General features: G+C 45.4%; 112 protein-coding genes (2 of these 112 cut by a window edge). 45 read left to right on the forward strand and 67 right to left on the reverse strand.

From position 1 onward, the window contains the following. From FO446_RS16200 to FO446_RS16245, 10 genes are all read right to left on the reverse strand, one after another. A protein-coding gene (locus tag FO446_RS16200; RefSeq protein WP_237898522.1) for an efflux RND transporter permease subunit crosses the window boundary here: on the reverse strand, positions 1 to 367 show its start. Its footprint begins 2,675 nt before the window's first position; only the first 367 of its 3,042 coding nucleotides appear in the window; the start codon lies at positions 365 to 367; its stop codon lies beyond the left edge, outside the window. A 3-nt stretch (positions 368 to 370) separates the two neighbouring features. After that, positions 371 to 1,576: an efflux RND transporter periplasmic adaptor subunit gene (locus tag FO446_RS16205; protein WP_217366885.1), complete on the reverse strand. Its 1,206-nt coding sequence runs from the start codon at positions 1,574 to 1,576 to the stop codon at positions 371 to 373. A gap of 90 nt (positions 1,577 to 1,666) precedes the next feature. Then, on the reverse strand, positions 1,667 to 2,944 hold the full coding sequence (locus FO446_RS16210) for an MFS transporter (protein ID WP_173607866.1): 1,278 nt from the start codon (positions 2,942 to 2,944) through the stop codon (positions 1,667 to 1,669). A 136-nt stretch (positions 2,945 to 3,080) separates the two neighbouring features. Then, complete coding sequence (locus tag FO446_RS16215) at positions 3,081 to 7,805, reverse strand: non-ribosomal peptide synthetase (RefSeq protein WP_237898523.1); 4,725 nt, start codon at positions 7,803 to 7,805, stop codon at positions 3,081 to 3,083. Positions 7,806 to 7,821: 16 nt separating this feature from the next. After that, on the reverse strand, positions 7,822 to 23,388 hold the full coding sequence (locus tag FO446_RS16220; RefSeq protein ID WP_237898525.1) for a non-ribosomal peptide synthetase/type I polyketide synthase: 15,567 nt from the start codon (positions 23,386 to 23,388) through the stop codon (positions 7,822 to 7,824). Between the two features lie 716 nt (positions 23,389 to 24,104). Further along, positions 24,105 to 24,785 carry a metallophosphoesterase family protein gene (locus FO446_RS16225; RefSeq protein WP_173607869.1) on the reverse strand — a complete coding sequence of 227 codons (681 nt, stop codon included), beginning with the start codon at positions 24,783 to 24,785 and terminating at the stop codon, positions 24,105 to 24,107. A 171-nt stretch (positions 24,786 to 24,956) separates the two neighbouring features. Continuing rightward, positions 24,957 to 25,604: a nitroreductase family protein gene (locus FO446_RS16230; RefSeq protein WP_173607870.1), complete on the reverse strand. Its 648-nt coding sequence runs from the start codon at positions 25,602 to 25,604 to the stop codon at positions 24,957 to 24,959. Positions 25,605 to 25,790: 186 nt separating this feature from the next. Further along, positions 25,791 to 26,111 carry a hypothetical protein gene (locus FO446_RS16235; RefSeq protein WP_173607871.1) on the reverse strand — a complete coding sequence of 107 codons (321 nt, stop codon included), beginning with the start codon at positions 26,109 to 26,111 and terminating at the stop codon, positions 25,791 to 25,793. A 16-nt stretch (positions 26,112 to 26,127) separates the two neighbouring features. Beyond that, entirely contained in the window at positions 26,128 to 28,671 is a 2,544-nt protein-coding gene (parC, locus tag FO446_RS16240) for a DNA topoisomerase IV subunit A (protein ID WP_173607872.1), read from the reverse strand. Between the two features lie 2 nt (positions 28,672 to 28,673). After that, complete coding sequence (locus FO446_RS16245) at positions 28,674 to 30,644, reverse strand: DNA gyrase/topoisomerase IV subunit B (RefSeq protein ID WP_173607873.1); 1,971 nt, start codon at positions 30,642 to 30,644, stop codon at positions 28,674 to 28,676. 532 nt (positions 30,645 to 31,176) lie between these two features. Between FO446_RS16245 and FO446_RS16250 the strand changes: the two genes are divergently transcribed. After that, positions 31,177 to 31,554 (forward strand): YflT domain-containing protein, encoded by a 378-nt coding sequence (locus FO446_RS16250; protein ID WP_173607874.1) that lies wholly within the window; start codon positions 31,177 to 31,179, stop codon positions 31,552 to 31,554. Between the two features lie 67 nt (positions 31,555 to 31,621). Here the strand turns inward: FO446_RS16250 and FO446_RS16255 are convergent, their stop codons facing one another. The 8 genes from FO446_RS16255 to FO446_RS16290 form a co-directional block, all read right to left on the reverse strand. Beyond that, on the reverse strand, positions 31,622 to 31,921 hold the full coding sequence (locus FO446_RS16255) for a DUF1292 domain-containing protein (protein WP_007718819.1): 300 nt from the start codon (positions 31,919 to 31,921) through the stop codon (positions 31,622 to 31,624). A 139-nt stretch (positions 31,922 to 32,060) separates the two neighbouring features. Then, positions 32,061 to 32,231 (reverse strand): hypothetical protein, encoded by a 171-nt coding sequence (locus FO446_RS16260; RefSeq protein WP_370646634.1) that lies wholly within the window; start codon positions 32,229 to 32,231, stop codon positions 32,061 to 32,063. 31 nt (positions 32,232 to 32,262) lie between these two features. Then, positions 32,263 to 33,129, reverse strand: a complete 867-nt coding sequence (locus FO446_RS16265) for an ABC transporter permease (RefSeq protein ID WP_173607876.1) — start codon at positions 33,127 to 33,129, stop codon at positions 32,263 to 32,265. Continuing rightward, on the reverse strand, positions 33,126 to 34,058 hold the full coding sequence (locus FO446_RS16270) for an ABC transporter ATP-binding protein (RefSeq protein WP_173607877.1): 933 nt from the start codon (positions 34,056 to 34,058) through the stop codon (positions 33,126 to 33,128). Before FO446_RS16270 ends, FO446_RS16265 begins: the two co-directional genes overlap by 4 nt. Beyond that, positions 34,052 to 36,280, reverse strand: coding sequence for a hypothetical protein (locus FO446_RS16275; RefSeq protein WP_173607878.1), 2,229 nt, complete (start codon positions 36,278 to 36,280; stop codon positions 34,052 to 34,054). Before FO446_RS16275 ends, FO446_RS16270 begins: the two co-directional genes overlap by 7 nt. 14 nt (positions 36,281 to 36,294) lie before the next feature. After that, a complete protein-coding gene (locus FO446_RS16280) occupies positions 36,295 to 37,371 on the reverse strand; it encodes a TolB family protein (protein WP_221868623.1) in 1,077 nt (358 codons plus the stop codon). Next, positions 37,368 to 37,922 (reverse strand): RNA polymerase sigma factor, encoded by a 555-nt coding sequence (locus FO446_RS16285; protein ID WP_047067599.1) that lies wholly within the window; start codon positions 37,920 to 37,922, stop codon positions 37,368 to 37,370. The genes FO446_RS16280 and FO446_RS16285 overlap by 4 nt, the downstream gene beginning before the upstream one ends. Before the next feature lie 137 nt (positions 37,923 to 38,059). After that, positions 38,060 to 39,217: a trans-sulfuration enzyme family protein gene (locus FO446_RS16290; RefSeq protein ID WP_173607880.1), complete on the reverse strand. Its 1,158-nt coding sequence runs from the start codon at positions 39,215 to 39,217 to the stop codon at positions 38,060 to 38,062. A 126-nt stretch (positions 39,218 to 39,343) separates the two neighbouring features. Here FO446_RS16290 and FO446_RS16295 point away from each other — a divergent pair, with 126 nt between their 5' ends. Next, a complete protein-coding gene (locus tag FO446_RS16295; RefSeq protein ID WP_173607881.1) occupies positions 39,344 to 40,039 on the forward strand; it encodes a peptidylprolyl isomerase in 696 nt (231 codons plus the stop codon). 222 nt (positions 40,040 to 40,261) lie between these two features. Beyond that, positions 40,262 to 40,885 carry a cell wall hydrolase gene (locus tag FO446_RS16300; protein ID WP_221868624.1) on the forward strand — a complete coding sequence of 208 codons (624 nt, stop codon included), beginning with the start codon at positions 40,262 to 40,264 and terminating at the stop codon, positions 40,883 to 40,885. 311 nt (positions 40,886 to 41,196) lie between these two features. Here FO446_RS16300 and FO446_RS16305 read toward each other — a convergent pair whose 3' ends face one another. Then, positions 41,197 to 41,961: an SDR family NAD(P)-dependent oxidoreductase gene (locus tag FO446_RS16305; RefSeq protein WP_221868625.1), complete on the reverse strand. Its 765-nt coding sequence runs from the start codon at positions 41,959 to 41,961 to the stop codon at positions 41,197 to 41,199. A 102-nt stretch (positions 41,962 to 42,063) separates the two neighbouring features. Between FO446_RS16305 and FO446_RS16310 the strand changes: the two genes are divergently transcribed. Next, on the forward strand, positions 42,064 to 42,375 hold the full coding sequence (locus FO446_RS16310; protein WP_047067608.1) for a YfhH family protein: 312 nt from the start codon (positions 42,064 to 42,066) through the stop codon (positions 42,373 to 42,375). A gap of 114 nt (positions 42,376 to 42,489) precedes the next feature. Then, complete coding sequence (locus FO446_RS16315) at positions 42,490 to 42,939, forward strand: DUF441 domain-containing protein (RefSeq protein WP_173607883.1); 450 nt, start codon at positions 42,490 to 42,492, stop codon at positions 42,937 to 42,939. On the opposite strand, the gene FO446_RS16320 is transcribed toward FO446_RS16315, so the two are convergent. Continuing rightward, a complete protein-coding gene (locus tag FO446_RS16320; protein ID WP_237898527.1) occupies positions 42,940 to 43,248 on the reverse strand; it encodes an iron-sulfur cluster biosynthesis family protein in 309 nt (102 codons plus the stop codon). A gap of 101 nt (positions 43,249 to 43,349) precedes the next feature. Between FO446_RS16320 and FO446_RS16325 the strand changes: the two genes are divergently transcribed. The 3 genes from FO446_RS16325 to FO446_RS16335 all read left to right on the forward strand — a co-directional run bounded on the left by FO446_RS16325 (position 43,350) and on the right by FO446_RS16335 (position 45,613). Continuing rightward, positions 43,350 to 43,490 (forward strand): hypothetical protein, encoded by a 141-nt coding sequence (locus FO446_RS16325; protein WP_007718846.1) that lies wholly within the window; start codon positions 43,350 to 43,352, stop codon positions 43,488 to 43,490. A gap of 68 nt (positions 43,491 to 43,558) precedes the next feature. Then, the gene (locus FO446_RS16330) at positions 43,559 to 44,614 is read left to right on the forward strand and encodes a DUF2515 family protein (RefSeq protein ID WP_237898528.1); all 1,056 of its coding nucleotides are present in this window, start codon (positions 43,559 to 43,561) and stop codon (positions 44,612 to 44,614) included. A 21-nt stretch (positions 44,615 to 44,635) separates the two neighbouring features. Then, positions 44,636 to 45,613, forward strand: a complete 978-nt coding sequence (locus FO446_RS16335; RefSeq protein WP_221868628.1) for a hypothetical protein — start codon at positions 44,636 to 44,638, stop codon at positions 45,611 to 45,613. On the opposite strand, the gene FO446_RS16340 is transcribed toward FO446_RS16335, so the two are convergent. From FO446_RS16340 to FO446_RS16350, 3 genes are all read right to left on the reverse strand, one after another. Then, positions 45,547 to 45,924, reverse strand: coding sequence for a hypothetical protein (locus FO446_RS16340; protein ID WP_237898530.1), 378 nt, complete (start codon positions 45,922 to 45,924; stop codon positions 45,547 to 45,549). The two genes, FO446_RS16335 and FO446_RS16340, sit on opposite strands and share 67 nt — an antisense overlap. An 89-nt stretch (positions 45,925 to 46,013) precedes the next feature. Beyond that, the gene (locus FO446_RS16345) at positions 46,014 to 46,607 is read right to left on the reverse strand and encodes a DUF1444 family protein (protein ID WP_173607888.1); all 594 of its coding nucleotides are present in this window, start codon (positions 46,605 to 46,607) and stop codon (positions 46,014 to 46,016) included. 18 nt (positions 46,608 to 46,625) lie between these two features. Beyond that, positions 46,626 to 47,741 carry a DUF3900 domain-containing protein gene (locus tag FO446_RS16350; protein WP_172142372.1) on the reverse strand — a complete coding sequence of 372 codons (1,116 nt, stop codon included), beginning with the start codon at positions 47,739 to 47,741 and terminating at the stop codon, positions 46,626 to 46,628. A 122-nt stretch (positions 47,742 to 47,863) separates the two neighbouring features. Here FO446_RS16350 and FO446_RS16355 point away from each other — a divergent pair, with 122 nt between their 5' ends. Then, positions 47,864 to 48,694 (forward strand): serine/threonine protein kinase, encoded by an 831-nt coding sequence (locus FO446_RS16355; protein ID WP_237898532.1) that lies wholly within the window; start codon positions 47,864 to 47,866, stop codon positions 48,692 to 48,694. Between the two features lie 26 nt (positions 48,695 to 48,720). Here the strand turns inward: FO446_RS16355 and FO446_RS16360 are convergent, their stop codons facing one another. The 3 genes from FO446_RS16360 to FO446_RS16370 form a co-directional block, all read right to left on the reverse strand. Next, positions 48,721 to 48,876, reverse strand: a complete 156-nt coding sequence (locus tag FO446_RS16360; protein WP_173607890.1) for a hypothetical protein — start codon at positions 48,874 to 48,876, stop codon at positions 48,721 to 48,723. Between the two features lie 36 nt (positions 48,877 to 48,912). Continuing rightward, positions 48,913 to 50,157 carry a DEAD/DEAH box helicase gene (locus FO446_RS16365; RefSeq protein WP_173607891.1) on the reverse strand — a complete coding sequence of 415 codons (1,245 nt, stop codon included), beginning with the start codon at positions 50,155 to 50,157 and terminating at the stop codon, positions 48,913 to 48,915. A gap of 152 nt (positions 50,158 to 50,309) precedes the next feature. Beyond that, positions 50,310 to 50,453: a hypothetical protein gene (locus tag FO446_RS16370; protein WP_162837736.1), complete on the reverse strand. Its 144-nt coding sequence runs from the start codon at positions 50,451 to 50,453 to the stop codon at positions 50,310 to 50,312. Between the two features lie 134 nt (positions 50,454 to 50,587). Here FO446_RS16370 and FO446_RS16375 point away from each other — a divergent pair, with 134 nt between their 5' ends. Continuing rightward, positions 50,588 to 51,658, forward strand: coding sequence for a phosphodiester glycosidase family protein (locus tag FO446_RS16375; RefSeq protein WP_173607892.1), 1,071 nt, complete (start codon positions 50,588 to 50,590; stop codon positions 51,656 to 51,658). A gap of 37 nt (positions 51,659 to 51,695) precedes the next feature. Continuing rightward, the gene (locus tag FO446_RS16380; RefSeq protein WP_221868630.1) at positions 51,696 to 51,854 is read left to right on the forward strand and encodes a hypothetical protein; all 159 of its coding nucleotides are present in this window, start codon (positions 51,696 to 51,698) and stop codon (positions 51,852 to 51,854) included. Here the strand turns inward: FO446_RS16380 and FO446_RS16385 are convergent. Together FO446_RS16385 and FO446_RS16390 are read right to left on the reverse strand one after the other, a co-directional pair. Further along, positions 51,844 to 53,415, reverse strand: coding sequence for an ABC-F family ATP-binding cassette domain-containing protein (locus FO446_RS16385; RefSeq protein ID WP_173607893.1), 1,572 nt, complete (start codon positions 53,413 to 53,415; stop codon positions 51,844 to 51,846). The genes FO446_RS16380 and FO446_RS16385 overlap by 11 nt on opposite strands. Positions 53,416 to 53,453: 38 nt before the next feature. Next, positions 53,454 to 54,311: a HEPN domain-containing protein gene (locus FO446_RS16390; protein ID WP_173607894.1), complete on the reverse strand. Its 858-nt coding sequence runs from the start codon at positions 54,309 to 54,311 to the stop codon at positions 53,454 to 53,456. Between the two features lie 234 nt (positions 54,312 to 54,545). On the opposite strand from FO446_RS16390, the gene FO446_RS16395 reads away from it, so the two are divergent. After that, on the forward strand, positions 54,546 to 54,695 hold the full coding sequence (locus FO446_RS16395; RefSeq protein WP_173607895.1) for a small acid-soluble spore protein P: 150 nt from the start codon (positions 54,546 to 54,548) through the stop codon (positions 54,693 to 54,695). A gap of 129 nt (positions 54,696 to 54,824) precedes the next feature. Continuing rightward, entirely contained in the window at positions 54,825 to 55,580 is a 756-nt protein-coding gene (locus FO446_RS16400) for a hypothetical protein (protein WP_173607896.1), read from the forward strand. Here the strand turns inward: FO446_RS16400 and FO446_RS16405 are convergent. From FO446_RS16405 to pdhA, 5 genes are all read right to left on the reverse strand, one after another. Further along, on the reverse strand, positions 55,575 to 55,736 hold the full coding sequence (locus FO446_RS16405; RefSeq protein ID WP_173607897.1) for an aspartyl-phosphate phosphatase Spo0E family protein: 162 nt from the start codon (positions 55,734 to 55,736) through the stop codon (positions 55,575 to 55,577). The two genes, FO446_RS16400 and FO446_RS16405, sit on opposite strands and share 6 nt — an antisense overlap. 122 nt (positions 55,737 to 55,858) lie before the next feature. Next, on the reverse strand, positions 55,859 to 57,268 hold the full coding sequence (gene lpdA / locus FO446_RS16410; RefSeq protein WP_016743458.1) for a dihydrolipoyl dehydrogenase: 1,410 nt from the start codon (positions 57,266 to 57,268) through the stop codon (positions 55,859 to 55,861). A gap of 6 nt (positions 57,269 to 57,274) precedes the next feature. Beyond that, positions 57,275 to 58,663 (reverse strand): dihydrolipoamide acetyltransferase family protein, encoded by a 1,389-nt coding sequence (locus FO446_RS16415; RefSeq protein WP_173607898.1) that lies wholly within the window; start codon positions 58,661 to 58,663, stop codon positions 57,275 to 57,277. Positions 58,664 to 58,764: 101 nt separating this feature from the next. Continuing rightward, positions 58,765 to 59,745, reverse strand: a complete 981-nt coding sequence (locus tag FO446_RS16420) for an alpha-ketoacid dehydrogenase subunit beta (RefSeq protein ID WP_047067643.1) — start codon at positions 59,743 to 59,745, stop codon at positions 58,765 to 58,767. 3 nt (positions 59,746 to 59,748) lie between these two features. Then, positions 59,749 to 60,834 (reverse strand): pyruvate dehydrogenase (acetyl-transferring) E1 component subunit alpha, encoded by a 1,086-nt coding sequence (gene pdhA, locus FO446_RS16425; protein ID WP_015891588.1) that lies wholly within the window; start codon positions 60,832 to 60,834, stop codon positions 59,749 to 59,751. Positions 60,835 to 61,162: 328 nt separating this feature from the next. Between pdhA and FO446_RS16430 the strand changes: the two genes are divergently transcribed. After that, positions 61,163 to 61,897, forward strand: coding sequence for an alpha/beta hydrolase (locus FO446_RS16430; RefSeq protein WP_173607899.1), 735 nt, complete (start codon positions 61,163 to 61,165; stop codon positions 61,895 to 61,897). A gap of 3 nt (positions 61,898 to 61,900) precedes the next feature. On the opposite strand, the gene FO446_RS16435 is transcribed toward FO446_RS16430, so the two are convergent. The 3 genes from FO446_RS16435 to ltaE all read right to left on the reverse strand — a co-directional run bounded on the left by FO446_RS16435 (position 61,901) and on the right by ltaE (position 65,130). Next, the gene (locus FO446_RS16435; RefSeq protein WP_047067647.1) at positions 61,901 to 62,098 is read right to left on the reverse strand and encodes a hypothetical protein; all 198 of its coding nucleotides are present in this window, start codon (positions 62,096 to 62,098) and stop codon (positions 61,901 to 61,903) included. A gap of 133 nt (positions 62,099 to 62,231) precedes the next feature. After that, on the reverse strand, positions 62,232 to 63,875 hold the full coding sequence (locus FO446_RS16440) for a peptide ABC transporter substrate-binding protein (RefSeq protein ID WP_237898533.1): 1,644 nt from the start codon (positions 63,873 to 63,875) through the stop codon (positions 62,232 to 62,234). 229 nt (positions 63,876 to 64,104) lie between these two features. Further along, on the reverse strand, positions 64,105 to 65,130 hold the full coding sequence (gene ltaE, locus FO446_RS16445; protein WP_237898535.1) for a low-specificity L-threonine aldolase: 1,026 nt from the start codon (positions 65,128 to 65,130) through the stop codon (positions 64,105 to 64,107). A 124-nt stretch (positions 65,131 to 65,254) separates the two neighbouring features. Between ltaE and FO446_RS16450 the strand changes: the two genes are divergently transcribed. After that, positions 65,255 to 65,557, forward strand: coding sequence for a HesB/IscA family protein (locus FO446_RS16450; RefSeq protein WP_015891593.1), 303 nt, complete (start codon positions 65,255 to 65,257; stop codon positions 65,555 to 65,557). Between the two features lie 61 nt (positions 65,558 to 65,618). Here the strand turns inward: FO446_RS16450 and FO446_RS16455 are convergent, their stop codons facing one another. The 4 genes from FO446_RS16455 to yneA form a co-directional block, all read right to left on the reverse strand. Continuing rightward, positions 65,619 to 67,868 (reverse strand): HelD family protein, encoded by a 2,250-nt coding sequence (locus FO446_RS16455; RefSeq protein ID WP_173607902.1) that lies wholly within the window; start codon positions 67,866 to 67,868, stop codon positions 65,619 to 65,621. Positions 67,869 to 67,907: 39 nt separating this feature from the next. After that, positions 67,908 to 68,273 (reverse strand): fluoride efflux transporter CrcB, encoded by a 366-nt coding sequence (crcB, locus tag FO446_RS16460; RefSeq protein ID WP_173607903.1) that lies wholly within the window; start codon positions 68,271 to 68,273, stop codon positions 67,908 to 67,910. 96 nt (positions 68,274 to 68,369) lie between these two features. Next, a complete protein-coding gene (locus FO446_RS16465; RefSeq protein WP_007718933.1) occupies positions 68,370 to 68,567 on the reverse strand; it encodes a DUF896 domain-containing protein in 198 nt (65 codons plus the stop codon). 76 nt (positions 68,568 to 68,643) lie between these two features. Next, a complete protein-coding gene (gene yneA / locus FO446_RS16470) occupies positions 68,644 to 68,979 on the reverse strand; it encodes a cell division suppressor protein YneA (protein ID WP_221868634.1) in 336 nt (111 codons plus the stop codon). A gap of 162 nt (positions 68,980 to 69,141) precedes the next feature. Between yneA and lexA the strand changes: the two genes are divergently transcribed. After that, positions 69,142 to 69,765, forward strand: coding sequence for a transcriptional repressor LexA (gene lexA / locus FO446_RS16475; RefSeq protein WP_007718939.1), 624 nt, complete (start codon positions 69,142 to 69,144; stop codon positions 69,763 to 69,765). 118 nt (positions 69,766 to 69,883) lie between these two features. On the opposite strand, the gene FO446_RS16480 is transcribed toward lexA, so the two are convergent. Together FO446_RS16480 and FO446_RS16485 are read right to left on the reverse strand one after the other, a co-directional pair. Further along, positions 69,884 to 71,214 (reverse strand): IS1182 family transposase gene (locus tag FO446_RS16480; protein ID WP_237901043.1). Its coding sequence is split into 2 segments (ribosomal slippage): positions 69,884 to 70,674 and positions 70,674 to 71,214, totalling 1,332 coding nucleotides; the frame shifts between segments, so codons are not numbered across the junction. A 174-nt stretch (positions 71,215 to 71,388) separates the two neighbouring features. Beyond that, on the reverse strand, positions 71,389 to 71,874 hold the full coding sequence (locus FO446_RS16485; RefSeq protein WP_221868635.1) for a DUF456 domain-containing protein: 486 nt from the start codon (positions 71,872 to 71,874) through the stop codon (positions 71,389 to 71,391). A gap of 108 nt (positions 71,875 to 71,982) precedes the next feature. Here FO446_RS16485 and FO446_RS16490 point away from each other — a divergent pair, with 108 nt between their 5' ends. Beyond that, on the forward strand, positions 71,983 to 72,558 hold the full coding sequence (locus FO446_RS16490) for a DUF4269 domain-containing protein (RefSeq protein WP_221868636.1): 576 nt from the start codon (positions 71,983 to 71,985) through the stop codon (positions 72,556 to 72,558). Here the strand turns inward: FO446_RS16490 and FO446_RS16495 are convergent. Continuing rightward, positions 72,555 to 73,244 (reverse strand): SOS response-associated peptidase, encoded by a 690-nt coding sequence (locus tag FO446_RS16495; RefSeq protein WP_221868637.1) that lies wholly within the window; start codon positions 73,242 to 73,244, stop codon positions 72,555 to 72,557. The two genes, FO446_RS16490 and FO446_RS16495, sit on opposite strands and share 4 nt — an antisense overlap. 82 nt (positions 73,245 to 73,326) lie before the next feature. After that, positions 73,327 to 74,217: a GNAT family N-acetyltransferase gene (locus tag FO446_RS16500; RefSeq protein ID WP_237898536.1), complete on the reverse strand. Its 891-nt coding sequence runs from the start codon at positions 74,215 to 74,217 to the stop codon at positions 73,327 to 73,329. A gap of 525 nt (positions 74,218 to 74,742) precedes the next feature. Between FO446_RS16500 and FO446_RS16505 the strand changes: the two genes are divergently transcribed. From FO446_RS16505 to FO446_RS16520, 4 genes are all read left to right on the forward strand, one after another. Continuing rightward, a complete protein-coding gene (locus FO446_RS16505; RefSeq protein ID WP_237898537.1) occupies positions 74,743 to 75,981 on the forward strand; it encodes a YncE family protein in 1,239 nt (412 codons plus the stop codon). Positions 75,982 to 76,023: 42 nt separating this feature from the next. Beyond that, complete coding sequence (locus FO446_RS16510) at positions 76,024 to 76,251, forward strand: hypothetical protein (RefSeq protein ID WP_237898539.1); 228 nt, start codon at positions 76,024 to 76,026, stop codon at positions 76,249 to 76,251. 251 nt (positions 76,252 to 76,502) lie between these two features. Beyond that, a complete protein-coding gene (locus FO446_RS16515) occupies positions 76,503 to 76,766 on the forward strand; it encodes a CD3324 family protein (protein WP_007718970.1) in 264 nt (87 codons plus the stop codon). A 157-nt stretch (positions 76,767 to 76,923) separates the two neighbouring features. Beyond that, a complete protein-coding gene (locus FO446_RS16520) occupies positions 76,924 to 77,562 on the forward strand; it encodes a FusB/FusC family EF-G-binding protein (RefSeq protein WP_237898540.1) in 639 nt (212 codons plus the stop codon). A 61-nt stretch (positions 77,563 to 77,623) separates the two neighbouring features. On the opposite strand, the gene FO446_RS16525 is transcribed toward FO446_RS16520, so the two are convergent. The 4 genes from FO446_RS16525 to FO446_RS16540 form a co-directional block, all read right to left on the reverse strand. Beyond that, positions 77,624 to 78,139, reverse strand: coding sequence for an SRPBCC domain-containing protein (locus FO446_RS16525; RefSeq protein WP_173607910.1), 516 nt, complete (start codon positions 78,137 to 78,139; stop codon positions 77,624 to 77,626). A gap of 31 nt (positions 78,140 to 78,170) precedes the next feature. Beyond that, positions 78,171 to 78,515: an ArsR/SmtB family transcription factor gene (locus FO446_RS16530; protein WP_173607911.1), complete on the reverse strand. Its 345-nt coding sequence runs from the start codon at positions 78,513 to 78,515 to the stop codon at positions 78,171 to 78,173. Between the two features lie 173 nt (positions 78,516 to 78,688). Beyond that, positions 78,689 to 79,654 carry an SDR family NAD(P)-dependent oxidoreductase gene (locus tag FO446_RS16535; protein WP_221868639.1) on the reverse strand — a complete coding sequence of 322 codons (966 nt, stop codon included), beginning with the start codon at positions 79,652 to 79,654 and terminating at the stop codon, positions 78,689 to 78,691. Positions 79,655 to 79,765: 111 nt separating this feature from the next. Then, positions 79,766 to 80,272: a TetR/AcrR family transcriptional regulator gene (locus FO446_RS16540; RefSeq protein WP_173607913.1), complete on the reverse strand. Its 507-nt coding sequence runs from the start codon at positions 80,270 to 80,272 to the stop codon at positions 79,766 to 79,768. Positions 80,273 to 80,508: 236 nt separating this feature from the next. On the opposite strand from FO446_RS16540, the gene FO446_RS16545 reads away from it, so the two are divergent. The 3 genes from FO446_RS16545 to FO446_RS16555 all read left to right on the forward strand — a co-directional run bounded on the left by FO446_RS16545 (position 80,509) and on the right by FO446_RS16555 (position 82,509). Next, positions 80,509 to 80,646 (forward strand): hypothetical protein, encoded by a 138-nt coding sequence (locus tag FO446_RS16545; RefSeq protein WP_173607914.1) that lies wholly within the window; start codon positions 80,509 to 80,511, stop codon positions 80,644 to 80,646. Positions 80,647 to 81,214: 568 nt separating this feature from the next. Beyond that, positions 81,215 to 81,301, forward strand: coding sequence for a YjcZ family sporulation protein (locus tag FO446_RS16550; RefSeq protein ID WP_083261501.1), 87 nt, complete (start codon positions 81,215 to 81,217; stop codon positions 81,299 to 81,301). A gap of 803 nt (positions 81,302 to 82,104) precedes the next feature. Next, complete coding sequence (locus FO446_RS16555) at positions 82,105 to 82,509, forward strand: hypothetical protein (protein WP_173607915.1); 405 nt, start codon at positions 82,105 to 82,107, stop codon at positions 82,507 to 82,509. Positions 82,510 to 83,104: 595 nt separating this feature from the next. On the opposite strand, the gene FO446_RS16560 is transcribed toward FO446_RS16555, so the two are convergent. Then, positions 83,105 to 84,052: an ABC transporter substrate-binding protein gene (locus FO446_RS16560; RefSeq protein ID WP_173607916.1), complete on the reverse strand. Its 948-nt coding sequence runs from the start codon at positions 84,050 to 84,052 to the stop codon at positions 83,105 to 83,107. Between the two features lie 341 nt (positions 84,053 to 84,393). Here FO446_RS16560 and FO446_RS16565 point away from each other — a divergent pair, with 341 nt between their 5' ends. From FO446_RS16565 to FO446_RS16575, 3 genes are all read left to right on the forward strand, one after another. Beyond that, a complete protein-coding gene (locus FO446_RS16565) occupies positions 84,394 to 85,032 on the forward strand; it encodes a flavin reductase family protein (RefSeq protein ID WP_173607917.1) in 639 nt (212 codons plus the stop codon). A 205-nt stretch (positions 85,033 to 85,237) separates the two neighbouring features. Further along, on the forward strand, positions 85,238 to 85,624 hold the full coding sequence (locus tag FO446_RS16570; RefSeq protein ID WP_221868641.1) for a GNAT family N-acetyltransferase: 387 nt from the start codon (positions 85,238 to 85,240) through the stop codon (positions 85,622 to 85,624). A gap of 275 nt (positions 85,625 to 85,899) precedes the next feature. Further along, entirely contained in the window at positions 85,900 to 86,697 is a 798-nt protein-coding gene (locus FO446_RS16575; RefSeq protein WP_173607918.1) for a putative protein N(5)-glutamine methyltransferase, read from the forward strand. 715 nt (positions 86,698 to 87,412) lie between these two features. On the opposite strand, the gene FO446_RS16580 is transcribed toward FO446_RS16575, so the two are convergent. Beyond that, the gene (locus FO446_RS16580) at positions 87,413 to 87,790 is read right to left on the reverse strand and encodes a PH domain-containing protein (RefSeq protein ID WP_173607919.1); all 378 of its coding nucleotides are present in this window, start codon (positions 87,788 to 87,790) and stop codon (positions 87,413 to 87,415) included. A gap of 96 nt (positions 87,791 to 87,886) precedes the next feature. On the opposite strand from FO446_RS16580, the gene FO446_RS16585 reads away from it, so the two are divergent. Together FO446_RS16585 and FO446_RS16590 are read left to right on the forward strand one after the other, a co-directional pair. After that, the gene (locus FO446_RS16585) at positions 87,887 to 88,216 is read left to right on the forward strand and encodes a DUF1259 domain-containing protein (protein WP_173608369.1); all 330 of its coding nucleotides are present in this window, start codon (positions 87,887 to 87,889) and stop codon (positions 88,214 to 88,216) included. 866 nt (positions 88,217 to 89,082) lie between these two features. Next, positions 89,083 to 89,907, forward strand: coding sequence for a DUF6492 family protein (locus tag FO446_RS16590; RefSeq protein WP_221868642.1), 825 nt, complete (start codon positions 89,083 to 89,085; stop codon positions 89,905 to 89,907). 553 nt (positions 89,908 to 90,460) lie between these two features. Here FO446_RS16590 and FO446_RS16595 read toward each other — a convergent pair. From FO446_RS16595 to FO446_RS16605, 3 genes are all read right to left on the reverse strand, one after another. Then, complete coding sequence (locus FO446_RS16595; protein ID WP_237898543.1) at positions 90,461 to 90,712, reverse strand: hypothetical protein; 252 nt, start codon at positions 90,710 to 90,712, stop codon at positions 90,461 to 90,463. Continuing rightward, a complete protein-coding gene (locus FO446_RS16600; protein ID WP_237898544.1) occupies positions 90,709 to 91,164 on the reverse strand; it encodes a serine hydrolase in 456 nt (151 codons plus the stop codon). Before FO446_RS16600 ends, FO446_RS16595 begins: the two co-directional genes overlap by 4 nt. A 465-nt stretch (positions 91,165 to 91,629) precedes the next feature. Then, positions 91,630 to 92,196: a DUF4062 domain-containing protein gene (locus tag FO446_RS16605; protein WP_173607921.1), complete on the reverse strand. Its 567-nt coding sequence runs from the start codon at positions 92,194 to 92,196 to the stop codon at positions 91,630 to 91,632. 249 nt (positions 92,197 to 92,445) lie between these two features. Between FO446_RS16605 and FO446_RS16610 the strand changes: the two genes are divergently transcribed. The 3 genes from FO446_RS16610 to FO446_RS16620 all read left to right on the forward strand — a co-directional run bounded on the left by FO446_RS16610 (position 92,446) and on the right by FO446_RS16620 (position 94,275). After that, positions 92,446 to 92,664: a hypothetical protein gene (locus FO446_RS16610; protein ID WP_221868643.1), complete on the forward strand. Its 219-nt coding sequence runs from the start codon at positions 92,446 to 92,448 to the stop codon at positions 92,662 to 92,664. A gap of 79 nt (positions 92,665 to 92,743) precedes the next feature. After that, on the forward strand, positions 92,744 to 92,953 hold the full coding sequence (locus tag FO446_RS16615) for a hypothetical protein (RefSeq protein ID WP_173607923.1): 210 nt from the start codon (positions 92,744 to 92,746) through the stop codon (positions 92,951 to 92,953). A gap of 107 nt (positions 92,954 to 93,060) precedes the next feature. Beyond that, positions 93,061 to 94,275 carry an IS256 family transposase gene (locus tag FO446_RS16620; protein WP_221869331.1) on the forward strand — a complete coding sequence of 405 codons (1,215 nt, stop codon included), beginning with the start codon at positions 93,061 to 93,063 and terminating at the stop codon, positions 94,273 to 94,275. Positions 94,276 to 94,581: 306 nt separating this feature from the next. Here FO446_RS16620 and FO446_RS29100 read toward each other — a convergent pair whose 3' ends face one another. Beyond that, entirely contained in the window at positions 94,582 to 94,698 is a 117-nt protein-coding gene (locus FO446_RS29100) for a MerR family transcriptional regulator (protein WP_173608370.1), read from the reverse strand. Positions 94,699 to 95,057: 359 nt separating this feature from the next. Here FO446_RS29100 and arsR point away from each other — a divergent pair, with 359 nt between their 5' ends. The 5 genes from arsR to FO446_RS16645 all read left to right on the forward strand — a co-directional run bounded on the left by arsR (position 95,058) and on the right by FO446_RS16645 (position 98,201). Next, a complete protein-coding gene (gene arsR, locus FO446_RS16625) occupies positions 95,058 to 95,372 on the forward strand; it encodes an arsenical resistance operon transcriptional regulator ArsR (RefSeq protein WP_260507183.1) in 315 nt (104 codons plus the stop codon). Positions 95,373 to 95,436: 64 nt separating this feature from the next. After that, on the forward strand, positions 95,437 to 95,874 hold the full coding sequence (locus FO446_RS16630) for an ArsI/CadI family heavy metal resistance metalloenzyme (RefSeq protein WP_221869129.1): 438 nt from the start codon (positions 95,437 to 95,439) through the stop codon (positions 95,872 to 95,874). Positions 95,875 to 95,892: 18 nt separating this feature from the next. Further along, the gene (gene arsB / locus FO446_RS16635; protein ID WP_237898545.1) at positions 95,893 to 96,930 is read left to right on the forward strand and encodes an ACR3 family arsenite efflux transporter; all 1,038 of its coding nucleotides are present in this window, start codon (positions 95,893 to 95,895) and stop codon (positions 96,928 to 96,930) included. A 25-nt stretch (positions 96,931 to 96,955) separates the two neighbouring features. Then, positions 96,956 to 97,366, forward strand: coding sequence for an arsenate reductase (thioredoxin) (gene arsC / locus FO446_RS16640; RefSeq protein ID WP_237898548.1), 411 nt, complete (start codon positions 96,956 to 96,958; stop codon positions 97,364 to 97,366). A 307-nt stretch (positions 97,367 to 97,673) separates the two neighbouring features. Continuing rightward, a complete protein-coding gene (locus tag FO446_RS16645) occupies positions 97,674 to 98,201 on the forward strand; it encodes a hypothetical protein (protein WP_173607927.1) in 528 nt (175 codons plus the stop codon). A 724-nt stretch (positions 98,202 to 98,925) separates the two neighbouring features. On the opposite strand, the gene FO446_RS16650 is transcribed toward FO446_RS16645, so the two are convergent. Further along, positions 98,926 to 99,186, reverse strand: coding sequence for a helix-turn-helix domain-containing protein (locus FO446_RS16650; protein ID WP_173607929.1), 261 nt, complete (start codon positions 99,184 to 99,186; stop codon positions 98,926 to 98,928). Between the two features lie 743 nt (positions 99,187 to 99,929). Continuing rightward, positions 99,930 to 100,511, reverse strand: coding sequence for a YiiX/YebB-like N1pC/P60 family cysteine hydrolase (locus FO446_RS16655; protein ID WP_221869131.1), 582 nt, complete (start codon positions 100,509 to 100,511; stop codon positions 99,930 to 99,932). A 113-nt stretch (positions 100,512 to 100,624) separates the two neighbouring features. Between FO446_RS16655 and FO446_RS16660 the strand changes: the two genes are divergently transcribed. Further along, positions 100,625 to 100,918 (forward strand): hypothetical protein, encoded by a 294-nt coding sequence (locus FO446_RS16660; protein ID WP_173607931.1) that lies wholly within the window; start codon positions 100,625 to 100,627, stop codon positions 100,916 to 100,918. A 158-nt stretch (positions 100,919 to 101,076) separates the two neighbouring features. On the opposite strand, the gene FO446_RS16665 is transcribed toward FO446_RS16660, so the two are convergent. Further along, complete coding sequence (locus tag FO446_RS16665; RefSeq protein ID WP_237898551.1) at positions 101,077 to 101,394, reverse strand: YolD-like family protein; 318 nt, start codon at positions 101,392 to 101,394, stop codon at positions 101,077 to 101,079. A 625-nt stretch (positions 101,395 to 102,019) separates the two neighbouring features. Continuing rightward, positions 102,020 to 102,160, reverse strand: a complete 141-nt coding sequence (locus FO446_RS29105) for a methyltransferase (protein ID WP_370648024.1) — start codon at positions 102,158 to 102,160, stop codon at positions 102,020 to 102,022. A 70-nt stretch (positions 102,161 to 102,230) separates the two neighbouring features. On the opposite strand from FO446_RS29105, the gene FO446_RS16675 reads away from it, so the two are divergent. The 3 genes from FO446_RS16675 to FO446_RS16685 all read left to right on the forward strand — a co-directional run bounded on the left by FO446_RS16675 (position 102,231) and on the right by FO446_RS16685 (position 104,609). Then, positions 102,231 to 102,917: an aspartate/glutamate racemase family protein gene (locus FO446_RS16675; protein ID WP_173607933.1), complete on the forward strand. Its 687-nt coding sequence runs from the start codon at positions 102,231 to 102,233 to the stop codon at positions 102,915 to 102,917. A 302-nt stretch (positions 102,918 to 103,219) separates the two neighbouring features. Continuing rightward, positions 103,220 to 103,423 (forward strand): helix-turn-helix domain-containing protein, encoded by a 204-nt coding sequence (locus tag FO446_RS16680; RefSeq protein ID WP_173607934.1) that lies wholly within the window; start codon positions 103,220 to 103,222, stop codon positions 103,421 to 103,423. Positions 103,424 to 103,475: 52 nt separating this feature from the next. Beyond that, positions 103,476 to 104,609, forward strand: a complete 1,134-nt coding sequence (locus tag FO446_RS16685) for a site-specific integrase (protein ID WP_221869132.1) — start codon at positions 103,476 to 103,478, stop codon at positions 104,607 to 104,609. Positions 104,610 to 104,715: 106 nt separating this feature from the next. Here the strand turns inward: FO446_RS16685 and glnA are convergent, their stop codons facing one another. The 4 genes from glnA to hflX all read right to left on the reverse strand — a co-directional run bounded on the left by glnA (position 104,716) and on the right by hflX (position 109,242). Then, positions 104,716 to 106,050 carry a type I glutamate--ammonia ligase gene (glnA, locus tag FO446_RS16690; protein WP_047067708.1) on the reverse strand — a complete coding sequence of 445 codons (1,335 nt, stop codon included), beginning with the start codon at positions 106,048 to 106,050 and terminating at the stop codon, positions 104,716 to 104,718. Between the two features lie 35 nt (positions 106,051 to 106,085). Then, positions 106,086 to 106,496, reverse strand: coding sequence for a MerR family transcriptional regulator (locus tag FO446_RS16695; RefSeq protein WP_015891641.1), 411 nt, complete (start codon positions 106,494 to 106,496; stop codon positions 106,086 to 106,088). A 168-nt stretch (positions 106,497 to 106,664) separates the two neighbouring features. Then, positions 106,665 to 107,942 carry a methionine gamma-lyase family protein gene (locus FO446_RS16700; protein WP_232773052.1) on the reverse strand — a complete coding sequence of 426 codons (1,278 nt, stop codon included), beginning with the start codon at positions 107,940 to 107,942 and terminating at the stop codon, positions 106,665 to 106,667. A gap of 7 nt (positions 107,943 to 107,949) precedes the next feature. Continuing rightward, positions 107,950 to 109,242, reverse strand: a complete 1,293-nt coding sequence (gene hflX / locus FO446_RS16705; protein WP_173607936.1) for a GTPase HflX — start codon at positions 109,240 to 109,242, stop codon at positions 107,950 to 107,952. A 504-nt stretch (positions 109,243 to 109,746) separates the two neighbouring features. On the opposite strand from hflX, the gene FO446_RS16710 reads away from it, so the two are divergent. Continuing rightward, entirely contained in the window at positions 109,747 to 110,697 is a 951-nt protein-coding gene (locus tag FO446_RS16710) for an AAA family ATPase (protein WP_237898553.1), read from the forward strand. Positions 110,698 to 110,732: 35 nt separating this feature from the next. Here the strand turns inward: FO446_RS16710 and FO446_RS16715 are convergent, their stop codons facing one another. Together FO446_RS16715 and infC are read right to left on the reverse strand one after the other, a co-directional pair. Next, positions 110,733 to 111,485, reverse strand: a complete 753-nt coding sequence (locus FO446_RS16715; protein ID WP_237898555.1) for a DUF4184 family protein — start codon at positions 111,483 to 111,485, stop codon at positions 110,733 to 110,735. A gap of 21 nt (positions 111,486 to 111,506) precedes the next feature. Continuing rightward, positions 111,507 to 111,992, reverse strand: a complete 486-nt coding sequence (gene infC / locus FO446_RS16720) for a translation initiation factor IF-3 (protein WP_173607939.1) — start codon at positions 111,990 to 111,992, stop codon at positions 111,507 to 111,509. A gap of 200 nt (positions 111,993 to 112,192) precedes the next feature. Between infC and FO446_RS16725 the strand changes: the two genes are divergently transcribed. The 3 genes from FO446_RS16725 to FO446_RS16735 all read left to right on the forward strand — a co-directional run bounded on the left by FO446_RS16725 (position 112,193) and on the right by FO446_RS16735 (position 114,484). Beyond that, entirely contained in the window at positions 112,193 to 112,660 is a 468-nt protein-coding gene (locus FO446_RS16725) for a MarR family winged helix-turn-helix transcriptional regulator (protein WP_217366854.1), read from the forward strand. A 47-nt stretch (positions 112,661 to 112,707) separates the two neighbouring features. Beyond that, positions 112,708 to 113,931, forward strand: a complete 1,224-nt coding sequence (locus tag FO446_RS16730) for a multidrug effflux MFS transporter (protein WP_237898557.1) — start codon at positions 112,708 to 112,710, stop codon at positions 113,929 to 113,931. Between the two features lie 121 nt (positions 113,932 to 114,052). After that, positions 114,053 to 114,484, forward strand: coding sequence for a VOC family protein (locus tag FO446_RS16735; protein WP_237898564.1), 432 nt, complete (start codon positions 114,053 to 114,055; stop codon positions 114,482 to 114,484). Between the two features lie 40 nt (positions 114,485 to 114,524). On the opposite strand, the gene FO446_RS16740 is transcribed toward FO446_RS16735, so the two are convergent. The 3 genes from FO446_RS16740 to miaA all read right to left on the reverse strand — a co-directional run. Continuing rightward, positions 114,525 to 114,767, reverse strand: coding sequence for a hypothetical protein (locus FO446_RS16740; RefSeq protein WP_237898565.1), 243 nt, complete (start codon positions 114,765 to 114,767; stop codon positions 114,525 to 114,527). 74 nt (positions 114,768 to 114,841) lie between these two features. Continuing rightward, positions 114,842 to 115,081: an RNA chaperone Hfq gene (gene hfq, locus FO446_RS16745; protein ID WP_007719110.1), complete on the reverse strand. Its 240-nt coding sequence runs from the start codon at positions 115,079 to 115,081 to the stop codon at positions 114,842 to 114,844. A gap of 29 nt (positions 115,082 to 115,110) precedes the next feature. Further along, positions 115,111 to 115,343 carry the 3' end of a tRNA (adenosine(37)-N6)-dimethylallyltransferase MiaA gene (gene miaA / locus FO446_RS16750; protein ID WP_173607943.1) on the reverse strand. Its footprint extends 727 nt past the window's final position, so only the last 233 of its 960 coding nucleotides appear in the window; its start codon lies off the right edge, out of view — the gene reads right to left on this strand; the stop codon is at positions 115,111 to 115,113.

A 115,343-nucleotide genomic window follows, 5' to 3' on the forward strand; every position in this document is an offset into this window, starting at 1 on the left:
CTACTTTGGGAAATTCATTACGCAGCCGATTCACAATATTTTGGGTCTCTTGCTTGACCTTTTCACCTTCCCCATCCTCTGCAAGGATCGAGATGCCAGAAAACCCCGTTCCTGTTTTCGATGAGAAATTTTTTATTCCAGCCACAGATTTCAATTCCTGCTCTATTTTTTCCGTGACCTTTTCCACCATCTCTTCAGGCGGCAGCGCTCCTCCTGAAATATTCACTTCAATCCAAGGCAAATTCGTTTTCGGTACGAGCTCCACGTGGAAGGAAAAGAGAGCACCGATTCCGGTAAGCACGATGAGGAATGTGCACAAATAGAGGATCACTTTTCGTTTCAGCAAAAAGAGAATGACCTTGTCCATCGGTTACTCCCCTTTCACCGTAACGACTTCTCCTTCGGCGTAGTACGTTATGCCGGAGATTAGGATTTGATTGCCCGTCTGTAAGCCCGATAGAATCTCGACGTTATTTCCAAAAATTCGCCCAACTTCCACGTCGCGTCTCTTGATGACTCCATTTTCGACAACCATGACGAAGCGCTGTGTTTCTTTAATGCCCACGCTTTGGACAGGAACGAGCATCCCGTTTACCTTGCGTGACATCTCTACAGTCGCGATCATTCCCTCGATCAACACGTTGTCTTTATTGGAGACAGCTATCTCTACCAAATACTTTCCCGTTTCTGCGTTAAGAACGGGCGAGATAAATGTTATGGTCCCTGTGCTTTTGGCCTTTCCCTCCACTGTCACTGGCACCTTGTCCCCTTGCTTGTAGTTTTCTATCACATCCAATGGGACATCGACCTTCAGCTTTACTTCCGAGCTATCAACCAAGTGAATGATACTTTCACCTGGCTGGGCAAGACTGCCTGCCTTTTGGGTCACATCGATGACCGTACCGCTAAACGGCGCGACGAGTTGCGTTTCTTGAAGGGTTTTCTTTGCGAGCTCTACTTGACTGGCTGCTTGTTTTAATTCGGCATCTGCACTGGCAATCTCGTTGACTTCCGCTCCTTTTAGCAACTTATCCAATGTAATTCGCGCTTCTTGTAGCGAAATCTCGATTTGCTCTTTTTCCGACTGGGCACTGTCCAGCTCACTCTGCGAAATAGCGCCGCCCTTAAACAGCTCCTGGGCTGTCTCCCATTTCCGCTGGGCATCCTTCAAACGCTTTTCCTGGCTGTCCACTGCCAAGCGTTGTTTGCTGATGAGATCCGCGCTTGCTCCTTGCAACGTTTTTGAACGCAACGCAGATGCACTTTGGACCTGGCTTTGTGCCGCTTCCAGCCCTTTTTGATAATAGTTCGTATTTAAGGAACTTAATACCTGGCCTTGTGTTACCTTTGCCCCTTTTGTTACGTTCATTCGTTCAATCGTACCAGAAGCCCCAAAGGCTAGGTGGCTCTCCTGTTTGTATTCAACGAAAGCAGTAAGAGGAGTCGGCAAGGAATCTGTCTGTTTTACGGTGTGCACCTGCACGATCTTTTGTTTGGTTTGCTCCGTTTCCTGTTTCGTTTCCACTCCACACCCCGTGATGAACATCAGTACAACGGTCAAAACGACATAGTGCATACTCTTCACGTAGAGTCCTCCAGTAGTTTTGTCATTGTCTTTTTGAAAGAAGCTGACATCCTATTCTCTCTCTCGTTATCGTGACTTTGCTCAAGCAGACTTGTCCGTAGCAACAACCTGCTCTTCTTTTTTCTTAAAGTATTGACTCACTTGCTTGTTCAGATGAGCGATCAAGGCGATCACGAAAATGAGAGCACCTGAGGCCAACAGGAGATACGGCCAATAAACGGCCTCCAGTAAAATACCGTACAACCAGATCCCAAATGGTACGGCCACACCGGTAAATGTGCCGACCACACCAAACATGCTGGCACGCAAATGCTCAGGCGTGTTCAATTGAACAAAGGTAAAGATCGGGATGTTCCCCATGGAGTTGAAGATGGCGGAGACCAATAAAATCCCGACAAACACGCCCGTAATGATCCACGAGGCGTTACTCGTTTCCGGAACAAAAATCGGAAAGATCCACGACATCAATAGAATCCCTTGCACTTGAATCAAAAGAAAGATTTTATTCTCAACGTATTTGCTTACCTTTTTCATAGAGACAATAGCCGCTCCGATAATGATCCCGATAAACCAGGAGGACTGAATAAAGGAGAATTGCTCCATCGATACCTTTTCGACTCGATAGGCAATATGCAGCAGCCCCACATACATGAGCGGAGGGAAAATAAAGTTGAGCACAAGGAAAATCAGGAACAAGTACTTGATAACAACCTGTTCTCGGATATATTGGAAGACTTCCTTGATTGTTTCTGTATAGCTTTGTGTTGTCTCCTGTACTACCTCGGCCTTGCGGAAACGGAGGAACATTTGCAAGATACCTGCTCCGATAAAAGAAAGACCATCAATCAGCAAAATCATTTCCATCCCCATTAAACGATAGGCAACCGCCCCTACCAAAGGACCCGCTACATTGAGAATGGCGCTGATCGCTTGGTAAATAGAGTTCATACTTCCTACTCTGTCCTCATCTACCAGCTCTGGAATGGATGCTTGCAAAGCGAGATAAGTAACAGCCTGAATGGTGCTGATCACGAAGGCGTAACCTACAAACAGCCATAGATTCGTGGGAAACTGGAGGAAAAACAGTAAAAACAAGAGAACGAGCGCACCGCTTAGCAGCTCGGTGACAACCATGATCGTTTTCTTGTTGTGTCTATCAATATAGGCGCCTGCAAAAATATTAATCAGCACCCCCGGCAAGTACGAAAAGCCCAAAACAGTTGCAAATGCAGCGGAAGAACCCGTCATATCCGCAATGTACAGGGCAAGGGCAAATTTGTATACACCGCTACCTAATTCCGTAATGAAACGAGTAAAAGAAAAGAGAAAAATATTTAATCCGTATGATTGGTTGCCCATCTTAACCTCCCTGAATAGTAATCCCTCTAGGTGATGATTTATTTCGGCAAGATGATCCCGCTACACTTCACGGACAATACCCCCGGAATAGAGCGGAATCCATCTGCCGATTTCCAATACGATGCCTAGCGGACTCTTAGCGTATGACTAGAGGCATTCCTATCAATTTTTTCGCTTCTTCCTCTAAGAGCACTCGCAGCTTCCTTTCATCCTCTTGATATGGCAGAGCCATAAAAATAGTCATTTTGCCCATGGATGTATAGGAAGCCTCAAAGAGAATACGCTTCTTTCCCTTGATAAACAGGTGATCGTATTCACTTGGTTGACTCTTGTTCTGCTCACCCAAAAAGTTGCAAATAATAGGTGTCATCTGCAAGGATTGGATGAGTGATTGGTGGGAAAGAGGATGGTTTTCCGTTACGTCAGGATTTTGCACGAGATTGGTGAAATGGATGTTCCTCTCCTTTGCGAGATCCAACCGAACTTTCACATACGTTTCCAACTCATCGAGACTCCACGACGGATCAATATGAAGTGGAATATGATCGATGCACTCGCCAAGAACATCGAAGAAATGGTTCCCCATAAAGGATCTGCCAAAGTTCATAAGGAAGATGGGGGCCTTTTGGACTCCATAACTTCTTTCGCAAAATCTGGCTAAAAGAGCAATCGGAATTCGCGTATTTTCTGTCTCCTGCGGGTTATCCATATCCAGTTCGCAGGTAACAATCGTGTATCCGTCCAAAGCAGATGAAGATGGAAGCTGGCTTTCGATGGACAAAAGACTATTCTCAAATCCGAGGAGATCAAACTCCTCCATAAGCTGTTGATCTTCGATTCCGATTGGACCTTTCGTAATTTGCTGGACGAAATCCCAATACGTATTCCGATCATTTTCCGAGAGGTCTGTGCCATTCTCCAATGCTTCGTAATACAGGTTTATGTCGTTTTGCAGAACCTCGCTGCTAATCAAATCAAAAATGAGATGCGATGCCGGGAATATGAACGAGTACTCTTTCTCGCTCTCTTTCAGCAAGATCACTTTGTATGACAAGGAGCCGATCGAATCATGCTGCTGGTAAAAATATTCGCTCAGTAAAAGTTGGCGCACCGCTTCTTTTCTTTCTTCCGATTCGCCCGATACATCAACAACTGGAAGCTCAATTTCACTAGGGCAAGGATATTCTTTCCAATATGGCTCTGCTTCCTCAAAAGCTAGCGTGCATCGTAGTAAATGATGCCGCTTCAAAACGTCAAGGAAGGCTTTTTCCAGCGTCTTCGGATCGATCATCCGCTCAAAGCGAATTACTGTTCCAGAAATGTCCTTTTCCTGTACATGATAGCGCTGTGAAGGTGACAGTGGCTGCCTGATGAAAGCTTGCTGATTCACGATCGCCTCCGAATAATGAAGGAGCTTCTGATCGAGGTCGTTGAAGAGGCGCTCCTGCCATGGCATCGTTTCCTTCTCATCGAACGCAGCTTGTTGCAAATGATTCTTCTCTTTTTCCCATGCTTTTTGCGAGAGATCCAGATATTGAATGGCGTGCGGCTGTATCGCAGGATCGCAAGACCTGCGCAATAAGGACAGGATTTCTTGATGTTTGTCCCGCGCATTTTCTTCCACGTACAGAACAGCTCGGTGCTTGCTGCCGAACGGCACCTCTACATAGTTGCTTCGTACTTGAAAATGGGCGTAGATCAAGGTTTCCAGCTCTTTTTTATCTTGCGCTTTTGTGGTACGAATCCGATTTACGGTATCTACATATCCTGCCAGCGCTCTGACTGTGTCGTATTGGAAGATCGTTTGAATCTTCACTTCGATGCCTTCCTTATGCAGTCGTGCTACCAGTTGGATCGCTTTGATAGAATGCCCGCCCAGATCATAAAAATGGTCATCCACACTGATTTCCTGGAGGTCCAGCACTTCTTTCCAGATTTCTGCCAGCCTAATCTCTTGCTCTGTAACAGGTGGATTCAGTTGCTTACTTGCCTCCCTGATCATGACAGGCTCAGGTAATGCTTTCCGATCTATTTTTCCATTCGGTGTGACAGGCATTCTCTCAAGGACGTGGATATACGTTGGTACCATATAGGCTGGAAGGGTGGCCAAAAGCTCCTGACGCAAATCTCTGTTCCAATCAGGCTGCTCCCAGACCAGATAAGCGATCAGGCAGGCATCTCCTCCCTGCTCTTTTTTGGCCAACACGACCGCTTCCTTCACTCCCGCCTGGGATAGGATCACGTTTTCAACCTCATCAAGCTCGATACGGAAACCGCGTATCTTGACCTGGTTGTCCATTCGCCCCAAATATTCCAGACTTCCATCCGCAAGCCATTTCACCATATCTCCCGTCTTGTAGAGCCTCGAACCGGCAATAAACGGATCTGCCACGAATTTGTCGTTTGTCAATTCCTCGCGATTGATGTAGCCATCAGCGACGCTAATACCCGCGATCGCTAACTCACCAGGAATTCCCTGGGGCTGCAAATGACCATGCGCATCCAGCACGTATACTTTTGTGTTGGCAATGGGCTTTCCGATTGGCACTTGCTGCGGCAGCTCCTCTTGCCCTTCATACGTCCAAGTCGTTGCACAAATGGTTGTTTCGGTTGGACCGTATGCATTGATGTAGCGGCAATGGGCGCTCCATTTATGGACGAGCTCCCAGTTTGCTGCGGAACCTGCGGTGATTAACGTTTGCAATTTCGGGAAATTTTCCGGTTCCAAATACGTCACAAAGGTAGGCGGAAGCGTCGCGACTGTTACTTCATGCCTCAGCAGATACTCACTGAAAGCCTGCGAATCGAGTACGACATCCTTTGAGACTACGACAAGTCTCGCCCCCGTCAATACCCCCATCGTAAACTCCCAGACAGAGGCATCAAAGGAGATGCTGGCAAACTGCAACACCCTGTCATTTTGGGTGATACCGAGATCGTTGATGAAAAACTGCTGGAGGTTGGCGATTCCAACGTGGTGCAGCCTTACTCCCTTTGGCTTCCCCGTTGACCCGGAGGTATAAATCACGTAGGCCATGTCACTGGAACGATGAAAGGTCTCTACATCAGCTGTAACGCCGTTGTATACGCTCCTACCATCAAGATTGATCACCATTGCTGCAGGGAGAATACGCTCTGCATACGCTACTGTCGGATCATGGACCAAAACAATGCTGGCCCCGCTATCTTCCATCATATAACTGATCCGTTCACTCGGATGGTCAGTGCTAATAGGGAGAAAAGCACCGCCTGCTTTCAAAACGGCCAAGATGGCGAGGCTGTAAGCAGTAGAGCGCTCCACCATCACACCAACAATGCTGCCAGGTTTTACCCCTTTCTTACGCAGAACGTGGGCCAGCGCATCGGATTTGTCATCTAATTCCTGATACGTGTAGCTGCCTTCCTGATCGACCACGGCAATGTGATGCGGCCCCTTTTTGACCTGTTCCTTAAATAGCTGGTCAATGGTTCGCGTTTGGTCAACCAGCATCTCCGTGTCATTCCATTGTTCCAGAATGAGAGCCTGCTCCTCGTCCGTGACCATTTGCATGTTTGCAATTGGCTGGTCGGGATTGCGGATGACACTCTGAACCAACTGATTCAGATGCGCTTGCACTTTTTGCAGATAGGCATCACTGTAGGCAAGTGCATTATAGATAAAGTGAATTTCTAATTCCTTACCGGGAATAATGCACAAGTTGAAGTCATAGCTGGTTTGCTCATATCCTTGGACATCCGTGATTCCGAATAAACCGCCTTTTCCATCTTCGTCGAATGCCTCTTCCGTCAATGGATAGTTTTCAAAGACCATAAGATGCTGAATCAGGTTTTGCTTTAATGCGGTTTCGGACTGAATATCCGCCAGAGACAAGTATTGGTAGCTACTTGTGGCTGTGAAGAATTGTTGCACCTGTCCGAGCAACTCCGAAAATGTCTGTTTGCCTTCACTGCGAATCCGCATTGGGATCGTATTGACAAACAACCCAACCATTTCTTCCACACCAACGAGTTCAGAAGGACGTCCCGAAACAACTGATCCGAAGACAACATCATTGGCATAATTGTATCGATGCAGCAACAATCCCCAGAGGGAATGAAAGACGATGCTCAGTGTCACATCATTTGCTCTCGCTATTTGCTCCAAACGGGCAGTCGTTTCCCGATCAATGCGGAACACGATCGATTTTCGTTGGTACCCCTTACCGGTTGAAATATATTCAACCGGTAAAGGAGATTGTTGATCAAATCCATCCAGGCTATCGCGCCAGAACGAGAGTCCTTCTTGTTTATTTTGCTTGCCAAGCCAAGTGATATAGCTACTGAAGGAATAAGGTGGAGCCAGCTCAGCCTTCTTATTTTGAAGATAAGAGCGATAGATATGGAAAAAGTCTTTTGCGACAATCCCCAAGCACCAGCCATCCATAATAATATGGTGGAAGCTCCACACCATCTTGTATTTTGTTTCACTCAATTTCATAACGGTCATCCGAAACAACAGATCTTTCTCCAGATCAAATCTCTTGCGCCGATCCCTTACAAGAAATTGCTCTACGAATGCTTCTTGTTCATCCTGATTCAGGTCAGAGATGTCCTCGATCTGAATAGCTGCTTCTCTTTGCTTCAACACGATTTGCAGCGGCTTTTTACTTTCTTTATAGTGAAAGACTGTTCGCAGGATATCGAATCTTTCGACGAGGTCGCGAAAGCTCTGATCAAGGAGATCAAGCCGCAACGACTCCTCCATCGTAATCACCGTTTGTTCGAAGTGAACCTCTGATTCAGGATGAAGGATAAAGTGATACAGCATGCCTTCTTGCATAGGTGTCAAGCGGTATATATTTTTTATCTGAACACCATTCAAACCTCATCACCATCTATCATTGAATTTTTTCACCCAGCAGTTGAGAAAGATGATCTAACTCCTCAATGGACAGCTCATCGTATGTGAAATCTGTTGGGCTTTGCTCGACTGACTCTTTCGATAAGCAGTGCGTAATGATTTCTACGATTTTATCTCGGTAGGCATCCACGAGGCGCTGAATGGTTCCTTCTTCAAACTCTTCACGATGATAAGTAAAAGTAAGTGTCAGCTTGCGATTCACGACCATTCCATTCACATCAAGCGCAAAGGAACGAATGGCGGTCGGACTGATTTCTCGTCCCGGAGAGAGGGAGGAAGTCGTTATGCTCTCTGATTCCAAGTCTGTATCGAACTGACCCAAGTAGTTAAAACTGATCTCGGGCTTTACCTGGAACGTTAACGGAACATCGGTTTGTCTCGCAGACAGATACTGTAAAATACTGTATCCAATACCTTTGTTCGGCACACGTCGCAGGCTGTCTTTCACCATTTTGATCTGGTAGCCAAGCGATTCTGATCGGCTCATATCCAGTACGAATGGATACTGGGCTGTAAACCAACCGACCGTGCGTGAAATATCGATGCCCTTCACGATCTCTTCTCTGCCATGTCCCTCCAGATTGACGAGCACATGCTCTATCCCAGCCCACTCTTTTACCGCCGAACCCAACGCCGTAAGCAACAAATCATTCACTTCCGTGTTATAAGCCTGGTGACTATGCTTAAGCAGCTTTTCTGTGTAAGCTTCATCAAGCTCGATGGTGACATCTGTTGTATCTTGCATAAGCGGTGCCCCAACCGTTTCCGCCTTTGCCAGAGGAGAGAATGGCGTTTCCTCTACCTGCTTCCAATAACTGATTTCCTGTTGAATCTCGCTTCCCTGCGCATATTTTTGCAATTCTTCTGACCATGTTTGATAGGAATCGGTTTTCATAGGCAAGACAGGCTCTTCTTCCTGCAGCAAGGCGTCATACACGGTATGGAAATCTTCCAAGAGAATCCGCCATGAGACGCCATCGACAACGAGATGATGAATCACAATTAACAAGTGATCTCCAGCTTCTGTTCGGAAAAGACCGAGATTTACCAACGCAGTATCCGTCAAATCGATTCCTTCCTGAATAAGCTGTGCAGCTTGCTCCATCTCCTCTACGCTTTGAGACGAAAACTCCCTGATCATGATGGGAACGAGACACTCGTCCAGGTTCCGATGTTGTTGGACAATGTCTGACTCATTCATTTGGAATTTCATTCGCAACGCATCATGATGCTCAATCAGCTTCGTAAATGCTTGTTGAACTAACTCTGGTTCGAAGCCAGCTTCTCTGTACAACATGACAGATTGATTGTAATGATGAGGGTTCTGATGGTTTTGCTCAAAGAAGTTCATCTGGATCGGTGTCAATGCTACTGCTCCCATTACAGGCCCTTGATCAATTTGTCTGGTCAGCGGCTGGAGATATCTGGCTGCATTGCGAATACGCGGGTTTTGGAACAAGTCTTTCAATCGGAGCTCATACCCATGACTCCTCAATCTCGCTATCATCTGAAGAGCTTTAATGGAGTCTCCCCCAAGCTCAAAGAAGTTGTGGGTCACACTTACTTGTGCAAGCCCCAGCACATCCTTCCAGATAGTGACCATGATTTGTTCCTGTTCATCGGACGGCTCGACGATGTGTTCTTCCACCAAGAGAGAGCGATCAGGCAGAGGGAGTTTTTTCCGATCCACTTTTCCAACTGCGGTAATCGGCATAGCGTCTAGTCGGACGAAGAAAGACGGGATCATGTAATCGGGCAAATCTTTCGCGAGCAGGTCTCTCCACTCGTCAGCCGAAAGCTCATGCTCAGTCACAATATACGCGCATAAGTACTTGCTTCCATTTTCTTCTTCTCTGGCGATAACGATTGCTTCTTTTACCTGTTCCAGCGAAAGCAGCTTGCTTTCAATTTCCCCTGGCTCGATTCGATATCCCCTGATTTTGATTTGGAAATCCTTCCTGCCCAGGAAGTGGATGTTCCCATCCGGTAAATAGACAGCCAGGTCTCCTGTCTTATACATTTTTTCGTAACCCGGTTCCGCATATGGATTATCGACAAAGCTCTGTCTCGTTAGCTGCTCGTTATGCAAATAACCTAACCCAAGCGGCATGCCTGAAATGTGGATTTCTCCAGGTACTCCTATCGGCACTCGTTTTCCATACGCATCGAGTAGAAGGATTTTCGTGTTGAAAATCGGTTTTCCAATTGGGATGCGATCTTCTTCTCCCGTAATTTGATAGGCAATGCATCCGATACTTGCTTCTGTCGGACCATACAAATTTGTCGGAGATACATACTGGAATATTTTCAGGAATTTGGAAACAGTAGACGGAACAATTTCCTCGCCGCCGATAATGATCTTTTTGAGCGATTGTAATTTGCCCTGCAGTTCGAGATTTTCAGCTAACTGATTCACGATCACATTAAAAACAGATGGGACGAAATCAGTTAAGGTAATTTGTTCATCTTCAATGATTCCAGCCATGTAATCAGCCGAAACAGTCATTCCTGTAGTAGGCAGTACTGTTTTTCCGCCATTGGTCAGCGGCCAGAAGAATTGCCAAATGGCACTGTCATATACATGGTTGGTAGTCTGAAGGACAGATTGCGCTGCTTCTTGTCCAAAGTAATCATCCATCCAGTTAAAGCGGTTGACGATCCCTCTATGCGGTACGACGACTCCTTTTGGTTTGCCTGTTGAACCAGAAGTAAAAATGACATAGATGGGGTCTTCCGGCGATACGGACAAATTAGGATTTTCCACTTCCGTTGTCAATTGCCCCAGATCAATCTCGACCAATTTCGCTCCCAGATCCGTTTCCGTAAAGGCATGTCCAGATTCTACGAATACGAACTCGCTACCCAGCTCGGCAATAACAGACTGGAGTCGATCGACAGGCCACTGAATGTCCAATGGTGAAAACGCAGCTCCCGTCTTCATTACACCCAATAACGATACGACCAATTCCAGACTTCTTTCCATAAGCACAGGTACGTACTTGCCTTTTCCTATACCGCGTTTCAGCAGATCAGATGCGACTGCGTTGGCTTTTTCGTTCAGTTGTTGGTAAGTGATTGTCGAGCCTTGGTAAGAAACGGCAATTCGATTCGGATAAAGTCTGGCTGATTCCTCGATAGCTATATGGATCGGTTGTACCACCGGATACTCTCGCTTCGTATCATTGCTGAGCTTCTCCAAAATCTGCACTTCTTCCGGAGACATGAGGTCAATCTCGCCCACAAGAATATCCATGTTCGCCGCTACCTGACTCAGTACGTTGGTAAAATGGTTGATAAAACGCGCCATCGTTTCAGGCTTAAATAGGCTGGTGCTATATTCGCACTCCACAAAAAATCTATCATCTCTCGTCTCGACATTCATGACGATGTCTAACTTGGATATTTTCGTTTGGAATGGATAAAGCCTGACGTCTACCCCGTTCCAGTCAAAGGCCGTATCTGCCACATTGTCAAAGGAGAACATGGTGTCAAACAACGGATTCCTGCTTGGGTCGCGTCGAACCTGTAGCTTTTCTACCAGGTCTTCCAATGGATAATCCTGATGTTCAAACGCCAACAGTGACTTCTCACTTAGTTCTCGGACAAACTCGCGGAACGTCTTGCTGCCTGCTGGATAGTTTCGCAGGGCAAGCGTATTTACAAACATTCCCACTACATTTTGAACATCGGTGTGGTTTCGTCCTGCCACCGGAGTCCCTACGACAATGTCCTCTTGCCCGGTATATTTGGACAACAAAACGTTGTACGCCGCCAATAGAATCGAAAAGACTGTTACGTTTGCTTCCTTCGCCACAGCGTGCAATCTACGGGATACATCCGCCTCAATCTCGCTTTCGACCGTACCCCCTTCAAAACTCTGAAACTGGGGTCGCGGATAGTCCGTAGGCAAATTCATGACAGGTAGTTCCCCGCTGAATTCATCTATCCAGAACTGCTCCTGCCTATGCGACTGCCCCGTCGTCTTGATCTGTTTCAGCCAAGCTGAATAGTCCTTGTACTGGACGGTGAGTGGTTCTGGATTTTGCCCGTTGTACAGTTGATTTAACTCATCAATGACGATGCTCACCGATGTTCCATCTGCAATGATGTGGTGCATGTCGATCAGGAGTAAATGCTTGTCCTCCACCAGTTTGAACAGCTTGACGCGCAATAATGGTGCCTGGTTCAGTTCGAACGGCTGAATGAACGTCCGAATGAGATTTTCTATACTCTCCGGACTGTCCTCTGCGTGAGCATGATCGATGGCAAAACGGACAGAGTCATGGACAAATTGTTTCGGTTCACCATTTACGTAGTCGAAGAAAGTACGGAACGCCTCATGCCTTTGGATAAGGGACTGGAATGCGTTTTCCAATGCCACAGAATCGAGCTGTCCGGAAAGAACCAAAGCGCCTGCCATGTTATAGGCCACACTCGTTTCATCGAGTGATTGAACGGTGAAAATCCTTTTTTGTGAAGGAGAGAGCTCATAATGCTCTTGTTTTCCAACCGACTGAATCAACGGCATTTCTGCTTGAGTCGCTTCGGAAATGACGTGGGCAAAACTCCTGACGGTAGGATTTTGGAAAACGGCTCGCAGCGGAATTTCTACCTGCCACTCCTTGTTCACTTTGGCAAGGAGAATGGCAGCATGTAGCGAATGTCCACCGATTTCAAAGAATCGATCCAGAACGCCGACTCGCTCGATCCCCAAGACCTCTTGCCATATTTCTACAACTTTTCTCTCATTTTCTGTCGAAGGCGCTACGTATTCCTCGGATACCAGCTTAGACAGATCAGGTTCAGGCAAAGCATTCCGATCGATTTTGCCGTTTGGCGTCACAGGCAACTCTGCCAATGGGATGATAAAGGTCGGAACCATGAACTCAGGCAAGGAATCGGCTAAAAATCCCTTGATTTCGGATGGACTTACTCCCTCATCCGTCGTGTAATATGCGCACAATACAACGGATTCATCTCCCTTTGTCTTTGGGAGCACAATGGCATTGCGAACCTTTTCATGACGTAACAGCTGATTTTCGACTTCACCCAGCTCCACACGGTATCCACGAATCTTCAATTGGTAGTCCGAACGACCAACAAACTCTATATTTCCATCTGCCATCCAGCGCACAATATCGCCGGTTTTATACATGGACTCACCAGGACGGAAAGGATTTGGGATGAAGCGCTCACGGGTTAATTCCTCTCGGTTCAGATACCCCCGCGCAACACCTGCTCCGCCGATATATAGTTCACCGTACACACCTACCGGCTGTGGCCGCAATTGGGAATCCAGCACATAAAATTCTGTGTTTTGCAGCGGTTTTCCGATCGGAACATTTCCGGTCGTCATTTCGGTATCGCCAGCCATTTCGAAGTAGCTGGAATCAATAGCAGCCTCCGTGACCCCATAGCTATTGATGATTTTGATCTGCCCGAAACGCTCGACCAAGCGGACAAACGCTTCGCTTTGGCATGTATCTGAACCAAGAATTAGCAGTTTCAGATGATCGAGCGGCAATCCATTTTGATAAATGTACTCCATAAAAGGAAGAACAAGAGCAGGTGTCGATTCAAACAAGGAAATTTCGTACCGGGTCAACCACTGATAAAGAGCCGGAAGATCAATCCTTACATCACTCGGACAAATCACCAAATGTCCACCATGCAAAAGAGCTCTGCATAAATCCCCTGCAAACACGTCAAATGAGAAACTAGCCATCTGCAAAAGATTCACATTCATCTGTTCGAGTTCGTACTCGTACCGCCATGTATTGGCTACACTCACCAGGTTGCGATGCTCGATCATGACCCCTTTGGGCTTGCCAGTAGTGCCGGATGTATAAATGATATAAGCGAGATCGCTCGGTCCGGAGATGGCATCGAGATTGGACGAATCCTCCCTGTAACTGGCCTCGGCGTCCAGATCGATTACGGCGCCGCTGAATTCTACTCCGCTCTGTCCATTTTGATTGACCAGCATGACCGTTGCCTGACTGTCTTCCAGCATGAACGAAATGCGGTCCTTCGGATACTGAGGATCAATCGGAACATAGGCACCACCCGCCTTCATGACCGCCAGAACAGCGACGACCATGTTAATCGAGCGCTCTGCCAAAATCGCAACAGAGCTGTTTGGCCTTACACCCTGAACACGTAGCGTCCGGGCCAGACGGTTTGCTTTCGCATTGAGTTCCTGATAGCTGATCTGCTCTTCCCCGTAGGAGACGGCGACTTGCTCTGCATGGCGTATTGCTTCTGCCTCAAACCATTCATAGAAAGTTGGATAGAGAGGAGCGGGGATTTGCTTTCTCGCTTGATTAAAGTCGGCAACCACCTGCTTGATGTCTTCGCTGGACAAGTACTCCAGATCCGCTAGGCAACTCTCATTAGACTGCACAATGGAGTGAAGTATCTTGGCAAAATGATTAGCCATTCGCTCAACCGTATCGCGTTTAAACAGATGCGTGCTGTAATCAAATTGGCAAGTGAGCGTTGTCCCATCGTCATGGACATCAAGACTGAGATCAAAAAGGGACACGCCTTTTGGATATTCATACGTCGTGACTTTGAAATCATCTGAGGCCACGTCGTCAAAGGATTCATAATGGTAATCAAACATGGTATCAAATAAAGGATTCCGGCTCAAATCTTTGTTTAATTGAAGAGCATCAACCAGCTTTTCAAATGGGTACTCCTGATTTTCAAAGGCAAGGAGGGCTTGATTTTTCACTTCTTTCAGGAAGTCCTTAAAGGTCTTGCTTCCTGTAGGATAGTTACGGATCGCCAACGTATTTACAAACATGCCGATCATTCGTTCCAAATCAGGGTGTTGTCTTCCCGCCACAGCAGAACCGACAATCAGCTCCTCCTGCCCCGTGTATCGATAAAGCAGTACATTGTAAGCAGCAAGCAAGACCATATACAAGGTCGTGTCAGTTTCCCTTGCCAATTGGAGTAACTGCTTCCTGACTTCCTCGCTGATTCCCATCAACAAGCGGTCACCTTCATAGGATTGAACCGGCGGTCTTTGGTAATCAACGGGGAGCTTCAGTACTGGGAGCTCTCCTTGGCCAAATTGCTCAAGCCAGTACTCCCTTTGAGCCGAGAGCTGTTCTGACTGCTCCCTCTCTTGCTCCCATGCCACGAAATCTTTATACGTCACGCTGAGCTCAGGCAGTGATTCTCCTCTATACGTATGGAGCAGCTCACGGATAAACAGAGAAACCGAATAGCCGTCCGAAATAATGTGGTGCATGTCCACTGCCACAATGAAGCGCTTGGCTGACACTTGGAAGATTTTCGCCCGAATAAGTGGTGCTTTGCTGAGATCAAATGGCTGGATAAAGGTGCGAATCGCCTCATTTACATCCTCTTCGGACAAGTGTTGGACCTCAATATCAAATGACAGATCATCATGTAGAACTTGCACGACTTCATTATCCCTAATGACAAAGTTGGTCCGGAAAGAATCATGTCTCTGGACAACCTGTTGCAAAGAGTGAATCAGACGATCAAGTTCCACTTCCCCATCAAATTGTAAATAGCCGGACAGGTTATAGGCGGTTCCTCCATCCAGACCTTGGAGGATGTACATCCTTTTCTGTGCGGAAGAAGACTGATAGTATGGCTGCAACTCGCATGAACGAATGGGTGTAAAAGTTTGATGCTTTGATGAGTCTACATATTTGGCTAATTCACGTATCGTCTGCGATTGAAAAATTTGATGCAAAGGAATTTGCACGTGGCATTCCTTGTAAATTCTGCTGAGCATGACAGTCGCTTGTAAGGAGTTCCCGCCTTGTTCAAAAAAATTATCATCCAGATACATTGGGGAGCTTCCCAAGATTTCCTGCCAAATGACTCTGATAGTCTCTTCGGTCGCCGTTCCAGCTGGCTCTGCTTTTCTGCCGCTCATGCTTCTTTGCCCGGCAAGCCGATCGGTTGAATGGATAATCTGGATTTCTCCATTTCCTAGCGGAACAGCAGATTTCGTTGTTCGTTGCCAATGTGACGGATCTGCATGGTCGAGTCCCTCATTAGCCAGATACACCTGTCCGACCGCACCCACAGGAGCCAGTTGCTCATACTGATCCAGGACATAGAGGGAAGCTCGTCCTACCTGATCATCTGGCATTTCCTGCAAAAGCTCTGTCCATTCTGCTGTATATTTGCCCAGGTTGCCACTGGATTCGCGTTTCATTTTTTCCATCTCGTCGGGCTGTAAAAGTGATAGGGCACGAATTCTTTCCTGATCGTCTTCTCCAATACGGTGCAAGAGATTGGCAAAGTAGACGCCCCACTGGCGAAGAATCTCCGTGGTTACTACCCCGCTTCGTGCATCCACATCTACGACAAGCTCTCCGCCCACTTCTGTCACGTTTACAAAAAGATCGTACTTGCTGTAAATGATCCGATTGGGCAGCAGCGTAGCCTTCATTTGAGCGAAAGTCAGGTTATGAAGCGGTCGATCCATATTGAACAACACTGAAAGCTCCGGCAAGTTTTGAGGTGGCAAATTCTCAGCCAATGCAGCAAAGGAGTAAGCTTGATGCTTTTCCATCTCCGCAACCGCCTGTTTCACTCGGAACAAATAATCCGCAGCCGTATCATCTCCGTCAATTTCCGTGCAAATCGGCAAAAGATTGACGCAGTTTCCGATCAAGGACATTTTACCGATATGGGACTGACCCGCAGTAGGAATCGCAACCACCATTTTTCTATTTCCAAGAAGGCGATGAAGGAAGAGGTTAAAAGAAGCCAACAAGGTTATAAACAGGCTGTTCTTGTTTTGAATGCTTCTTTTTCTTGCCTTTCTTGTGATGCTACTGTCGATCTTGAAAGTGATTCTCTCGCCTGTAAAAGATGGTTTTCCCGTTTCTCGTTGCCCTAAAGGAAAAACGAGCTTGGGGATTGGATCTGCGAATTTTTCGTTCCAGTACGCGAGCGCTTCCTGAAACGCCGGTTTCTGCATCTGATCTTCTTGCCAGTTTCGGTAAGCAGAAAACGGTGTAGAAGGCTCGAGCGATATGGGGCGTTTCTGTGTAAGGGCCGAGTAGATATCATCCAGCTCTTTGATAAACACAGCCATGGACCATCCATCCGCAATCATGTGATGGAAGGTGTAGGAAGTCAGGAATTTGGCAGGAGCCAGCTTGATGACACTTACCCGAAACAGCGGGTCCTCAGAGGACAGCTCAAATGGCGTGCCTGTTTGTTCATCCAACAGCTGATTCTTTTTTTCTTCCTGTTCCTCAGACGAAAGGTGGCTCAAATCCACGATTCGAACACGTATGTCCCTCTTGGGAAGAACTACCTGATACTCTCCGTTGGGATCAATGATGGTTCGCAACGCTTCATGGCGATCCACCATGGCTTGGACAGCCTGCTCAAACACAGGGATATCAAGCTCACCCTCGACCTGAAGTGTGGCGGTCTCGTTAAAAGCAGCGGATGCTTCCACGCGATATTTGACTGCAAACCACATTTGTTTCTGTTCGGGGCTAAGGGGAAGCCTCAGTTCTTCCCCCACCCTTTCCACAAGCGTTGCCTCTGGCTTTTGCCCATCCCGTCTCGTAAAGTTTGTCAATTCGACGACTTGATTTTGTTTGCGTCCTCCATTTGGAGAAGTTGGGGGTGGCTCCGGCAAAAAACCTCCTCGGCGCAGATCATCAATACTTTCCTTCACCGCTTGGATCAGTCTCTCGATATCCTCATCAGAATGAGCAGTGGAAAGGAAGCAATTCCTGCCCTCCCATATATAAATGCCCTTGCTGATCAGATGATAGAAGAACAATTCTATATCGGTAAACGATACGAAGCGGAACAAGGAACCGCAATTGATCATCTGGATTGGAATCTGCTCGTTTTTAAAGTATGCGTTAAGTGTTTCTACCAAGTAGAGGGTCTTTTGAGTCAACGCTTCCTGAAGCTTGGGACCCTGTTCCTTCAAATATTCCAGTGTGGCGATGGCGGCATGCATCGTGAGTGGATGCGTGCAGAACGTTCCGCCCACAAACGTCTTTTTCTCCGCATTTACCGGGTAAGACTGATCTCCAAAATTCCAAATTCCCCCATCAACTGCATCCATGAACGCGGCTTTCCCGGCTACAACACCGATCGGCATGCCGCCACCCGGAACTTTCCCATACGTAACGAGGTCTGCTTCTATTCCATACCATGCCTGTGCGCCACCAAGATGTATGCGGAATCCCGTAATGATCTCGTCAAAAATAAGGGCAGTTCCTGATTGGCTAGTAATCTCTCTGACTTCCTTCAAAAATTCCACCGGCTGTAGATCTGGACGGCGGCTTTGAACAGGCTCGACCAATACTGCGGCCAGTTCATGGGCATGTTTTTTGATCAGCTCGATTGATTTTGGATGGTTGTAGTTCAAGACCAGGACGTCATCCACCGTATGCTGGGTAATACCTGGTGCCATCGGTATGGCCTTCCCGTCCTGGGACTCAGGATCAGCAACTGTCAGAATGCCGTCAAATGTACCGTGATAGGAGCCGGAGAACAAGGCGATTTTTGAACGGCCTGTAACAGCTCTGGCCAGGCGCAGTGCCACCATTACTGCCTCGGTCCCCGAATTGTAAAAGGCAACACGCTCCACTCCGGTTAGCTCGCTGATTAACTCCGCTACCCTTCCAGCTACATCCGACATAGGACCCAGCGGAGGTAGATCTGATTGAATCTGCTCCTCGAGCTTTTTCATGATAAATGCGGGATTATGACCGAGCAGGTTTACACCGAAACCCATCGTCAGATCGACGTATTCATTCCCATCCAGATCCCACATTTTGGAGCCAACTGATGCTTGCGTAATAATCGGGTATACCATTTCCTTCCAATAGGAACGGAATCCAGACACATTGCGATTGTTGGCATGAACAAATCGGTGCTCTTGCGTATACTTCTTGGATTGCTTTGTCTTTTCCGTATAGCTTTGAATGAATGCGTTCAGATACTCTCTTTGTGTTGGCGTAAAATTGCCTCGTTCACCGATCATCAGTGGCTGATACGGTATAAAAGGCTTCTGGCGTTCCTCTTCATTCCCTTTGACCTTGACCGATGGTTTTGCCTCAGGTTTTTTGATCTCGGGAGCAACAGTCACAGATTCGACGTGTTGTTTTGACACAAAGCTTTGTTCCTGATTCAACAGCTCCAATTGCTTTTGTAACAACGTAGCCATTTGGTTTTGATGGTCAGATAAGAGCGAAATCTGCTTTTCGATAATGGTTTCAACCGCTCCTGATCTTATCGGGACTGGCATTTTCGCGGATTGCTCACTCGGCTCTGCTTGTTGAATTCGTTGAACGTCATTCTGTTCAACCACTACGTTTGCTTGCGGTTGCTCGATTGCCATCCATTCCATTTGTTTGGCAGAAGCCACAGCCGGGCTACTTGATAACTCCTGAGCGATGTGCGCTGCTAACATATCAACGCTGGTGATGGTTTCAAACAGCTCTTGGGCCGGAATGACCACTCCAAACTTTTCCTGAATTTCACGATTGATTTGTACGAGCATAATAGAATCCAAGCCTAGCTCCAAGAAATGGAGGGATGGATCAATTTCTTCTACAGCAAAACCTGAAGCATGATGAACCAACTCTTTCAGAACTTTTGCGATTGGCGCAGTTCCTATCTCTGACACAGTAGCACCTCTATTTCCGCTAATAGTATTCGTCTGTTCTGGAACGATACTGATCACATCATCTGTAATCCAAGAGCGATGCTGATCGAAAGGATAGACTGGCAATGGCATTTTTCTTCTCTTTTTGCCATCTCTGTAGAACGCATCCCAGTCAACCGTAGCTCCCTGTACATACAAATCGCATAATGTCGTTGCATACGAATACTTCATCTCTGCACTAGCCGTGTGGTACTTTTCCTGCACATCCCGTACGGATTGACTCAATAGATGAACGGTTTCCTCTGGAACGCGCTTTTTACCAGGCGAGTAGACGAAAACGTCTCGATCATTTTCAAGCCGGACCGCCAATCGGTCGAGCTTTTGTTCGAAATCGCTGCGGCTATGCAAAATGAGCGCAATCCTATAGGGAAGCGTTTCTCTCCCGGTGTTTGCCGTATAGCACAAATCAGACAACGAAAGCGGTCCACGGGAAGAAAGAAACTCCTGATAATTTTGAATCAGACGTTGAAGGGCTGACTCGGATTTGGCCGACAAGGTAAACACTTGCACTTCATCTGAGACTGTCATTTCCGCTTCATTTACCGGCACATATTCTTCTAAAATAATGTGGCTATTGGTACCGCTAAACCCAAACGAGCTAACCCCGCATCTCCTTGGATGTCCATCTGTTTCCCATTTTTCCAGTCTGTTTTGCACATAGACTGGGGACTTTTCAAATGCGAAATTGCGATTGGGTTTCTGGAAATGGACGAGGGCTGGGAGCTCTTTGTGTTTTAACTGCAAAGCAGCCTTAATCAATCCAGCGATTCCCGCTGCTTCATATAAATGTCCAATATTCGCTTTGACCGTGCCGATTCCACAAAACTGTTTCTTCTGTGTATATTGTCGGAAAGCTCTCTGAATTCCATCCAGCTCAACGGGGTCCCCGAGCTTTGTACCCGTTCCATGCGTCTCTATATAGCTAATCGTTTCAGGGTCGACTTGGGCATCCTCCCAAGCGTCTACAATTAATTCTGCCTGGGCCTGTGAGTTCGGTGCGGTAATCCCGACTGTAACACCGTCTTGATTAACTGCGCTTCCCTTTATCACGGCATAGATGTGATCCCCGTCCTCGATGGCTTTTTCCAAAGGTTTTAACAAAACAGAAGCTACGCCTTCACCCCAACCCGTTCCATCAGATTGATCGTCAAACGCCCTTGAACGGTTGTCAGAGGATTCCATTCCAATTCCAGCCTTCTGCGCCAGCAGGATGGTTTTGACTCCCCCTGCCAATGCCATCTCACAATCACCGCTTTGGATAGCCTTGCACGCCATATGAACGGCAACCAGGGAAGACGAGCAGGCCGTATCCACGGTGACAGCAGGGCCACGCAAATCAAGCAAGTGTGAAATGCGGCTTGCAATTATGGAAGGAAGGTTGCCTACTACATAAGAAGGCAAATCCTTGGGACTTACCACTGACAAAAGGCGTTCGTAATCGTATCCCAGCTTGGAGAAGCCGACATACACCCCTACTTTTTCCCCTGAAAGCTTGTGCCCTCCATAGCCTGCATCCTCTAGCGTATTCCAAGCATTTTGAAGGAACAGCCTTTGGTTGGGGTCCATTAGCTTCGCTTCTTTTGGGGTAATAGAGAAGAATGAATAATCAAATTTGTCAATCTCCTCTAAATAACCACCTTCTACAAGGGTTGGATTGCCCTGCTCGCCTCTAACCAGCGATACATATTGTTCTGTGTCCTTTCGTCTCTGACCTTGAAGCTCATGAATGCAATCCTTTCCTTCCCGGATGTTTTGCCAAAATTGATCAACATCCTGAGCCTGCGGGAACTTACAAGAAATCCCGATAATTGCGATATCCTTTTGTTTCTGTTCAGTTGTATCTGTCTGTTTAATATGATCAGCCGTTTTTTCCTCAGGGACGAGACTGCGGGCAAGCCTGGCGATCGTCGGATAGGCGAACAAATCGGTTACCGCCAACGTGATCCCCATCTCCTCTTCTATCCGCCCTGCTAACTGGGTCAACTGCATAGAGGACGCGCCTACGTCAAAATAACTGTCGTTTAGTCCCAATCTGTCTGATTGAAGCACCTCGCGGCAAATGGCAAGCATTTGCTTCTCTAATTCTTCACGTGACTGAGGTGATTGATCAGCTCTCTCCTCTTTTACCTCTTCAGTGGTTCGGCGTCGCATTTCCTCGGAAACATCTCGAAATGCTCCAGACTGATACTCCCTTGCCACTCTATATCGTTCCACTTTTCCACTCGTTGTTTTGGGGATGCGCTGAATCGGCAAGACCTCGCTTATTCTCCATCCGGTTCGCTCGTTCAAATGCGTTTTCACTTTCTTGGAAAGCTCTATGAACTCTTCTACACTTTTCCGGTGAAGGATAAACACAAGAATGTCTTCTTCTTTGCTTTCCTCGTTGAATACCCCGCAAGCAACGACCTTCCCAAGCTCGACTCCTTCGACTTCTTCAGCAATCCGCTCAATATCATGCGGGTAAACGTTTTGACCATTCACGAAAATGATGTCTTTCGCACGCCCAGTAATGACAAGACGTTCATTTCGCATAAAACCCAAATCCCCGGTTCGGAGCCATCCATCATCCGTCATTACATTAGCGGTAGCAGCAGGGTTGTTGTAATATCCAGCAGTTACATTCTTCCCTCTAATCTGGATATGGCCAACCGTATCGCTTGGCAGCTCGCGATCCTCGTCATCACATATTCTTACCTCGCAAAAATCGATGGGGTAACCGACTTCTACCAAGGTGAGTGCTTCTGGATTTGTTTGATCCGTCATCTTGATTGGCTTTCCTACCTGAATAAACCTACGATCCAGAGAAAGCGTTGTAAAATGCAGGTTCTGATCGGGTATCGATACTCCCACAGAGGCTTCAGCCAATCCATAGCACGGGAGCATGCTTGTTTTCTTCAATCCATATGGACTCATTTGATCCAAAAACTGATGGATTAATTCGGAAGCAATAGGTTCGGCTCCATTTAAAATCGTGCGAAGCGTGGACAAATCCCACCCCTCTGCCACTTCCGGTTTAAATCTGGACAACACATATTTATATCCAAAGTTCGGAGAAGAAGAAATTGTCGCCTTGTGCTCGCTTACCTTCTTCAGCCATAGAGTAGGCCGCCTGATAAACAGTGAGGTATGAATAAAATAATGCTGAACTCCTGCATACAACGGGGATAAATGGAACCCGATCATCCCCATGTCATGAGTTAAGGGCATCCAGCTTAGAAATGAATCAGACTCAGTCGTTCCAAGTCTGTTATTAATCGCAAGCACATTATGGACAAGGTTTTCATGCGTCAGGGTAACCCCTTTTGGATCTCCTGTAGACCCGGATGAAAATTGAATAAAGGCCACATGATCAGCAGAAGGATAATAGATTGTGCCCTTCTCTTCTCTTTTCCCGGTCTCATCAAGCAGGAAGGACTTCGACTTCAACGATTCCATTTCCGTCAGGTAGTTGTGTTTACGAAAGAAATCCTCCAGTCGTTTCCACACGCTGTCCGTCGTAATGAGATATGGATTGATTAATGTCCGCCAAACCTTTAACAGCTTAAGACGATGCTCTTCGTTATCCCCAACGGAGATAGGAACAGCAATCATTCCACCGAGTAAGCATGCCCAAAAAAGGCAGACAAAAGTTCGAAGATTACTATCCTCAATTTGAAAAACGACCTCATCACCAGGCTTGATTCCACTTTTTTGGAGGACAAATAAATAGCCGAGGGCTTCTTCATACAGTTCTTTATAAGAAACAAACACCTCATTCTGGTCTCCCAAAATGAAGGTAACGCCTTTATGGTCCTCGTTCTTCCACAATTCTAGTGCTTCTACTAATGTCTGAACAAAATGCAAAGCGTTGTTCCTCCCTTGTCCCGTGTTTGATAGTTTCTAGCTTGCCTGGTGAGCATAACCACTCCAAATGCTCCCTCTTGCATTTGTAAAACCGATAGAGCCCTTCTTTGTTCTACCCACGTGATACAAGAGAAGTGAATTTCCCCAAGCTATAACTCGTTTTAGGAATCGCCTGTCTCCTGCTTTCTTTTCCGGGTAGACGCAGGCTGGTACGCGGAATGAGAAAACAGCTCCCCATTCTGAATATTAGGAACCTTTACCCGAAAACGCCACTTACCCGGAAGAAAAAGCGACCAGTTACATGTTTTTACTTATATTCCCTTTAATTGATTTTTATTGAAGTGATACACAGCAAGAAACCATCGCCAAAATGAGATGGTACTTCTTAAATGGCTAGTTCTTTTGTCTTTTCTAGTAGTGGAATAAACACGACGATTAGAGTAACGGTCACATTACAACGAGTATGGCAGGGGAAATTGGTCATTAATTTGCTAATATTCACGTGGACTAATATGATGGTAAACTATAAGAATATGAGTGAGTTGGGAATATTTTACTATCCCAAATATTAGAAGACAAGCCTTTAATTATTAATTTTTGCAATTTATTTAAATAAAAATTCATTACAATATTACTCTGAACTTATCTTGACGATATCAAAAAGGCTTTCACCCACTCTTTGTAAAGAGAGGTGAAAGCCTTTTATTTTTAGTCGATCACTCTACCGAGTAAACCTTTCGGCTTGGCAACTCCAAGCAATGCAGACGGCCGCCGTATACGGCACCTCCGTCAATGCCGATAATTTTATTTTCTCCGTAATACACATCATGTTTACCGTGCAAATAACTGGTCGGCGTGTGACCAAAAACAACGGTCTTCTCCCCCTGGTAGCCTTTATGGAACTCTTCACGTATCCACATCAACAGATACGGATCAGTCTCTGCGACAGGAGTCTCGGGATGTACACCCCCGTGAACAAAAATATAATCATCGGTTTCATAATAGCAGTCCAAGCCAGCCAAAAATTCCAGATGTTCTTTGACGGAAGAGGTGATTTCCAAGGCCTCTGGTGCGCCAGACTCCGTATCTGCTGCAGCATGCCCATAGCTCGCCAACGTCTTTTGTGCACCGTTTCGGAACCATCGTTCAATAAAGACTGGATCTTGCTCGAATGATTTAACCATCATATGATCATGGTTGCCCATCAACACAATTGCCCCTTCTGCATGGAGCTGTTTTACCTTGTCGACGACGCCCTTCGATTCTGGACCACGGTCTACATAATCACCTAGCAGGATCAATTGATCGTTTTGTGGATCGTACTGAATTTGCTCCATCAACGATTCCAGTTTCTCTAGTTCCCCATGAATATCGCTGATTGCCAACAATCTTTTCATCCTACACCCTTCTTTCGCTCGTCTGCAGCTTCTCTCAGATACTGTCATGTCTCCCTATTGTACGCCCCATTTCACCTGATTGCCAGCATGTCTACCTCTCAAAAGCTTGCAAACGTGAAAAAGCCCAGGCCCAAAATCCTATCAGGCCAAGGCTATTCCATTTCTCTATGCTTATTTACTCGGCATCTCATTCCAGAACGTAATCTCTTCTACATCCAGGCGAGTAGTCGGATGACCAGGTTCTGCCGCTTTGCCGACTGCAATCAACATGACTGTTTCATATTGATCCGGAATTTGGAAAGCTTCCTTGAATTTCTCGCTGTTATAGCCTCCCATTGGCACCGTGTCATACCCTCTCGCCTTGGCAATGAGCATCAATTGCATCGAGACGAGACCTCCGTCTACCAAAGCAATTTCCTTGATGCTTGCTCGATCCCGATTCTCATAACGCTTGTTGATGTTGTCGATGAGTGTAGCCTTTACTTCCTCGGTCATATAGCCTGCTTCAACCGCTTTGTTGTAAATGCTCCCTGCTTGTTTGTAGCCCTCATAATCAGCCAGGACTGCAATAACCGCCGCAGCCTCTACCACCTGCTTTTGGTTAAATGCGATGGGGAGCAGCTTCTCTTTCAATGGCTGTTCATCGATAATCAAAAACCGCCATGGCTGGAGGTTGGAGCTGGAAGGTGCCAAGGTCGCTTCCTTCAGCATTTCCTTTAGTTCATCCTGCGAGATTTTTGCTGCTGGATCGTAATGACGTACGGAACGACGCTCCCGAATGACGTCCATAAAAGCCTTTTGATCGATAACTTTTTCCATGATTCCATCCTCCAGTAATAAGTATGCGAATTTAGTAAGTTACTAACTTTATTACACAACAACTCGTGTTCAAACTGTATCACATATTCCATTTTGCTGGCAATCTTTTTGTATGCAAAAAAACGCTTTGGCAAAACGATTCACATCCTGTCATGGATGCAAGCGCGTCACCAAAGCGTTTATTTGTTAAACCGGAGAAAAAGCGGACAGAACGGCTGGCTGTCTCACTGTGTCTCCATTCGGAAGTTCGACAACGAGATAGCCACTTCCTTCGTCCTCAGCTGCTTCCCATCTCAATGCAAAAGCTTTGCGGCTAAATGCTTCCTCTTCGTCCAGACAAGCAAGCATCGTCTTTAATGTGTCTAACGTAATCGGCACAGGCACACTTGCTCCTTGCTCTTGTGGAAGAGAGAGAAGTTTCGGCGCATCTTCGAAATATTGCACGGTATCGAGGAGCAGAGAAACCTGCTGCCAGCTTAGCGGTGAAACAAAGGCTTCAAACGCCATCTATTCATCATTCCTTTTATTCACGATGATTTCCATCGAACAGGCTAGACTGGACATTAGGTGTCTTCTGTTGTCCTGCTGTACCAGCTCCGTCTCCCGAACCTTTTGCCGTCGCTTCGTCCTTCGGTTCATCTGTCGGCAAAATGGTTTCAAAAGCAACTGATTTTACTCCACCCTCCACCAGTTGTCGCCCAATACCACCTTGCTCGTTGACGATCACTTGCTCTGTCTCAACAAGGGTCCATTCGTTCTGCGACGTCCACGCATAAACCGTTTCCTCGATGAACATCGCAACAAGCTCATGCGGGTTATTTTTTCGTTTACGAATCAACTGTACGCCTTTGCCTGCACGAGCCTGGAGTGGGATCGCAGCAATGGCTGTGCGTTTGACAACCCCTTCAGCGGTCAACAAACTAAAGGCACGAGAATCGACTTCCTCAATCGGAAGCATCGTGATCACAACGTCGCCAGGAGCAAGTGCGATTGCTTTTACCCCACTCGACGCTCTACCAGTAGCGCTGACTTCACTGCGCTGGAATCGGATGCCCATGCCATCTTTCGTCGCACCGAGTATCGCGCCAGCTTCGTCCGCCACAAATACATTCACAAACTCGTCATCGTCGCCTTTTATCTTTGCAGCTACCAACGCACTGGAACGATTTGTTTCGTATTCGGACAACGCCGTCTTTTTCATCAAACCCTTTTTGCTTACATGGTATACATACAGCGGTTGTTTGAAGTTTTCTACGATCGTAAAGCCAACAATCCGCTGATTCTTCTCCAACGGGATAATATTGACGAGGGCCGAACCGATATCCTTCCACTTATCGTCCGGGAAGGCATTGACCAGTGTGGCGAAGTATTTACCGTCCTGGGTAAAGAAGAGAGCGGTGTGAGACGTATTCGTCTCCATGAAATAACGGACACGGTCTCCTTCTTTTACCCCACATGTTTCCAGCGTTCCCCCTACTGATTTGAAGGAGCGCGGGCTCGTCCGCTTGATATATCCTTCGTTTGTCAGGGTTACGATGCAATCCTCGGCATTGATTTGCATTGCGATATCGATTTTGATTTCCTCGATCTCGCCCTGGATTTCTGTCAGGCGCTCTTCTGCGTATTTTTTCTTGATCTCGTTCAGCTCGCCTGTAATGACTTGAATCAGCTTTTTCTCGCTTGCCAAAATCGATTTCAGTTCCTCGATTTCTTTTGCCAATGTAGCCAATTCTTTTTCCAGCTTGACGATATCCAAACGTGTCAAGGAAGCGAGCTGAATGCTCAAGATCGCATCTGCCTGATTTTCGGTGAAGCCGTATTTCTCCATGATGTTTTTCTTGGCATCTGCACGGTCTTCCGAATCCATAATCGTATCGACGATTTGACGCAAAATGGACTTGGCACGAATCAAGCCTTCCACGATATGCTCTCGGCTTTGCTTTCGATCCAGATCATATTGGCAGCGATTCGTGACGACTTCTTTTTGGTGGTCGATGTACGCCCCCAATAAAGCCTTAAGTCCCATCTGACGGATGGTCCCCTCATGAATCACGTTCATGTTGTAATTGTAATAGATTTGCAGATCCGTATTTTTGTACAGGTAGTTGAGAATCGCCTGCTCATCCGCTTCCTTGCGAATATCCACTACGATGCGAACTTTTTTCTGTTCGGCCTCTTTGCGTCCGGTTTCATCGCGAACCGCCAGTGCCCCCTCGATTTTGCGCTCCATCACGAGCTCATCGATTTGGGCGACGAGCTTCGACTTGACCACTTCGTAAGGGATTTCGGAAATGACGATTTTTTTGATCTTGCCGCCTTTTGGCTCCTCTATATGCGTCTTCCCGCGAATGATGAATTGGCCGCGTCCTGTCTCAAAAGCCTTGCGAATCCCGGACAGCCCTTGAACAATGCCGCCTGTCGGAAAATCTGGGCCTTTGACATGCTGCATCAGTTCATCCAGCGAGATATTTGGGTTCTTCATTTGTGCAACAGCCGCATCAATGACTTCGCCCAAATTGTGCGTAGGGATATCAGTTGCAAAACCAACCGCGATCCCGGCAGCGCCATTCACGAGAAGATTGGGAAACCGTGAAGGCAATACTGCCGGTTGTTGAGCGGAGTTGTCGTAGTTCGGGATAAATGTAACCGTATCCTTTTCAATATCGCGCAAAAGCTCATTGGCCAATGCCGACAGTCTGGATTCGGTATAACGCATAGCGGCTGGCGGGTCTGCATCCAAGCTACCAAAGTTTCCATGGCCTTGAATGAGCACTTGGCGCATTTTCCACCACTGCGCCATCCGCACCATCGTTTCGTAAATCGCCGAGTCACCGTGCGGGTGATAGGTACCCATCACGTACCCGACCGTTTTCGCTGATTTACGGTATGGTTTATCGTTCGTGTTGCCTTCTTGGTACATGGCATACAAAATCCGGCGCTGTACCGGTTTTAGTCCATCGCGAGCATCTGGGATCGCGCGTGAGAGAATAACCAGATTGGCATAGTCCCCAAAGCGCTTTCCCATAATCTCCGCGAAGCTCTGCTTAATAATTTGATTGGACAGCATGCTTATTCATCCTCCCCCACTTCAAAGGTGACGTGGTTCTCGATCCACTCACGCCGTGGTGGGACTTTGTCACCCATCAAAACGGTTACCAGCTTCTCACAGTGAGCGAGGTCTTCCAGTTCAACCTTAATGAGCTTGCGCGTCTCAGGGTCCATGGTTGTTTCCCAGAGCTGATCGGCGTTCATCTCACCCAAACCTTTGTAGCGCTGCACTTCAGCACCGCGTCCAGCCTTTTTCAATGCCTGTTCCAGCTCGTAATCGCTCCAACAATAGATTGCCTCTGTCTGCTTGCCCTTGCTCTGCTTTTTCACCTGATACAAAGGTGGTTGCGCAATATACAAGTGACCAGCTGCAATCATCGGGCGCATGTAGCGGAAGAAGAAGGTCAAGAGCAGCGTTTGAATGTGCGAGCCGTCAACGTCCGCGTCAGACATGATGATGACTTTGTCAAATGCACAGTTTTCGATGGAAAACTCTTCGCCAATATCGGTTTCAAGCACCTCGAGGATCGTGCGGAACTCTTCATTCGCCAATACCTCGGATAGCTTTGCTTTTTCTGTGTTCAACGGCTTCCCGCGCAGGCTGAACAAAGCTTGGAACTCTGAATTACGCGCCTGTTTTGCAGAGCCACCCGCAGAATCCCCCTCGACGAGGAAGAGCTCGTTGCGCTTGGAGTCTCTGTATTGCGGCGGAGTGAACTTTTCCGAAATCGATTTGCGCTTTTTCGCGGTTTTGCCTTTCTTGTCGCCGCGCAGGGCTTCGCGTTGTTTGCGCAGCTCTTCGCGAATCTCAGCAGAACGCAATGCCTTGTCAATCAGCAGCTTGCCTATTTCCGGATTTTCCTCGAGGAAGAAGCCTAGCTTTTCGGAAACAATCTGTTCTACGATTGCCCGTGCTTCTTCGTTCCCCAGCTTGTCTTTTGTTTGGGACTCAAACTGGACGTCAGCCATTTGCAATGACAATACACCGAGGAAACCTTCCCGCAAATCGTTTCCAGTTAAGTTCGGGTCCTTTTCTTTCAAGTACCCTTTTTTCCGGGCAAATTCGTTAAAGATCCGGGTTGTACCGTTGCGGAAGCCCGTAACATGAGTTCCACCGTCCGCTGTTACAATGGAGTTGACATAGGACACCAGTGTCTCTGCATAGCCGTCATTGTACTGAAAAGCCAGTTCAACGTAGATATTGTCCTTTTCCCCTTCGAAGTAAACGATCGGATGGAGCGTATTTTTCCCCTCGTTCAAATAAGAAACGTATGATTTCAAGCCATCTTCGAAATAAAACTCTTCCCGTTTCTTTTCAGGACCACGCTCGTCATTCAAAACCATGCGCAGCTTTTTCAAAAGGAATGCCGTCTCACGGAATCGATCACGAATGGTCTCATAATCAAAGCGAGCGTTGCCAAACACCGCGTCATCCGGGAGAAAACGTACCGTTGTTCCAGTGCGTTTGGTGTTCCCTGTGATTTCAAGACCGGTAACCGGTTTACCAACATGCTCAGTTCCATTTGCATCTACAACATATTCAAAGCGTTGCTTATGAATTTTGCCTTCCCGATGGATTTCAACCTCAAGCCATTTGGACAAGGCCACAACAACACTGGAACCTACTCCGTGCAAGCCACCACTTTTTTTATATCCGCCACCGCCGAATTTACCACCGGCATGGAGCGTCGTAAAAATGACTTCTGGTACAGGTCGGCCAGTCTTGTGCATACCCGTTGGAATTCCGCGCCCATGGTCCTCTACACTGACACTTCCATCCTTGTACAAAGTGACGATGATGCTATCATTAACGCCGGCAAGCGCCTCGTCTTTGGCATTATCTACAATTTCCCACAGCAGATGATGCAGGCCACGCGAGCCCGTGGAGCCTATGTACATTCCAGGGCGTTTTCGAACGGCAATCAAGCCTTCTAAGACCTGAATATCTTCTTCCGTATACGTTAATGTTTGCTGTGTTTCTGTTTCCTTCAATCGCGCTCTCCCCTCTACTCTTCGGACACGTAGAAAAACGATCATGCCTTTTTTACTGATGGCTAGCGTCGTATTCACCTTTTTTGAAAAACGCCGAGATGATTCAATCACCATTGAGAGGAACGTTTTCCTAATAAAAGCGAACACTTAATCGCTATTGTACCGTATGGTTCCCATAGTATTCAACGCCAGTAGCAAAATGGGGCAAAAAAGCCACCTCGCCCCTAGCGAGATGGCCGATTCTTCTCAGTATTCCTCGTTCTCATTCGTTCTGTACATGACAAGCTTATTCCATTAATTAGTGTAGCACTATTGGTGAAGATTGGTCAAAATGAAAAACCAAAACATTTGTTTCCCTTTCTCTATTTCTTCCCCCACTGCGTAAATCCTGCTACTATCAAGGAAAATATATGTCAATTGGTTCTTATGTAGCGTTCACAAACGTGCCTCAGGTATTTCCATTCATTCGCTCTTTGGCTTTGGACATCCTAAAAAGGCATCGATTCCTGAGGCGAAAAAGGGGGGACTACATTTGATCAGTGCTACCAAGCCGTTTGTCAAATTCCATAAGTATGATGCTGAGCTAGCTTCTGACGTTCATGCGTTAAATTCCGCCGGATACAACAGTGATGACATCTGGGTTTTGAAATGGAATCCAGATAAAAATCACTCCAATCAACGAAACAATTTTTATAAATACAGCACCCACTTTGAAAGTGCCGTCGGTCACATTGACAGCATGGCGCATTTCTTTGACAATGGCGGTGAAGAATTGCGTACCCGTCTCGAAAAGCTAGGTCTTACGAAAGACGAGTGCTCGGCATTGGTTCGGGAACTGCAAGAAACCGACTATACATGCCTTCTCGTTGTACGAGACCTTAAGGATAACATTATTAAAATGAATGACTGATGACCGCAAGAAAAAGCCACTGCTCGGTTTCTAACGCCAGCAGTGGCTTGTTTCATTCTTACCGGGATTACTTGTCTTCTTTAATGAGTTCGATGCCTTCCAGCACTTCGTTCAGCTTCGCGTAAACAGTGCTTTCCTCATCTTCTTCCAATGGTACCATTTCGCCGCCGTCCACTTGGAATACGAAGATATCTACTTCTTCATCTTCTTCGCTTTCTTCATCTTCCACAGCTTCAGCCAAGGCAATATATTCTTTACCGTTCAGGTCGAACATAGCCAATACTTCGAAATCCCCCAACGGTTCACCATTTTCATCGTCCAATGTAATGATATCGCCCAACTCGAGGTCTTTGTTCTCTTCTGTCAATGTGTTCACGTCCTTATGCAGATATTCGTATTCTGTTCCATCATACCGTTTTTTTCCGGGAGAAGCAAACAGGCGAATAACTCTGTGCCTTGCCTGTCCATGAAAAACAACCTACCGCGTAAGGCAGGTTGTTAGCTGATTACTCACTATACTCTTGAAGAACACCTTTTTCAAGCAAAAACGCTTCTTCTGCCTGAAGAATCGTCACGATCGCTTCGCGTTTGACGTACATCCCAGCAGATGCCAGACGGCTCTCAATCGCACGAAGCAGCTCTTCAAAATCAATGATCTGCACTTGTTCATCGCTCACATAAAAACCTCCCTTTTCCCATGCACCTTTTTCATTGTACACGAACAGGTCGTTTCTTCCAACTCCACCATTTTCGGCGAATTGGTTTTAACAAATAAGCGCTCCAGATGATGAGGATAAAGGAAAGAACGAAGTACACACATGAGAAAAACAACCACGGTGCAAAAGTGATGTCATCGGATTGATCGAAAGACTCGCCTAAAATATCGAACAACACGATAATAGGGTTCATCCCTGCCAGCATCTGTAGCTCATACATGCTCCAAACATTGGAATTGATGTACCGTTCCGGATGCGCCTGTTGCAAGGACTCCCCGATAAAAAAGAACAACAAGCCAGTACCTACTACAAAAAAGAAGGCAATGCCGTATGTGGTGACCGTCGAAATCGACGTTCGTTTAATCCAAGTGGAGCAGAACAATCCCAACGACCCGAGAAAAAACATATTCACCGCGAGAAAAAGGACGAGTTGGGCCATTTGTTCCGGGGAGACGCTCCCGTACAGCATTACGATACTGTACAAAGGCATCGAGGCAATCAAAAGCAGCGTGGAGAACGCCAAAGACGTAATGAGCTTGCTCAAAATAATCGTGCGCGTCGACAATTGGGTCGTCAGCAAAATATGCAAGGTCTGGCGTTCTCTCTCCCCACTGATCGCTCCAGCAGTCAGGGCAGGTGCCACAAAGCAAACCATCGCGTAGTGTATCCCCGCAGATATCAGAAACAGATCCTGGTTATCCCCTAACGATTCGGCCTTCAGGGGGTCCATGAGCAAAAAGCCCATCGGTATTCCCCCCATGACAAATAAGTAAATCGCTAATATGAGCATGGTCTTTCTCGAGCGGAATCTTTCCCGCATTTCTTTTACCAAAAGTGGATTGAACAAGAAGTCGCTCACTCCATACCGACTCCTTCCGTAATCGCTAAGAAGACGTCTTCTAAATCTTTCTTGGAATCGCCATAGTAGACGACTGCGACCTGCTCATCCAGCAGTTCTTGAAGCAATTCAGCTTTTTGTTGCTCCGTCCCTTGAAAGTAGAAGCGAAAGCCTCCCATATAGTCTGTCAATTGATGGACATACGGAGAGCTCGCTAATAGAAGTCCGGCTTTGTCCAAATTCCGCAGGGCTCTCAGTTGCATCCGGCTTTGCCCTGTATCCCGATTGCTGACCTCATGCACAGACCCATACGCAATTAATCTGCCTTTTTCAATGACACCAATATCATCACACAGCTCGGCTAGCTCCGGCAAAACATGGGAGCTGATAATAATCGTCTTGCCCATTTCGCGTAGCTGTTTCATAATTTCGCGCAACTCGATACGAGCTCGCGGGTCCAGTCCTGATGCGGGTTCATCCAAAATCAGCACGGCCGGATCATGTACGAGACAACGCGCTAATCCCAGACGCTGTTGCATGCCTCGAGACAAAGAATCGACGAAAGCGTCTGCTTTGTGAGACAAATTCACCAGTTCTAAAAGATCACCGACGAGTGCCCGTCTTTTCGAGGCAGGAATTTTGTATGCTCCAGCATAAAACTCCAAATACTCCACCGCTGTCAAATTGTCATATACACCAAAAAAATCGGGCATGTAGCCAACAGACTGGCGCACACTTGCAGGGTCTTTTCGTACATTGTAGCCACAGACAAAGGCTTCCCCTTCACTCTGTTCCAAAAGGGTGGACAAGATGAGCATCGTGGTAGATTTTCCGGCGCCATTTGGACCAATGAAACCGAACACCTTTCCTGGCTCAATGGAAAGGTTCAAATCCGTCAACGCTTGCAAATTGCCGTATCTTTTTCCTAAATGAACGGTTTCAATTACCATTTCCGCACCCCCTCTACCTGGAAAATTGGCTCTGGTAGAGCTAATCGCGACGTTCCATTGTGGGAAAAACGAAGCAATAACGATTGATTTGGCGTCAAGACTTGCTGGAGTTCATTATCGAGGACAAGTCTCGTCCCGCGTTCAACAGGTATCCACCTACCGCTCTTTTGGTGGAAGTATTCGATTCTAAAAGGCTTGAATGAACTGTGATTCAATGGTACCGTTATTCGCTTCATATTGATCGCAGCTTTGTCTGACCGCAGCTCAAATGTAATGCTACCCTTTCCAAGCTGCCAAATGTATCCGGTATTGTCGAAGTCTCCTACCACTTCATACATTTCGGCATCTAGCAAACCATAAGGAAAAGTCACTAGACCTTGTTCATTCGGCTGGAATTGAATAGACTGCTGAATGACATTCCAGTAATTCGCTTGGTGAGGCACCTGCATTGTCATCAGAGGAAGAGGCTCTTTCGTTGTACCGATGATACTTACCTGATTCCCCTCTTCATAATCAACGACTCTTTCCTGCATTTCCTTGATTCGTTCTTCTATTGTTTGCAATTCGTTTGTTGCCTTTGGTTTTCTTGGCATAAACAGGGGTTCAAGCACACTGTCAACCTGCTTTTCTTCGCCCTTTTTCAATGGCCCAAGTGGAATTCGTTGAAAACCAATTTCAATATAAGTTTGATCGTAAGCAAACTCTGTATTGTTTTTCACTTTCCCTTGCAGCCGATTTTCATTAATTCGCAAGGAAGCATCAAAAGCCCCCATGTCGTGCTTTACGCCGATAGCAATTGCTTGTTTCGGTGTCAAATAGGGGAGATTACGGAAAGAGAGAACCTCTTCACCAACCATTAACCCCTCTGGTCGATAATCATTTCGCCCGACTGTCAAAGGCAGGGCAGCGATCGAAGGTTCGAGCTGAACATCGTATTCGTTCTGATCCACCCCTAAAAACGTAGTGGCTGAGCGAACATGAGCCAGTGACTCATCTAATATGTCGATCTTGGTTACGGCATAGCTGGTACTCGTTTTCACAACAGCAGGCTTTCCAACCGCGAATATAGCAACGGTCAAGAAAATTCCTCCTGCTGGGATGACTCCCCACGCCCATTCAGGTTTTCTCATTCTTTTTAGAACGAAGTATGTCAATGGTGCAAGTACAATTACATATCCGCCCCACAACGCCACCATCCAGATCGGCGGAGGCGTTTGTACTTCAGGAATCTTCTTGCTCAAATCAAGAAAAGGCCGGGTCATTTGATCCATAAAAGGCTTCTCTTCAAAAATCTTCTTGGCGCCATGCTGGGTCATTGCATTCTGCCACAGTTGTGGATTGAACTGCCACGATGCCAACGGCTCTGCTGTCACATCATAGTTGACAAATAGCAGCAACCCTCTGCCGTACGATTTTGACACAAATAAGGGCATGTCACGGTTGTATACACCGATACTGCCATTTGGCGCGACTTTTGCAATGTCATACTCACTAAGTGCTTGCTGCAGATCAATATTACCAGCTTTTCCGGCTTCCACAGGGAGAATATCAGCAAACCGCTGGATCATCCCATCTTGATTGGGACCTGCCGAAACAACCACGATCCCTCCCAGCTGGATCCACTCCTTGATCGCTGCCATCTGTTGATCATTTATTGTGGAGCCGCTATTGCCTGCCAGCGCTAACATGTCTATGTTTTCGTAAATCCACGATTGGTCAGGCAACATTTGTTCCGTGAGATTTTGTACGGACAAGGGGCGATTCATTTTGGATTGTGACTGATTGACGGCAAGGAAGTGAAACGCATTGCCCTCCTCACTAATCACCCCAATGGTGCGGCCGTCTGTTGGATATGAGATTCGCAGCTTTTCACTTTTGAGAACTTGACCGTTTTGCGTTACCTGGACGTACCAATCATCGAGCAATATTTGGGAAGGCATATCAAAGTAAACGGTTGTGCTCTTTCCTTGCTCGAGTTTTATTGGACGCCGAAGCTTAAATTCATTATTTTTTTTGACTTGTCGCTGCGATAACTCTACGGCCCCTGTGAAATTCTGTTCCTGGCTGGTTACCTTAACGTTTAGTCTCATCCATGATTCATATTTGACGATCCCACTTAAAGGTATTTCGAATTGTATGTCTATGTTGCTCTCTGCCATAGCTGGGCGTATCGAAAAGCTAAGCCATGTGATGACAAAGATTAACATCCATTTCCATCTCATGCTTGTTCCTCCGCTCATTTTCGTGACGCCAAAGAGATAACCAGTTGTTGCAGCTGATCATGGCGTGAGATAAGCAGTAAGTGCTTACCTTGGTTTGCCCAGTTTCCTTTGATCAGCTCTTCAGATGACTGGTTTCGCAATGGTAGCTCGCGTGTCACAAAAGGCTCTACACCCACGTTTACTTCCATCAGCGTTCCGTTTGGGTGTGTATAGGTCAATTTCGTATCGGAGCTCCACGATGCCCACTGTCCCACTGCAAGCGGGGTAACTTTCCCCGTTCGCATTTCCATCAGCTGTACTTCACCTGCTTTATTGAAGGCAAGCAAGCTTCCATCTGGCGACCATTCAGGCTGAGAGCCTTCTACAAGCTTCCATTCTTGGAACGAAACTGTGCTGCTCACCCAAATTTCTTCGACGCCATTTTTCGAGCGGGTAAAGGCAAGCGAATCATCATGTTCAGACCAGCTTGGTGAAGCGTATAATACTCCTTCTTCTTCCTTCAGCAATCGGCTGCTTCCCATGCTGTAAGCCGTCGGCATCTCCACAATCCATATCCGCGATAATTTTTTATCCTGCTCGACGACAGCGATTTGCTTTCCAGAATTAGACCATGCTACCCCGGTGTATTTGCCTTCTGTTGGCGGCAATTTGATCGTGACTGGCTTTAATTCCTCGTCGATTGGAATGGTTTTCAGCTCTGTATTGTTATTGATATAAGCTAGCTGAGTGGCTTTGCGATCAATGTCAACAAGCTCCACGGCTGCTTGTGCTGGCAGTTTAAGGACTTCATGCTCTCGAACGGCAAGAGAGGTATTGTTCCACCACACAAATCCGCCTATGGCAAGGGTGAGCGCAGCAGCAGCGATTCCGCTCCAAACTAACTTCCCAAGCTTTTTGGGTGCGGCATTTGGAGCCTTTGTCTGTTTGGCCTCGAGATCTCTCATTTTCTGGAGCAATTGCTTTTTCAGGTCTGATTTTAGCTGATAATTGACTGGAACCGATCCGCGCATCTGCTTCAAATGGGCTAGGAGTTGGGTTACGGTCTGATCATCCGATTGATGATCCTGGGGGTGTTTCTCCTCTTCTCTCATTCGGAGTCCCCCCTCTCATACATCTTCTGAAGTTTTTGTAATCCGCGATAAGAAATCATTTTGATACTCGATTCTGTTTTGCCGAGCACCTCAGCTACCTGACTGATTTTGAGGTCAGCAAAGTACCGGAGCATCAACACGTCACGTTGATCCTGAGACAACAAGTCCAGACGATCACGAAGCAGACGAATCTCTTCATTCGTCAGCGCCTGTCGCTCCGGCTGCCATGTGTCATCCGGTTCTGCTCCTAGAAAATCTTCCTGGTCAACAGGTAACTCCCTGTTTTTCCGCATAAAATCCACATATGTATTGTGAGCAATACGAAAAATCCATGATGCGAATGGACTTGTTCTGCTATATTGCTCGAATTTTTCTAGTGCTTTTAAAAAGACCACGGTGGTCAAATCATCGGCATCCCACGTACTTTGAACCCGGCATCGTAAATACCGGTTGACGCGATCAAAATATTCGTCATACAGTTCCGTAAATGGACGAGATTCATAATAATCTCCGGATGATGGCCCCGACGGTTGCTTCATAGCCATTCCCATTTGCGTTTTCCTCGGTTTCTTCCAGACTGAAGCATGTTCTCAGAATGGACTTTCTCCACTGCATTCTGAGACTACTCTAACTAAGTAATACGTATTACTTAGGAAGAAAGTTTCATAATGTGGCAAAGTTTTTTGAATTATTTCCCTAATGCGGCATCTAATGCTATCTGAATGTCTTGAACAGCTTCAATTCCGACCGATAACCGTACCAGTCCCATCGTGATTCCCGTTTCCTTGCGCTGCTCTTCAGAAAAAGCACGGTGGGACGTCGTAACTGGATGAGATACACTCGTCTCCACACCTGCAAGAGACGGAGCCAGCTTGATCCAGTCAAGCGCCCGGTAAAAGTCGTAAATCTTCGTCTCTTCTGCCAGAACAAAGGATACCATTGCTCCCTGTTTTTGCATTGAAAAAAAGAAGGTATCTGTAGGACTTGGGTAATGCACTCGTCCAACTGCAGGATGAGCACGAAGAAACGCAGCGATCTGGCTGGCATTATCGCATTGACGCTCCATTCTCACTGCCAATGTTTTCAAACCGCGCGATGTCAACCAGGCCTCAAAAGGACTGAGCGATGCACCGTAATTGGCTACGATCTCAGTGGCACGCTTGATCGTCGCCTGTGATCCAACCAGAACACCTGACGTCACATCGCTATGTCCCCCAATGTATTTGGTTCCACTATGTACCACGAGATCTGCTCCAAATGATACGGGTTGTACCAAATACGGAGTCGCGAACGTATTATCCACCATGACGGTTAAGCCAAGACTTTTTGCTTCCTTGATCCAGTAAGGTAGATCTACCACAGTCAATAGCGGATTGGTGATAGTCTCCACGAAAAACAGCCGCGTCGTTGGGCGAACATGATCAGCAAGCTTTGTCATTCGACCAAGCTGGATGCACTCAAGCTCGATCCCAAATCGCGACAGCTCCTTGTGCAGAAGAGCGTAGGTACCGCCATAAATTTCATGGGAAGCCAGCACGTGATCCCCAGGGGAAAGAACAGCAAGTAAACCAGCCATGATCGCTCCCATACCGGAGGCAGCACTGACACCTGCTTCTGCACCTTCTAAAACAGCGATAGCATGAGCCAGCTCAGCTTGGTTCGGATTGCCATTTCGGGTGTACAAATATTCTCCTTCGCCGACGTAGTACGCTTCTACTTCTTCCAAGCCTTCGAAGGCAAAAACAGAGGTTTGAAAAATCGGTGTCGTTTTGCTCTTTACTCCCCGCAAAGGATCATGTCCGATATGTACCGTTTTGGTCTCAAATCGCTCTGCCACATTGATCACCCTTTTCTCCCAATCATACCACGCGAGATTGGAAAGGAAACTAGCGGATTGGCAAAAGCTCGACTATTTGTGTTATAATTCGAAACCGAACCACCCAACAGTATGAAACAAAGGAAGGTGCATAAGATGAGAAAGATGATGACAACTCTGTTCACATGTCTGACGGCAATCGCCTTGGTTACGGGTTGTTCTACAGGAAGCAATGAAGCCGCTCCTAATCAGCCGACTACGCCAGCAGAGAAACCAGCATCCAAAGAGCCAGCTAACCCACCGGGTCCAACCGGAGAGAAGAAATACGAGAAGGCTCCGGCTATGCAGATTGACAAAGCAAAGGACTATCAAGCGAAAATCTCTACTTCCATGGGAGACATCACGATCGATCTGTTTGAAAAAGACGCCCCAATTGCTGTCAATAACTTCGTTTTCCTCGCAAAGGACAAGTTCTATGACGGCATCACGTTCCACCGCGTTATGAAAGACTTCATGATTCAAACAGGTGATCCATTGGGTAATGGCATGGGTGGCCCTGGCTACACGTTTGAAGACGAATTGAAAAATGGTCATAAATACGAACCAGGCGTAGTTGCCATGGCGAATTCTGGTAAAAACACGAATGGTAGCCAATTCTTCATTGGTTCTGGACCTGACGTGACAGGATTGGACAACTCTCCGAACTACACGATTTTCGGAAAAGTCACGGGTGGTATGGATATCGTTCAAAAAATTGCCGGAACAAAAGTAAAGAAAAACCCACAAACGGGGGAACCAAGTGTTCCTGAGCAAACGATTACCATTAAAACCATTACGATTACGGAAAAATAAGCTCAAACTGCACACGAAAGCCACTTTCTCAACAGGAAAGTGGCTTTTTTTATCGAGGAAACATCTGTTTATGAAAGCACTTTCATGAATCGAATCATTTTGTAAATAGTTCTATGGTACCAATTACCTCTTGAACCATTCCGATCAGACCGCTAGACTTGCAAAAGACCTGATTCGCTTCCGCAATCAAAACGCAAAGAGCGAAAAGGAGTGGTTCACACCATGTTGACACGTGAAGCGCCAACGCGCTTTTTCTTCTTTTTGAACAGTTTTGGCTTGATGCTGTTATGCTTATTTGTCACACCGACAAGTGCAATGGCACCACAACCAATACAAATCCTCCCTGTTCTCGATAGTGCAACGGCGCCATCGGAACAAGTTTCGAAGAAGGAAAAGACACCAACCACATCTGCTGCAGCAGTAAAACGCAAGTCTGTGCAGGTTAGTCGTGATAGTCGTCCAAAAGTGGTTCGGAATGGAAAAGTGAAAGTTTCGGAGAGGGATATGGAACTGCTCGCCCGGTTAGTGTATGCGGAAGGCCGGGGAGAACCGTATGAAGGACAGGTAGCGATTGCTGCCGTTGTATTGAATCGGGTTGCTTCAGATAATTTTCCAAATACGGTACGGGAGGTTATTTATGCTCCCAATGCGTTTTCGCCTGTCCATGACGGCAATTTGACACATAAATTAAATGAGAGTACGAGAAAAGCGGTCCAGGACGCGGTCAATGGAAAGGATCCAAGCAACGGTTCCCTGTACTTCTTTAACCCGGATACGGCTACTTCCAAGTGGATTTGGTCACGTCCTGTAACGGTTGAGATCGGTAACCATCGTTTTGCTCGTTAACGCGCTACTTCCCGAAAAAGATTTAATAATACTTTATTTTTATTTAATGGATGTTTTACTTTTGCTTGCTATGTTGTAGGTGTAAGCACTTTTTCAACGCATTGAGAAAAAGTTCGATTATCTTCTTTGGATGACTTTTTAACGTAAGCATGTTTAGATCGTTTATTCAATCTGAGTATGCCTACGCTAATAGCTTTGATTGATTGACTGTTTTGGGTGAGAGCAAACCAGTCATAGAACAATCAGTCGTTCTTTTTCTCAATCGCCCCCAATAATTAGGCATTCCCAACGTGGGAATGCCCCTTTTTTTATTAAAATCCGTATATAGACATACCGCCATCAACCGAAAGCGTTTGACCGGATATGTAGGAAGCGGCATCAGAGGACAAGAAAATCGCTGGTCCTACCAAGTCCTCGACATCCCCGATGCGGCCACTTGGCGTTCTCTGCAATACCTCTTGGACGAACGCTTCGTCACTAAGCAAGCTCTCCGTTAATGGCGTACGAAAATACCACGGCGCGATCGCATTTACGTTGACCCCAAACTTGCTCCATTCTAATGCCAGCACCCGCGTCATCTGGATGAGCCCTGCTTTGCTGGCACCATACGCGACACCCGTACGAAGTGCTACTACACCTGCGACCGAAGCAATATTGACGATTCTTCCATAGCGCTGCTCGCACATGATCTTGCCTGCAGCTTGACTCATAAAAAACGCTGCTTTCAAATTCAAATCCACTACCCTGTCCCACTCTTCTTCCGTTACCTCATGAGCTTTTTTGCGAATATTCATTCCTGCATTGTTGATCAGGATATGAACACCCCCTAGTCCTTCGACTGCCTGCTTCACAACATGGTCCGCTGCATCAGACACAGTCAAGTCAGCCTCGACAGGAACAGCCAGTCCGCCTTTTGCTTCAATCTCCGATACCACCTCTTGCAAGTCGGAAGCTGTTCGCGAGACCACCGCAACCTGTGCACCCGCTTCTGCGATTCCCAACGCAAGTGCCTTCCCAATTCCTCTGCCCGCACCTGTGATGATTGCTTTTTTTCCATGCAAATCAAAACGTGTCATTTTCGAAACGACTCCCCTTTCGTTTCCTTAGAGGATTCTGCATCCATCGCCTTTTCCCTTGTCTTTTGCTACAATATACCTGTATGGAAAGGGGGCAGTCCGTTGCGTTTGTACAGTCAGATGACACTCGCCGAGCTGCAGGAGGAAATGGAGCGCCTGCACGTAGAAGCGAAAGAGAAAAAGGAGCTTGGTGATCACTCACAGCTTGCGATCATTACACAAAAGTACTTTATGGCGAAATCGTACTATTTAGGAACGGGTGAGTTCCGAATCGGCAGCAAATACAGCGTGCCTGATTATGATCAGCCATTTACAATCGACTATTTCAACGGCGTCTTTGCTTGGGGACGTTTCCCTGATTCGGATGAACAGACGGGTTTTCCAGTAGGAATGCTGGAACTGTGGTTCGACTAGAAAAAAGAGATCGGCACTCGCACTCTTGTGCATGCCGATCTCTTTTTTCTTGCCCGGGCACATGCCGCAGCAGTATGGATATACTAAAAAAAACGAAAGTGAGCCAACCCGCTTATGGACTGGATTTCTATCATCCTTTTGGTATTACTGGCGCTCGGTGTCGTCGGCAACAACGCCACCGTCTCCATTGCAGTTGCGATTCTTCTCTTAATGAGGCTCCTGTCATTGGAACGATATTTCCCTCTGCTCGAGCAGCATGGATTACAGCTCGGGATTATTATATTGACGATTGGCATCATGACCCCGTTGGCAAGCGGCAAGATCAATCCTTCGTCCATCTTGGAGATTTTTACGAATTGGCATTCGTTACTGGCTGTCGCCATCGGTATGTTTGTGGCTTACCTGGCGGGAAAAGGAACGGCCTTGATGACCCAAAATCCATTGATCGTGACTGGCCTTCTGCTAGGGACAATCGCTGGTGTCACTTTTTTCCGCGGTGTTGCAGTCGGTCCTTTAATTGCAGCAGGGATTCTCGCCTTTATTTTGCAATTTCTCCCGAAGTGATTAGGTCCAGCGATCTTTCAGTTGAAGGCCATAAGCCAAAATTTGCTGTGGCGTGACCATCCGGAAGCCTTGCTGCGCACGATAATCAATCGTAAGCACATCAGACCCGATATAGGTGATCGTTTCGCGATCTATCAGAAACGTCAAAGAATCGACCTGGTAGACTTCATCTTCTGGACCTTGGGTATCCCACCACAGCGCATACTCTACATTCATCCCGCAGCCACCGACTAGCTCACCGTTGATCCGAATGGGCTTGTCCGTATTGGCTATGCGTTCTACTGCTTCTTTTGTCACTTTTACTATCATATTTGGTGCCACCCTTCTCATGATTTTCCAGCATGCTGGATGCATCATCTCTTACATGATAGCATACAATGCTTGAAAGGCAGCAGAAAGGACGATCATCTATGAATATCTACGAACAAGATGGGATTTTTGTCGCGGAAACGGAGTTCCAATCGGAGCACGTTGTCATTTTTGCGAATACGTGGGAGGAAGCCAAGGAAAAACTACTCGTTCGGCTTCTCGTACTAGAAATGATTGGTTGAATAAAAAGCGGGTCGCCCAGTAGACCTGCTTTTTTCCATGTGAAAAACAACAAGGAGCACCCATACCGATGACAGATAAGACAGCAACGAAAATAGCCGAGCAGCACTTGGTTGCTCAAATCAGACAAGCAACAGCCAAAGCCAATCGCAACAATGTGACCCGCACACAAGCATACCTCGCCTTTTATCTCGAGCACCAAGAGGTTCACTGGGCATTATTGGCCCATCTGGTCTCACGAAATGGCGGGTGGAACATGACCGATTTAAAAGGAGAATGGCTACCGCTTATCATGGATGCACAAGCAATCGAGCCGTTTTTTTGGTTTTTGGAAAGATGCAACTGGCTGATTTTTCACGATGCCTATCCACAATTACTTCTGTATGCGGAGATGAAACGAACGGGGACAGATTTAACCAACCTTTTGGCGCCACTTGGTGTTTCAGTCTTTATGCAACCGTATTGGCAAGAGTTCCTCGTATCCAAAGACAGTGCGAACCTTACACATGCACTCATCGTCAATGAGCAGCAATATATCGAACAGCGTGTCGTACAGAAGCCGTTTACCCTGAATCATATTTTTGCTTCGTTTGCTTTCGTCGCCCAATCTGCTCTCTCGATGAATCAAGTGCTCATTCCTTATAAAGCGCACCCTACTGACCGCCGACTCAGCTTGATCGGGTTGAATGTTCATCATTTTCCCGATGTCAGAAACCGCATTCAGGTCGGAAAGTCGTTGTACCACCAATTGTTTGGGGAGCGTTTTCGCTTCGAGAAAATACTATCCTACTGCTCTCGTATTCCTCATACAGGCTCACGAGCAGATTATTGGCCGCATTTGTTCACACCTCATCATCCACCTTCCACCACAGAAGGTGAGTACCAACTACGCTTGGATGGACATGAGTTGCTAGAAGGAAGTCCGCGGATATACAGCCCACGTCTTCAAGATGCATGGGCTGATTATGGACACGATCCGGCAGATGGGGTAGATTGGTTTCGAGATGAAAAATGGCACAAGGTCGTGAAAGAACCCGCTTCACTGCCAACCATCGACAGTGATTCTTATGTGCGTTCACTGCAATGGATCGAATACGGAGTCAAACTCGTCTCAGCAATCACGTAGCTTGGAGAGGAGATCAGTCCCATGGAAAAATGGATGCAAGAAATGGCGTTGAATCAAACAAGTTTTTTGCTATCCTGCCAATTGCCGAGCGGTACCTTTCGCCTCGGCCCCCAACGTGATCAAATCAATCCTTACTTTACCAACCTGGGTGTTATTTCCCTCATCCGAATGAAGGAGGTAGAGGCTGTTCGCGGTCATCTCGATTGGTATTTGCAAAACCTGAATGCGAACGGCTACATCAATGATTTTCGTCTTGAACAGGGCAGAGAAATCGATACCGGCACAAATGATAGCGAAGATAGCTACCACACCACTTATTTCAGCCTGCTTGCAGAATGGATACGGGCAACGGGGCGTATAGATTGGCTGCATGCCAACCACGCTACACTCTTGTCCCTACTCCAAGCAGTTGCCCGCCTTCAACAGAAAGACGGTTTGACTTGGGCAAAGCATTCGTATCGGGTTAAATATTTGATGGACAATTGCGAGGTGGCCAAGGGGCTGGCAGATGCTTCGTATTTATTTTCGTTAACCGGTGATGTGAATGCTGCCGAGGAAGCGGCTTCACGTGCGAAAGCCTGTGAGCTCGGTATCAGTGGGATGTACAGTCGAATTCGCAAGTCGTATGCCATGTATGATCGTACGTACCCCGGCTGGCGAAAATGGTACCCGGACGTCACTTCCCAAGCGTTTCCGATTGTCTACAGCATGACAGATGCCAACACGGCCTCGCTGCTTTACCAAAGGATCACAGACGCTTTCCCGCATTTTGATACGTTTCAGACTGGTGATTTATACCCTTGGATGACGATGGGGGTATGCGCGCAAATGATGGGCGATAAAACACGGGTGAAGACCATGCTCGTGACCGCCACAGACTTGTACATACACGGCCCCAGGTACCCGTACTGGCTCATTCAAGATGCCGGACGCTATATTGAATTATTACTGGACGTGGATTCATCAGGTTCAGATAAGAGTTGCTCTACCCAACGATAGCAACGCTCCAGTTGCCCGTCTGTTACTAGGTCGGAACGATGCTCGAACATAATCTTTACATGTGGGTTCTCCTTTCTGATGATCGTCAGGTAGTCTTCAATCGGAGCCCACCCTTCTTCCGAGTAGGCTTGCTCCCATACATAATCTCGACAATCATGAAAACGCCACACATTCCAGTCGACGCGATCGTCTAAAATGACAGGCTTTGGATAATGGAATAAGACATAGGTTGGCTGAATGAGTGACATAAACGCCAGTTCCCGCTCTACCCTTTCAAATGCCTCGGCTCTTGTCTGATCATGAGCCTCCATATTGACCAATCATGAAATTATTCATTCGAGGGTTTCCTCCGATTTTCGCACCGTATAGAAAACGCGGGAAGCCTGTTCCCGCGCTTGCTCTACTTTCTTTCAATTTTCGTACCGGAGTCGTGCGTCACCACGAGAAATGGGGTCAATTCCCCTTCTTCCCAATAAAAAGGCAAGACAGAAATCGGAACTTGCCCTTTCGATGCAAAATCATACGTGAGACGCGCTAACAGATGCGCTCCAGCTTCTCCTGCCATATCCGCCACAATCAGCACATCCTGATGCGGAATCGCGACACCAAGCGCGTCTCCTTGCTTTTTCTGATCCATCTCCGCCAGAAATGAATCCAGCAAAATTCGGCTTGCTGCATAGCCGTCTGTCGGACTAATAAAATGGATGCGCTGACCTCCTACCTCTTGTGACTTTACTGAAAAGGGGAGCTTTCGCAAGTTTTCCATCGCGTATGAATGAAGCTGCTCGCTCGTCCAGCCTGCTTCCTCTAGCATCCGCTTCTCAATCAATGCGTAGCCTTCCCCTTGATCCAGTGCGTACAGTACATACGTATCTGCTGTATGTTCCTTCACAACCCACCGCTCCGGGTACTTGTTGATCATCGAGGCATGGCGCAATACCGGATAAATGTTAGGCTCTTGGCCGGTTACTTTCAGTTGTCGATCCAACTCCATCACTCCCTTCATCATTTATTACCAAGGTGGATTATCGTCGTCCTCCGTTGGCGTGCTCATCGGTGTATACGCAACGTTTTGGCTTCGCTCTTCGATTTCTTTCACGATGTCCGTCAACGCTTTTGGCTTTAAAAACTCAACAGGAGACATGCCACGCTCGAACTGTAGCTGCTCGCCTTCTAATAATACCAAATAACGCCCGTTTACTTTCGCGATATGCAGGTTGGTACCGTAATCGGCCAATAATGTACGGATCTGCATATGATCCAGCTTGAACTTCAGTTCGACCTCTGGTTGGCGATCTGTAATAATTTGCATCGCTTCCATCACGGTCTCATGCTCCCATTTTTCTGCGAGCTCCCGCTTAGGACTTGCAGCAATGAGTTCAATGGCTTCCTCTTCCCGTACCCGCTCTTCGGATGCTTCAGGGTACGTATATTCGATGTGCTGTCTCGCCAATGAAATAACTTCTTCAGAGACGATCTGCGTCATCGTTTGCGGATACTCGATAAAACGCAGAAACTCCTCGAAATACCGTGCGTGGGAGAACTGATGAATTTTCACGTGATAGGGATCATTCATCCCCGATTCGATCATATACGGGTACATCAGCGATTTCATGTTTTTGGCATTGATCGCCATGCGCACATTCGATATGAGGCTCTTCTCATCTGTGATGACTGCTGTTTTTTGTTCGAAATCGCATTTTAAAATAAAGACATAGCGCTCATCAATCAGATCGAGCCTCGTCCGCACTACAATCATAACCCCGCCTCTCACCTGAGAGGTTCGCAAATACGACTGAATCAACTCCTGACAGGGCTCCTTGCTCTCCCCTGGCGTTTCCGCTGCCAACAATCGATTCAAGAGGGCATAGTTGGGGTTCGAGTCCAATGGATGTCCAGGCTCCAGCACAAATTGACCCAGTTTTGTCGGCGTGCCTTCTGTCTTTGGATTCATCTCGACTTTTCTTTTCGCAATCCGGGCGAATTCCCCATCGAGAAAATCTTTCAGCTCGCTCTTCTGATATTCATCATGGCCCAAATAGCGCGTCATTCGCACTTGTTTTATGCCATCCTCTTCTTCAGGCTGTTCCATCAGATAAAAGGATAACCAGTCAATTGTAAAATTCATACCCTTCGCTCCTGTCTGCATGTAACGAACTGATTATAGCAAACCTATTGAAAAAAAGGTCAGCTTTTTCAAATCATGATAAGATGAAAGGAGGAGGGGAAAATCAGACAATGTGGACTCGTATGAAGTCATGGTGGAACGAAACAATACGCGATAAACCATATCGGCCCGGCCACCTGGCAGGACAGTATGAAATAACAAAAGTATTAGGGATGGGAAGCTACGGGATTGCCTATCTCGCCACGCACAACCCTACAGGTAATCAGGTTGTACTGAAGCAAGTGAAACCAAGCCTGCGTCACACACCAAAAGGAGAAGCCATGCAAGCGTACGAAAAAAAGGTGCTGATGTCCCTCTCGCATCCGCAAATCCCTCGCTGTCTGGATTCTTTCACATATCGGCAAGACTCGTTTATGGTCATGACTTATATTGCAGGTCCCACACTCGAAGACATGTTGTTTGATCATAACATCGTGGCTGACGAGAAAAAATGCGCCGAATGGATGCGCCAAATCGGAGAACTCGTGGCCTACCTCCATGAACAAAATGTGATTCACCGTGACGTACGGATCCCCAACGTCATCTGGAAAGAGGACAAGCCTTACTTGATTGATTTTGGCCTCGCTCGGTTCGTAGGTGATCGCCCGACTTACACGGCTGATGCTCTTTCCGCCTACCCGTCTGAAAAACAATTGAAGCGAGAAGTCGCTCCTTCCAGTGATTTGTACGCTTTGGGACATTTCTTTTTATTCTTGCTCTATTCCGGATATGAATCGGAACCAGACGCACCTGAAAAAAGCTGGGAAGAAGAGCTTTCTTTATCTCCTTCCATTCGCATGATGATTCGCCGTTTGTTACAAATGGACGCCCCTTATAAAAGCGTACAGGATTGGCTAGAAGAGCTGGATCGCTATTTGATCCACTACCAGGAAAAAAGAGCAGGGCATCCGTAGACTTCACGGATTCTCCCTGCTCTTCTTCATTCTGAAATCGGCTCTTGTTTCGCCTGTTCCATCTTTTCCTTCAGTTCCCCTGCTTCCCGGCGCAGCACTTGTCGTTCGTGTTTCGTCAGAACTTCTCCACCAACAGTTCCATTTACCAGTAAATCCTCTTCATATAACCGATCTTTGCGCATGGAAACCTCCTGCAGACAAGTTGTGTACTTCTTGTCCTACTTTGTTCCAAAGCTGCCCTTCTTATGTGCACGATTTTGATTCCGTTTGGCAGGGCTCGCATTTTTGGCTGGAGCTCCTGACTTTTGTGCTGGTGCGGGCTTTCTTGCAGGACGCGGATCTTCCAGTGCTCCGTGCGTCATGAATTTTTCAGCAATCGGCAAGCCTGTTTGCTTGGAAAATTTTTGAATAATGAATCGTTCCTGTGTCGTAATGATCGAAAATACCAGTCCGGCACGCCCCATACGCCCAGTTCGGCCACTGCGATGAATATACGTGTCAGCATCCGATGCAGGATCGTAATGCACAATACATTCCACACCTGGAATATCAATGCCACGTGCGGATACATCTGTCGTAATCAGCACCGGGAATGCCCCATCCCGGAATTGTTGGAGGGTGCGGGCACGCTCTTCTTTCGTAGCATCACGGTGCAGGAGTCTGCACGGCAAATGGTGGTAGTTGAGCTTCGAAACAATCTCGTCCACTTTTTCGATTTGATTGACAAAAACAATCGAGGAGCGAACATTGACGAGGCGCAGCAAACGACGGAGCGTATCCACCTTTTTACGTGGATCGGTCACCAAATACATGTGTGCTACCCCTGCAGCTCCTTCTGGTGCTGCTGCGCGAATAACGGCAGCATCTTTTGTGAAAATTTCAGCCGTATGTACGACTTCCTCTGCGATTGTCGCTGAGAATAACAGTCGTTGTGTATCACGAAGCGTTTTTTTCATGACCTCTTGGACTGGCTTGCCAAAGCCCGCATCCAGCATACGGTCTGCCTCATCAACAACAACCGTCTTCACTTCATGGACCTTTAGCTTGCGCTGATCAATCAGCTCCAGCAGTCTTCCTGGTGTTGCTACAATCAATACAGGCTTCTTTTTCAGTCTCTCGATTTGGCGTTTTACATCGACACCGCCAATAATGGACATCACGGCCGTGTCCTTGCCTGGCAGAAGGCTTTCTGCTTCCCGCGCAATCTGAACAACGAGCTCATGCGTCGGTGCGAGTACAATGGCCTGTACATCTTTTTGCTCCATATTGATTTTCGATAAAATCGGCAGTAAATAAGCAAACGTCTTGCCTGTCCCTGTCGGTGATTCAATCAAGGCATCTCGACCAGCCATAATCAACGGGATGGCTTCACTTTGTACAGGTGTCGGTGTTTCCATTTTTCGCTCTCGCAATATAGTCAACAGCGGTGCGCTAATTTGTAAATCTGCAAACGTGGTGCTCACAAAAACCCTCCTGGCATAAAGTCGTGCATTGGGTAAGCTTACCACACTTTGCAGGTAGAATACAGAGGTAAGCCAGTCCTCGTGGGGTAAGGTCCATTTAGAAAAAGATAAAAATAGGCGAAATCCGCATTGGACTTCGCCTGACCTTCCTTCTACCCGTTATTCGAATCGAAACGGGTTTCCTGCTTCTCACCTTGGTCTTGACGGTCCCGGCTGGTGGTTTGGTTACGTGTCCCTTTTGGACTTTCCATGTACTCCTCTACTTCCTTTTGAAACGCCTCATCATAGTCACGCACACCTATCACCTCCTGTTCTTATTTTGACCAGGCTGATCACATATTATTTTCCTGAAACCTTTTTCCCGGTAATGCGTCTCTTCATATAGGAATGACAACCCTAGTACAATTTGTTAGATGGATGTGAATAGTGAATGGAGACGTTGTCGCGCACTCGCACACGCAAGCGAGCCAAGCGCAAAAGACCATGGCGTTGGGTTAAGAAATGGATCCTCGGCACTGCCTTAACCTGTACAACCTTAGCTCTACTGGGAATTATTTTTTTATTTGGAACGAAAAATGGAGTAGAATTACGTGAATGGGCGGCAGGTACTTTGCTGACAACCCAGCACGATTACTGGGCCCCCTATACATTTTTGCCCGATGAAAAACTGAAAGAACTAAAGGAGCAAATTACACATCCTACCGTTATCAACTCTGAAGATACAGGTTCAGCCACGACAGGACCAGCTATTCCGCCGAAATCGAATCTGGTAACCGTCACACTTCCGGAGAAACCAAAGGAGCTGATCGAGATTGAGGAAATTGACGTCTCGAAAGGCAGTTATTACTTTAAAGGAAAAATCATGTACATTAGCGACCCGAGCAGAGTACGGCTCGTCGTCACGAATCGCAAGGACCGTGGAGATTTGCTCGATGAGTTTGTAAAGAAAACAGGAGCCATCGGGATCGTCAATGCGAGTGGATTCGCCGACCCAGACGGTTACGGCAAAGGAGCACGAGCTTACGGCGTCGTCATCCACGACGGAAAGATTTTGCAAGGCTACAACCCGAGAAGCGGAGAAACCGCACTAGGGCTTACCTATGACGGTAAACTGATTACGGGCAGCTACTCGGCTGAACAACTCGTAAAAATGGGCGTGCGTGACGCTGTGAGCTTCCGTCCGCAGTTGATTGTAAACGGGAAAAATATGTTTGAAGGAAAGCCTGCCAAAAGCTGGGGCATTCAACCGCGTACCGCGATTGGACAAAAAGAAGACGGGACGATTGTATTTGCAGTCATTGATGGTCGCCAACCCGGGCATTCCATCGGGGCAAGCATGAACGACATGGCGGAAATACTGGCTGAGCGGGGTGTAATTACAGCAATGGCCATGGACGGTGGTTCCAGTTCCATGATGCTGCACAATGGTGAGGCCATTACGAAGACGTCTTCTCCCTATCATCGAGGCCGCTATTTGCCAAATGCGTGGGCTGTTTTTTAGAGAACGGCTAGGGTGATTTTGAGGAGGTTTCAGATTCTTGGACAAATTGTTTCACTATAGTGAAGACCCAGCCATTGCGAATTTTCAGCTTCAGTCTGCACTTTTCCGTGATCCGTATGCGAAATGCGTCGCTCACATAATAAAACAGGCAGTCTCACCCAATGGGTGGCTGCCTGTTTTTGCTTTTACAATTTAATCGGAGTTTTTGCCTGCTCCAAACTCCATTTCTCAACATCCCACGTCTGTGTAACCCAATCCTCATAAAATTCAGGTTCGTGGCATACGAGAAGGACGGTTCCTTTGAATTCCTTCAAAGAGCGTTTCAACTCTTCCTTGGCAACGACATCCAAGTGGTTCGTCGGCTCGTCAAATACCAACCAGTTGCTCTCACGCTGCAGTAATTTACAGAGACGAACTTTTGCTTGCTCGCCCCCGGACAGAGCGTTCAGGTTACGATTGATATGCTCATTTTTCAAGCCACAACGTGCCAGCGCCCCGCGAACTTCATGGTTATTCATGGAAGGGAATTCATTCCAGACATCATCGAGTGCAGTAATTGGCTTCGCCTTTACTTCTTGCTCGAAGTAAGCCGGATGGAGGAAATCGCCTTTCTCCAGCTTTCCACCCAGCGGAGGAATTACGCCCAGCAACGTTTTCAGCAGTGTAGACTTACCGACACCGTTCATGCCGACAATCGCTACTTTTTCACCGCGCTCCAGCTTCACACTAAGCTTTGGCAGCAAAGGATGTGAATATCCGATCTCCAAGTTTTCAGCTTCGATGACAAAACGGCTACTTGCCCGGGATTCCTTAAAGATAAACGAAGGTTTCGCTGCTGATTCCGGCTTGTCAATGCGATCCATTTTATCGAGTTGCTTTTGACGGCTCTTCGCGCGGCCGGTAGTAGACGCACGTGCCTTATTGCGCGCAATAAAGTCTTCCATTTTTGCGATTTCTTCCTGTTGCTTCTCAAATGCGTCAAAGTGCTGACTGCGTTTCATCTCAGACTGTGCCAAGAAGGATTCGTAGTTCCCTGTGTAACGATTCAACTTGGTAAATTCCAAATGATAAATCACATTCACAACTTCGTTCATGAAGGTCGTGTCATGGGAAATCAGCATGAAGGCATATGGATATTCCTTCAAGTAGTTTTTTAGCCACACGATATGCTCTTCATCCAAGTAGTTTGTCGGCTCATCCAACAAAAGAACGGTTGGTTTTTCCAGCAGCAATTTTGCCAAAAGAACCTTGGTACGCTGGCCACCAGAGAGGGAGGCAACATCGCGCTCCAAACCGATTGCACTCAAGCCCAAAGCGTTGGCAATTTCATCTACTTTTGCATCGATCAAATAAAAGCCGCTTGTTTCCAGCTTGTCTTGAATTTCGCCCATGCGTTCCAGTAATTCTTCCAGTTCCTCTGGAGATGCCTCGGCCATCTTTTCACCAATCGTCATCAATTCAGCTTCTTGCTCTAACAGCGGCAGGAAAGCGTCCTTAAGTACGTCGCGAATCGTTTTACCAGCTTGCAGCTTGGTATGCTGATCCAAATATCCGTATTCGATTTTGGGCATCCATTCAACACGACCGTTATCAGGCAAATTTTGGCCTGTCAAAATTCCCATCATCGTTGATTTTCCGGTACCATTTGCGCCTACCAGTCCTACACGGTCATTCGGTTGCAAACGGAAAGAAACATCACGAAACAAAACACGGTCCCCAAAACCATGGGACAAATTCTCTACAATCAAAACACTCATGCTCTATTCTTCCTCCTGATCTGTTTCCTCTATGAGGCTTACAACAAAATTCTTTCAAAAAAAGTAGGCGCGTACCTTGCCACATAAGATTCGCCCGTAAATACCAATTCGTCCAGCCGGACACGCATTTCTTGAAGGTTGACACTTTCCCCGGCGATGTTCAAAATTGCGGCTCTTGTCAACGCCCTCAGAATCGTGACTTCTGTAGCCAGCTTGTCACCGAACAGCTTGCCGCTATGCACAATCTCTGAGCGATGATTGTACGATTTTTTTACAAACTGTGCAATCCGTTCACGCTGCAAGGCGGTTTCTCCAAAATAGTACGCCATTCGGACACGCAATTTATAGGTAATCTCGCCTTTTTTGCCATCGGGAACGAACAATGATTCTAATGCAATCCACAGATCCAACAGCTGATCCTCGTAGTTTTTCTTCTCCAGTGAGAGCGCATAGCGACGAAAAGCAAGGGATGGCAGCTTCTGTTCAACTAAAGAAGAAAAAATGTCAGCCGTTTCATCATCAAATGTGTACTTATCACCATCAAGTGATCGTTTCAAATACGTAATGCCATACATATTGCCACTGACTGTGATGATGTAAGGAATCGAACAAGTCCCTGTTGTGGACGCTAGATTCAGCTTACTTTCGATTTCTTCAATCCACACCCGATCATCCGTTACTTTCATCTCTTCGTGATCCCCAACTAAAAATAAACTGCTGGGATCTACACGCAAATCAAAGGTTCGCTTGTTCTCGTCCATCTCATTGCGCAAGAAACGAGACGCGATCTCATATGGCCTCTTTGCGCCTGATATGAGCGTGTACGAATTAGGCAAATCGATCCGAACGGGCTGTGCTGTTGTTGAATTGAATACGGGGGCGATTAAGACCGGCATAGTTCTCGCTCCTTCCAGACCAGCAGAGCTCGTTTATTGTTTACATAATAAATATTATGTTCTATAAACAGTATCGTGCCATTCTGTAGTTTTGACAACATATCAATTCCTTCTAAATGTGGACATGCTTCCTCACCATACCAGTTTGGAACAACCTCATTATAGAATACCAGCATTTCCTATGGTTCGTCATCATGTGTTTACGCCAAACTAGGTAAAGAAGGAGTTGATTTTATGGAAAAGGACCATATTCTTGATGAAAATCCGCATCAAACTTACAATAATGTAGCTCAACCGCTGGAACAGACCGGCGAACCCCAGTCCGGCTCTAAAAAAGTGAAGCAGCAAAATCATTCGCGCGCTATTCGAACACGAGAAGGATAATGAATGACACCCGGCTCCATTGCAGTCGGGTGTCTTTACTCTTCCTTTTTTTTACATCGAAAAAGATTGAATTGTCCCACAAGGATGAACTATGATAAATTTAGTATCCTTGATGGAGGTTAAGTGAAGATGATCACCATTCCACTTCCGGGCAACCATAGCCCTCTTTCCAATTTGATCAGCTATAGTGTTTCGCCGCTGTACGAGATGGCTGCCAGTTTGTATACACTCGCCCAAGAGACACCTCCCGAGCGATTTGCTTTTTGGACCGAAGAAAAATTAGAGCAGTTTGAGTCTGCCCGTCTTTTAAAAGAATGGGGCTATTTGGTCCCCCTCTTTCGATATGGGATCCCTGACTCATTTGACCCCCTACATACAAAAGGCGTGATGGCTGTCGATGATCAATATGAGTACTTCGTAACACTTCCCACTGATCATTTTTTGCGTAGCATCAAACCGATCTTGGAGGAGTGGATATTGCATCACGATTCTCCTGCAGTTGCTCTCGATTTAGAAGAGGATGCCGATTATGTGAAAGGCCGTTTCAGCCTGTTCGTTTCATCTTATTGGCAGCTATTTTTTGAGGCGAATTGGGAGGCGATTGCTCCAAAATTTGTTCGTGAAGCAGAACGGATTTATTACTCTTTACAAGGAATCGAATCCCTTACTACCTATCTGCAATCCATTTCTCCCGCCATTACCTACGATACGAAAACTCACCAGCTTACCTGTCCGAGTAATGGTCCTAGCTATGATGCACAGCATCTCATTCTTTATCCGAGCTATTATTATGCCCAAGAACCCGTGCTTACGAAAAAAGGCTGGAATGCTCATTTGCTTTATTCCATCTCGGGAGTACCCACTCAACCAAAAACGCCCTCATGAAGGGCGTTTTTCATGTTGCATATGTGCGACAATTAATTTATCTAATTGTTGGCTGATTCTCACGATTTCAGGGTCAAGAAAATTGTAACCTGAATCTTTCGCTGCGCGCTCCAGCCTTAGTCGCAAGTCATCAATCATCTTACTCATTGTTTCCATGCTGCAGGCCCCCACCTAACGTTGTCTCCCACTATTTTACATTATTTAAGAACAGGTGGAAAGGGTAAGATGTGGAAGAAAAAGCCTTGTACCCATTTCTGGCACAAGGCTTTTCCCGCTTCCTATTTCATGACGTGGATCGGACGACCCAGAGCCAATTCAGCAGCTTCCATTGTTACTTCACCCAGTGTTGGATGTGCGTGGATGGTCAGCTCGATATCTTCGAGTGTTGCGCCCATTTCGATCGCCAATCCGATCTCAGCGATGATGTTGGAAGCTTCAGGACCAACGATTTGCGCACCCAATACGAGATTCGTTTCTTTTTCTGCAATCAGCTTCACGTAGCCTTCGCCTGCATTTACAGACAGAGCGCGACCGTTTGCTGCGAATGGGAAACGACCTACAATGTAATCGATGCCTTTTTCTTTTGCTTCTTTCTCATTGATTCCAACGCTTGCGATTTCTGGATCGCAGAAGACAACCGCTGGAATCGCCTTGTAGTCCACTTCTGCTGGATGACCAGCAATCGCCTCAGCAGCAACCTTACCTTCGTAGGAAGCTTTGTGAGCCAGCGCAGGACCTGCTACGATATCCCCGATCGCGTATACGTTAGGAATGCTTGTGCGGCCTTGTTTGTCGACAACGATCAACCCACGGTCAGTCATGTTCATGCCGATATCGCGAATACCGAGTTCATCTGTATTCGGACGGCGTCCAACAGTAACGAGTACGTATTCCGCCTCGATTTTTTGTTGCTCGCCTTTTACTTCAGCAGTCACGATCACGCCGTTTTCTGTCTCTTCCATTCCTTGTGCCAATGCTTTTGTATGGATGGTAACGTCGAGCTTTTTCAGCTTGCGTTCCACCAAACGTGGCATGTCTGGCTCAAATCCTGGCAAGATTTGATCGGAACCTTCCAAAATTGTAACTTTTGTACCAAACTTCGCGAACACTGTACCAAGCTCGATCCCGATGTATCCACCGCCGATTACCACGAGGCTCTTCGGCAGTTCAGTCAAGGACAACGCTTCAGTAGAAGACATTACGCGTTTGCCAAACGGGAATGCAGGCAACTCAATTGGACGGGAACCAGTTGCAATGATGCAATGCTGGAAACGATAACGGTTGACATCATAACCGTGGAACACGCGTACTTCATTTTCACTTACGAACAGCGCTTCACCAGGGATTACCTGGATTTTGTGGCCTTTGAAAAGGGAGCCAACGCCACCAGTCAGTTGCTTCACGATGCCGCTCTTCCACTCTTGTACTTTGGCAAAATCCACTTTTACATTTTCCATGGTGATACCCATGGATTCTGTATGTTGCGTGTGCTCATATGTGTGTGCAGCGTGGATCATCGCTTTGGAAGGAATGCAACCTACGTTCAGGCACACGCCACCCAGCTCAGCTTTTTCCACGACAGCTACTGTTTTACCAAGTTGAGCGGCACGAATTGCTGCAACATATCCACCTGGACCGGCACCGATTACGAGTACGTCAACCTCTGTAGTAAATTCACCTACTACCATTGTCTCTTATCCCTCCATGACGAGCAGCGTTGGGTTTTCGAGGAGCTGCTTCACGTAGTTGACGAAACGCTGTGCAGGTTCGCCATCAACCAAGCGGTGGTCAAAGCTCAAAGACAGGTGCAACATTTGACCTACCGCGATTTCACCATTTTTCACAATCGGCTTTTCGCTAATGCGACCAACACCCAGAATAGCTACTTCTGGATAGTTAATGATAGGCGTGAAGAACATACCTCCCGCAGAACCGATGTTTGTGATGCTGAAAGTAGAACCTTTCAACTCATCAGCAGTTGCTTTGCGGTCGCGTGCTTTCTTCGCCAGCTCGCCGATTTCGCCTGCGATTTGGAAGATGGATTTGCTGTCAGCGGATTTCACAACTGGAACGAGCAAGCCGTCTTCTGTCGAGGTAGCGATACCGATGTTATAGTACTTTTTAAAGATGATTTCTTGTTTTTCATCGTCGATAGAAGCGTTGAGTTCTGGGAATTTCTTCAGACCAGCTACAACAGCTTTCACGATCATAGGCAGGTAAGTCAGCTTCACACCACGCTCTTCAGCAAGTGGCTTCGCATCTTTACGCATAGCAACAAGCGCTGTAACATCCACTTCGTCAAAGATTGTTACATGTGGTGCTGTGTAAGCAGATTTCACCATTGCTTTCGCGATTGCTTTACGCATACCTTTCAGCGGAACGCGCTCTTCCAGCTCGCCTGCTTGAGGTGTGTGGTGAACGGTTGGAGCCGCTGCTGCTTGTGCTACACCTGTAGCTGCTGCAGGTGCCTCTGTTACTTCTGTAGCTGCCACTGCTTGTGCAGTTGGCGCTGCTGCTCCGCCAGATACGAAGCGATCTACGTCTTCGCGTGTGATGCGACCCAATTTGCCTGTACCAGGTACATTAGCCAATTGAACGCCTTTTTCGCGAGCGTATTTACGAACGGAAGGTGTAGCCAACACATGCTTACGGTCAATTGGTGCCGCTACTGCTGTTGCAGTTGCTTGTGCCATTGGCGTTTCAAGAGTTTGGTTCGCATTTGCACTCACTTGGGAACCGATGTCGCAGCCTGGCTCCATTTTGTCTGCAGCTTGAGGCGCTGGTGCCGCTTCAGCAGCGTGGGAATCGCCATGCCCATGGTCTGGCAGGTTCGGAATTTCGCCTTCTACGTCAAACTCGATCAGTGGATCGCCGACTACAGAAACCGTACCCTCAGTTACTTTCAGGTCGATAACTTTCCCTTTAACAGGCGATGGTACTTCTACTACCGCCTTGTCATTTTGTACTTCCATGATGACTTGGTCTTCTTCTACGGAATCTCCGGGCTGTACGTGCCATTTGACAATTTCGCCTTCATGGATACCCTCGCCGAGCTCCGGGAGTCTGAATGTAAAACGACTCACAGTATCTCCTCCTTATAACACTTCGCCATAGTAGTAAGCCTATATTTCCCAAAAGAAGGCGGAAAGCTTTCAACTTTTCCGCCATTATGTCCGTTTCTCAATTAAAAATCGAGGACTTGAGTCAGACCATCTACTACGCGTTTTACGTCAGGCAGCCATACATCTTCTGCTTGTGCAAACGGGTAAACGGTATCTGGTGCTGTAATACGCAGCACTGGTGCTTCGAGGTGCAGGATCGCACGTTCGTTGATTTGCGTGATAATTTCTGCCGCAACACCAGACGTTTTTTGTGCTTCTTGAACCACAATCGCACGATTTGTTTTCTTCACAGAATCCACGATCGTATCGATATCGAGTGGGCTGATGGTGCGCAGGTCGATTACTTCTACTTTTGCTCCACGCGCTTTCTCGATTTCTTCTGCTGCTTTCAGGCTGGTATGCACCATCGCACCATAGGTGATGATGGTAACATCGCTACCTTCTTTTACTACGTTTGCTTTGCCGAGTGGAATCGTGTACTCGCCTTCTGGAACTTCTTGACGGAAGGAACGGTACAGCTTCATGTGCTCGAGGAATACAACCGGATCGTTGTCGCGAATCGCGGAGATCAACAGTCCTTTTGCATCATACGGGTTGGAAGGGATAACCACTTTCAGACCCGGAGTTTGCATCATCAAGCCTTCCAAAGAGTCAGCATGCAGCTCAGGCGTTTTCACACCGCCACCAAATGGGGAGCGGAATGTAACTGGGCTCGTGAAGCGACCGCCGGAACGGTAACGCATACGAGTAGCTTGAGATGCGATTGCATCGAACGTTTCAAAAACGAAACCAAAGAACTGAATTTCTGCTACTGGACGGAAGCCGTTTACGGAAAGACCAACAGCCAAACCGCCGATTCCGGACTCAGCGAGCGGCGTATCGAAAACGCGTTGCTCGCCGAACTCAGCTTGCAGACCTTCTGTTGCACGGAACACCCCGCCGTTGTTACCTACGTCTTCACCGAAGACAAGAACGGTTTCATCGCGCTTCAACTCTACGCGCATTGCATCCGTAATGGCTTGAACCATTGTCATTTGTGCCATGGCTTATTTCGACTCCTTCGCCAGGAATTCTGCCTTTTGCTCTTCGAGTGCAGGCGGCAGTGTCTCAAACATTACATCGATCAGTTCGCTAACTTTCATCTTAGGTGTTTCGTCCGCTTTCTTGATTGCGTCCGCAACAGCTGCTTTCGCTTCTTCGATCACAGCTTCTTCGTCTTTTTCGCTCCAGAGGCCTTTTGCTTCGAGGAACTTGCGGAAGCGGATCAGTGGATCGCGCAGTTCCCACTCGCTTTGCTCTTCACCTGTACGGTAGCGAGTTGGGTCGTCACCAGCCATGGTGTGAGGTCCATAACGGTATGTCATTGCTTCGATCAGAGTCGCACCTTCGCCATTCACGCCGCGCTCTTTTGCTTGCTGAACTGCGTAGTAAACGGCGAGAATGTCCATACCGTCAACGCGTTCGCTAGCAATACCAGCCGCAACTGCTTTAACTGCGATATTTTCAGAAGCCGTTTGTTTTTCGAACGGCAGAGAGATCGCATAACCGTTGTTTTGGGAGAAGAAGATAACAGGCAGCTTGTATACACCTGCAAAGTTCATACCCTCGTAGAAATCACCTTGGGAAGTCGCACCGTCACCAAAGTAGTTGATCGCCACTTTCTTTTCACCGCGCAGCTTGTAACCCATTGCAACACCTGTTGCTTGTGTACATTGAGCCGCAATGATGATTTGTGGCATCAATACGTTTACACCTTCAGGAATTTTGCCGCCCTCAATGTGTCCGCGGGAATACAGGAATGCTTTGTGCATAGGGTAACCATGCCACACCATTTGTGGAATATCACGGTAGCTAGGCAGGACAAAGTCTTCTTTGGAAAGAGCAGCCTCGGAACCGATCATGCTTGCTTCTTGACCAGCTACTGGTGCATAGAAACCAAGACGACCTTGGCGGTTCAAGCTGATTGCGCGTTGGTCCCACACACGGGTAAATACCATTTTACGCATCAGTTCACGTAATTCATCATCGGAGAGCTTAGGCATCAAGTCAGGACGAACAACCGTACCATCCGGGGCAAGAATTTGCAGCGGGGCGTTGTTCTCTGTTTGTTCAACAGCAGTGGATACGCTCATCACATTCACCTCGTCACTAGAATAAGGGACTTCCTTTTCCCGCGTTGCTCTTTGTCGCCTCTATCTGAGCATCTGCTCGATGAGCGACGAATGCCATTCGCGGCGGAAGTGACCCTGATAAAAACCAGAAGAAAGTTGCATGGTGCAAGAAAGGGCTTACAGCGCCGTTTGCAACACCCTGTTATATTGCAGTCAAAATACCTGTTTAATGTGTTACAGTATTGATATTACAGGGTTTATTTCCTCTCTGTTATCATTTACTATATAAGCTGTATCAGTTTTTTTCAAGGCTTAGTTTTTCATTTGAGCATACAGGGAGTGTGAATCGATGTCTGACTATGTAAAGCGAACCATCATAAAAGAAGAAGTGCCCAGCATCCACGTGGACACTCCCCGCTCGGTCAAAGTATACCTGCCGCCGGGGTACAATGAGCTTCTTTCTTACCCTGTTGTGTATTGCCAGGATGGGAACGACTTTTTTACGATGGGGCGAATCGCGACCATCTCCAATCAATTGATTCTGGAAGAAGGTATCGAACCCTATATCGTCGTCGGTGTTTCCGTCGACCGTAACAAACGCACGAGCGAGTATTCTCCATCTGGGTCGAGAAACGCAGCCTATCAGCGTTTTTTCACCGAAGAGCTGATTCCTTACATAGAGGAGCGTTATCCTGTGCGCCGTGATCCTGCTTCACGTGTGCTGGCAGGAGACTCTTTGGGTGGAACCGTTTCTTTGCATCTCGCATTAGAAAACCCAAACCTTTTTCCACAAGTACTCGCGCTGTCCGGGGCGTTTTTCCAAACGACACTCGACCCGCTTTTGGATCAGTCTAGTCTATCTTGGCTGCGAATTTGGATGGTCGTTGGCCTCGATGAGACATCTGTAGAAACAAGTGCGGGTACCTTCGACTTCGTTCAATGGAATCGCAAGGCAAAACAGATTCTTGAGGACAAGCAAGCAACCTTGTCGTATCGAGAAAAACCAGGGAATCACGTCTGGGGTTTGTGGCAAAAAGAGCTGCCTGACGCCTTGCGTTATTTCTTCCCGCCTCCACGCCTGTAACCATTACGAGCCATTGATTTCTTTGATGTCCTCGTACCCGTAGTACCGGCCATCCACCAGGAAAATGCCTTGGTGGTTGGCTTTTTCAATTTCGCCCGCAACCTGATTGGAATCGTTTAGGACGATGTTGACAATCTTGCTCTCATCCCGTTTCATTTGATTGAGAATGCGTTCTCGCTCTTTGGCCGAGATCATATCCATCCCTCTTTTCCCCTATGTTGGATAGCTATAGTATTTCATTGGCGGGTCTGAATTACACACAAGTGAGTCAACCGAACGGAACCAAAAAAAGCCTTGCCGCTCTCCAAGTTTCCGGATACGGCAAGACTCTTTTTTATTGTTCGATGGTAGTATATTTAAAGTCTCTACCACCAAACGGGTTGATCAAGAATCCTTTGACTTTGTCGTTTTTTATATACGGTCTTGCACCATAATACACAGGGGCAATCGGCATTTCCTCCATTAAGATGTTCTCTGCCTCACGCATGATCGCATTACGCTTCGCCGGGTCTTTTTCCAAGTAACTTTGGACGATTAGCTCTCTATATCTGTCGTTTTCCCAAGCAGCGTCGTTCGTGCCCACTGTTTTATCCTTGAAAATTTCCAGGAAATTGATAGGGTCGTTAAAATCAGCACCCCAATTTCGGTAGGCAAATTGATAGTTTTTGGAGCGCTTGTTTTGTAAAAAAACTTTTTCCTCCAAGCCACTGATTTTCACATCTACACCCAGGTTTCTTTTCCATTGATCCTGAAGAGCTTCAGCCAGTTTTTTCTGACGATCGTCACCCGAACCATATGTGTAGGTCACGTCAGGCAATGTCGAAAGCCCCAGCTCCTTTAACCCTTCAGCCAACAACTGCTTGGCTTTGTCTACATCCTCTTGAAAATAGTCATTTCCGCTGAGTTGCATCGAGGGCGGAACCCACGCAAAAGCCGCAGGCACCCCTATCTGCACGATTCCATCTACAAGAGGCTGCCGTTGGATCGAATACGAGAAGGCTTGTCGAATCTTTTTATTCGTAAAAGGGGACACCGTTGTGTTAAAGGTAACTGCAACCGTGTTGGGATATGGTGCCATCACGATTTTTCCTTCCTCCTGCAAAGCAGGGATCACATCGACGGGCAACACGTAGGTAGGATGCCCTCCCCAATCCAAATCACCAGAATCAAACAACGCTTGAGCGGTGTTGGTATCAGTAATCATGCTCCAGACAATCTTGTCGAGCTTCACGGCATCTTTGTCATGATACTTCTCGTTTTTCACAAGGACCATTTTGTTTTTATGCTCCCACAGCTCCATTTTGAATGGGCCGTTGCCTACGTAGTTGTCTGGAGAAGCTGCCCAGTTCGGATGTGCCTCCAAGGTCTTTTTATGTAAAGGAAACAGTGTCGGGAAAGCCGTCAGCTCGTAAAAAAACGGAGCTGGCGAATTGAGCTTGACCTCTAATGTAAAATCGTCTAGTGCTTTTACCCCTACGTCTTCATGTGATCCTTTCCCAGTGTTAAACTCCTCTGCCCCTTTAATGAAATAAAGCATATAGGCATATTCGGACGCTGTCTTGGGGTCGAGATTTCTTTTCCAGGCGAACTCAAAGTCATGGGCGGTTACCGAATCTCCGTTGCTCCATTGCGCATTCGTTTTCAATTTGAACGTGTACGTCGTCAAATCCTCGGATACCGTATAACTGTCGGCAATCGCGTTGGCTATTTTCCCATCCGGTCCATAGCGAGTCAGTCCTTCAAAACAGGCAGTAATCACATCAAAGGAAGTGCCATCGGAAGCTAGTCCGGGATCTGCTGTCGGAGGCTCTCCACCGTCAGCATTCCAATTCAATACCATCTCTTTTCCCGTTGGCTTCGTTGGTTGAGATGCCTGCTCATTCGGTTTGTTCGTTACCCCCGTTTCACTTGTACTACATCCCGCTAAAACTTGAAGTAATAAGAAACTGCTCAAAATAAAGCTTATCCTCTTTCTCATCGAGACCATCCCCTTTGATTCCATTCGATTCCATACACCAGGAAACGCCTTTGCTTTATCACACTACCATGATAACGCAAGTGCAGACGAAACAAATCAGACGGTATGGCGAAAAACAGATCGTGTATAGACTCTTATTTTGTACAAATTGTCTAATTATTTTGAATTCGGTTTTAAGAAAAAGAAAAAGCCAGTCTTCCCTTCGACTGGCTACAGGCGGTTGAAACGATTACACCTTTTCCAATAATTGCTCGACTGCTGCAACGACGGTCTCGATATGTTGATCGGTAATGTGTCGATGCGTCGTAAAGCGAATGACATACTCGTCAAAATCAACAGCGAGCACTCCTTTTTCCTCCAAACGTTCCAAGAAGCCAACAGCTGTTTGTCCAATCGAGTCTGTATTTACCAGCACGATATTCGTCTCGACTTGCTCGACCTGAAGCGATAGCTGGCGCAAGCCTTTTGCCAATTGCTGTGCCCGTTCATGGTCTTCTGCCAATCGTTCGGTCATCCGTGTCAAAGCGATGATGCCCGGTGCTGCCAAATACCCTGCCTGACGCATCCCGCCTCCTAATTTTTTTCTCCACCATCTCGCTTCCTCGATAAACGCACGATCCCCAGCCAAAATGGAACCAACCGGAGCACTCAGCCCTTTCGACAAACAAATCTGAACGGTATCGGCAAAAGCGCTTAGCTCACTGACTGCAACACCTTGGGCGACAGCTGCATTGAAGAGACGAGCACCGTCCAAATGAACGGGAATACCTTGTTTTTGCGCGATAGCATAAACACTCTTCATTTGCGCGATAGAGATTACCGCCCCTCCAGCGCGATTATGTGTATTTTCGAGACAGATCAATTTTGTGCGAGGAAAATGGATATTGTTGCCCCGTATCGCCCTCTCTACCTCTTCAGCACGCAAAGCACCCCGTTCGCCAACCAGCGTCCTTGTCTGCACGCCGGCTAATGCCGACATAGCGCCGCCTTCATAGTAAAAAATGTGCGAATCTGCTTCCGCAATGACCTCATCTCCATTGACACAGTGCGTCAAAACAGCAACCTGATTGCCTTGCGTGCCACTTGTTACGAACAGAGCCGCTTCCTTTCCGAGTATTTCAGCCGCGATCGCTTCCAAACGATTGACAGTTGGGTCCTCTCGGTAAACATCATCACCAACCTCCGCTTCCGCCATTGCCCGAAGCATCTCCTCGGTTGGTTTCGTAACGGTATCACTACGCAAATCAATTTTCATAGATGACTCTCCTTCCACCCCGTTGTCATTCTCTACACATGTCGTAACACTTTCAACATTGCATCCTGAATTCCCTCTTGCTAAGATGGAAGGGTAACTTACATACAGTTAGGGGATTTGACCTGTGAAACTAAAAATCACTCGTAACGCTGCCAAACAATTGGCTCCAATTATCGAGCAAGAAGAAGACAAAGAATTGAAACTGCGCGTTTATATTACTCACGCTCATGGTGATCATGCCCACTACGGACTCGCTCTGGACAAGCCAACAGAAGAAGATGTGGTGATCTCGACTGACAAAGAGATCGATGTGATCGTGAAAAAAGATGAGCCATTACTGGATGGCGTTGTCATTGATTACCTCTTCTTGCCGCAAGAAGGTTTTGTGATTACCAACCCTTCTAAAGGCAACACAGGCGACCACTAAGATTGTACAGATAAACCCTCTGCTTTTTACAGGCAGAGGGTTTTCTTTGATGAGTCGATTCTTATTCGTCAGTAGCCATGGTGTACAGCGCTGTCGGTAAATCTTTCAGCAACGGTGAAGAAACATCATCAACCTGCGTCATAACAAGCCGATGGACCGGACGTGTCATCGCGACGTACAACAGTTTCGCATCCCATTCATTATTTTGATAGGCATCCACATCCAGTATAATGACCACATCGAACTGCAAGCCTTTTGTTAAAAAAGCAGGCATGACGGTTACGCCACCGGGAAATTGGTTATCCTTGCTGCCTAACAGAGTCAGATCAGCTATTTTGTCTTGCAAGCCTTTATGGGCTTTTTTACTCGCTTGTATGGTTTTCGCTACAATGGCAATCGTTTTGAAGCCTTCCGACTGGTAGGCAGCCACACGTGAAGAGATGTCCTCCCATAGTTGCGCTCGTGAACGAGCCTTGACCATGATTGGTTTTTCACCATGTCGCAAAACCGGTTTTGCCAATACCGTCTCGGGCAATTCAATTTGCCGCAACACTTCATTGGCGCAGCGCATGATCTCAATTGTCGAACGATAACTTTGCGACAACGTATAATAGGAAGGAAACAGCTGGGCAAAAATCCCCTTCGTCAACTCTTCCCAGGCATGAATCCCCCGGTAGCTATGAATGCCTTGCGCAATATCTCCCACGATTGTGAGCGAGTTTCGCTTGGTTGCCAATGCAATGACGGCTATTTCTAACGCACTCAAGTCTTGTGCTTCATCCACGACCGTATGATCAAAATGCTCCGCTTTATTCATTCCTTCAACAATATGCTGCAAGTATAGCAGTGGAGCGATATCTTCCGGCTCCAATCTCTCCTCTGCAAACAGCGCAGCACTTGACTGCGTCACATCACGCACCACTTCGTCTGAAATATCAGCAGGTACGAGCTTGCGCAGCAATTCCTCGTCAGCAATCAATTCGCGATAAGCTGCGAAAATTTCCAGTCTTGGAAATGAAGTCAGGTACGTATCCAGGATTTGCTCCAGCATTTTCTCGAATTTGTACAAGCCTTCTTTGTCCAAATCGACTTTTCGTTCTCGCAAATGGGCAAATAATTGCTTGTTCATTTCTTGTTTCAAATGCTTACGAAGAGCTTCTACCCGTCGATGATACGGCATATTGGCGAATTGCTCCAGGAAGCATTGGCGAATAAAATCACCCGGAATGGAAAAGACTTGTTTCGTTTTATTGTATAAAAAGCTGAGTTTCTTAAAAGGAATTCTCGTTTCGACGATATGCCGGATATATTGCTCCAGCGCCTCCCGACAAGCGAGCGATCCTTTGAAGCGAAGCCTGTTTCGCGTCATTTCTTGCTGGCGCTCATCCTGCCCCTCTTCAAAGAACAATTGCAGAGGCTTATCCGGACTCACGATTCTCCATCCTTTTGGCAGCAGAGGTTTCACGAGACGCGCTGCCCAATCCACAAAGGTAGACTGCTGAACGTCATCGACTCCCAACTCAGGCAAAACCTCGGATATATAGGTAAGAAACATCCGGTTTGGTGCGAACACCATGAATTTTTTGGACATCATGGAATCCTGATAGTTATATATCAAATAGGAGAGTCGGTGCAGCGCAATGGTCGTTTTTCCGCTCCCCGCTACTCCTTGCACAACGATGGGCCGTTCTTTTTCCGCCCGGATAATATCATTTTGCTCGGATTGAATCGTAGCGACGATGTCTTTTAGCCTGCTATCGTTCGCCTGATTCAGATTGGCTGCCAAAAATTCATCAATGAAGCCCTCTTGCAAAAACTCGTCAGGATGCCCCATTTCGCGGTTAATCGTTTCTTTTACCGCTCCATCATAGATGCCGACGATCTTACCGTCTTCAATCGCAAAATTACGCTTTAAGCGAACTTCACCACGCACGATCTCTCGTCCCATTCGATAAAACGCGTCTTTGCTCTCACCGGAATAATAAAGACTGGCGATAGGCGCACGCCAATCCACGACGACAGAATCAAACGTATCGCTGCGTACAATTCCCCGTTTTCCTATGTAGACCTGATCCAGCTCGTAGATCTCATCTTTCAAGAAGTCCACTCTGCCGAAATAAGGCTTCTCTCGCCCCTGATCTTCCAGGTAACGCAAATCCTTTGCCTTTTTATAGTTAACGACCTGTTTCACATAGTCATCTGTCGCCTCGCGAATATCATTGCGAAGCTGCTCCATTTCTTCGTCAATCGCCGAAATTGTTTCATCCAGCTTTTTTTGTTCCCATTCATAATCACGATGCTGTGTACTCACCTTCATTCCCCCTCACATGTATCGTGTCCATTGAACGTATCAGGACCATTGCCTACCCAGCCATATTCCAACCGCACAAGAAAGTAGCCCGACTCCCAAACTGAGAAGAGCGTACAAAGTGCCACGCAACAGGTGGCCTTCTCCCCAAAAAGTGACCACTTCCAAGGAAAAGCTAGAGAAAGTCGTAAATCCTCCCATGACCCCCGTTGCAAATAAGAGATAGAGTGTTGGAGATAATATGCCACGTTCTTTCCCCAGCACGAACAAGATGCCGATGATCAACGATCCACAAACATTGGCGATCCAGGTTCCCCATGGCCATCCCGGCTGATTCGCAAGCAAAGACAATAGGTAGCGCAAAAGAGAGCCAACTGCTCCTCCAACCGCTACAGCTATCCACGCCATCGCTTTCCCTCCCTGGCAATCAAAGCGTTATGTATGTCACAGAAAAAGACACCCTAGCGTCAAGCGAGGATGTCTGTCGTATCAGTAATTGTTATCTTACTGTTTTGGCTTATTTTCTTCAAGGTCTTCCACATAACGGATGGAATCCAAATTAGCTCTCAATGAAAGCTTAACGGCGTCAATGTACTTTTGGCGCAATGCTTTTTGTTCGAGCTTTTCTTCTTCAGTCAAACCTTCTTCGCGAGATTTTTTGACCAATTCATTAATGCGTTTAATTTCTGCGTCAGATACCACTGCTGGTTCCTCCCACTCTGTAGTAGTGCCGCTTCATTATACCACATTCGAATGATCCCGCAAGACAGCCGAACACTTACGGCATATCAGGCATGATCAGAGTCTGACCCGGGTAAATCCTGTTGCTATCCAAACCGTTCGCTTCCTTGATTTCTATGATATAGTCACGAACATCTGTATGCTGATCTGAGTAGCGAACGGCTAACGACCATAGGCTATCTCCGGATTGTACGGTTACCTCAATGCCTTGTGGCTCCTCCATTGGCGAAGAAGCAAACACTAGTTCGGTCAACAAGTAAAAAAAGAGAATAAATGTAATAAGAAACAAGAGAGCTTGACCTCTCGTGATACCAAAACGAACACGACGTTCTTCTTTTTTCTCGAAACGATTACGTACTGTCGATGAATTCATGATAATGGCCCCCTTACAAACATACGTTCTGTCCTTTTGTAAACTCATAATAAATGAGAACGTATGTTCATGTCAACAATGAATCGAACTTATGTTTGTCGAACGCAAGCTCCCATGGTATAATATAGGAAAATATGTTCGAGAAATCAGGGGTGTCTTTCTATGTCAAAATTATCGAGTAGACAACAAGCCATCATCGAGTTCATACGAAAGGAAGTTCGTGATAAAGGATATCCGCCTTCTGTACGTGAAATTGGAGAGGCTGTCGGACTCGCTTCCAGCTCAACGGTACATGGTCATTTGGCACGTTTAGAGAAAAAAGGCCTCATTCGTCGAGACCCTACCAAACCTCGCGCCATCGAATTGCTATCAGATGAAGATCGTTTTCAAGACAATTTCGAAGACTCTGTCGTCCGTGTGCCCGTAATCGGAAAAGTAACTGCTGGACAACCGATTACAGCCATTGAGGATGTGGAAGAATACTTCCCGCTTCCAGACAATATCGTGACTTCAGACAAGGTCTACATGCTGCGTGTCTCCGGGAACAGTATGATTGATGCCGGAATTCTCGACGGAGATTACGTCATTGTTCGCCAACAACACGTAGCGAACAATGGTGACATTGTCGTAGCCATGACAGAAGAAGACGAAGCGACCGTCAAAAGATTTTTCAAAGAAAAGAACCACTTCCGACTCCAACCGGAGAATGCCACAATGGAACCGATCATTCTGGAGCATGTCACCATTCTCGGTAAAGTCATCGGTGTCTATCGCCTCATTCACTAGTTTCCACGTAAAAAAGGACAGCCTCGGCTGTCCTCAGACTGAAGAGAAACCCCCATTTTGGGGATTTCTTTTTGGTATTGTTCCAGCACGAAGTGCTGAAAAAGAGGATAGCCTGCACCTAACTTGCTTTCGCTAGGTGTAGTGCTATCTTTTTAATGTTTTGAACTGTTGCTGTCATCAATACCTGCTCTTGGACATTTTCACGTCCGCGTAACCTACAATAGCGAAGCCCATGCAGTTCTTTAGCATCTGCAAAGCTTCGCTCTATGGTTTGGTATCTTAATCTATACAAATATTTCCCTGATTTACTTAAACGGTTCTGTCGAACCCATTCCTTACTCTCTTCCCAAACGTGCCTGCTTATCACCTTTTGGTGATTTTTAGATCGGGTACACTCAGTAAGCCTTGGACAAGTTTTACAAATTTCTTTATTGGACTTATACATCCTGTATCCGTTTCGATCAGTAGTCGAATAAGTAAGCTTATGTTTTTGAGGGCATATGTACACATCGGACTCCAGAGCATATTTAAAACGCCATTTAGCAAAAAGGCCTTTAACAGGTGTAAAGGCACGATGACCGATGACAGCAAATACATTTATATCGTGAAGTGCCTTGCAGATTGGAGTAGTTAAGTAACCAGCATCTAATGCAATTGCTTCAATTGTATCCTTAAACCCAAACTTCTCGATTTGGAGATTCAGCCTATCTATGTAAGGAACGGAATCATGGACATTGCCAGCAGTGACATGGACATCGGTAATAATATTGTACTTATGATCGACGGTCCGGTGATCGAGATAGAAAAAGCCTTCGGGCTTGCTGTCTCGAACCATGTAGCCACTTTCTGGATCAGTAGTACTCACCTTGATTTCCTTTTCTTCCTTCACACCCTCTCTAGGCTTTAATCCTTTTTTCCATGTACTTCGCGGTCTTCATTAATTGCTGCCTCTAAATCTTTGAGATAGGCACGACTCGTTTTCTCGATGACATGCTTCTTAAATTTTCGTTTATTCGCATTTGCTTTAAGATGCGTGGAATCACTTATCAATACACGTCCAGCGACCATTCGATGCTGAATCGCCAAACGCACAATTTCATCAAAAATCTCCTGAAAAACATTTGTATTTTTAAAACGGGTTCGACGATTCCAACTGATTGTTGTGTGATCTGGAACTCGATCTGTTAAAGAAAGGCCAAGAAACCAACGGTAGGCGATATTAGTCTGGATTTCTTTTTCGAGCTGCCTCTCTGAGCGGATACCGTAAAGGTATCCAATGAAAATCATTTTAAATAAAACAATAGGATCAATGGAAGGTCTACCGTTATCCTCGCAATAATATTGACGTACTTTTTCTCGGATGAAAGAGAAATCTATATGTTTTTGGATGACCCTTAATAAATGGTCCTCTGGGACCAATTCATCGAGGCACACAAATTCGTAATGCATTTGCGGATTTTTATCATTGGAGGAAAGCACAATTATCACCTACTGTTAAATGTAATTATAAGAATTATAACAAATTAACGCGGTGTCGCTTTAAAATTAAGTGAAACAAAAATGGCTGTCGACTTTCTCGACAGCCTGAGGACAGCCTCGGCTGTCCTTTTCGTTTTCTATATGTTATCTGGCGATAAAAAACCAGATGATCATCGTAACTTGCAAGATGACTTTTACGACCGCACTGCCCAAAAATCCGATCAGTGAACCTACCCCTGCTTTCACTGCTCGCTCCATCGATTGCTTCTGCACCATTAACTCTACGATAACGACGAATACAAACGGCAAGATCAGCATACCAAACGGTGGAAACACGAAAATCCCGAGGATAATTCCGACCGCAGCGGCAATGGACGACCATTTTGACCCCCCATACTTTTTCACGAAGTACATGTTCGTCAGCAAGTCAGCACCGTAAAGTAGAATGCTTAGAACGACCATTCCCCACCAAAAGGATGCCGGCAATCCCGCTCCCGGATCTGCAATAAAAAAGTGATAGAGTAAAAAGCCCGCCCACAGCAAGATCGTATCAGGTAAAACGGGTAAGAAAATTCCTGCGATGCTAAGCAAGAACAATAACACAACTACGACCCACAAAAATATTTCCATCCACTACACTCCCTTCATTTAGGTATACGAGTGATTACCGATTTCGTTGCGTACTTATTCACTTTTGTCTAAACTATTTTAAAAGAAAGTAGACATGGAGGTTGTCTCATGAGAAATTGGCATGATCTCTCTTACCTGGGCAGAGGAACAATACGCCAAAAAGCGGCGTTGGAAGCAATTCAACAGACGCACCTCATGGAAGTACTATCCGATTACCGTCCAGTGCTTGCCGGAACCATCCCATTGAACATTGACGTTGTAGGAAGTGATCTGGATATTATTTGCGAGAGTCATGATTTGCATCAGTTTGAGCAGGTTGTTCGTAAAGCGTTTGGCTGTTTGCCTGGATTTGAAGTGACTCAACTAGATATAAAAAGTATTCCCACGTGCGTTATCTCTTTTTTCACAGCTGACTTTTGGTTTGAATTGTTTGCTCAACCGTTAGCTGTCGAAAAGCAAAATGCCTATCGTCATATGGACATCGAAGCACGATTGCTAGAAATAGGGGGCATGGATGCATACCAACACATCAGAGCTCTGAAGCAAAGCGGCATCAAAACCGAGCCTGCATTTGCTCGATACTTTCATATTCCAGGTAGTGATCCATATGAGGCCTTGTTGCAATTGGAATCGTTAACCGAACAGGAATTACGTGAAAGAGTTCATCTCCTACGAAAGGATTAATCTTCAAGCAAAGAGCCGACCTCTACTTCTTCAATACAGGAAGGATCATCATTTTTGGGGCTGCCCACTTTGGTAGATACCGGATACACCATCATCTCGCTGGAATCATAGGGGGTAAACAGTGACTGGAGCTGCAACCGATCATACTTCTCCCGATCAAGCCATAAGTCCTCGCCATCTTTCTTTAAGATGACAGGCATTCGCTCATGAATATTCTCCATGAGCTCATTCGCCTTTGTCGTAACAATCGTACAGGTATGTACTTTTTCTCCCTCTTGATTCGTCCACGTATCAAACAGGCCAGCAAAAGCGAATGGTTCCCCGGTTTTCAACATGATCCGCATCGGTTGTTTCCCTGAAATGGTGTTCATCCACTCATAAAAGCTGTCGGCAGGAAGGATGCATCGCTTTCGGGCGAAAAGCTGTTTGAATGCTGGCTTTTCATTTAATGTCTCGCAACGTGCATTGATCATTTTGTAGCTGCTCTTCTCATCGGCAGACCACGACGGTACTAGCCCCCATCTCAACTGACCCATACGCCGTTCGCCGCGATCTGCAATAATCGCTGGAATGAACTGACCCGGTGCAATATTGTACCGTGGCTTTGCATCAAATGGAATGACTTCGATTTGGAACCGTTCCTTCCATTTTTCCAAGTTCGTTACGAGAGTAAAACGACCGCACATGCTTTTCCCTCACATCCTTCCCTGGATGCCTGCTTTTCTCTTCTATTTTTACTGTTTCACCTGACGCGTCATTTCAAACCTTCTATGCGTGTGAAGTAAGCGGAAAACGAAAATGTTCTGCCTCTATTTTTAACGAGGGTCGAACAAATAAGACATCATCGGTCGTTGTCATCCATGCAGATTGGATCTTTTTATTCTCACTATCCGGCATGAAGTGAAATTGAATGTTTGAAGTCTCAGCCGTTACCAAATGAGAGATGACCGCTTCTATATCAACTGGTTCTTTGCTTACAAGATCAAATACATGCAGTTGGTCGTCTTCTCGTTCAAATAAGACAATCACATCCTCCTCTTCGAGATAATAGATCGCATCCCGAAAAACAAGCAAAAAGTAAAACATCAACAGATGCTCGCTATCCTTCACGCCTAGTCTCGATGAAACGGGGATTCTTTTAGCAGCAAATTCCTTCATAATATTAAAATCAGCCTCATTATCGACATCCAGCTTACGCAAGACCGATTTTTGTCCCACTTGCTTTTTCAGATCGGACGCCAATAAACGAAAACTACTTTCCAGTGCTCTCTCAAACCCGAACTTCGGATAAAAATCGAGCACGGTATCATTGGCATACAAATATATAAAATCGTATTCCTTCTCACGTGTTTCAAGAATATGATTCATCAATTTCGCTGCCAAGCCTTGGTTGCGATAGGCAGGATGCGTCATGACCGTTCCGATCTGAAGTGCCTTATACTCTTTCCCATTGCATGTCACGAGCATCTTACTGGCAGAAGCGTTCGCAATAACCTGTTCCCCATCCAAATAGGAATAGCAAACATAGTTGGCGTTCCAAAAACCCTTGTTATCCCATTCTTTAAAATCGAGCTGAAAGATCTGCTTGGCAAGGTCATTAAAGCTTTCCTTGTATGTTTCGATATGCTTGTAGTCGCTAATCAATCGATATTCACCCATGTAAAAACCTCCCATTCCATTGTTTGTGCTGTTTGTCATCATTCATTCCTCTTCAGCAATCCCTTCTTTCCAAATAAAAAAGACCACAAGAAGAATTCTCTTCTCATGGTCAAATTAATCGTTGTGATGAAGATACCTATCCCGAACAGAATAGATACCGTGCTCAAACGTGAAATTTGTTTAAATGAGATACAATGCCTTCTAATCGCTTTTGAAAAAAGGTATAAAAAAGAAACAAAGGGGCGCCCTTCATTTGACCTTTTCCCATATAAAATTCATTCGAATTTTACTTAGCGATTATCAGTTTCATCATACTCAATCAAAACCTCTTTTCACGTTCATTACTGTAACTATATAGCAGTTTCCATGGACTGTAAATGTTTTATCACTTCATGATTTTTCTGAATGGAAAAGAGAAAAAATACGTCCTGCCATTTGTGCTTCTGTTACTTGTCAATCATCCATTTCAAAGCAGCCTCTCTTTCATAAACTGTGTTAACGATGTTGTTAAAGGGAGGGTTATACGTGGAACATCATAAGAAACAGAAAGGAAAAGAAAGGGAAGACAACAAAATCTATGTATACGCTGAGGAAGTGGAGATAAAAACAGGAAAAGTAAAGGGACACTCTCGCTGCTCCACTCCCGAAACAATCGGTTTTCAAAACCTGCGTAAAAAACTTGTCCACTGTATTGGACAAATCATATCCTTAATGATTAGAGGATGCTGTGAACCTATCGAAGGGCGTTTGACAAATGTTGAAAAAGGCATCCTCATTTTAGATGCGAGCCATGTGGTCCCTATCTCTGAAGTCACTTCCTTTTCCCCTATCTTTATTGCCTATGTCACAAATTCAGGAGACGATCCGAATGATGATACCATATCCGTGATTAATACTTCAACGAACACGGAAATGGCAGCTCGCATTCCTGTTGGAGACAACCCTGTAGGAATTGCAATTACACCGGATGGTTCCCGTGTGTATGTAACGAATTCGTTTCATAACACTGTCTCGGTGATCAGCACCGCTACAAATACGGAAATCCTGCCGCGAATCGCTGTAGGAGACTTCCCATTCGGTATCGCCATCACTCCTGATTGTTCGCGTGCTTATGTAGCAAATTTGTTTGGTAATGATGTTTCCGTGATCAATCTCGCTACTAATACAGAAATCCTGCCACGGATTCCGGTCGGAACGAACCCGGTTGATGTCGCAATCACTCCAGATGGTTCACGTGTATATGTGACGAATTCCTTTAGTAATAACGTCTCCGTAATCAGAACTGCTACCAATACCGAAATCCTGCCACGAATCACTGTCGGTACGTTGCCCATATGTATTGAGATCACTCCAGATGGTTTGCACGCCTATGTGACAACTGGCGCTGGTGATGGGATTAGTGATTTCGTCTACGTCATTAACACTGCCACAAACAATGTTTCGGAGAACCCCATCCCGGTTGGGGATGCTCCCAGAGGGATCGCGATTACACCAGATGGTTCCCGTGCGTATGTTACCAACTTGTTCGACAATACTGTTTCCGTGATTAATACTGCTACTAACACAGTCATTGGGGCTCCAATTCCAGTGGGCTCAAGTCCTATTCGTATTGCGATCACTCCAGATGGTCTGCGTGCTTATGTGACAAATATTGATGAGAATACGGTCTCTGTGATCAACATTGTGACCAATACCGAAATCCTGCCACGGATTCCGGTTGGTGATTTCCCATTCGCAATCGCGATCACTCCGAATTGCCTCTAAATGTATCTTTACTTACTGTCTCCCGTGAAGGAGGGAAGGGAAATGAAAAAGCAAGACATTCTCCGGTTTATCGAGAAGGAGTTACAGGAAAATTCTGAAGCAACTAGCTTGGCAATCTCGCAAAAGTACAATATCCCGTTTATTCTCGCTGAAATCTATCAAATTAAGCTCAAAAACCTGTTATATAAAAAGAGGGCAGACCATAAATCTGCCTTTCTTTCTGTCATTTTTGTAGGTATCGTTACACAAACAGGCCATTTTCTTATATAATTCAAATAGCCCCTTTCAAAAAAGGGGGACACCGTTTTTAAAATGGACCTCGAGGGGGGTGTACGAATGGCGAATGCACTCAATTTGCCACATACCGCAGCGGCTCATGCAAAGCCTAGAAATAGTAAGGCGATACTTTGCATGAGGTGGTCTTCCGTTTAAACGAATCATCGCCTTCATTTGCGTATCTCATTTCCTATTTCTTGGCTTTGCCCCTTATTTGCCTATCTATAAATAAGGAGCGAGCAGAAATGAAATGTGTAAAAGCAAACTTAATCCTTCCTGAATCGTTACTCGCGGAAATTCAAAAGTACGTGCAAGGAGAAACCATCTATATTCCAAAGACAAAAGTAACCCATCAAAAATGGGGGACGCGCACCGGCGGGAGAAAGCTCCTGGATGAGCGGAATACGGCTATTAAAAGCAGCTTTCGGGCCGGGACGGCTATTTCTCAGTTAGCGGAGGAATACTTTTTGTCTACCGAGACGATTAAAAAAATCGTGTATACCAAATAGACGTTTATAAAGCACTGACGACTTTTCCATTTAAGTTGTCAGTGCTTTTTTATGGCGAGTTTTTTTGGGAAATGTCCTCTCCCTTTCTCTTCGCTTGCAAACACGTTAAAGTAAAGAAGAACCCACCTAACAAGACAGAAACAGGAGGAACCGCAAGATGGAACCTTTTATCCATACGCATCAATATCACTTCATTAAATCACGCGTTCAAGCAATCATGAACGCCTATGCGACCAGTACCGATGTCAACGTGATTCGTGCTCGCAAAGAAATCGCCCATGAAGAAATCTTTCAATTGTTCCCAAACATGACGGAAGAACAAAAAGAGATTTTGCAACCGATTGACTCGATCAAAGAAAAGGCAGAAGGAAAACAATTTTTGCATCAACTTTCACCATTTGTGATTCCCTTCCCTGCTCTCACAGAGTCTTCCATTAAGAAGCTCTTTCCGAAAGTAAAGAAGTTGAAAGTCTCGAACTTAGCTGAGATCGATTTTTCCGAAATCTCTTATGTGAGCTGGCTAGACACTTCTACGGAAAAGAAATTTATTGTTGCTTACCACGAAGGAAAACTGGTTGGCATACACGGACAGTTTACAAGCGTAAACAAAAAAGGCGTTTGTGCGCTCTGTAATCGCTTTGAGGAAATCGGCATGTTCGTCCTTGAAGCCAAAGGTTCTGGGGATGGAACGTATTTGAAAAAAGGAAACTACATTTGCCAAGACAGTATGACGTGCAATCAAAATATCATTTCGCTGGATAAGCTGAACGATTTTATCTCTCTTATGGTGAAATAAGTCTGCAACGAAAATGAAAAAGCCGTCTGGTCTCCATGCCAGGCGGCCTTTCCTATGTTCCTTACTTGATCTCGGTGAGACTTTCTTCCAAACGATCCCATGTTTGGGTGATGCCCTCTAGCATGCCCATGTCCATAACAGTTTTGAGAGCTTCCGCAGATACATACTCAGAACGGTTGACCAGCTTCGTCTTGCCACCCAAATCGATGAATTCCATCATAACCTCTGTCGAAGGCATGGCATCATTTATGTTGCCTTCTGCATCTGAAAAGTAATCGGTATAGACAATTTTCTCTGGCTCAACAATCTCCTTATAAACGCCTTTGCCCCAAGATTCCATTCCGTAAAAATCACCTTGGTTCTTATCGACGCACTTCATGCAGTAGTGCCAAACACCGCCTGGTCGGAAATCAACATGACAAACCGGGAGTTCCCAGCCTTTCGGTCCCCACCAACGCTTGAGATGCTCAGGCTCCTTAAACATCTTGAACACCAGATCTCTAGGCGCGTCGAATACACGCTCCAGTACCAGCACCCGGTCGTTCTCTACCCTTGAAATCATTGCGTTTCTTGTCATAGTAATTCCTCCTCATTCATTAGAATGGATCTCAATCATTTTCTTTGTTTTGCAGTTCCCGCAAATAGTCTTCCAGATTATCGAATCTCTCTTCCATAACACGCTGGAATGACTTCACCCAAGAATCCAGCGCTCGGAAGGGCTCGGGCCTGAGTTTGTAAAATCGGCGATTGGCTTCGGCCTTCACATCCACGATACCGTTGTCACTAAGCACCTTCAAATGCTTCGAGGCTTGGGGCTGGCGAAGCCCCAGTTGGTCAGCGATTTCCCCTACAGTCAGAGGGCCCTCGCGCAAAAGTTCGACGATTTTCATACGATTTGGTTCAGCCAAAGCACTCAGCGTCGCCATGTCCATGCCCGGATTCATCCCTGACATGTCACTCACCTCGTTACATGATGGATTCTACGTTCATCTCATCCCCTTCAGCGTTATTGTGATCGTCCTGTTAGGTAAAATATACACCGAAGGGAATATTCCTGTAAAGGAATATTTTAAGGGATTTCACAGGTTATTTCATTAGTGATTAATCAATCACAAACGGTCAACATTTATTTGATGGAAGCACGATTCTGCAAATGCTGGATCGTTGCTGTTATTCCCTCCTCGAAATTCGTCGCTGGAATCGGTCCAATCAGCCGTTGATATTTTTCTCCGCTAAGGATCAAAGGTTTTTCAGTTAAGTACAGCATCTCGACAACCTCCTTCATCACCGGGACGAACAGCCCTAACAAAGACAAACCAATTTTCCCAAGTGGAATGACAGGTTTTGCGGTGCCACTTGCTTTTTGGGCGATTCGGACAATATCTCGACCGGAAATGATGCCTCCACCTGGGATGTGCCAATTTTGTCCATAAGCAAACTCACGGCAGGCCAACTCTACGATCATCTTCGCCGCATCCGGTAAGTAAACAAACTCGCGAGGAACATGCATGCTCCCAATGAAAAGACCCGGTTTTCCAGCCGCAATAGCCTCAAGTGTGGAACCTAAATACGATGCTTGATTAGCAGTGGGTCCATAATAATCCGGTAATCTGACAATCATCGTTCGCGCATGATCCCACCGACTGCTAAACAGCATCTGTTCAAATGCCAACCTGATTTTTCCTTTCTTCGTATGCGGTTGCTTTGGATGCTCCTCCGTCACTGGTTCCATCTGCTTTCTCCCGTATGGATAAATGCCGTCTACTGCTACAACCTTCAAACCTCTCTTGTTTGCGGCTTCCATGATCGCTTCGCCAAGTGGGATCAGCTTATTCACCATCTCGTGGTAAGGGACGTTTGCACAATGGAAGAGTACATCCGCTCCTTCCGATGCAGCTACGATGTCTTGAGACCGGAATGCATCTCCGACGGCCAGTGACAAATGTACTGGATTCCCCAGGTCTGACGCCATTTGTTCTAGCTTTTGTCGAGATCGCCCAAAAGCAATCGTTTCAATCCCTCGATTGATGAGCTCTTCCAAAATTGCGGCTCCCGTTCCGCCTGTTGCCCCGACTACAATCGCTTTTTTCATTCGGATCATCTCCACTCGTTTTATTTTGTGATCGATCAATCACTAACTAATTTGAACTATAACGCTTTAGTTAGTGATTAGTCAATAACTAATTCTCGCAATTTTTCTCAGCTACACCTCCATCAATTCTGGCATGTCCAAAGCCACTGAAATGTTACACAGCATTCCTCTTGCCAGGAAAATAAGCGTTCTCTCTTCCGGATTCGCGATGCCCGCTTTGCGAAAAGCTGTTAGGACAATCTGACGAACCTCCCGAAATGCTTCGCGCATTGCCTCACGAATCAAAGGCTCTTGAATCGTCTGAGCCTGCATTTGAAGCAGTATTTCATTTTGATGGGATGCCAAAATCTTTTCATATGTCTTGATTAAATCTGTTTCCAACTGCTCTTTGGATGCGGACTCCACAACGAGACGGAAAGAGTCAATGATCCGTTCCCATGACGCCTCTAATGCTGCCAGTAACAACGCTTCCTTCGATGCAAAAAACTTGAAAATATACGGCTGGGAAATCTTTGCACGCTCTGCAACCTGCGCTGTCGTTGCCCGAAAATATCCGATTTCAGCAAAAACCTCAATGGCCGCAGAAATGATTTCCGTTTTACGATTGACTGACGTCATTGCAGGATCGCCTCCCTTTTAGTGATTCATCAATAATATCTGATTATACGTCAGTTTGTGATGGGTTTCAAATGACTTATATCACTCAACAAACTTCGCGATTGATGATGGACGTGGCAGGTCCCCTCTGCAGATGGGATTAACTGTGTCCTTTTCATCTACTCCATTTATTCAGAATATATGTTGTTCCCAAGCGTATACTTTTTTGGAAGGCAAACTAATGAGGGGGAAGATTTATGAAAAAATTTACTCTGTTTGGTATTGCTGCTGCATTATTTCTAGCGCTTTCATTTCCTGGTGTTAGCAGCGCAAAAGAACAACGTGTACCATGTGAAGCTGACGGGTATTGCGGATGGCCGACCTATAGCGTTTAACACCAACCATTCCAATGAAGTTGGAAAGAACCAACGATAATTCCTGTATAAAACGACGACTGCCAACACAATTGCAAACGATCTTGGCGACAAAGGTGCTAAGGGATATTAATAGGTTCGTAATTTCTACTTTGTATTATTAATCAAACATCATCTACCGACTGATAAACTATCGGTATGATGTTTTTCTTTTTTTGGATTCATTGTAAGTCCACTTTAGTGGTAAAAGAACTGGTTTCATTTGCATTTTCTATTGAATCGTTTTCTTTCTGTTCCTCGTTTTCATATACAAATGTATGTAGCAGGGAGAAGAAAGTATGAAAGACCTTATGAAAATGATGAGTACTTGATAGAGCAAGAAGGTTGTCCCAAATGCCATGAATGTGGCTAGGGGATAGCCTTTTTTTTGGTCGTATATCCCCTGCTGATTTAACATTTTTGAGCGCTTGGACATGGCTGGAACATGCCCAAATTTTTTACTTACTGTGGTATCGCCCTTACATAGCTCCTCAATTTGCATAGCTTGAGTTTGAGGTTCTTCCTCATACTTTTCAAAGGGGTGATATCGATGGGATTCTTTGACGACAATTTTGCTTTGGTCTTGGTTCTTTTCGTTTTATTAACAATTGTTGCTTGCAGCTGTGATGATTGTTAATATCTGTCCAATGTGATGGGCGGCTAGGCTGCCCTCTTTCTCCCTCTATGACATCTCGGAGCTTTGAGCCCTTCTTTTGTCCAATCCTCCCACGTTACGCTTTGGTAGAAGGAGTGTAGTATGGTGGAGAGGTTAGATTAGGACGCCCTGTCCTACGACAAAACTTTTTCTTTGGTATTTCATTCACTTACCATTTCAACAAAAGAGCCGCCCGGTTCTTTCTCCGAGCGGCTAAATGTCTTCATGTGAGGAATTTTGTTCCAACTACATACTTCAGAGTAGTATTTCTTTTACGCTTTCCACTTCCGTCGTCATCATAATAAAGGGGGTCCGGTTGTTTACGAATGAGGCCGTTTCTTTGAATCTCGTTTTTGTATAAGCCTATCCCCTTCCCTTTCAGATCCGGTTTCATTCCGAGCCCGATATCGAATATTCCTGCGGATATTTCCAAATTGCGACTTGCTTTGCATCTGTCATTATCATCAAATGAAAGTTCATTATCCCCCTCCATCTCCATAAACCACTGAAACTCACTTTTTGCTTCCTATAAGACCATCCCCCTGTTTTTCGCATCGTGAATATTGCCAATGACCGTGATCGTTGCGATTAATTTTTATACGATGCTTCCTGTAAGCTCACCTGCTAGGTGGATTGAACTGTAGGCATTTGCCTTAGCAAAATTTATTCTGGGTGGATTTTCATAACAATGTAAATATTTACCATTTGATTTGATTTGAGTATAATTACCTTTAGCTTATGTATTTAGAATTTGGTCAGAATTGATTAAAAGGAGTGTACTAGGTATGAAAAAACAGCTTCTCTCTATTTCGATGTTCGCTTTACTCCTCTCTTGCGCACCTGCATATGCCTCCGCTTCTACCAATGCTCATGTACAAGGTGGACCAAACACAGTCACCGTTGAGCAACAAACGCAAGCAGAATCATTCACCAAATATTACTACCTTACTCCTGGGCAGTTAAGTCCAAAAGAAGCGATTTATCTAAAAAAAGGGCAGGAACTCCGTATCGGTGCAAAAGGTAGCTTTGCTTATTACACAGTTTATAATGCTCAAAATAAACAGATTTGGAGCGGCACAACAGGTATCATTATTAAGGCTGATGCGGACGGGTATCACTACGTACAATTTCAAGCGCCCTATTCTTATCAGGATCAAAATGTAATCGTCGCTACTTATACGATTCAGTAAAACATGCCCTGGTGACGTTCCTGAATGCTAATCCACATACATTTTCGATACATGGGGTACATTTGACCAATCAAATGGACACTTGTATTCGTACACTATCTTAGATCGTCATCAAGAGGTGATATCACTTGAAAAAGAGAAAATCTAGGTCTAAGCGATTCACGAAAGTAAATGGTCAATTGGTTGAATTTCTTCCTAGTTTTCAAGAATGTATGAACGAATGTAGACGTGTAAGTCCGCCTCATGAAGATTGTGAAACGCTATGTCTTCCATATCTTGACTCAAGAAGAGTACGATTGGATGAAGAGTGTTACGATCGTTGCCGCCGTTGGAGATCTCACGGGATTTGTGATCACATTTGTCAGGTGCCCTATTGAGCACGAGGTTTGGCGTACCCGACTTTTTTGTCCCAATCTCCCATCATACGCTCTAAGAAAATAGCGTGCTGTTTTGTGGATAGGTCGTTTTTCCTGTTTACGTCTTGTTTCGTGGGTGCCGTCTGGATGACCTCTATTTTTTGAACGCACCCACGAAAGAAAAAACCCCTCGTGACAACATGCACAAGGAGTTTCGCTTTTCTGTGTTGATCGCATCGCTATTGCTTTTTCAGCAACATGCTTCCAATTTCCTCTAAGAGCATTTCCTTTCCAATTGGGCCAAAGGCTTTGATGTTGAATGTTTCATTGCTTACCTCATAGAGATGGCCTTGTTGAACTGCCTTGTTGCTTTTCCATACTGGGCTCTTTTTCAGTTCTGCGTATACATCATCCGCTTTTCCGCCGAAATTGACGAGGAACATATGGTCTGGCTGAAAATTCGTCAGTCCCTCCAGTTCGATCATTTCCATTGTTTTATCAGCAGGTGTTCCGGCTGCTGGCTTCAGGCCGAGATCAGTGAACAAGATATCTGCATATCCATAATTCCCGTACACGCGGAACAATTTTGGCGTTACGGCCAGGAACATAAAAGTCTCGTCGCCGTAAGCTTGCTTAAGTTGCTCGTGCATTCCTTTCGTCTTCTCGTCATACCCAGCCAGCCATTTGTTCACGTCCTCTTCTTGTCCAAACAGGCGACCGATTTCTTTAAACTTATCACGCCATTTGTCCATGTCTGTCTCCAGAACGACCGTCGGCGCAATTTTGGACAGTTGCTCGTACACCTTTTGCTGGCGGTTATTCATAATAATCAGGTCTGGCTTTGTTTCTACCACAGCTTCGAGATTAATGGAGTCATCCCACATCCAGCCAACTGGTTTTACATCTGTCAGCTTATCCGCAACGTGGGACATGATTTTTGTTTTGTATGTATTGGCCGTAGCAACCGGCTTGTGTCCCAAAATTAAAAGCTCCTCCGCTGCTCCCGATACGTCTGCAATTCGCTTTGGCTCCGCAGGGATCGTCACTTCCCCCATCAAATGCTTGACTACGCGTGTCTCAGGCTTTTTCGGTGCTTCCGAAGCCGTTTGGCTGCTTCCACAACCCGCGGATACGGCAGTAACTACGGCGACCAAGCAGGCCAGTACAATTCGTGTTCCTTTTTTCATGTGCTCATTTCTCCTTGTCACGTGATGTTTGGTGTGAGGTATTATTTGATAATGATTATCATTATAAGTGACAGAGAAGATAATCACATATTTGAGCTCTCATGTCAATGATTTTTATATTTTTTGTGTATATATAAAAAATGAGTTTATCGTCTTGGTTCATGAATGCGAGTTGTGCTTGATGTACGTCCCCTTCCTCCCCTTCTCATCAGCAATGTAGTGCAAAGTTCACTCGAAATGAAATAGCAAAATAACGAAATGGATAGTGATTATAATTTGAACTAGGTCTCATATCTGAGGCGATGGAAAACTTTTCTTTTCGAAGTGGAGGGAGCGCGATTATGCATAAGGTAGTTGAGCCAAAAATTCTTTACTTTGGGACGCCGGTTGTACTCATCAGCACTTTAAATGAGGACAATTCTGTCAACCTGGCCCCCATGTCTTCTGCCTGGTGGCTGAATCAATCATGTATGCTTGGAATGAGTAGTTCATCTCAAACCGTTGCCAATTTGTTGCGCGAACGCGAATGTGTTTTAAATCTTCCTTCGTCCGATCTTGCTCATGCGGTAGACCGTCTAGCTCTGCTTACTGGGCGAAATCCTGTCCCAGAGCGCAAGGCTAATGTGGGATACCAATTTGAACCGGATAAATTCGGAACAGCTAGGCTCACCCCCCAAGATTCAGACCTGATTCGGCCTCCACGCGTTGCTGAGTGCCCAGTTCAATTGGAGGCACGATTAGAGCAGGTCCATAATTTTGAATTGCCCAGTTCTTTAAAAGCTATTGAAGTAAAGATCGTACGCGTTCACATTGATGAACAAATCCTAATGACTGGCGAGAAGAACTACATCGATCCTGAGAAGTGGAGCCCACTGATTATGAACTTCTGTGAGTTTTTTGGCCTTAGCACCAAGCTGCACCCGTCAAGATTAGCACCAGTTTTTGGTCCATCTCCAAGTTCTGTTAGCAAATCGAATTAAACATCACTAGGGTGCTATTGAGCGCCCTTGAATCAAGCTATCAAAAGAAATGAATAAACGTTGAGGTTTCGCTATATATAAGCAGTCTTCGCCTTGATCCTCTAGAAATCAGCTCACCTGTTCCAAGTCAACCATTAGTCTCATGTCTCAAAACGAGTGATATTAAAATCAGAATAAGCTATTTTGATAGAATGGAGCGAAAGTAATGCATGCTGTATTAATCAACCTCCCCATTCATAATAATGAAGTACCAGACTTAAGAGAGTTAGTTGGTTGGGAGAGACGAGATGGAGATTTCCCAACGTTATTGGAAAGATGCAATTACTGGGCAGGACTCCGGGATGAAAACGGAACACTCATTGCCTTCGGGTATGTTTGTGGTACTGGATTACTACATGGGTATATGGAAGATTTAATTGTGCATCCAGATCATCAAAAGCAAGGGGTTGGTGTAGCCTTAGTAAAAAAACTGTTAGAGGAAGCAGAACGTACTGGCTTAGGTATTGTAACGGTAACCTATGCCTCCGAACATACTGAGTTTTATAAAAAAGGTGGTTTTACTGCTTGCCCTGGTGGACTATGGAGGAAATAGCGTAATAAATATCAACTTCGTCCACCTTTTCTAAAGTGAAGCATCAGGAGCCAGCAATCGGCTCCTCTTTCTATATGAGCACTTATCAATTTCATTTTTTAAATAGAGTTGTTTCGAGTCGTCGCAAGACATATTCGGAATGAAAATTTCTTTCTTCATTCACTCACCCATGCAATTCCTCCCATTTTTCAAATCGTTTGTTGTGTTGCCCCTAAGCATAGAATAAAATCAAATACATAAAATTACATCAATTCTGAAGTGAGGGAAATTAGTATTTGAAAAATGATTGGATTCATGGCGAGCAATTTTTTTCTACCATCGTCACTAAACTTCAGGGAGCTGGGTGTGTTTTCGCTGAAGATGAAGCCAGACTCCTCATCGCCTCGGCAGAAGGTACGGCTGAACTTTCGGACATGGTAGAACAACGGACATCTGGCATGCCTCTCGAACACATTATCGGCTGGGCGGAGTTCTGTGGGCTGCGGATTACGGTGGATAAGGGAGTTTTCGTTCCCAGACAGCGTACAGCATTTCTCGTTAGACAGGCTACCGACCTCATCCGTCAAAAGTCCGTTGTGCTTGACCTATGTTGCGGTTCAGGGGCGGTGGGTGCGGTTCTTGCTCACATAAAACAGATCGAATTGTATGCTACAGACATTGATCCAGCCTCGGTGCAATGCACCCGTCGCAATATTATTACCGCAGACGGTCACGTATACGAAGGAGACTTATTTGAGCCTCTTCCAAAAATACTTACGGGGCGCGTTGACGTCATCGTTGCCAATGCTCCCTACGTTCCCACCAAATCCATCGAATTTCTCCCACCTGAAGCTCGCATGCATGAGGCGAGAATAGCACTCGACGGGGGATCGGATGGGCTTGACGTTCAGAGACGAGTAGTTGCTGCAGCACCACTCTGGCTGGCTCCTGGTGGACACTTACTCGTTGAAACAAGCGAGCGTCAGACACCACAGACAGTCGCTATCTTCACTCGTTGCGGGCTGAAAACACGGGTTACACGGTCTGACGAGCTCGATGCTACCGTCGTAATCGGAACGAAAACGACTCCCTAAAATGGTTTAGGAGTGCACTCCTGTCCACAGGGAGAGCTCAGTGACGATGGTACCGGGGTGTACGGAGAACCCGCTACATGGTGTGGATTGCCCATACGCCTCCCATTTGTTGTAAGAGGCTGCAGATAATTCGAATCTTCGAAATTGAAGTCACTTAGTCTATGAACGCCTGAGTCAAAATGCAGCGGCGAGCAAAAAAGTTTACCATCGCCTTATTGTAAAAAACGGTACAAAAATAGCTGCTCATTCAGGCTAATTTGGTACCGCATGATATTATGTACAAATTAAATGCTGCTTGTCATGTATGGTAAGCAACATCGGGGAAATAAACATTGTGGTCATCTCGATAAAAAAAAGCCCCAACTGCTTTAAGCAAATTGGGACACACAAGAAGTAATACGTGAATAAAAAAGTAGTTATCCATATAGTAGGATATCCGCTCGATATTTACTACAAGTATATATAGGTATGCATACCTTCTCTTGCCAAAAAAAATAGCGCAGACTCATCTGCACAGATTGAGTCACACGCCTTATCCCCAAGAGAGTCTACACTAGATTTCATCTTACATTACTTATATCGGTTTGATTGGGCGGCTATTTCCTGTATAAATATTGGTAAATAGTTTGTAATAATCCCTTACTCATAGATACTCTTCATCATGTCCAAGAATGATGTAGCATAATGATTTGGGCAGTCCCTTTATCAAGCGATACTAATCCAAAATGTAATCGGCCAACACACTCTGTATATGGTAAATATTCAAGTTCTTGTTAAATTGCTTTTGGATCGGTACTGAACTTCCAGAAACCCAAATTTTCAATTCCGCATCCAAATCAAAATTTCCGGCTGTTTCAATGCTAAAATGATTAATACTTTTATAAGGAATGGAATGGTACTCTATCTTTCTACCAGTAATGCCTTGCTTATCAACCAGTATTAACCGCTTGTTGGTGAAGATGAACATATCACGAATTAATTTGTACGCCTTTTCTATTCTCTCATTGTTCGCTAAGATTTGAGCATACTCCTTTTGAACATCTGCAATGTTAACTTCCGAAGCGTTACCCATTAGACCGTCTAAGAAACCCACATTAACGTCCCCCTATTCAACTAATTGATAAATCATATTCTCGAAGCAGCTCAAAATTCCTACTGAATTGGTTACTATAGCCTCAAGGCGGCAGAGATTACCTGGACATTCAGAACAGTTAGGAATATTCCCGTAACCATTTTAAGACGTCCTTCTCGTTCAGCACTAACGGTACCGATGATGTTTTCATTTGAATCAATGGATCAAAATGGGAAGGCGCTTTGTTTGGGGGAAACAGTAATTCTCCCAGAAGAGATTAACCCATTCATTTCTGTTCTTCGCCATTACGATATACTGGTTACTGCCCTTCACAATCACTGGCTTTTTAACAACCCTGGCATCATGTTTATACACTTCGAATCAATAGACGAGCCCGTCCAATTTGCCTATAAAGTTCGTCACGCCCTTTCAGTCCTGAAGCATTAATCTTTACCCCTTTATCGGGTATTTTTACGAATTCTCGTTTCGAAGGTTTTCCTCGTAATCCTAGAAACGCTAAGTCAAGCTTTTTTGATCAACATATATACGTATCGGGATAAATACAGCGAGACGTCCTCATTTGGCCGTCTTTTTGCTTTGACAGGCATTTCGTGCATACTTTAAGTTTCAAAGGGCTCACCCTCGGTATTAAGCTCTACTTTTACAAGACTCTCAATACTGGGACAATAAAAGTAGCTTTCTATCTTCTTTTTCTTCATTTATCACATCATGTTCTAAGTCCCGATAGGTAAGAATCCCAATGCTTGGTAATGCTTGCGTTTCCTGACCCAGATAGGCGGATTGACCACAAAAGAATCATCATTTCACCACGTAACCGTAACTACTCACCCGACGTGCCGTTCTACTCGAACGGCTATTTTACTTTGTACACAGAATGAATGAATTCATCCCGATATGAATTTGGCATAGGTCTTTCATGGTCAAAGCCCATTCCCACCTAAACGCCTTTTGCTTGTTTCCTCTGATTTCATCTGGGCCATCATAGCGCTCCTGGTTTTCTGCCAACTCCATGTGTTCCCGTCTACCTTCAGAGAAACGTATTTATCCAGTCAGTACCATCTGAGTCGGATTGAACTGCCATTGTTATAGATCAACAATTTCGACGAGACAAAGTGAGTGAGGAGTTGCTCCATGACTCAAGTAGGCTTGACAAACACACATTTCGCAGGATTTCCATATCTGTCGTATTCCCGCTAAGAAAAAAAATCATATCCTATCTGGAAAGTCGGACACTTTGGCCAACCTTTCAGACAAATATGCTTGAAACTGCTTAGCGAAAAGGAGTTGAGAAGTTGACACGTTCAGCGAAAAGCACCTTCAACAGCTCTATTAAAATTGATGTCCTGATCCCAGCTATTGAGAAAGATCTTGGCACGCTTCCCTATGTCATTGACAGTATCCGTAAGCAAGTGAAGCATCCTGTCGGTAAGATCATGGTTGTATCGCCACCAAGCAAACGAATTCAAGCCCTCTGCCGGCGTAAAAACTGCACCTTCATCAATGAAAGACGCGTCCTTCCAATTACAAAAAAAGACATTCACTACCAGACCAAACGCACCAATCGCTCAGGCTGGCTGCTCCAACAATTGTTGAAGCTGGCGGGAGGAAACTTGACCAAGCAAAGGTATTATCTTGTGATTGACGCCGACACCATTCTTATTCGACCTCATGTCTTTCTCGTCAACGGGAAAACCATTTTTTACTGTCGTAACTGGAGTCGTCCCGAGTATTTTCGCACCTATAAGAAATTAATGGGCACGAGACCAACCGCTTCACGCTCTTTCGTTGCCCACTATATGCTGTTCGACAAATCGAAGCTCTCCCGGCTAAAGTCTAAAATTGAGGCCAGGCATAAAACTAGATGGTATTGGGCGATTATCAAGAAAACAAACAAGCAGAGTTATGCCGGCTTTTCCGAGTTCGAAACTTACGGTAACTTCGTGAAAGCTCACTACCCCGGTCATCTGGTTGTAAGAAGTTCCCTTAACAAAAGCTTATCTTCAAAACCGGCATCACTTACTCGCAAACGAATCATCAGACTGGCTCAGAAATACAGGTCCATCTCCTTTCATAAACGCGGCTGGTATATCCGGAAGAAGAAGAACGTGAGGAAATAAAGAGCTGATGTGTATGCCCACTTCTCAAAGAAAGTTGAATTAGATAACATGGACAAGTTTGAAGCTACATGGAATTTGTGTACTCAGAAAAAAAGAGTGGGCAACTAAGTGGACAATATTCGAAAGAGCTATTCTTCAAACTAAGTGCACCCAGGTGGCTATCCAAGCTCCTGGGTGCACTTTGCTTTATAGTAAATGGCCTTTTCTCTCAAGCTTGTTTGTTAACAGAATCGCGAACTCCCCCGCTTCCATCCAAGCATTGCAAAACCAAGTCCTAGACTGCGGCTGGTTTATTGAACTCGTTCTCCGTTAAATTGAACGACCGATTGTACTGCATGATAAATTCTCATCTCAAATTAACTTTGTAAGTGTAATCTGATAGCCATCTAGGGTCTGCATACTCCGAATATTTGTTCAAGATAACCCTCTTACTCTTTACTTAACTCCTCGAATACCCTTGTAGACAGATTCGCACAGCTCTGCTGTAAACCTGCCTGACATTCCTTCAAGCGCCGTATTGGTGAACCCTACAACACTAAGCTCCTCTCTCGGATCAACAAACCATGAGTGACCATAGGTGCCGCCCATCCGCCAAGTTCCCGGCGCTTCCGGTGTTATTAGCAGCCGCTGGGTCTTTAAGCAGCGTGAAACCAAGTCCAAAGCCTCTCCCCGGCCAGTAGGGCATTACAAGGTTACCAATTTGATTGGTTGTCATTTTCGTATCAAGAGCCTCCGGCAAAATCGGATTTCCTCCCTGCCGCAAAGCTTCCAGCAGTTTGAGAAAGTCTTCTGCGCTGCCAATCATGCCAGCTCCCCCGGAAGGATAAGCTGTCTTATCGGTAAACCTGTTTGGGGAAAGGAGGAATCCTGCCGTCCCCTCCACGAATGGAACGGTATCAAAATCGCGCAAGCGCCGAGCTCTCCAGCGCTGTCTGCGTAAGCCGTAGTCAATCTGTCCGTGTCCACGGCCTTGAAATCCGTGTCCATCATGGAAAGCGGATGAGTTACAAGCATCCGTACAGCTTCACTTAGCGGCATTCCAGTAACCTTTTCGATGACCGCTCCGAGCACGTCTGTTGCTATGGAATACCTCCACATTTTCCCCGGCTCATATAGAAGCGGGACAGAAGCAAGTCTTTGCAGATTCTCTTCAAGTGTAATTCCCGTCAGATCCATGCCGTCCGATACCCCGGCAAGCTCATAAGTTCTCTTTTCTTCCTGGAAGAAACGGTAAGTTAAGCCTGCGTTATGCGTCATCAGATGCCGTTTCCTCAAGACCGAGCAATTCAGGAAGCACAAGCTAAAGCAAAATGGGATGGGTCTTGTAGCAACAGCGTTTCAGGAACGGGTAGAAACAATAAAGATGGGCAGCACGGTTATTGATAAAGATGTGATCGAGTGTGAAGCTGATGCAAATCACGCCGGCGACGCTCCCCCGAAATAATGGAAAAGACCCAACTCCTACAATTAAGGAGTTGGGTCTTTTCGGTTGCAAGTTCCCCTAATCACCAGAGGCATTCTTGCCTGTTTTATTTCTTAATTCAAATAAAACGAATACACATAGATAAGCAAGTGATGAGATTAACCACTCATCGAAACGATCATTGTAGTCTACATATCGTACACGGTAAAACTACAGGAACCATTCGGGGTTCGTTCTTTGTCATTAAAGGAGAACATTAAGCGAAGACAGAAGAAAGGGGCTGATTGCCAGCCCCTCTTTCATTTCTTTTTCTCCAACTCCGCCTTTAATCTTGCATTCTCTTCCAACAGCTTTTGAACGTCCGGGACGTCCTTGCCGGAAAACCAGCCATACAAATCGTCTCTTGCTGCATACTCTGGCAATTGATCACGAAGTACCATTTTAATGTGCCGTACATCTTCAACATAGTAGATAGGAATTTGTTCCATGACCGATTGCTTAAACTCTTGAAATTTCTGATAATATTCAATTGCTGCGAAGTCGTAAGGCTTTTGTCTTAATGCTTCATCTGTGACAACAAAAGCAAATCTAGGTTTGCCCGCTTCTCCGGCATACTCATATTCCCATTGCGTATAGCTCTTGGATTCATCAGGAAGTGTTAAACCATAGAATCCTCCGAGAATCAGGATATATACATCGGACTCGTCGATCCATCTCTTCCTAATTTTCATTGGACTTTCCTTGAAAAATTGCTCGACTCCAGCAGGGATATGACCGGCTTGGAGCACGGCTTCAACAGCGGTATGTCTTTCCTCAATAAGATCGTAGTAAGTAGACGATATGTATATTTGTAATTTTTTTCTCATAAGCCCACCCATATTAAGAAATAGTATAAATAAAATCTACCACTCACTCACTTTATTTGTCAAAATTGACTGATGTTTTCATGCAGCAAGGTTGCACCTGTGCCATATGCCACTATAAACAGTTCTAGGCGCTTGAGTCTCCATGCTATTCTCTTCCCCCATGTATAAGCGTAATGTTGTGTTACAACGGGTCTAGAAGGAATTCATTTTTATTTGCTTGGAAAAACTACGTTAGAAAGGAGTGCTTCGATGACTAACCAAAAAGAAACGAAAGATCAAAGCGATAAAAAGGGTATATTTCAGTCAGATGTCGACTACGTCGAGGCGTTGGAACAGTCGCTCCCCGATGGAGCAAGTGAGGAATTTGGACCAGACATTGGGATTCCGTCGAATTATGAAGCGAACCAATCTGGGACCAAGGTAAGTCTAAGCGGCTTTGAAGTAAGCAAGCATATTGGTAGACTGTAACCCTCGAGATTCGGGGATTTTCTTTCTCACACCAGTATTATAAGCAAGGAATGTAAAAACAGATGAAGGAGTGATTAGAATGACTCAATTCGATGTTGGATTGGTTCACAGGCTAGCTGACCAAATGGAGGGTCTTGCTTCGAATATTAAAAAGCATGTAAACTCCCCAAATGAACTAAGCGAGGACATAAAACAGATGAAGAGTATCCTCAATGGTTTTCAAACGCTAACCAATTCGTCTGAAGATAGTGGAACCTATCCAATTGCAAAGGATAACGATGTAAGATAAGGCGCTAGATTGTAAAGGTAGTTAGAATCCCCAGAGTCTGTAAAATATTCTGTGTAAACTCTCAACCTCTAAACTACAATTAGTCTTAGAAAGGTTGGGAGATTTTTATGATGTCAAAAGAGCAGATCAAGCAGTGGATCAAGGAGAAAAACATGAAGTCTGTGGACGATGTTCAGTCAGCCTTGAAGGATTTGTTTGCTGAAACGATCCAAGAAATGCTCGAAGCTGAGATGGAGTCCTCACTTGGATATGCCAAGCATGACATGAAAAACAAGCGAACAACCAATAGCCGCAACGGTTATAGCAAAAAAACGGTTCGCTCCGAGTATGGCGAAGTCGATATTCAAATTCCTCGTGATCGTGAGGGAGAATTTGAGCCTGCCATCGTAAGGAAGCACCAGTCCAATGTAACAGGGATCGAAGATCAAATCCTCGCGCTGTATGCAAAAGGCGTATCCACACGTGATATTCAAGATCATCTACAGCAGCTCTATGGCATCGAAGTCTCACCAACACTCATTTCTAATGTCACGAACAAAATCGTTCCACTGATTAAAGAGTGGCAAAATCGCCCCTTGCAATCGGTATATGCCGTTGTTTTCTTAGACGCTATTCACTTTAAAGTAAAACAGGACGGGGCTATCGTCAACAAGGCTGCCTATATGGTCATTGGCATTGACCTTGACGGTCATAAAGATGTCCTTGGTATCTGGGTTGGCGAGAATGAATCGGCTAAATTCTGGCTACATGTACTCAATGAACTGAAAAACCGTGGAGTCCAGGATATTCTCATTACTAGCGTCGATAACCTCCGAGGCTTTACGGAGGCTATTTCAGCATGTTATCCAAAGACAGAGATTCAGAAGTGTGTCATCCATCAAATACGTAACTCTATTAAATATGTTTCCTATAAGGATTTAAAGAGAGTGACAGCTGAACTAAAGCCTATTTACAAGGCTCCAACGGAGCAAGCTGCACTGGAAGAATTCGATCAGTTTGAGCAAACTTGGGGGAGTAAATATCCCTTAATGGTACGCTCCTGGCGTTCCAACTGGGAGGAGATTGCGACCTTCTTTAAATATCCTCCAGAGATTCGAAAGCTGATCTATACAACTAATGTTATTGAAAGTTACCATCGTCAACTTCGAAAAGTAACGAAGGGAAAAGCTATATTTCCGACAGACGATGCCCTTCTAAAGATGTTATATCTCGTAACCATGGATGTCTTACGAAAATGGACGGGAAGGGTCCACAATTGGGGACAGATTCTCATGCAGCTATCTGTTTTCTTTGAGGATCGCGTACGGCCACACATCCGTTAACAAGTAAAAGAAAGGCTTCATCCCCGAAGGGATTGTCTTTTTCTACACCCACGTGTCAAGGGTTCGCTTTGCCTTACGCCCTTGACCCTGTTGGCTTCGAAAAAGATGTCCTAATTAGGGGGATGAAACCTTTTCATATATCGGTTGATTGAGTTTACACAAAAATCTTGACAGACCCAATCCCCATCAGCCATCACTGCACCCGTGAGGCATCAAACTCCTGGGTGCACTTTACTATATGGAATAATTTCTTTCCTTCATGCTTGTTTGTTAACAGGATCGCGGCGCCCTCCAGCTTCCATCCAATCATTTACTGAGTTGAAAGCGAAGTGCTGGTTTTCGTGAACTTAATGATCCGAGTCGAGATGCTGGTAATGTACCTTCGCGTACCATAATGTAGATCGTGTCAGAAGAAATATTCAGGTATTTGCTGCTTCATTAACAGTTAACCACTTTTCAATTGCAGGCTCGTCCCCATCCTTTCTAGTAATCTCCGTATCAACATCTGTACCAACCTATCATCCTCTAATAGTTGCTGAATTATTACTTCGAGAATATCTACGGATTTGTTCAATTATATTCACCTTTTAAAATTATGTAACTGACCTTATCCGCAGTTTATTGGTGGTGGAAAACAGTTCGTTTATTTATCCGATTACATGGATCGATACTAAATGAAAAAAAGCTTACATCAAAAAAAGTTGATTTAATTATTGCATCTTCTTGGTAATCATACATATAATAAATGCATCAAGAAAAATTGATGAATGAGGTCGTAATCCATGAATGACATCAAGCATAATTTGGAGCTATATGAGAAAAAATTCAAAGCTCTCGCCGATCAGAAACGTTTAGAAATTATGTATGAGCTTTGCCAGAGAGGTAAAACATGCGTGTGTGACCTTACCGAGGTTTTTGACATGCCTCAATCAAAGTTATCTTACCATCTCAAAATCTTATTGGACGCTAATCTGATTATTAAAGAGACAAGAGGCACATGGAGTTACTATGATTTAAATGATGGTGAAGTGAATCATCTGTTATCGGAAGAGCTTTGCTGTATTTTCAGGAAAACAGGTAAAGGAAGCTGCTGCTAATTTTTTTTAGACCTTACATCAACTTTTTTTGATTAATAGTTTTTAATTAAAGGAGGATTATGAAATGAAGTATGTACATGTTGGCGTTAACGTTACCAATCTGGAGAAATCTATTGAGTTCTATCAGAAGGTTTTTGGAGTTAATCCTGTAAAGGTAAAACCTGATTATGCTAAGTTCTTGCTTGAAACCCCAGGACTAAATTTCACATTGAATGTTCGGGATACAGTAAGTGGAAATCAGGTTAACCACTTCGGATTCCAGGTTGAAACTGCAAATGAAATCCTAACTCATAAGGAAAGACTAGAAAAAGAAGGCTTTTTCGCTCGGGACGAGATGGATACGACATGTTGTTATGCTGTGCAGGATAAATTTTGGGTTACTGATCCAGACGGTAATGAGTGGGAATTTTTCTACACAAAGTCTGACAGTGACATTCATAAAATCGAATCCACATCCTGCTGCGTAGATTCAAAAACAGAAGCAACCAATTCTTGCTGCTAAGACAAAGTGGGAGGCCCAATGAAACAATTATCATTTTTAGATCGCTTCTTGACCCTTTGGATCTTTCTTGCTATGGCAGTAGGGATTATTACCGGAACTTTCTTTCCTACTTTCACAAATGGATTAAACAGCTTACAAATTGGTACAACATCCATACCGCTTGCCATTGGCTTAATCCTAATGATGTACCCCCCTTTAGCAAAAGTTCGATATGAAGAAATGGGACGTGTCTTTAAAGACCTTAAGGTTCTTGTACTATCCCTTATTCAAAACTGGGTGATAGGCCCGGTTTTGATGTTTTTACTAGCCATCATTTTCTTGCCAGATAAACCAGAATATATGGTTGGGCTGATAATGATTGGGCTGGCACGATGTATCGCTATGGTGATTGTGTGGAATGACCTCGCAAAAGGAGATACAGAATATGTTGCGGGGCTTGTGGCTTTCAATTCTGTGTTTCAGATGCTTTTCTTTTCAGTATATGCCTATGTCTTTGTCACCGTAATTCCGGAATGGCTTGGGATTCAGGGGGCAGTCATTAGCATTACGATGGCGGAAGTGGCAAAATCGGTGTTTATTTACCTGGGTATTCCTTTTCTTGCTGGGATGCTGACACGCTTTACTATTGTAAAAGTGAAAGGCAGACAATGGTACGAGAAAGTGTTCATCCCAAAAATTAGCCCTATGACTCTGATTGCCTTACTCTTTACCATCATTGTCATGTTCTCAACACAAGGAGAAAACATCGTAAGCGTTCCTCTTGATGTTGTTCGCATCGCCATTCCACTTCTTATCTATTTCATCCTCATGTTCTTTATCTCTTTCTATATGGGGAAAAAGATTGGCGCAAATTATCCCGTTACTACGACGCTTGCTTTCACAGCAGGCAGTAATAACTTTGAATTAGCTATCGCTGTGGCAGTCGGCGTGTTTGGGATTCAATCAGGCACCGCCTTTGCAGCCGTCATCGGTCCTCTTGTTGAAGTACCTGTGATGATTGCATTGGTTTATGTAGCTTTATGGTTCAAGCGCAAGTATTTTGCCAGCATTTCCTAATTGAAGCTAAAAAGGTGGGTACATCATGGAAAACAAAAACAAAAAAACAATCTACTTTTTATGTACAGGAAATTCTTGCCGAAGCCAAATGGCAGAGGCATGGGGAAAGAAATACTTGGGCAACAAGTGGAACGTCTTTTCAGCTGGTATTGAAGCTCATGGGGTCAATCCAAATGCCATTCAAGCGATGAAAGAAGTTGGCATAGACATTTCCAGTCAAACATCTGATGTCATTGACCCTGATATATTGAACAATGCGGATCTCGTCGTGACATTATGCAGCCATGCAGATTCCGTTTGTCCAGCTACTCCTTCTCATGTAAAACGCGTCCATTGGGGATTTGACGATCCTGCGGGAAAAGAATGGTCTGAGTTTCAACGAGTTCGTGATGAAATCGGCGCTCGCATTAAGAGTTTCAACGAGACCGGAGAATAAATTTAATATTAGAGAGACCATTAAGATTATATTAAGAGCCGAGCTACCTTGCGGCTCTTTTTTCTTTCGGAGGCGAGGCTACCCCTAGACATTACCGAAGCATAAATTGGGCTGTACACCGTCTTGCCTCCGTTCATCTCAATTACCGATTTGTTAAGCTCGAGACTCAATCGCTTCAATTTAGCATCTAGCTCCCCTTGCCTCCTGGAATGCCAGGCTCATACCTTCCTCCGCTTGCTACAAGACACACACCTATTCCGACCTAATAACATACCATACAAAAAATATGACTTAGGAAGGAACTAACATGATATTTCATGAATATTCCCTGCCTCATTATTGGGCTCGCTCTGTTAACCACCCCATTTATCGTGACGAAAATTCCTTTACGCAAACTCCAATTTTAATCCATCTTTCCTCACCCCCGGATCAAGGGGCAAAGTATTTCTCTAGCTTTATTTCAGCAGCATATTGGCAACGTCTCGGTATCCAAACCACTATGTTTTTTAATGGAGAGGGGGTAAATGGCTTGGTGAAAGGAAGGCTTGTTAAAATGATCGGTAGTCCTAATACCGAACAAACTGTCACTCAACAATTAGGCATGGAAATTCCACAATTTCTTTACGGCGACAATCCAAAGAATATATTAGAATGGGCCCTAACATTTGTTCGTTTCGGTGGTCGTGTAGCCTATTGTGGAACAACCAATACATGGGTAGGGAATGCAATGGACTGGGAGGACAGATCTAATATGGAACGATTTGCAATCCCCTTAAATCTCCATCAGGTTGCCAGCCTTTTATCGAACCAGGAAATGAAGTATATAGCCTTTTAAGTTATATATTACACAACGTTGTTTCTAAGCCGTTTCAGTAACGAAAACGGCTATTTGCGTTTCTTCATTAAACATTTTGTAAAGCGATTGAGCTCGTTTTCTTTCCTCCTAAAGTTTCGGATGGTACTATTTGGTCCATAAAGGAGGGTTGATACGATGCTAAAGAATTGGTTCCCCATTGGAGGTTTATTGATTGGTCTTAGTGGATCATTGATGTCACTAATTGTTTGCTATGACTATATTTTTTGTGAGTCCTTTAAAGGTCTCGACTTCTTGCTATTTTTGCTGATCTTGCTTCCTGCCATTTGCGCTTTAGTTACGTCCTTTGTAGCCGCACCGTTAATCTTGGTACCTTTTATTTGGTCGTTACCGTTCAGTACTTATCTGTGTATTGCATCAGATGTAGAAAAATCCCTCGCACCTACAGGCACAAGGGGTTTCGCTTATTAGTAAGCAGTCATGTATTGCTCGCGCTCCCAGTCATGAACGCGTGTGCGCAACATATTCTTGGCTTTCAATCAGTTTTAAAACTCCATGAAACCGCATAATATCAACAGTTTTACCTACTGCTGTTTCAAATGACATCAAATGATTTCATGATTTTGTGGGTGAATTGTGGGTGCGTTTGTGGGTGGGCTATACATATAGAAATGCCCGATATAATGCTGAATTGGCCCTCCAAAATTGGAGGGCTTTTGTCTTCATTTAGTATTTGTTTTCTCTATCATGCAAGCTTGTTAACAGGATCGCGAACCCCTCCAGCTTCCATCCAATCATTTAATTTACTGAGTTGAAAGCGAAGTGCTGGTTTTCGTGAACTTAATGATCCGAGTCGAGATGCTGGTAATGTACCTTCACGTACCATAACGTAGATCGTGTCAGAAGAAATATTCAGGTATTTGGCTGCTTCGTTAACAGTTAACCACTTTTCAATCGTAGGCTCGCCTCTCGTCTCCATCCTTTCTAGTAATCTCGGTATCAACATCCTTACCAGCCTATCATCCTCTAATAGTTGAAGAAGTATTACTTCGAAAATATCTACGGATTTGTTCAATTATATTCACCTTTTAAAATTATTTAACTGACCTTATCAGCAGTTTAGACAAGGACTCTAAAGATTATTCAAGCCCTCATTCGCGAAAAAATGGACACTCCCACATTTCATGGAAGAGCGAAACGGAATCAGTCATTAGGGAGTGCCCAGGCGTTTGTTGTTGAATTGGCACTTGCAGACCATTCTTTTCGGGAGAGGTTGAAACGGTACATGATCGCCAGTGGAAAGCATTTCGTATATACTTCTGATTACTTGGACAGGTACTAATTTTACAAACTATTTGTTGCTCGGCATATAAGTAGGTTACAATATACACAATTAGTAAATTAAGGGAGATAAGATGATGTTTAAACAGTTGGAGGAAATGACAAGGAACTTAGAAATAGAGAATCGCCACCTCCGCAAAATCTTCGACCAGGTAGATGAACGTGACAACACTTCCCGGAGAACTGTTGCCATCATAAGCTATGACAAACTTATCATGTGCCAGAGCCATTATGTAAAGGACGATCAGATAGAGACATTCGACAAAGTTCATTTAGATATCGCGGAATTTAAAAGTATTTTAGCCAAGATGCTTGTGTAAGAAAACAACCCGTCTCCCTTTTAAAGAGGCGGGTTGTTTTTATGCAGCTAGAATAAAGTCTACTTAATGTCAATTGTCAGTAATTTAATTACCAGTTTCCAGTTTCCTCAACTTCACGAGTGTCGTCAAGATCTAAAATAGCGTAAGGTTCGAATAACTGTGTGCTGTTCGGTCTTTTATTCCCTAAATTAACGTCTGCTCCGTTGTAATAGGCTTGCCAGACTATTTTCGAGCAATAGGTGCGGGTAAATCCACTTAATTTAACTGCTAAATCGTACTTTGCATCTGAATATTCCTCTGCATATGTTCTAGCCCATTCACCAGCTTTTTTTGCATCTCGGCTACTAGTATATCGAATTACTTTCACGCTATTATCATAGCGTTTAAAAAATCTGGAAAGGGATATCTCTTCTGGATTCTCACCGATTCCTCCTATATGCACGACAGTTAAATTATCAGTTACAATTGCAGCATGTCCTGTCAATCCTTTGGATGAGGTAGAGTTAGAAACTAACATATCACCTGGCTTTGCTTTAGTGTATGTACCGGGGTAAAAGACACCTGGATCATCGGCTAGCGGTTTCGCTTCGGCCGCAAAACTAACAGATGTACATAAAGTAAAAATCATAATAAAGAGAAGCAGGATAGTCGAACTTTTCTTGGTAAACACTTACATTTCTCCCTTAAATAGTATTTTATTATTTTTACCATAAAATGACATTACTTTCAATATATTTGGTATATAATAATAACTAGCACCCCATATTTAGGAGAGTGAACAAAATGACCCTGCTTAAAAAGTTTAGTTTTTGGCTAACTTTGGTCAGTATTTTGATTTGCCTTTTCGATTTTTTAGGGAATGATGAAAAACACATCTTGCTTTCGATAACAAATCCTATCCTCAATGAAATTGTTTATATCGAACCATTCAAACATTGGATAATTGAAGTACATCAGGATGCTAATAGTACCATTCTTCCTACTGGGTATTTACTGCACGTCATTACTTACTTCTTGTTTGGACTGTTAATTGACTTAGCACTTACATTTAGAAAAAAACAACTTCAAAACAATTAAAAAAAACAAAGGGGATGTGTCTAAACAACATGCCTCCTTTGTTTTTTAAATGCCCATTTATTTACAATCATTTCACTACTCTGACGAGGTTCTTTACATCGATCCAATCTGCTGCCCAATCGCTCACCAGTTTGAATTGTTTGGGTCTTGCGTCAATCTCACGCACTCCCCCCCCATGCTTCCTCTATCATTTCAAGCTCGCCTTTTTTCGGTACGAACCATTTCACGGTGATGGCGTAGTCGTATTGCGTGCTGTCATAGATGCGAAAACACATCTCCCCGAAATCATCGTCGTCGACTTCCGGGCGCTTAATTAGGTTGCGCTCTTCGTTGTGTTTGAGAAGCTCCGTTCTGTGTTCTGGCAACACCATCCGCATTGATGCAAACAAGTTATCGATTTTCTTCGCCATTGTTATCGTTCCTTTCGCTCCCACGATGTAATTACTTCGATGTTGTCGGGTTCCGATCTCTTCCACTCAATGTATTCCTCTTTTGCAAGGACCTCTAAAATTTCCAATATGCCACCGCGAGTTCGACCTGTCTTAATACACAGTTAGTCTACTGTTGGAGTTCTGCGCCTCCCTGCCGAATAGTTGCCGATCACTCTTAATACCTTCCGCTCGATGTCAGACAAGGCCAAAGTAACCACCCCGAAGAAACTAGAACGTTTGTTTGTATTATATGCGAACAAAACAAGAACACGCATGTAGCTTATAAACTCATCTATATGTTTAGCTAGACATGTACTAATGAAAACCCGTTTCCTTTTAATGTGGAGACGGGTTGTTTACCACTACGTTTTTGCCTTCCGATATCCTGCAGCCTGTGCTTCCGCTTCTGTACAGAACAATTCAATGTTTGCAGTAGTTTTTTCGTAGGACATCCCGCCGAGAACATGGTAAGTGGGCCTTGTGAAAGGCTGATCGTCTTGGGAAGTCTCCTGGATTCGAGTCTCAGTTGGCCACAGCTTCTACGATCGAAACATAGCAACCGGTATCGATGACGCGATTAAACCGTAAATCAGCCCCAGCCAGCAATCGGCGAAATTCCTCTTCCGTACGTTCTCGACCTCTTCGTAGATCGCCATGCAAAGGACATCCATTAATTTAGTGGCGTATCTCCTGGAGGGAGAACTGGGTCCATGATGAGCACCCGACCGCCAGGAGCCATCGCCTCCCAACAACGTCGCAAGATTTGAGTTGCCTGCTCGTCGGGCCAGTTATGCATGATGTACTTAAGCACATAGAAGGAAATTGGATACTTATGTTAAAGTTATAGAGAAGATGGTGACATTATTTTAGGAGGTACAACTATGATTGGAATATTAGCAGGAATGGGTCCAAAATCTACTGGGCCATTTGTAGATAAAGTTGTAGACCAGTGCCAAAAGATATATGGAGCAATAAATGACATTGATTTCCCTCACATGATGATTTATTCATGTCCAACGCCTTTCTACATTGATAAACCTCTCAACCATACGGACATGGAAATGGCAATTATTAATGGGGCTCGCAGACTTGAAAAAACAGATGTTGATTTTATTGCCATCCCATGTAATACGGCACATATCTATTTTAACCAAATAAACAACTCAGTTTCAGTTCCCATATTAAACATGATTGATGAAACAATAAGGGAAATACCAAAAAACTCAAAAAAGGTAGCTCTTTTAGCCACCAATCCAACGGTTCAGTCTGGAATATTTCAAGATGCTTTAGTAAGAGAAGGTTACGATTTTTCACATCAAGATCGTTGGCAAACCTGCGTGAATCAAATAATAGCAAAGATTAAACAAGGTCAAATCGATGAGTCCCTTCTATTATGGGATGAATTCTATTCAGAATTAGCTGAAACGATTGATACCGCTATCATTGCATGTACAGATTTAAATGTTGTTACAGATAAAAAATCCAATGATATTGCCTTTATTGATTCATCAACTTGTCTCGCTCAAGCCGTTGTACATAAATATTTATCATTAATGGACAGAGGTTAATCTTTCTTATTAGATGAAAGTTTTTAGTTCATGGTCTCCGTTCGGCCCTAAATCAAACCACTGTGGGAACACAAATGAAGTAGCCATAACAGGAATAGCCGGTAATCCTTAGCGTACAGGATACCGGCCCTTTTTTGATCAAACGGGGCTTAGTCCGCATTTTGTTGGCGGTACCCCTTGCAGTTAAACATATTATTATCCATAACTTGCTAGTCGTCAATAACTTTGTTTGTGAACGCGAACATAAATTTACTTAGTAAAACTTTTGTTTTATAATACATCTAATAAGGAGGTGCATTTATATGGCTTTTAGTTACAAGCCTCTATGGAAACTTATGATCGAGAGAGAAATAAAAAAAGGGGAGTTACGGGAGTTTCTATCAGGGGCAACAGTAGCAAAAATGGGAAAAGACGAGTTTGTAGCTATGGATGTTTTGGACAAGATATGCAATCACTTAAATTGCCGCATTGAAGACATCATTGAACACATTCCTGACAACAAATAAAACGCACCCAGCTGGATGCGCTTTTTTGAATTCGATTAAAGGAGTTGATTACATGGCAAGTTTCAGAAAGTTCGAGGGAAAGTGGGAATATCGATTTCGGTATAAAGACCCCTTTACACAGAAACACAAAGAAAAGTCCAAACGTGGCTTCGCAACTAAAAAGGAAGCACAGCTAGCAGCAGCTGAACACCAAAAGAGACTACTAGAACAATATGAACAAGGCGATATGATGCTAAAGAATTATTTAACGGTCTGGCTTGAGGAATATAAAAAGGAGACTGTACGCAAAAACACTTACGAATTGCACAGAAGAAATATCGAAAACCATATTCTCCCACACTTTAAAAACATCATGCTTAGAGACGTAAAACCTATTATGTATCAAGAATTTTTAAACCAACTTACAGAGAATAACTACAGCAAACGATCTGTAGAAATCGTCCACACAACTATGAATAACGCTATGGAAAAAGCAGTAACATTAGCTAAAATCGAAAAAAACCCGTGCTTAGGGGTTACAATCAAAGGTCAGTCCCAAAATGATGGTATTAAATTTATGGAATCAAATGATATCCCAAAATTTTTACAGGCAACCCGCCAATACGATTACATCTACTGGATATTCTTCAAAGTATTAATTGAAACAGGTATGCGAAAAGGTGAAGCAGCTGCTTTACAGTGGACAGACATAGACTTTAAAAAATATACGATTAGCATTAATAAGACTCTCGACTTCGGAGCAAAAAATAAAAACGAGCTTTTTGGTGATACTAAGACATTTAACTCGAATAGAACAATCAAAATTAGTCAATCACTAGTCAATGATCTGAAGCATCACTTATCCTACCAGAACCAAAACAAATTAGGATTCGGGGAACTCTACCACCATGATCTAAATCTAGTATTGTGCAGGAAAGATGGAAACTTTATACCAAAATCCTCTCTGTTTAACGCATTTTCACGAACGTTAAAAAAAGTGAACATTCCCTCAATGCCTATCCACTCATTAAGACATACACATGCAGTCTTGCTCATGGAAACCGGTGCAGATATGAAATACATCCAGGAGCGTCTAGGTCATGGCAGCATGCAAATTACCGCAGATGTGTATGCCCATATTTCTAAAAAAATCGAAAGCGACAACATGAGAAAATTTGAAGACCATATGGAGAAAATTTATGAGTAATTTGTGGGTGATTTGTGGGTGCGTTTGTGGGTGAAACGATTTTTACAGCCGCACCCACCAAATAGAAAAAACCCCTCGCACCTACAGGCACAAGGGGTTTCGCTTATTAGTAAGCAGTCATGTATTGCTCGCGCTCCCAATCGTGAACGCGTGTGCGGAACATATCCCACTCAATTTCTTTCGCTTCAATAAAGTGTACCAATGCATGCTCGCCCAATGCTTCACAAATCACCGGATCTGCTTTCAGGCACTCGATTGCTTCCTTCAAAGTAGCAGGCAAGTTCTCGATTCCGTTTGCTTCGCGGTCTTGCTCGGTCATCACGTAGATGTTGCGATCGATAGCAGGTGGTGGTGTAAGCTTGTTTTTGATTCCGTCCAAACCAGCTTTCAGCATCACTGCCAACGCCAAGTATGGGTTCGTTGCAGGGTCTGGGCTGCGCACTTCAATACGCGTGCTCAAACCTCTGGAAGCAGGGATACGGATCAATGGAGAGCGGTTTTTCGCAGACCACGCTACGTAGCAAGGAGCCTCGTAACCAGGAACCAAACGCTTGTAGGAGTTTACGAGCGGGTTCGTGATCGCAGTAAAGCTGCGCGCATGTTGCAAAATACCTGCCAGGTAATGCTTCGCTGTTTGGCTCAGTCCCATTACATCGGACTCGTCATAGAAAGCATTTTCTTTCCCACGGAACAGCGATTGGTTCGCGTGCATACCGGAACCAGCTACACCGTACAGCGGTTTTGGCATGAAGGTCGCATGCAGACCATGCTTTTGCGCGATGGTTTTAACAACCAGTTTGAACGTCAAGATTTGGTCAGCGGCTTGGAGTGCATTTGCATACTTGAAGTCGATTTCGTGTTGACCAGGAGCTACCTCGTGGTGAGATGCTTCCACTTCAAAGCCCATTTTTTCCAGCGTCAATACGATATCACGGCGGCAGTTTTCACCGGAGTCGAGTGGAGCAAAGTCGAAGTATCCGCCTTGGTCGTTCAAATCCAGCGTAGGCTCACCTTTTGCGTCCAGCTTGAACAGGAAAAACTCAGGCTCTGGACCTACGTTGAAAGCTGTGAAGCCCATTTCTTCGGCTTCTTTCAAGGCACGCTTCAGGATGTAGCGCGGGTCTCCTTCGAACGGAGAGCCATCTGGCATGTGGATATCACAGATCAGACGTGCAATTTTACCAAACTCATTGCCCCACGGGAATACAACCCATGTATCCAGATCAGGCACCAGGTACATGTCGGACTCCTCGATGCGAACGAAGCCTTCGATGGAAGAACCATCAAACATCATTTTGCCATCGAGTGCTTTTGGCAATTGGGACAGCGGGATTTCTACGTTTTTAATGATCCCCATCAGGTCGGTAAACTGCAGTCGAATATACCTTACGTCCTCTTCTTTGGCCATGCGCATGATGTCTTCTCTTGTAAACTTGCTCACATTTCTCTCCTCCAGTCTCTATTTCGGCTTTCTATCTAGTGGAAGAAGCGGGAAAGCTCTCCACGTATCAATGCACCCTCGCCATGGCGAGTGGCATCGCGATACATAATCTGCTGCCTTAGGAGCTGATGCAGCTCTTTGTCGGACATGTCCTTGCGTTTCTCTTCGGACGTGGTGGTAATCTCTGTTTGTTCCATAGCAGGCTCTTGCATTTGCAGGACTTGCTTGATCCCTGCAATATTCAGTCCTTTTTCAATCAGAGCCTTGATCTCCAACAAGCGATCTACGTCGTTGAAAGAAAAGAGCCTCTGCTTCCCTTCTGTGCGGGCGGGCTGAATCAGGTCGTTTTGTTCGTAATAACGGATTTGCCTCGCAGTGAGATCCGTCAGTTTCATGACGATCCCAATGGGAAAGAGGGCCATATTCCGGCGAAGGTCATCACTCATGACTTGTCCCTCCTGTTTCGTATTTCTTAGTCTTATTCTATTTTATAACAAAATCCCTGTCAATAGATGTTAGATAATATTACATAGAAAGTTATGTACAGTTTTTTTACATAAAAAACGACATCCCCCATCATCCAGAGAATGCCGTCCATTCCTTGCACTTTTATCCTATTCACCAGGTATTTCGAGTAAGCCTTTTTCCAGCATCCCATTCAACGCTGTCAAAATCCCCACTTTTACGTGCGAGTACGTCAAACCGCCTTGAACGAAGCCCAAGTAAGGTGGACGAATCGGACCATCTGCCGAGAATTCGATACTCGCCCCTTGAATAAACGTACCGGCTGCCATAATCACAGGATCAGCGTATCCAGGCATTTCGCTTGGATACGGAGTAACGTGTGAATCGACTGGTGCTGCTTTTTGTATCCCTTGGCAAAACGTGATCAGTCGTTCAGCACTGCCGAATTCCACGGATTGAATCAGGTCGGTTCGCGGCTCATGCCACAGTGGATTTGTTTTGAAGCCCAAACGCTCCAGCATTGCCGAAGAGAATACCGCTCCCTTGAGAGCTTCTCCCACGACATGTGGAGCCAAGAAAAAGCCTTGGAACATCTCCAGTAGCGAGTAGAGCGATGCGCCCCCCTCTGCGCCAATTCCCGGTGCTGCCATCCGATACGAAGCAAGCTGAACCAAATCCTCGCGTCCTACTATATAACCGCCTGTTTTGACCAAGCCGCCACCCGGGTTTTTGATGAGAGAGCCAGCCATGATGTCTGCACCTACGTGCAATGGCTCCTGCTCCTCCGTGAACTCTCCGTAGCAGTTGTCTACAAATACGATCAGATCAGGCTTGATTTCTTTTACAACCCGAATCATCTCTTGGATTTTCGCGATGGTGAAAGAAGGACGGTCTGCATAGCCTCGCGAACGTTGAATCCCAATGACCTTCGTCTTAGGCGAAATCGCTTGTGCAACTGCCACAAAATCAATTTCTCCTTCTAGTGTCAAAGGCACGTAGCTATAACCGATGCCGTAATCCTTGAGCGAACCTTGCCCTTCGCCGCGCACACCTACTACCTCTTCAAGCGTATCGTACGGTTTGCCCGTAATATAGAGAAGATCGTCGCCCGGACGAAGAATGCCAAACAAAGAAATCGCAATCGCATGTGTACCCGAGATGATATGGTTGCGCACCAAAGCCGCTTCTCCACCGAATACTTCGGCGTAAATCGATTCTAACGTTGCCCGTCCAGAATCATCGTAGCCATATCCTGTGGATGTTGAAAAATGAAATTCATTGACCTCGTGCTTTTGGAAGGAACGCAATACTTTCAGTTGATTCGTATCCACCAAAGCGGAAATTTGACGATGTCTCTCTGAGATCGTCGCTTCCACCTCCATCACGAGGGGACGAAGCTTTTCTCCATGGGAAAAATATGAAAACATCTGTTACTTACCAACTCTCTTCAACAGTCTCTGGTTTATCCAGGAGGAAAGGAACAATCTTTCCGTATATCGGATTTTCCTTGTTCACACGGACGGTGATCAAGTAGGCCGCTTCCTCTTCATTAAACTCTTGTTCCATCTCTACCCCATCCCGATGCAGGAGGGAGAGAATATCTCCGCGCTCGACAGGAACGCGCAGCTTCATTTCATTAAAGGATTGCAGCGCAAATGACTCAATCCGGGTGAGCAGTTGCTTCAGGTCATCATCCCGCATGGCAGAAATCAAAATCGATTCTTCTGCACGCGGCAAATAAGAGCCTTCTGCAAGCATGTCTGCCTTGTTGAAAACGACTAGCTGCGGAATTTCTTCTGCTTTTAGCTCGCGCAAGATCTTGTCTACGACTTCCATGTGTACTTGGAAATCAGGGTGATGACTATCCACCACATGCAGGATGAGGTCTGCTTCCTTTACACCTTCCAGCGTCGAACGGAATGCAGCAACCAGACTCGTTGGCAAGTCTTGAATAAAGCCAACCGTATCCGTCAATAGCACATCCAGTCCGCTCGGCAACTCCAATTGCCTGGTCGTCGGGTCCAAAGTGGCAAACAGTTTGTCTTCCTGCAGCGTGTTTGCATTCGTAAGCTTGTTGAGGATCGTCGACTTCCCGGCGTTTGTATAACCGACCAACGCAATCTGGAACACGTTGTTTTTCTTCCGACGTTCCCGATGCAATTGTCTCGTCCGAACAGTATCCTCTAATTGCTGCTTAAGTTCACTGATGCGCTTGCGAATATGACGTCGGTCACTTTCCAGCTTGGTTTCACCTGGGCCGCGTGTACCGATACCGCCTCCGAGTCGGGAAAGCTGTTTCCCTTGCCCGGCAAGCCGCGGCAGCAAGTAGTTGTACTGCGCCAGCTCTACCTGGATTTTCCCTTCACGCGACTGTGCACGTCCTGCGAAAATATCCAAAATGAGCTGCGTGCGATCAATCACTTTGCAATCAAACACTTTATCCAAATTACGAGTCTGACTCGGAGACAACTCATCATTGAAAATGATGACGTCCACATCAAGCTCTTCAGCCCTCTGCGCGATTTCATCAATTTTTCCAGTCCCCAAATACCAGGCAGAATCAACCCTGTCCCGATTTTGCGTGATGACGTCCAGTACTTCTACACCAGCAGTATCAGCCAGCTCATGCAACTCTTCCATGGAAAGACGGGTTCTTTCTTCATCCCGGTTATCTAAATAGCAACCAACCAGTATGGCTGTTTCTTGCGTTTTGATCAGATCGTTCACCGATTCACGCCCCTTCACGACTATCATACCACATTTTGCCCAAAACGTTACGGCAGTGGGGCATGCCAACTGAAATCAACATATGTCATGGGTTACCTGCCGCTTTCTCTGAGAAAATCTCCTTGACGAAAAGCGGAATCACTTTGCTAATTGCTTTGCGAAGTTCCTTGTCATCATATCCATCAGGCAAGGTATCCTCCTCTTCCTTGAGGAGATCTTCATGAAATCAATCAATTTGTAGGTTTGGTAAAGTCCTTTGTTTTGGAAGATTATATCATATTGTAGAATTTTGAACGGCATTCCTTGATGAAAACAGAACGACCATCACTCTTCGCTAACGGAGTAATGGTCGTTTATCTACTGATCCCATTTATGCGAAATCTTCTGGCTTTCACAACAACCCCTTCAAAGACTTCTCCTATTCAATCTCTCGCGTAAAAATTGGCAGGTTTTCCGATGTTCCTGAGTATACTTTCTGTATGAAGGTCAAGGCAGGTGAAACATGTGAAGCAAGCAGGAGCTATTCCTCAAACGGAGGTGCTCGAATCTTCAAGTAGTAATAATCGAATTCAAGTTGTATTCAATCGACCAGTAAGTGTTAAGCAGCTAAATACTTTACCTGAAATAGTGCGCACCACGTCGAGTTCAAATTTAACAACTGTTTTCGAAGAACTAGAAAGTCTGATTGGCTTACAGGAAGCCAAGAAAACGATTTATGAAATTTATGCGCTCATCAAAATGAATAAAGCAAGGGAGCGACACGGACTTAAAGTTGAGAAGCAAGTATTCCATATGGTTTTTAAAGGAAATCCCGGTACTGGGAAAACAACAATTGCACGCCTTTTCGGAAAGATTTTTAAGGAAATGGGTGTTTTAACGAAGGGCCATCTAACTGAAGTTGAACGTGCAGATCTCGTTGGTGAATTCATTGGGCACACGGCACAAAAGACACGTGATCTTGTTAAGAAAGCCATGGGAGGAATCCTATTTATCGATGAGGCTTACTCATTAGCTCGCGGCGGTGAAAAAGATTTTGGAAAAGAGGCTGTCGATTGCCTTACAAAATGCCTTGAGGACTTTGGCAATGATTTCGTTTGTATAATTGCCGGGTACAATGATGAAATCGATACATTTCTTGAGTTAAATCCGGGACTGCCTTCCCGTTTTCCCGTCCACATCAACTTTGCTGATTATGAGGTGGATGAGTTGATGGAAATTGCAAATGTAATGGCAAAGAACAAGGAGTATAGAATCTCTGCTGAAGCAAGTGAAAAACTGAGAAGAAGACTGATAACAGTAACGAGTGATCCGTTTCAAGTAAATTTCAGTAATGCAAGATATGTACGAAATAATATTGAAAAGGCAATACGTGTGCAAGCGGTTAGATTGCTGAAAATTCCTGACCCAACCCGTGATGATTTAATGAATTTGAAGTCTGAGGATTTTTCCATTTAGAAACAATAAAATCCCTCATATCATATTGAGGGATTCTACTTTTTCAACCTGAGCCTGTCCAAGGCGAAGCAGAGCACCACGATTCCAAGCAGTGATCCAGAGAGAAACGGGACGACTTGCTGCATAGGATGGACGAAGGGTGAAATTCCTTTTACCACGAATGCGTGCAAAAAGACCGTCACGATACCAAACAACCCTACACCAAACCAGAACAACCATTTTTCCAAGACAGGTACTTGTCTCATGACGATCTGTCTGTTTTTCCGCGCCCTTTGTCCAATAACATACAAAATGGCCAACCCGCCGAGAAGGGTACTACCATGCTGCAGCAGTTTGTAAACTGGGACTTGATAATGAGCGATCAAGAGGGATTGTTGCAAGAACAAAAAGTGGTCAACCATACGACCACCGTCATGGGTGAAGGCATCCCATGCGATATGACTCAGACTACCGAGTATCGCGGAGTATATAAATACAATTGCTGTTCGCCACGCTGGCATTCCGCTCCCATTGTTTGTGTAGTCGAGCCCTCGTCCCATCCACTCCGGCAAACGTGAAAGCAACGGCTTTTTGACCACGTGCTGGTACAAAAACGCTAATAGGATCGCGATTGGCAAATCAACCAGCCACAATCCGGGCATGGTGTGACTGTACACACTGAATGGCTGCATCCGCAAGAAATACTCAAAATCGGGTGCGATACTGCCGAAAACGAGGGCAGAGAACGAAAACCACTTGCATTTGCGTAACGGTAGAACAATAGCCGGATGAGCAAAAGTAAAAGGCATGCGCTTACTCCCTTTTCTTGATTAGAGCGGCAATAGATTGGCAACTACCTGCTTGCCGCTTACTTGAATCCCTTTATCCTGTTTTCCACAATGATTCAGATCTTTGATGAGCTGCTCAAGTAATCGCTTGGCTTCCTGATTTTCCTTTTTCTCCAGTTTTACAATCAATTGCACAGCATCCCCAGATAAAAGAATTCGTTCTGCCTGTCTTTTTTTCGTATCGTAATCATGGTCTTCGATGTAGGCACTTAGACGAATTTCTTTTACTTTTACGCCTTTTTCTGCTTTTCGGTTTTTGGCGTTTTCTTTGATTAGCTGTTCCTTATAATTCGTTCGATTCACTAACTGACAAGGCGGCGGACTCGAAGCCAAAGAAAGACAGACCAGGTCCACTCCCTGTTCTTTTGCCATTTGAAGCGCTTCTTTTGTGGAGATGATTCCAAGATCTTCTCCGTTTACTCCTGTTAATTGTACGACTGCCGCTTTTATTTTTTCATTCAGGATCATCTTGATCTCACCTAACCTGTTCATTCGATTTTCAAGGACATTATTACTTCTCCAAAGAATGCAGCGTATCCTTCCAAAGCTCGTACATGCAAATCATTTTCATGACGAAGACGCATCGTTTTTGTATAATAGGACAAGGTGTGAACTTACGGACGTCTTTAACAGAATATTCATTAGCAAACTAATTAATTGGGGGTACTTTGGTGGAGTTTAGTTATGCAACCGCATTAACCCATTCTGCGTCGCATGTGATGAAATTGCATCGGCAAAATGTAGAATTTCTGATTCAAAAATACGACGTCTATCCCGGTCAGCCTATACTCTTGATGCGCTTGATTGAAAAAGATGGAATGATCCAAAGAGAATTGGCCCGGAAAATCGGGGTAAAGCCCGCTACGCTTACCGTCATGATTAATCGGATGGCCAAATCGGGACTTGTCGAGCGCCGAGCAGACGAACGGGACCAACGTATCTCCCGCGTTTATCTTACCGACAAAGGTCGGATGGCTACCAAACATGTCAAAGAAGTATTACGCGTCATTGAGGAAAACTGTTTCATCGGATTCTCTGAGGAAGAAAAGGATGTGTTGCGTGGCTTGCTCGATCGCATGCACAGCAACCTCCAAGCTTTTTACTCGCAAAATACGCAGCCCACTTCTGCGTTGTAAAAAGCTTCTTTTCCGGAAAAATAATGAGAAAGGTTTGACAGCTTGCCGTGAATAAACTAGCAAAAGAACTTGATTCCACGTCCCTTACCGGCAACAAATCAGGCCGACTGTGGATGGCTGCGATACTAGGATCGCTTTCTGCATTCGGCCCACTATCCTTAGATATGTATTTACCTGCACTTCCTATGCTTGCCGATGATTTGCAAACGAGCACCTCCATGACCCAACTCAGTTTGACAGCATGCATGCTCGGCCTGTCCATTGGTCAATTGTTCGCGGGGCCGATCAGCGACGTACGCGGTCGAAGAATCCCTTTGATTATTGGACTCATTTTGTATGCCGTCTCTTCCTTTTTATGTGCGGTAGCTCCCTCTATTTATACGTTCGTCTTGCTTCGCTTCGTACAAGGTCTTGCGGGTTCTGCTGGAATTGTTATCGCTCGCGCTACGGTTCGCGATTTGTACGCGGGGACAGAACTGACGAAGTTTTTCGCCCTCTTGATGCTCATTAACGGGATTGCTCCGATTGCGGCACCTATCCTAGGGGGACAAATTCTGGAATTCACTACCTGGCACGGCGTGTTTGTCGTCTTGGGCCTGATCGGCGCTATCATGTTCCTCGTCGTGCTGCTTGCTCTTCCAGAAACATTGCCACAAGATCGCCGATCCAAGGCGGGAATCGCCAACACACTGGCGACGTTTGGCACCTTGTTAAAGGATCGCGTTTTCATGGGTTACGCCATGGCACAGGGGCTGGTGACTGCTGCTATGTTTGCCTACATCGCCGGTTCGCCATTTGTGTTTCAAAAAATATTTGAAGTGTCTCCACAAACGTTTAGTCTCATTTTCGCGATTAATGGGGTAGGCATTATTATTGCGAGTCAAATCACAGGTAAGCTTGCTGGTAAAGTGAAAGAAACTTCCTTGTTCATTGCAGGGATTACCATTGCCGGGGTCGGCGGAATCCTCCTTCTGGCAATGATTCTCCTACAAGCTGGTCTTATTGCTGTGCTCGTTCCCTTATTCTTTGTCGTATCCAGCGTAGGGATTGTCGGGGCAACAGGCTTTTCTCTCGCCATGCAAAATCAAAGCAAGGCGGCAGGAAGCGCATCTGCTCTTCAGGGGCTTCTCTCCTTCATTAGCGGCGGCATTGTCGCGCCACTTGTGGGAATCAGCGGTGAACATACCGCAGTACCAATGGGGATCATCATTGCTCTTTCTACGATCGGCGCCATTGTCTGCTACGTAGTTATGGTTCGCCGGAGTTCTTGAGCGTCGTGATCAATTCACCACTTGCAAACATACGTTCTGTGCATTACAATCAAATTATAGGCAATAATAGTAAGTGGATTTGACAAGTTGGTCATATGAAAACCAAGGGAGATGTTGACACATGGCATTGCGTTTGATTCCTTACATCGTTTTGGATGGTACTGCTGGTGACGCGATTAGCTTTTACGAGGGTGCGTTAGGTGCTGAAGTGCTGTTCAAGCAAACCTTCGGTGAAATGCCGAAAAATCCGGAGTTCCCATTACCTGCAGAAGCCAAGAATCGTATCGGACATGCTACTATTCGCGTTGGTGAAACTGAACTGATGTTTTCCGATACCTTCCCAGGACAACCGCATCAGCTTGGTGATCAAGTGACCATTTGCATCTCGACCGATGATAAAGAGCAATCGCATAAGATTTTTGATGCCCTCCAAGAAGGCGGTCAAGTGATTATGCCTCTGCAAGAGACGTTCTTCAGCCCGGCATACGGCAATGTGAAGGACAAGTTCGGCATCACGTTCCAAATTTACACGAATAATCATCGCATGGAGTAATGTGAAAGCCCTGTTCGCTTCAACGGCGTCAGGGCTTTTTTTATTGATACTTTTTGCGTTGAAGGTATTTCCACCTCTGATTGATGAGAAATGCACTAATGAAACAGGATGCGCCAGAGTACCAAACAGCAGAAAATAAAATCATCCCCCACGTATTCTCTCCGGACTCAGAACTCCAAAATCCATCCACTGAAGTCGAAATGAACAGAATGATGGCCGTGGTCGTCAATATCCTGCGATAAAAGTACGTTTTGTAATCAGCATCATTATTGATTTCCATCATCCCTACCCTCATTCGAGCCAAATTATAAAAAAGAACCAGGATCACATGTATCCTGGCTGTTGGTGTTACTTCGCTTACTGTTGGTTGTTCTCCTGAGACATGAGCGATACAGGGCGTTGCGGAGTGAAAGTGGAGATCGCATGCTTGTATACTAATTGTTGCTTGCCTTCGCTATCAATCACAATCGTGAAATTATCGAATGCTTTAATATACCCGCGCAATTGAAATCCGTTCACAAGGTAAATGGTAACCGCGATGTTTTCTTTCCGCAAATGATTCAAGAACGTATCTTGAATGTTGATCGTCTGTTTCATGTACACTACCCCCTAAAAGGACTTGTATGTTATATATTCGGCAATTGTTGAAACTTTCCTGCCAATATTCGCTTGATAGTTTCCACGTTATTCCTCTGTTCAGCTGGATCAGTCATGTCAAACCATTGAATTTCTTCCATGCGACGGAACCAGGAGAGTTGGCGTTTGGCAAAATGCCGCGTTCGCTGCTGTATGTCATTCACCGCTTTTTCTAGGGTGATTTCTCCATACAGATAAGGAATGAGCTCTTTGTACCCCAAGC

Origin of the sequence: Brevibacillus brevis (assembly GCF_022026395.1) — a bacterium.
Classification (GTDB): domain Bacteria; phylum Bacillota; class Bacilli; order Brevibacillales; family Brevibacillaceae; genus Brevibacillus.

Excerpts from the sequence above, each read along its gene's own strand:
- FO446_RS16735 (WP_237898564.1), top strand. The coding sequence starts at position 114,053 with ATGGCATTGCGTTTGATTCCTTACATCGTTTTGGATGGTACTGCTGGT.
- FO446_RS16605 (WP_173607921.1), bottom strand. The coding sequence starts at position 92,196 with ATGAGAAAAAAATTACAAATATACATATCGTCTACTTACTACGATCTT.
- FO446_RS16550 (WP_083261501.1), top strand. The coding sequence starts at position 81,215 with ATGGGATTCTTTGACGACAATTTTGCTTTGGTCTTGGTTCTTTTCGTT.
- FO446_RS16495 (WP_221868637.1), bottom strand. The coding sequence starts at position 73,244 with ATGTGCGGTCGTTTTACTCTCGTAACGAACTTGGAAAAATGGAAGGAA.
- FO446_RS16675 (WP_173607933.1), top strand. The coding sequence starts at position 102,231 with ATGATTGGAATATTAGCAGGAATGGGTCCAAAATCTACTGGGCCATTT.
- crcB (WP_173607903.1), bottom strand. The coding sequence starts at position 68,273 with ATGGCGTGGATAGCTGTAGCGGTTGGAGGAGCAGTTGGCTCTCTTTTG.
- FO446_RS16555 (WP_173607915.1), top strand. The coding sequence starts at position 82,105 with ATGAAAAAACAGCTTCTCTCTATTTCGATGTTCGCTTTACTCCTCTCT.
- arsB (WP_237898545.1), top strand. The coding sequence starts at position 95,893 with ATGAAACAATTATCATTTTTAGATCGCTTCTTGACCCTTTGGATCTTT.
- FO446_RS16650 (WP_173607929.1), bottom strand. The coding sequence starts at position 99,186 with ATGTTGATACCGAGATTACTAGAAAGGATGGAGACGAGAGGCGAGCCT.
- FO446_RS16345 (WP_173607888.1), bottom strand. The coding sequence starts at position 46,607 with ATGGAGTTGGATCGACAACTGAAAGTAACCGGCCAAGAGCCTAACATT.
- FO446_RS16280 (WP_221868623.1), bottom strand. The coding sequence starts at position 37,371 with ATGAGAGAAGAGGAGAAACACCCCCAGGATCATCAATCGGATGATCAG.
- FO446_RS16330 (WP_237898528.1), top strand. The coding sequence starts at position 43,559 with ATGACAGATAAGACAGCAACGAAAATAGCCGAGCAGCACTTGGTTGCT.
- FO446_RS16375 (WP_173607892.1), top strand. The coding sequence starts at position 50,588 with ATGGAGACGTTGTCGCGCACTCGCACACGCAAGCGAGCCAAGCGCAAA.
- FO446_RS16205 (WP_217366885.1), bottom strand. The coding sequence starts at position 1,576 with ATGCACTATGTCGTTTTGACCGTTGTACTGATGTTCATCACGGGGTGT.
- infC (WP_173607939.1), bottom strand. The coding sequence starts at position 111,992 with ATGATCCTGAATGAAAAAATAAAAGCGGCAGTCGTACAATTAACAGGA.
- FO446_RS16715 (WP_237898555.1), bottom strand. The coding sequence starts at position 111,485 with ATGCCTTTTACTTTTGCTCATCCGGCTATTGTTCTACCGTTACGCAAA.
- FO446_RS16620 (WP_221869331.1), top strand. The coding sequence starts at position 93,061 with ATGATGTCAAAAGAGCAGATCAAGCAGTGGATCAAGGAGAAAAACATG.
- FO446_RS16490 (WP_221868636.1), top strand. The coding sequence starts at position 71,983 with ATGAGAAATTGGCATGATCTCTCTTACCTGGGCAGAGGAACAATACGC.
- FO446_RS16645 (WP_173607927.1), top strand. The coding sequence starts at position 97,674 with ATGATATTTCATGAATATTCCCTGCCTCATTATTGGGCTCGCTCTGTT.
- FO446_RS16565 (WP_173607917.1), top strand. The coding sequence starts at position 84,394 with ATGCATAAGGTAGTTGAGCCAAAAATTCTTTACTTTGGGACGCCGGTT.
- FO446_RS16420 (WP_047067643.1), bottom strand. The coding sequence starts at position 59,745 with ATGGCACAAATGACAATGGTTCAAGCCATTACGGATGCAATGCGCGTA.
- FO446_RS16485 (WP_221868635.1), bottom strand. The coding sequence starts at position 71,874 with ATGGAAATATTTTTGTGGGTCGTAGTTGTGTTATTGTTCTTGCTTAGC.
- FO446_RS16325 (WP_007718846.1), top strand. The coding sequence starts at position 43,350 with ATGAATATCTACGAACAAGATGGGATTTTTGTCGCGGAAACGGAGTTC.
- FO446_RS16520 (WP_237898540.1), top strand. The coding sequence starts at position 76,924 with ATGGAACCTTTTATCCATACGCATCAATATCACTTCATTAAATCACGC.
- arsC (WP_237898548.1), top strand. The coding sequence starts at position 96,956 with ATGGAAAACAAAAACAAAAAAACAATCTACTTTTTATGTACAGGAAAT.
- FO446_RS16525 (WP_173607910.1), bottom strand. The coding sequence starts at position 78,139 with ATGACAAGAAACGCAATGATTTCAAGGGTAGAGAACGACCGGGTGCTG.
- FO446_RS16435 (WP_047067647.1), bottom strand. The coding sequence starts at position 62,098 with ATGGATATGATCTCGGCCAAAGAGCGAGAACGCATTCTCAATCAAATG.
- FO446_RS16230 (WP_173607870.1), bottom strand. The coding sequence starts at position 25,604 with ATGGAAAAAGTTATCGATCAAAAGGCTTTTATGGACGTCATTCGGGAG.
- ltaE (WP_237898535.1), bottom strand. The coding sequence starts at position 65,130 with ATGAAAATTGATTTGCGTAGTGATACCGTTACGAAACCAACCGAGGAG.
- FO446_RS16235 (WP_173607871.1), bottom strand. The coding sequence starts at position 26,111 with ATGGCGTTTGAAGCCTTTGTTTCACCGCTAAGCTGGCAGCAGGTTTCT.
- FO446_RS16320 (WP_237898527.1), bottom strand. The coding sequence starts at position 43,248 with ATGATAGTAAAAGTGACAAAAGAAGCAGTAGAACGCATAGCCAATACG.
- FO446_RS16535 (WP_221868639.1), bottom strand. The coding sequence starts at position 79,654 with ATGAAAAAAGCGATTGTAGTCGGGGCAACAGGCGGAACGGGAGCCGCA.
- yneA (WP_221868634.1), bottom strand. The coding sequence starts at position 68,979 with ATGAATTCATCGACAGTACGTAATCGTTTCGAGAAAAAAGAAGAACGT.
- FO446_RS16305 (WP_221868625.1), bottom strand. The coding sequence starts at position 41,961 with ATGACACGTTTTGATTTGCATGGAAAAAAAGCAATCATCACAGGTGCG.
- FO446_RS16405 (WP_173607897.1), bottom strand. The coding sequence starts at position 55,736 with ATGGAAACAATGAGTAAGATGATTGATGACTTGCGACTAAGGCTGGAG.
- FO446_RS16540 (WP_173607913.1), bottom strand. The coding sequence starts at position 80,272 with ATGACGTCAGTCAATCGTAAAACGGAAATCATTTCTGCGGCCATTGAG.
- FO446_RS16700 (WP_232773052.1), bottom strand. The coding sequence starts at position 107,942 with ATGTTTTCATATTTTTCCCATGGAGAAAAGCTTCGTCCCCTCGTGATG.
- FO446_RS16600 (WP_237898544.1), bottom strand. The coding sequence starts at position 91,164 with ATGACGCATAACGCAGGCTTAACTTACCGTTTCTTCCAGGAAGAAAAG.
- FO446_RS16685 (WP_221869132.1), top strand. The coding sequence starts at position 103,476 with ATGGCAAGTTTCAGAAAGTTCGAGGGAAAGTGGGAATATCGATTTCGG.
- FO446_RS16510 (WP_237898539.1), top strand. The coding sequence starts at position 76,024 with ATGAAAAAGCAAGACATTCTCCGGTTTATCGAGAAGGAGTTACAGGAA.
- FO446_RS16395 (WP_173607895.1), top strand. The coding sequence starts at position 54,546 with ATGGAAAAGGACCATATTCTTGATGAAAATCCGCATCAAACTTACAAT.
- pdhA (WP_015891588.1), bottom strand. The coding sequence starts at position 60,834 with ATGAGCGTATCCACTGCTGTTGAACAAACAGAGAACAACGCCCCGCTG.
- hfq (WP_007719110.1), bottom strand. The coding sequence starts at position 115,081 with ATGAAACAGACGATCAACATTCAAGATACGTTCTTGAATCATTTGCGG.
- FO446_RS16545 (WP_173607914.1), top strand. The coding sequence starts at position 80,509 with ATGAAAAAATTTACTCTGTTTGGTATTGCTGCTGCATTATTTCTAGCG.
- FO446_RS16400 (WP_173607896.1), top strand. The coding sequence starts at position 54,825 with ATGATCACCATTCCACTTCCGGGCAACCATAGCCCTCTTTCCAATTTG.
- FO446_RS16500 (WP_237898536.1), bottom strand. The coding sequence starts at position 74,217 with ATGGGTGAATATCGATTGATTAGCGACTACAAGCATATCGAAACATAC.
- FO446_RS16570 (WP_221868641.1), top strand. The coding sequence starts at position 85,238 with ATGCATGCTGTATTAATCAACCTCCCCATTCATAATAATGAAGTACCA.
- FO446_RS16695 (WP_015891641.1), bottom strand. The coding sequence starts at position 106,496 with ATGAGTGATGACCTTCGCCGGAATATGGCCCTCTTTCCCATTGGGATC.
- FO446_RS16610 (WP_221868643.1), top strand. The coding sequence starts at position 92,446 with ATGACTAACCAAAAAGAAACGAAAGATCAAAGCGATAAAAAGGGTATA.
- FO446_RS16315 (WP_173607883.1), top strand. The coding sequence starts at position 42,490 with ATGGACTGGATTTCTATCATCCTTTTGGTATTACTGGCGCTCGGTGTC.
- FO446_RS16335 (WP_221868628.1), top strand. The coding sequence starts at position 44,636 with ATGGAAAAATGGATGCAAGAAATGGCGTTGAATCAAACAAGTTTTTTG.
- FO446_RS16355 (WP_237898532.1), top strand. The coding sequence starts at position 47,864 with ATGAAGTCATGGTGGAACGAAACAATACGCGATAAACCATATCGGCCC.
- FO446_RS16350 (WP_172142372.1), bottom strand. The coding sequence starts at position 47,741 with ATGAATTTTACAATTGACTGGTTATCCTTTTATCTGATGGAACAGCCT.
- FO446_RS16660 (WP_173607931.1), top strand. The coding sequence starts at position 100,625 with ATGACCCTGCTTAAAAAGTTTAGTTTTTGGCTAACTTTGGTCAGTATT.
- lexA (WP_007718939.1), top strand. The coding sequence starts at position 69,142 with ATGTCAAAATTATCGAGTAGACAACAAGCCATCATCGAGTTCATACGA.
- FO446_RS16295 (WP_173607881.1), top strand. The coding sequence starts at position 39,344 with ATGAGAAAGATGATGACAACTCTGTTCACATGTCTGACGGCAATCGCC.
- FO446_RS16285 (WP_047067599.1), bottom strand. The coding sequence starts at position 37,922 with ATGGGAATGGCTATGAAGCAACCGTCGGGGCCATCATCCGGAGATTAT.
- FO446_RS16740 (WP_237898565.1), bottom strand. The coding sequence starts at position 114,767 with ATGATGGAAATCAATAATGATGCTGATTACAAAACGTACTTTTATCGC.
- lpdA (WP_016743458.1), bottom strand. The coding sequence starts at position 57,268 with ATGGTAGTAGGTGAATTTACTACAGAGGTTGACGTACTCGTAATCGGT.
- FO446_RS16630 (WP_221869129.1), top strand. The coding sequence starts at position 95,437 with ATGAAGTATGTACATGTTGGCGTTAACGTTACCAATCTGGAGAAATCT.
- FO446_RS16595 (WP_237898543.1), bottom strand. The coding sequence starts at position 90,712 with ATGATTGGCAGCGCAGAAGACTTTCTCAAACTGCTGGAAGCTTTGCGG.
- FO446_RS16530 (WP_173607911.1), bottom strand. The coding sequence starts at position 78,515 with ATGTCAGGGATGAATCCGGGCATGGACATGGCGACGCTGAGTGCTTTG.
- arsR (WP_260507183.1), top strand. The coding sequence starts at position 95,058 with ATGAATGACATCAAGCATAATTTGGAGCTATATGAGAAAAAATTCAAA.
- FO446_RS16680 (WP_173607934.1), top strand. The coding sequence starts at position 103,220 with ATGGCTTTTAGTTACAAGCCTCTATGGAAACTTATGATCGAGAGAGAA.
- FO446_RS16225 (WP_173607869.1), bottom strand. The coding sequence starts at position 24,785 with ATGAAAAGATTGTTGGCAATCAGCGATATTCATGGGGAACTAGAGAAA.
- parC (WP_173607872.1), bottom strand. The coding sequence starts at position 28,671 with ATGCTGTCCAATCAAATTATTAAGCAGAGCTTCGCGGAGATTATGGGA.
- FO446_RS16440 (WP_237898533.1), bottom strand. The coding sequence starts at position 63,875 with ATGAGAAAGAGGATAAGCTTTATTTTGAGCAGTTTCTTATTACTTCAA.
- FO446_RS16270 (WP_173607877.1), bottom strand. The coding sequence starts at position 34,058 with ATGGTAATTGAAACCGTTCATTTAGGAAAAAGATACGGCAATTTGCAA.
- FO446_RS16385 (WP_173607893.1), bottom strand. The coding sequence starts at position 53,415 with ATGAGTGTTTTGATTGTAGAGAATTTGTCCCATGGTTTTGGGGACCGT.
- FO446_RS16515 (WP_007718970.1), top strand. The coding sequence starts at position 76,503 with ATGAAATGTGTAAAAGCAAACTTAATCCTTCCTGAATCGTTACTCGCG.
- FO446_RS16360 (WP_173607890.1), bottom strand. The coding sequence starts at position 48,876 with ATGCGCAAAGATCGGTTATATGAAGAGGATTTACTGGTAAATGGAACT.
- FO446_RS16340 (WP_237898530.1), bottom strand. The coding sequence starts at position 45,924 with ATGGAGGCTCATGATCAGACAAGAGCCGAGGCATTTGAAAGGGTAGAG.
- FO446_RS16430 (WP_173607899.1), top strand. The coding sequence starts at position 61,163 with ATGTCTGACTATGTAAAGCGAACCATCATAAAAGAAGAAGTGCCCAGC.
- FO446_RS16210 (WP_173607866.1), bottom strand. The coding sequence starts at position 2,944 with ATGGGCAACCAATCATACGGATTAAATATTTTTCTCTTTTCTTTTACT.
- FO446_RS16390 (WP_173607894.1), bottom strand. The coding sequence starts at position 54,311 with ATGCCGGTCTTAATCGCCCCCGTATTCAATTCAACAACAGCACAGCCC.
- FO446_RS16615 (WP_173607923.1), top strand. The coding sequence starts at position 92,744 with ATGACTCAATTCGATGTTGGATTGGTTCACAGGCTAGCTGACCAAATG.
- FO446_RS16560 (WP_173607916.1), bottom strand. The coding sequence starts at position 84,052 with ATGAAAAAAGGAACACGAATTGTACTGGCCTGCTTGGTCGCCGTAGTT.
- FO446_RS16300 (WP_221868624.1), top strand. The coding sequence starts at position 40,262 with ATGTTGACACGTGAAGCGCCAACGCGCTTTTTCTTCTTTTTGAACAGT.
- FO446_RS16275 (WP_173607878.1), bottom strand. The coding sequence starts at position 36,280 with ATGAGATGGAAATGGATGTTAATCTTTGTCATCACATGGCTTAGCTTT.